We start from the raw sequence: 115,343 nt of genomic DNA, 5'->3' as shown, positions 1-115,343 counted from the left end.
TAACCGCACCAAAAAAACGAATTTCTTTTCGTTGTCTATTTACGTGGTATGTTCCGTTCAATGGACCAAAAGTAAAAAGTTTAAAAGAACTTCCGGATGTACGATAGCCTTGTTCATGTAAAAATTGACTGTAGTTTTTATTGCTGGAAATAACAGAATAAATAAAGCCTTGTAATATGTGGTGGTGTGCCAAAGGTAAAGTAAGGACACCTTCAGGTTCAAAAGTGAGGTAAAAACGCATAACAATCCTCCAGATTTATTATATAAATTTATCAAACTATACTATATTATAAATAAAAAGTTTGGATTTGCCAAGAAAATGAGATAAAATAAAATTATAAATAAGAGGGAGGGAAAGAGAATGAGCAATTCAAAATACGCACTGGCAATGTATGATGTCAGAGGAAAACAAGAATACATATTCAAGACAAATAAGTTAAAAGAAATTGTCGGAGGATCCTGTATTATCAGAGATTGTTTTAAAGAATACTTATTCCCGTCAGCAGAAGAATATATGAGACGTAAGGCGAAGAAGGAGGGAATACCATTATCTGATGATGCAGTCTGTGGGATTTATAACTATAATGATCCAAAAAAGGAACCAGAATATATTAGTGAAATAAATAAAGGGAAAGAGTTTTCACAGAAGGCATTTGAGCGTATGATGCAGGATGAAAAGTGTGCTGCAAGATATGCAGGTGAAGTTGTGTATGAAGGGGGAGGTAATTTCTTTGTATTATATAAAGACAAGGAAACCTGTATAGAGATTAATAAGATTTTTACAAGAAAGTTATTAAAAGAATTGTATACGTTAAAGGTGCTGTGTACTTATATTGAATTGGAAAATGGTTTAGTAAATTTTATAGAAGATCGGAAGAAATTATATGAAAAGCATCGAATCAGTGAAGCGGAAGAGAGCGTGATTTGTCCGGTAAACACACTGCCGTTTGTTCAGGTGGACGAGGTAACTTCGCTTCCATTAACAAAATATAATGAAAATACGAGGAAAAAAGTAAGTACAGAAGCAGAAGCTAAGCTGGCCAAACATTTAGATGTTTATAATGAGAAGTATGGAGAGAAAGATTTAGATAAACTGGTAACCAGAAAAGGTGAGGAAAGTCTTCTTGCAGTGGTTTATATTGATGGAAATAATATGGGAGCGAAAGTGCAGAATGTTTTAGGAACAGAAACATCCTATGATCAATGCGTAAAAAAACTACGTGAAACATCTGAATTTATTCAGAAAAATTATGTAGAGGACCGAATAAAAGATATAGACCAGATGTTGGAAGAAAAAGCAAAGAAAGGGAAGAAAAAAGCAGGAAAGCGATTAGTGGTATTTGCAGGAGATGAAATTAATTTAATCTGTAATGCAAGAGATGCTTATGATATAGCAAAAACATATTTAAAAGGGCTTCATCAAGTAAGCTGGAAAGATAGTACCGAGCCATGCAGCGCCTGTGCAGGAATTGCTATTTTTCACAGCCATGCACCATATGCTCAAGCTTATAAAATAGCAGAAGAATGTTGTGAATCTGGAAAAACACGAATGAAAAAGCTTGAAAAAGCTCGTGAAAAGGAAGGAAAAAGTAAAGAAGTCTGCTATATTGATGTTCATTATTGTCAAAAAGGAATCGGAATGAGCTTAGAGGATATTCGTGAAAAAGAAGTAGGTGGGTTAATAAGTAAACCATGGCTTTTAGATATGGCAGATGAGAAAAATACAACAAGTAAAATGCCAGAAGATATTACGATAATGGAAATAGAAAAAGTTGTAGAAGCACTTCAGATGATAGAAAGTCGTACAAATGTAAAAGATTTGGCGGTAGCTGCAAAATTGTCTGAGGGCGCATTTAATCTTGAAATGCGAAGAATTTATGCACATCAGTCTGATGAAGATATCAAACGTAGAATGAAAGAAATATTTGTACAGGAAGACAGAGAAGAATTTGGACAAAAATATAAGAAATACCGGAAAATGATTTATGATATTGTGATAGTTTATGATTTGTGGTTTCGCAAAGAAGAGGGGGAAGAAAAATATGGTAACAATTCAAAATAGTTTGAAGATTACGTTAAAGTCTGATCTATGTGCAGGTTCCGGTTTTTCTTACGCAGGACTTATTGATAGTGATATTTCGTACGATAAATATGGAGTTCCATTTATTTCAGGAAGGCGTTTAAAAGGATGCATGAAAGAATCTGCCTACATGATTAAAACAGATCAAGCACAGATAAAAAGAATTTTTGGTGTATCAGGAGATAATGGCAGCTATGGTGTGATAATAGGGAACGCATTTCCGATCGGATGGAAGAAAAAAGAAAAAGCAATAGAGACTTTAAAAGAAAAGACATTTGGTGCAGCGGAATATTTAGGTGCGCAGGAGTTGCTAGATCAGTTTACGATGGTGCAGGCGCAGACACAAATAGGAGAATCAGGCGTAGCGCAGGATGGATCTTTACGATTTACAAGAGTTGTAAGACAAAATAATTTTGCACAAAAAGAAAAGGCACTCGTATTTGAAGCACCGATTAGCTATACTTGTAGAAAAGAAGAAAGAGAAGTATTAGAAAATGTACTTTTACGCATTATGAAAGCTACAAGACATATTGGAATGAAGAGAAATCGAGGACTTGGAAACATACAAATAGAGATGGGAGAAGGCCGGGAACTTTATTCTAAGACAGAAATAAAGGGATTGGATACTGTTGCGGGAGAAGAAGGAAAAGTAAAGATTCAGTATGTGATTCAAAATCATGAACCGTTAAAAATGAGTGCAAATGATATTCGGGGGTCTGTAACTTATATCAGTGGTGCGAGTGTACTTGGCGCAATCGCTGCACAGTATTTGAAAACAGGAACAGCAGAGGATGAGGCATTTCAGGCTCTGTTTTTAGATGGGCAGGTTTGTTATTCTGATTTGATGCCGGTCTCTAAAAAGGGAGAAGAGTATCTTATTTGTTATCCTGCGCCACAGTATATCAATCGTCTAAAGAAAACAAAAAAACTGGTGAACATTATTTGCAATGATGAAAAAGAACAGGAAAAAAGATATAAAGAAGATATTTCTTATTGCTCAGACAATGGAAATCAGCCCAAAAAACTAAAAGGAAAATATGTAGCATGTAAGAATGGGAAATATGCCGTACATGAAGTAGAGATGGAGATGGTCTATCATCATAATACAACAGAAAAAAGTAAAGATAGACCTAATGGTTTACTGTATTCAGAGGAAGTCATTGAGGCAGGACAATTATTTGGTGGAACAATTCTGACAGAAAAGAAATGGCTTAATGTAGTGCTTGAGTTACTGTCTCAAACCGACCTGCGTTTTGGAAAGTCGAAAAGTGTACAGTATGGTCACTGTTATATTGTAGGGGATGTGGAAGTAACAGCAGCAAAATCAAAAACTAAGCAGGAGATATTTCCTAAAGGAGATTCAATTATGGTGACACTTCGGAGTGATGCTGTATTTATGGACGAGGAAGGAAATTATACAGTATATCATGAAAAAGTGCGACAGGAGATTGCAAAATATCTTGGAATTACCAACACAAGGCTAAAGACGAGTGTAGGTTATACAGGGGATTATATCCAGACAAAAGTATTAAATGGATATCATGCGAAATGGAATTTGAAAAAACAATCTGTTCCGGCAATTGCAGCAGGAAGTGCTTTTAGTTTTGTATTGGAAACGGATTTAAAGGAATATCCAGAATATATAGGTGAACGAAATATAGAAGGTCTTGGAAGAATCTCCATAACAAATATAAAAGATTGCTGTTATTGTATTGATGAATTAGACCCTCAGGAGATGACAAACAAAATACTACATTTGGATAAAAAAGAACAAATACAGCAGGTAAGAGCTGAGCTTGATGAGTTAGAGCCACAACTTAAAGTAATTCTTCAGGAAAAATTATATAAAAGAATGCAGAAAAACTGGTACGAAAACATACAGCAAGATAAAAAAGAGAAACGTCTCAAAATTTCTGCGGCTACATTAGGGCGCGTGAAATTAATGCTTATGGAAGCGGTAAATGAATGTAGAGGAGAAGTTAATGAGGCAGAAAGAATATATTTCAATCTGAAAGAAAGGATTCAGTCTGTTAAAAGAGAAGAAGTGCGTGATGAATTGACAGACTTTTTGTCAAAATTATTTGGGAAAAAGGTATTTAGAGAGTTAGAAAAAGAAGAGGAAAAATCAGACTTGAAGATAAGTATAGTAAAAAGCCTGATACAAGACAACAAAGGAAATGTGTATAAAGAATATACAGATTTATGTGATTGGTATGGAGAAGAAGCAGCTCGGAATCTGGCATATGAACTCTGGCACTATTGTTTACAGGAGCAGCTTGTTTTACAGAAGTATTTAATGAAAGAGAAGGAAATGACGGAGGTTTAATAATGGGGGAGATAAAGAAAAAGGTATATTATCGTTACAAATTTAAAATTACCTCTGCAATGAATATTGGGAATGGACAAAATGAAGTAACGGATAATGATTTGATAAAAGACGGAAGTGGAACACCATATATTCCGGGAAGTACAATAACAGGAATTTTTCGAAGTGTATTACCGAAAGAATATCAGTCTTTATTTGGAACAGTAAAGAATCTGGAAACCGATACAGATAAGAACGGACAACCAGAAATAGAAGCCAGTCAGGTTATTTTATATGATGCAAAAATCAAGAAAAAAGATTATAAAATATCAGTAAGAGATAGTGTTGCTTTGGATGAGTATAAAACAGCGCTGGCAGGTGCGAAATTTGATTTTGAAGTGTTGGAACCGGGTATTGAGTTAGAAACCTGGTTAGAGCAGGATATCAAGGATGAAGCTGGAGATATACCGCAAGAAAGAGAAGTTGGGTATCTAATCGCACAGCAGTGGAAAAGGGGACACATTCACTTTGGTTCTAAAGCTTCACGTGGACTGGGACAGACAAAGCTTTGTAAAGTACAAAGAGCAGAGTTTATATGGGACGAAGCCGGAATAGACCAGTGGCTGGATTTTGATATGTATAGTGAGAACGGATGGGTGGAGCAAAGTATAGAGCAATTTGCTGCATCTGAGGAACAAGACAAAGGTCTTCTTGAAATCATTCTTTCCCTGAAACAAGAAAGTGGAATCTCTATTCGACGTTATACAACAACAGTACAAAGAGAAGGTGAAAATAGAGAACCAGACTATAAACAGATGTCTTATATACGTGGTAAAAACAACGAAGAGATTCCGGTTATTCCGGGAACTTCCTGGGCAGGAGCATTTCGCCATCACATCAATCGAATCACAGAAAATAAATTCGAACAATACTTTGGTTCAACTAGTCATAAATCGCAAATTTATTTTAGTGAAAGTGAGATTAAAGACGCAGTAGAAAAAGTATTAACGCATAATGCTATTGATCGTTTTACAGGAGGAATCATTGATAGAGCATTATATACAGAGAAAACCTGGTTTAATGGAAAAACAAAATTAAAAATTCAACTGGATGCAAGAAAGAAGGCTTTTAACAGGGAAAATAATGAAAAGACGATAGAGAAAGAATTTTATGCAGCTTTATCGGCAGCTATATTGGATTTACACTTAGGAATACTTTCTGTTGGTGGGTTAACATCCATTGGAAGAGGACTATTTTCTATTGAAAAAATACAGATCAATGGAGAAGAAATTCCGGTTGCACAGGAAGCAGAGGAAATACCACATATGTACCAGCAATTGATACAGAAGATGATGGAAGGAGGACATGCATAATGAACTTAGATGAAATAAAAATCAAAAGGGAAGTTCGGAAAATAAATAAGGGGTATTTATATGCCGCCTTCACAGATAAGATATGCATTTTAAAATGGCCGTTATCCATTCAAGAAGAAGAAATGCTGGAACAATCTTTTCAAAAAATGCTGGAATGCCGTATATTTAACGAACAGATGGAATACCGCATAATTCGTTCAACAATCAAGAGAGAATGGAAAAGCCGTTTTATTGAAGATCAGACAGCAGAAGAAGATACGGAACAATACTATACAGAAAGACAATATTTAGATATTGATTCTACCAGAACAAAGGCAACAGAAGAGGGTTTACAATTCACAACAACGGGAGGAGGAAGATTTATTCTGCCAATAACGTATAGTAAGAAGCCTTCGGATATCAAAATTAAAATAAGGAATTATATTGGCTATTATGAAGAAACAGGTCAGGCATATGTAAGAGACTGGCGGATATGCGGATTTGAAACGGTAGGAGAAGTTTAAGGGGGAAGGAAAATGACCAAAAAAAATATGTATAAAAAGTCAGATAGAACTTTTGTAAATCCTTATAATTTTGTGTCGATTGATCGAAAAAAAATAAAACAAGAAAATATAGAAGAAACATACAAAGATAAAGAAGAACTTCATACAGGATATTTAGATTGTGTATTGGTTGCAAAAACGCCTCTGGCGATACCAGATTTACCAGAAGGGGAAGAGTCTGGCGGAGAAAGTAAGCATGATTTTTTTTCAATAAACGAGAATAATCAAAAAAATCCTATGATACCGGGGAGCAGTCTTCGAGGGATGATTCGTTCAGTATACGAAACAATAACAGAGTCCTGTTTATCGACGATGAAACCAAATACGCATTTGTTTTCAAGAGCAGGTGCAGAAAAAAAAGAAATCTATAAACCAGGGATTTTGAAAGAAAAAGATGGTGAGTGGAAATTATATACAGTAGAAAAAATTTATAAGATTCCAGATAAAAACGCTTATAAAAAAGGAAAAAAAATCAAAGTAAAAATAAAACAATCATATAGAACAGAAATAGAAAATGAAGTTAGATGCCTTGTCGCGGATGACAATACAAAGTTTCGTATGGGGGATTCGGTAAAAATTGAAATAGAGTCTGGAATGTATGTATCCAAATTATCACTTGTTAATGAATCAGATCAATATGTATATGTAGGGGAAGCTTTTTCAAATAAAAAATTTGAAAGGGTATTTGAAATAGGTAAAGAAATCAGTGATTTAAGAGAAAATGCTGTAAAAACTGCAATGCAGCTTTTGGAGGAAACTTTAAAAGTTTATAGGAATACGGCAATTAATAAAATGTATCCTGATGAGCATACAGGATACGCTGATTATGAATATGCCAAAAAGGAAAAGAAAGTAATTCCTATATGGTATCAAAAAGATCAGAAGACAAAGAAAGTAAAGTTATCTATGGCATGCATAGGGCGGATTGGATATTATACAACGCTTGATGATTTAGCAAAGAAAAAAGTTCCTTGTCAAAATAGAAAAAAGTTATGCAGTGCCTGCAATTTATTTGGTATGGCCAGAGAAGAGGCAGTAGGAGGAAGAGTAAGGATTACAGATGCCAGAGCAAAAGGGGAAGTTAAATGGCAAAAAAATGTTAAGTTAAAAACATTAGCTACGCCAAGATATTCATATTGGCCTTTTTATGCAAAAACGAATTCTTTTAAATATCCTACAGACTATGAAAGTCCAGAAGTCGAAATAAGAGGAAGAAAATATTACTGGCATATTCCGGAAGCCGCACACAATAAAGATATTTATAGAGATTTAAGGAAAGAAGAGAATATAAATCAAAATATGCAAAGTGGATATTTTAATTTGGCAGACACTGGAAGTGAATTTGAATTTAGAATTTATTATAATGAAATAACAACAGTACAGTTAGATGAATTAAAATGGACATTATGTTTGGGGGAAAATCAATTAAATGGAAATTTGTGTCATAAATTAGGAAGAGGGAAACCGTTAGGATTAGGAAGTGTGAAAGTCTGTATTATTAATCAGACAGAAAGAAGATTGTCTCCGGAATATCATTTAGAGATAGAAAATAATTTAGAAAAATTAGGGGGAATGTTACATAAACAATATAAATCGGTAACAGAAATACAACGCATTTCTGATTTCAATATTATGGAAAATAGAAAAGTCGAATATCCAATGATTTTATGTCCTGAAAGTATACAGGAAAGCGATAGAGCTAAAAAGAATGACTTAGCATCACATAATTGGTTTTCGGAAAACAAATCTCCAAAAAATAAAAAAGAAAATAAGGTTCAATGTCTTCCTGAAATTTTGTCGGAAGATCCGATTTTATATCATTATGAATATATGGATACGTCTAAATTAAATTCAAACAGGAGCAATACAACACAAAAGGAAAAAAACAGAAGATGATAAGAAGGGCATCGGGAACTGTGTCGATGCCCTTTTTTGGAGCGTGCCCATAGGTAGTGTTAGTACTTCTCACACTATATAAAACATGAGAAAAAATAATAATATTGATAAATGTAAAAAAAAGTCCGTCGACCTCTAATTCTGCATGAACAGTGCGTTTTGGACAGATTATTTAAACAGTATTTCATCAAAAAAGCATAAAAAATTATGAAAAATGACTTAAAAAGTCTGTCGACCTATTTACATAATTAACCAAAGGTAAAAAACGTAGAAAATAAGCAGAGTTTAAGAAGAATAAGCATTGGAGGTCGACAGACTTTTTTGCAAAAAATGGGTTGAAAATGGAAGAAAAAAGAGATATTATAATAACAAGAGCTGATAAAAACAGTTGGATTACATTACCTATGAGGGATTGAGACACAACAACATTGTTTTTATCTTTAACATTTGATACGGGGATTACATTACCTATGAGGGATTGAGACTATCGATGCTAAATAATTTCTTCATATAGATACCTCCGGATTACATTACCTATGAGGGATTGAGACGATTTCTTAAAAGCAATTACGCCAACCGTACCAGGATTACATTACCTATGAGGGATTGAGACATGTTAAAAGACTTAAATGTATACTTTTTATTTATTTTTCGGATTACATTACCTATGAGGGATTGAGACGATTTATTCGGAATAGTGTTTATATCTTCATTTTTATGGATTACATTACCTATGAGGGATTGAGACATAGGAAACGGAGTATCTACATAAACAGTTCCATATGGAAGGATTACATTACCTATGAGGGATTGAGACTCTCGAATTTCTTCTAGTCCTGATATTTTACTTGTTAGAGGGGATTACATTACCTATGAGGGATTGAGACTTTTTTAAGGTCTTATATTGATTATTATTGTATTACGGATTACATTACCTATGAGGGATTGAGACTTTTTTGAAAATGTAATTTTAGTTTTAATCATAGGATTACATTACCTATGAGGGATTGAGACGTAATAAACTACTCCATCGTAACCATATTCAAGTTTACCGGATTACATTACCTATGAGGGATTGAGACGCTGAAACATTTAGACGAATATCTTTCCCGTCTTCGGATTACATTACCTATGAGGGATTGAGACGGTGCGATAATTTCATCATAACCAATTTTATCATTAAGGATTACATTACCTATGAGGGATTGAGACCTTTATATTGCATATGTTTTTTAAGTTAAAAATGAGGATTACATTACCTATGAGGGATTGAGACGTTAATTCTTCACAATACTCAGCACTGATTTTCTCTCCATAGGGATTACATTACCTATGAGGGATTGAGACATTATCCTCCGCATTTTTAAAAATAAGATTTCTATTATCTTTAGGGATTACATTACCTATGAGGGATTGAGACCTTGTAAAAGGGTTATAATTACACATATTTTTTCATTGGATTACATTACCTATGAGGGATTGAGACTTAATGCAACTTGAAAATTTTCTTCTACTCTTCGTCTTCGGATTACATTACCTATGAGGGATTGAGACATAAGACTTTTTAAAAGAAATGATTCCAACAGTTCCGGATTACATTACCTATGAGGGATTGAGACCTCATTTTACCATATACCGGTTTTAAAACATCTTTTAACAGGATTACATTACCTATGAGGGATTGAGACATTGTAAATCCATTGATGATTTTCACATCTTTTTTTGGATTACATTACCTATGAGGGATTGAGACTTTAATCTTTAAATCATCAAAATATGTCATGGTATGGATTACATTACCTATGAGGGATTGAGACGGCACAACGCGATTATTAAATTTGATCAATATGCGTAATATTGGATTACATTACCTATGAGGGATTGAGACTGTGAATTTGATTCTTTCCGGAAATACCTGCTTAACGGATTACATTACCTATGAGGGATTGAGACGATTTATTTTACCAATGAATTCATCATTGTTATGGTTGATAACACGGATTACATTACCTATGAGGGATTGAGACCCATACTGTATGTCTGTTAAAACACCATCTGATGGATGGATTACATTACCTATGAGGGATTGAGACTATCTTTTTCATTATTGAAATCATAATTAATAATATGGATTACATTACCTATGAGGGATTGAGACGATTTCGCATTCCCATAATAACAAATTCCATCTGATCTGGATTACATTACCTATGAGGGATTGAGACCCTTCATCCAACCCTTAATTCTTCCTTCTTTTTTCTCGGATTACATTACCTATGAGGGATTGAGACAAAAGAGAAAAAGTTGATAGCTTCATCATAATTAAGAAGGATTACATTACCTATGAGGGATTGAGACAGTTAAATAAATTTTTTTTGTACATAATGTACCTTCATCGCGGATTACATTACCTATGAGGGATTGAGACATACATCGAAACAATTTCTATTATCTTCACGGAACATACTTGGATTACATTACCTATGAGGGATTGAGACGATTGCTGCGATTACCATATTATTATTGTTTTCATTTGTACTGGATTACATTACCTATGAGGGATTGAGACAGATATAACCTCTCATACAAACCGTCTGTTGACGAAACGGATTACATTACCTATGAGGGATTGAGACTTTCTCAAAGCAAAACCGTAATCGAAAGAAATATTTTTATCGGTTTCTTTTGTATTGCATTACCTATGAGGGATTGAGACTTCTAACATCGAGATGATGTAGTATTTTCCAGTTAAAGGATTACATTACCTATGAGGGATTGTATAATGGTCTCATAAATTAAGACACTTTTTCGGACAGTTTTTAATGAATCTGATATACTTAAACCAGTATGAAAGAAAGGATCCATTATCATGTCCAGACAAAGAAGAAATTTTAATGCCAAATTCAAATCAGACCTTGTAATTGAGCTGCTTAAGGGTGAGAAAGATCTCAATACCCTTGCAACTGAAAATAACATCCAACCAAATCTGCTCCGCAACTGGAAAAAAGAGTTCTTGAACAATGCTTCGGTTGTGTTCGACGACAAGCGTGAGGAAAACCTCAAAGAAAAGCTTGCCGAAGAGCGTAAGGAGAAAGCGGAGTATGCCAAAAAGGTTGGTCAGTTAACCATGCAGGTTGACTGGCTCAAAAAAAAATCTGAAGAAATTTGTGGACCTGACTACGAGAGTAAGTTTAGTCCAAAACCTTTTGACGACTAAGGAAATTCCGGCTTCTGTTGGCGCCAGGTTGCTTGACATCAACCGTACAAGCATTTATTACAAGGGTGCCCCTATTTCAGATGAGGAACTGGCCTGCAAAGAGATCATTGATCATCTCCATACAGATAATCCCACTTGGGGCGCAAGACAAATGTCTGCACAGTTAAAAACCCGTGGTTACCAGGTTGGACGCCGCAAGGCAAGACGCTACATGAATGAGATGGATATTTACCCGATTTATCCAAAGATGAATCTTTCCAAGCGAATGCAGCAGGCGAAAGTATGTCCATATCTTCTTCGTAATGCGGTCATAGACAAACCAAATCAGGCATGGTCTATTGACATTACATATATTCCGATCAAGCGCGGATTTCTGTATCTGACAGCCGTGATCGACTGGTATAGCCGTTGTATTGTCGGCTGGGAAGTGGATGACACACTTGATACCAGAATGGTTATCAGTGCCCTGAAAAAAGCTTTCAAAGTGGCAAAACCTCAGATCTTGAATTCAGATCAGGGTTGTCAGTTTACAAGTCAGCAATACATTGACTTTGTAAAGGAAAACGGTATCCGCCAGAGTATGGATGGAAAAAGCCGCTGGGCAGACAACATCATGATTGAGCGCTGGTTCCGCAGCTTCAAGTATGAGGAAGCCTATCTGACACAGTACAACAACATCAGGGAAGCAAGGGCTGCTATCAGACAGTATATCCACACCTACAACTTTGAGCGACGCCATTCTGCACTTGATTACCAAACACCGGCTGAATGCTACTATCCGGCAATGTTGATGCCATATGTAGCTTAGCATATATTGGATCTGGGGAGTGCTCCACTGTTCTCTCCATGTTCCTTGTAACTTGTCCACCATATCAGTTCATTATAAAAATCTTAGATTTTTGTCTTGACAACTGAGCCACTATATTGAGACCATATTCAGCCAACATTTCATCTTCGACCACCTTATAAGGATTACATTACCTATGAGGGATTGAAACTTCTTCAATTTCTTTTTTTAAGAACTACAATTAAATATAGACATAAGATATGAAAGATGGTGGGATTGTGACAGAAATTAGTCTGGAGGCTATTTTTGATGCAGAAAATTTGCAGAGAGCTTTTGAATCTTTTGAAGGAAAAAGAGATAGCTGTGGAGCAGATGGTGTCATGGTATCAGATTTGCCGGAATACTGGAATGCAAACCAGGTGGTGATTAAGGATACGATTTACAGTGGGAATTACAGTCCGGGGATTGTAAAACAACGAGAAATTGTTTCTAAGATTGGAAAACATAGAATCATTTCTCAGATAAATACGATAGACAGATTTCTATTGAGAGCAGTGGCGCAAGTTATATCAGGAAGGCTGGATTCAGAGTTTTCAGAATATTCTTATGCATATCGAGAGAATAAAGGAACACTTGCGGCAGCAGAGCATGCGGCTTTTTGTATGCAGGAAGGGAAAAGGTGGAGTGCAGAATTGGATATTCAACATTTTTTTGACTGCATTCCCCATGATCGGCTGATAAAGAAGCTTAGAAGATATGTGAAAGATGAGAAAGTAATGAATCTGATTCTTTCTTTTTTACATTGTACGATTGAGGATGATTATCGCATTTCACAAAAAACATTAGGAATAGTGCAGGGGTCCCCGTTAAGTCCGGTACTTAGTAACTTATATTTGAATGATTTAGACCAGTACATGGAGAACAAAGGATATTCTTTTTGCAGATTTGGGGATAACATTAATACATATACCACTTCTTATGAAGAAGCCTGGCAGCAATTACAGGAAGTAAAAAATTATTTAGAGGAGAAGGAAGAACTTCTTATTAATGAAGGAAGAACTGGGGTTTTTAAGGGGATTAATCGAAGGCTTCTTGGGTTTGTATTTGAAGAAAAAAGTGGAAAAGTAGTTGTAAAGCGGGCAAAGAATGCAGAAAAAACGGTATTTCGGGGGTGGTATACTACAGGAATACAGAAAATTGATAGAAATTATCATTTGATAAATGATGGGATTCTGACAAGACAGGATTATAATATATTATTTGAGAATAAAGAAAGGAAGAAGTACATTCCAGTAGAGACAATGGATTCGCTGTATATATATTCCAATACGATATTTACCAGTGAATTTTTTTCTTTTGCGAATAAAAAAGGAGTTAACATTGCATTTTTTGATAAATTTGGAGAAAAAATCGGGAGTTTTGTTCCGCAAAATTGCAGAAAAAATATGAAAACACAAATAAAACAAATGCAAATTTATCAAGATACAAAGGAGAGGCTTGCAATTGCAAGAAAGCTCGAAATTGCCAGTATTGCAAATCTGCGAGCGAATCTTCGCTATTATGGAAGAAGAAAAGAATCACAAATTCTTACACAGGCAGTAGAACAGATGTCTGATTATGTGAAGAAACTAAATGAGGCGCAGGATGTAAATGGATTAATGTTAATTGAAGCACAGGCAAGACAGAAATATTATCAGTGTTTTAATGAAATTTTAGATAGCCAGGAATTTGTTTTTACGAAAAGAACCAGACGTCCGCCAAAGGATTCATTAAATTCAATGATAAGTTTCGGAAATACGATGCTTTATCAAAGGATTGCGAATGAAATTAATCGGACTTCTCTGGATATTCGAATTGGATTTGTTCATGCGGCAGGATTTCGCCCAGAAAGCTTGAATTTGGATATTGCAGATTTATTTAAACCAATTCTTGTGGATCGCACGATATTTACGCTTATAAATCGAAAAATGATTCACGCGGTTGATTTTGTTGAAGTAGAACAGGAAGGAATCTTTATTTCAGGAGAAGGGAAAACACTTTTTATTCGAGAATTTGAAAGGAAACTTTATCAGACGATTCTGGTTGAAGGACAACAGAAAACCTATGATTATATAATAAAAAGAGAAATACAAAAAATAAAAAAATATGTAGAGCAAGGCGAAAAATATGTTCCGTATAAATATATATAGCGATAAAATGATAAACAGGTAGAAAAATGTTTGTAATTCTTGTATACGATATTAATATAAAACGTAATAAAAAAGTGTTAAAAATATGTAGACGATATCTGAATCATGTGCAAAAGTCTGTTTTTGAGGGAGTTATAACAGAAGCAAAGCTCAATCGTTTAAAAGATGAAATCAAAACGGTCATCTGTAAAGAAGAGGATAGTGTGGCTATTTATGAATTTGAAACATTAAAATATAGTTCTAAAGAAGTGATTGGATTAAATGAATTAGGAGATAATATTCTATGAATTTTATTAATTTATCAAACCATCCCTCTAGTGGCTGGGGAGAAGAACAAAAACAGGCAGCAAAACAATGGGGAACAATTATTGATTATCCTTTTCCTGAAGTAAATGCACAAAGTTCTACTCAGAATATCAAAGAATTAGCAGAGACAATAGTTATAAGTGTTTTAAAAAAGAATCCATCGGCTATTATGTGTCAGGGAGAAATGACACTTACATATCAGCTTGTAAAGCTTTTTAAAGAAAAGGGGCTTACCGTACTTGCAGCGTGTAGTGAGAGAAAGATAAGCGAAACAATATTGCCGGATGGAACGTATCAGAAAAAAGCTGTTTTTCAGTTTGTAAAATTTCGTGAGTATTGATATCAGAGAGGTGAAAAGAATTATGAAAAATGTACTGTTATTGTGTATGAGTGCAATTAAAGAAGAGGGAATAAAGGAAAATCAATACGTATATACGTTGAGTGATGGAAAAAAGCAGGATGAAGTATGGGGCTTTGTAACAAATGAAGCACCGATGCGATATGTAATGAAGATGGTTTTTCCGAATAAATTAGATAGAATTGTTATTATTTGTTCGAACGAAGTATCTAACCGAAAGATTGAGATTAGCAAGTGTAATGAAAGTGGTAAAGAAGTAGGAACTCAAAGAAGGGATAGTTTTCAGGAGAAGATCCAAAAATTATTTTTGGGTAAAAAAGAGTTTAAGCTTTTAGATTATTATAAAAAGCTTGTGGAATTAGAGACAGAGGATTATGATTACGTGCCAGAATATAAAGAAATACCAATCTCGGATAATCCAGAAGATACCGAGGTGGCAGAGGCGGTAATTAATGCAGTAAATAATGTAATGGAATTTCCAGATAAGGATAATGATATTCATTTGTATATTGATTATAATGGCGGTCCGCGTTATGTGGCATTTATGCAGGTTGTTTTGGCTCAGTTTTTAAAGACCCGGAATGTTCAGTTAGAACAGATTATAACAATGAATTTTGGCAATAAACAAAATGGCAAAGTACCGCTTCAGAATTTGTTGTCTATATTTGACAGTACGAATTTAATTGGAAGTATTAATGAATATATTAATTATGGCCGGATTAAAGGTTTAAAAGAGTATTTTAAAAAAGCTCAAAATAAAGAAATAAATAAGTTGTTAGATGTGATGGAAGAATTTTCAAATAATCTGCAACTTTGCCGTACAAGCAGTATTATGGAAAGTGCAGGTGCTTTGTTGGAAGAGTTTGAAACATTTATAAATAAAGCAGAGCTAGAAGAGCAATCTAAAAAAGATAATACATATACACAACTATTCCGTTATGTAATAAGAGATATACAAAAAGAATTTCAGCCATTATTAAATAAGGATATTGCAGAAATTATAGGATGGTGTATAGAAAAACAATATATCCAGCAGGCATTAACATTTTGTTCAGAATGTTTGCCGCAGTATTTATGGGATACAGGACTTTATAAAGCAAAAGATGAAGAGTATAAAGATGTTCTTCAAGTTATAGACGATGTTGATAATAAGACAAATGGAAGAGAAAATCCGAGCAAAGAATTAAAAAAAGCAATAGATGAGAAGAGGAAGTATTTTAGTAAAGAAGAAAAATATGCTTATAAGTGGTTTGTTCAGTATTTACCGTTTTGCTTTCAGGATGATAAATATCTCATAATATTATCGGAAATTAAAGAACTTCCTAACATGCCTGAAAAGTATAAAGCAGATGTTAAAAAAATGTCAGCGCAAATCGAGAAAAAACAATATTTGAAAAGCTGTATGAAAAAAACAGAGAGTGAAAAATATGACAAAGCAAATGAAAATGCTTCAAATAACGCGGCAAAGGTAATGTGGCATTATGAAAATGGAAGGGTACAGAGTAAGGTTACAGAACAAAATAAAGAAGCATTAGAAGAAATAATATATATATATTTCTTCATGAAAGGGCAAAGAAATGCCGCAAATCATGCTGATGGAAAAAAGAATGGTTTTGAATATGCAGATATATGTGAAGTTTTAACATATCTAGTTAAAAAACTTAAAATGCAAAATGAAAAGCGGAAAGGATAATCTGTACTGTGAACGATAAAAAGTTTATTAATCGCTAAAATCGCATCAACACTAAATTGACGGCTTTCCAAGTTGTGATATCTATGTACTATTGTATATTATAAAATAAGGAAAATTTCCAAGAAATTTACAGATAGTAATTGGATTTGTAAAAAGATATAATTAGGAAAAGATTTTTTTGAAAGACATTTCCTGTCCAGCCAGATATATATAATGATGGCAGAGAGGGGAAATGTTTATGATAGAGAAAAAAAGTTGTTGGAAACAATACGGAAAAGCAGGACAGACGTTAGAGATGGATAGATATGATAAGGAAACTCCGGATAGCTATCGCTCAGTTTACAGTGAACTATTTTCAGAATTTGGTGTAGAAGTAACGAGAAAGATACATAGCGAGTATAAAGGACGGCAGGTGTCATTTCCTAAGAAACTATATACAGAACAGTATATTGATTATTATGTAAAGGTGAATAGTGCAAGTAAAAGTGTCTCAGAGATGGCAGTACAACTTGAGTACACAGAGCGTAATATCAGGCAAAGATTACAAAAGAGTCAGAAAGCTTCCATTAATGTAATTAATGTAAATGAAGAAACAGGACAGAAAATAATCATGAAGTATCGTCCAATTTATAATGAACTTTTTATTATGTTTGGGGAAGAAATTACAGGACGAATTTATAATTTGTATAAGGGGCATCAGATTTCATTTCCTAAAAAGCTGTATACGGAAAAGTATAGAGACAGCTTTTTAAGGGAAAATATTGGAAATAAAAAAATATCAGAACTGGCAGCAGAGCTTGGGTATACGGAAAGAAGAATTAACCAGCTTCTGAAGAAATATAAAGAAGAATATATTAAAGACGATCTTTTAGGGAAGTGATAATTTGTGTGCGTAGAACTTCTGGTTCCAGTACGATAGCAGCTCGTCCGTAACTGAAGATCCATGAACGGAACTTATCAATACCATATACATCATCTTCATAGTAAAGGAATCCATCTTTTTCGTAAAGCTGTCCATTAGTACGACAGGAGAGTTCTTTTCTTACTTTGTTGAATACATTAGCAACATTGAAGAAGCGAACTTTAACATGAAATAAGTTTTTAGGGTCTGAGACAGCAGAAAAATTACATCCCCATACGTTAGGAGCAATTTGCATTAAAAAAGAAAGATCAGGGGAATAATCGGATATTCCGTTTGCTGGTTCTAAATGAATGATACGGTCAATACGGTAGGAACGAATATCAGAATTCTTTTTTCCAATGCTTAATACATAGTAAAGATTATCGGTAGAATCATAAGCAATTTTAACAGGAAGAAAGGAAAAATACAAATAGTCTGCCTTTCTTTTCGGTTTAGGTGACAAATATGTAATCTTAATTACCTGCTGGTAGTTAATTGCATCATTTATTTGGTTAAGATGGTTAATAATGTGTGGGTTGTGGTGAAAACGATAACTATCTTTTACACGATATAATTTAGTGATGGAAGGAAAATGAAGGTGAGCCGGTTGTTCCAAATCTTTTTTCAGAAGTTCCAAAGCTTTCTGTTCTTCAAAAGTAACAGGGATTTCATAAGCTGCTATTGTATTCAATACAAGTAGATAATGATCTAATTCGCCGGAAATGAACTGTTCTTCGGTGGGATTATCAATATATTGATCAAAATAAATGTAGGGCAGAGATTCTGTATTTGAATCAATATTCTGATTTTGCCATAGAAATATTAAATAAATATCCTGGCGAACGATTTCTTTTGGTATATTACTAATGCGTGACAGATCATTTATGGAATATCCTATACTGTCTTCGGTAGATTCAATATAGAAGTCAAAATGACTTGAATTAAGATAAGAGTAATAAAAATGGAGCCGATTATATGGATTATAGTAGTTATTCATGTGTACTCCTTTTATAATAATCTAATGTTTTTTTTACGGATTCTTGTAGTTTGTCGTGAAGTTCGGCTGGCTCTAAAACATGAACAGCTTTGCCAAATTGTCGCAGATAATTAGCAAAATCATTAAGACCGCTAATGGAATCCGTATAAATAATTTGCTGATTATCATACTGTTGTGATGCATTTGGACGCTGTTTGCAAAGAGCAGATATCTTGTCTTTTATATTGCCCCAATCGTCAAAAGAGAGTGTTACTTTTACAGGGGAATCTGTCGAAATGCTGAACATAGAGTCAAAAAGATCTTCAAATTCTTTAGAGAGATAATAGTTATTCTTTGTTTGTGTCTTTTCGATATGGCTTATATTTTCAATGGGAATAACGGTATTTTTTTTGAGATTTTGAATATCTTTTCCTACTAAATATAATTTATCCTTTTCTAAAACATGAACAATCAGACCAACAGCAAAAGTTTTTGTATAATGAAGATTTTTTCTTGATGTATATGTGATTTTTAATATGTTTTGTGAAAAGCCGGCTGATTGTAATTGGTTGAAAATATATAAGGTCTGCTCATTTAAAGCATGCGGAAAATACCCGTAACAAATATAGTTGTCTATATGAGAATCAGAGTCTGGTTCATCAAAATAGGCAGCTATTTTTTTGTAAAGAGACTGGTATTGAGGTGCATGAGAAGTTGTGGAAGGCAAAGCAGGAAGTTGGTAGTAGTATAGTGGCTCAGTTGTCAAGACAAAAATCTAAGATTTTTATAATGAACTGATATGGTGGACAAGTTACAAGGAACATGGAGAGAACAGTGGAGCACTCCCCAGATCCAATATATGCTAAGCTACATATGGCATCAACATTGCCGGATAGTAGCATTCAGCCGGTGTTTGGTAATCAAGTGCAGAATGGCGTCGCTCAAAGTTGTAGGTGTGGATATACTGTCTGATAGCAGCCCTTGCTTCCCTGATGTTGTTGTACTGTGTCAGATAGGCTTCCTCATACTTGAAGCTGCGGAACCAGCGCTCAATCATGATGTTGTCTGCCCAGCGGCTTTTTCCATCCATACTCTGGCGGATACCGTTTTCCTTTACAAAGTCAATGTATTGCTGACTTGTAAACTGACAACCCTGATCTGAATTCAAGATCTGAGGTTTTGCCACTTTGAAAGCTTTTTTCAGGGCACTGATAACCATTCTGGTATCAAGTGTGTCATCCACTTCCCAGCCGACAATACAACGGCTATACCAGTCGATCACGGCTGTCAGATACAGAAATCCGCGCTTGATCGGAATATATGTAATGTCAATAGACCATGCCTGATTTGGTTTGTCTATGACCGCATTACGAAGAAGATATGGACATACTTTCGCCTGCTGCATTCGCTTGGAAAGATTCATCTTTGGATAAATCGGGTAAATATCCATCTCATTCATGTAGCGTCTTGCCTTGCGGCGTCCAACCTGGTAACCACGGGTTTTTAACTGTGCAGACATTTGTCTTGCGCCCCAAGTGGGATTATCTGTATGGAGATGATCAATGATCTCTTTGCAGGCCAGTTCCTCATCTGAAATAGGGGCACCCTTGTAATAAATGCTTGTACGGTTGATGTCAAGCAACCTGGCGCCAACAGAAGCCGGAATTTCCTTAGTCGTCAAAAGGTTTTGGACTAAACTTACTCTCGTAGTCAGGTCCACAAATTTCTTCAGATTTTTTTTTGAGCCAGTCAACCTGCATGGTTAACTGACCAACCTTTTTGGCATACTCCGCTTTCTCCTTACGCTCTTCGGCAAGCTTTTCTTTGAGGTTTTCCTCACGCTTGTCGTCGAACACAACCGAAGCATTGTTCAAGAACTCTTTTTTCCAGTTGCGGAGCAGATTTGGTTGGATGTTATTTTCAGTTGCAAGGGTATTGAGATCTTTCTCACCCTTAAGCAGCTCAATTACAAGGTCTGATTTGAATTTGGCATTAAAATTTCTTCTTTGTCTGGACATGATAATGGATCCTTTCTTTCATACTGGTTTAAGTATATCAGATTCATTAAAAACTGTCCGAAAAAGTGTCTTAATTTATGAGACCATTATATAGAGAGATTCGAGCTGGTCGAAGCTAACCTGTATCGTAGGCATAAACGTTTTGCCAGTCAAATAAAAAAGATTGTCTTCTTCGGATTTGTAAATTTCTTTTTCTGCTAATAATTCATTAAAAAGTTCATAAAATTGACTTTTTTTTATATCGGGAATGGTTGTCTGCAAGGAGTTTTTCTCTGAAACAGGTTTGTTTTGCAGCTTCTTTAAAATAGAATATTTTCGCAGCGTCTTTAAAGTCAGAGGCTCATATAAGAGAAGCTGTACTTCTTTTGAATCTTTATGTTCTAGAGAATAGTAAGTGTGACGGTTATGAATATTTTTAGAAAATACACATCCCACGTGCTGGAGGGAATTTATATAAGAATAAATTGTTTGGCGTGTTTTAAACCCAAGCTCTTTTTCAATATCAGAAATGGAAAGGGAATCTTTTTCTATAAATAGTTTTAAAAGACGGATTATATTTTGTGCAGCGAGATTATTTTTTGAGCGGATATTTTTATCAGACATATGCTAAAACTCCTTTCTAAGTATAAGAAAACTATATCATATGGATAACTGACTTGTCAAAAATAAGCGGAATGATCTGTGCTAAAATGATTTCAGCAGTAAAGAGATGGCAACAGCAGTTCAACGTAAATGATTAAAACAAGAAATGATATCAGATTATAACTGATATGCGAGGAGGGATAATATGGGATTATTAAGAACGGTAGCGGGTATCGTAATTATTATTGTCAAAAAATGATTTTAGAAAGTTTATGTGAGGTTTGATATGGAAGTGAACGGAAAAAAACGTATTCTTAAAATTTTTGCAAGACTTCAAAACGGGGAAGGAATTAATAAAGAAGAAATGGCACAGGAATATAAAGTATCAACAAGAAGTATTCAGCGTGATCTTTCGGAAATAGATGGAGTTGTATCAGACCCTTATTTTGCAGGAAGTGGAAAAACATCTGTAAAATATGATCGGAATAGTAGAAAATATTATATGTTACAAGAAAATGGTGAATTGTTGCTGCCAGAGGAAGCGTTGGCAGTATGTAAAATTCTTTTGGGAAGTAAAGTCCTTTCTAAAAAACAAATAAAAAATATTGTAGATAAATTAATGAAAAAAGATAGTGGAAGAGCGCAGGTTGTTGGTGCAGGAGAAATAAGAAATGAATTGGAGTATTATAGGGAAAATTCCGAGAAAGTAGAACTGTCTAAAATATGGGAATTAGAACGGTCTATAGAAGGTCAGAAATATATTGATATTGTTCTGCAAACAGATAACAACGAGTATCAAAAAGTGAAGATAGCGCCAAAAGGGATTGTGTTTTTAGAACAGGAATTTTATCTGGCAGCATCAAAAGGAGAGGACGATAAGTACTTAGAAATATATAGGATTTGTGACATTAAAGAAGTTATAAACTTAGAAGAAAAATTTTCAGTAGTTTATGCGAAACGTTTTCAAGTGGGAAAGTTTCGTGAAGAATGGGAGAAGAAAATGAAAGGCTCATTAGAAGGTAGTAGTTTATTAGTGGAATGTGCATAGGTGCTTTGTGAAATAAAATAAGGAAAATTTCCAGGAAATTTGCAGATAGTAATTGCTTTTTATGGAGTCTATAATTATAAGCAAAAATAAATATAAAAGGAACACAGGAGGAAAAGGTTATGGGAGAAATAATCAGTGCAATTTTCGGGATTTCATATTTTGTGCTTGGCTATTGGTCAGTGGGTGAGACCATTTACGCGAACAAAGTAATTATTGGGAGAATCGGAGATATGTGGATTCAGCGTTTTTTAATCGGAGCAATGTTTGGCTGGATTTTAATTCCGGTAGCTTTGATTAAGCGTTGGCTTTTCAGGTAATTATTTTAAATAATGGGAGGAATCATCAATGGCAAAGAAAGAGAAAGGATTCATGGAATCTGTTCATGACGGCTACATAAGAGGAAGTATGGGCGGAGAAGAGGATACTTCGCAGGCAAGAACAGTCACCTCGCCGGAACCATTACCGGATGAAATCAAGAAATTCCGCAAATTATATATACTGGTTCCAATCAGTTTGATAATTGGAATTCTGAAAGGGGATTTCACAGGATGGCTGGCAATTGCTGCATTTATCTTGCTGTGTCTTGTATGCCTGATCGATACATATGCAGACCATAAAGTGAGGCGGCTTCGCAGAATGAAGTTCAAACTTCCGGCAGGGGTCACATCTGATGAATTCTTTAAAAAAATGCAGCCAGTTTTTATTTCAAAGTATGGCTGGGATGTCGAACGGGGAGATCATGGGGAACTAACTGTACTTGATAAAAAATACAAATATGATGTTAATCTTGAAGAAGACGGAACGTTTGTCATTTGGTGGAGAATGTCGGTAGCAAAGGCATTTTTGTCTACAAGGCATTATCCTATTTACAAAAATGCAATCGCAGCAATGGGAATTATCGCTTATGAAGTACAGCAGGTTTTTCCGGTTGTAGAAGAGGCATAGACACTGTAGCACATATCTTATGGAAAGGATATTAAGTCATTCTTATTGTGAGATGCGTATCATTTCACACCTGGTATAAAATCGTATACCGGCAGCTGTAGATCAGAGGCTGGTATACGATTTTTTTTTATGTTTTCTTGTAAAATACAAGGTCTTCGTATAAAATAGAGTATACGGTCCGAGGTGAAATTGGTGATTTTGATCGGATTAGGAAGTCTATAGCAGTGAAACGGATACGAGGGGGTGTGTGCGTGATTTCAGATGAGATGGCTTACAGAGAGTACTTAGAGGGAAGGGAAGAAAGTGCGGACATACTGGTTGACCGATATGGAGATGCACTTACTTATTATATAAATGGTTATATTCATGATATCCATGAGTCGGAGGATTTGATGATCGAGGCGTTTGCGAGAGTTTTTGCGAAGGAGCGTCCGATTGATGGAAAGGGGAGTTTTCGAGCTTATCTTTATAAAACAGCGAGAAATCTGACGATTCGTCACACACAAAAACATAAGTTGTGGTTTTTGCATTTGGATGAGGTGGATTTTGAATTGCCGAGTGAAGAACTGGTGGAGACAAGGCTTTTGCAAAATGAGAGGGAAAAGTGTCTTTATGAGGCGATGGCGAAGTTGAAGACGGAGTACAGAGAGGCGTTATATCTTGTGAGTATAGAGGAGATGAGTTATAGTGAGGCTGGAAAGATTCTTGGAAAGAGTGAACAGCAGATGACGAATCTGGTACATAGAGGAAAGAAGAGTTTGCGGAAGATTTTAGAGCAGGGAGGGTTTTCGTATGCGGACGAATAAAGAGCGTCAGCAATTGATTTATAGAAGAACACGGGAGCTTCGTAGTAAGGAAAGACGTAAGAAACAGTGTATGTTCAGTGTGTGTGGTGTAGCGTTATGTCTGATGCTTGTTATCGGAATAGGAAGTTTCATGCCGGGGGTAGTGAAGCAGGCTTCTGTAGGTAATATTGATTATACGATGGGAACAGCGAGTATGTTGGGACATTATGAGGCATTGGGATATATTTGCATGGGCGTGTTAGCATTTGCGCTTGGCGTATGTGTGACGGTATTGTTGTATCGTTTGCGAAGGGTTGAGGAACATAAGCGCAGAACGAGGGAATATCAGCATAGAATGGAAACAGGCGGACAGCCTGAGAAGAAAAAACAACAAGAATAACAAGAGGAACAAGAAAAAGAACGAGAAAGAGAACAGAGATGAATTTTGAGATTATTGATAATGTATTTCAGGTAGCGGTATTTTTTGTTGCGGCGCTTGGAGATATGGTATATTGGTTTTATAAGAGAGACCGCTTGTATATTATACTGGCGCTGGTACATAGCTGCTTTATGATGGGAACGCTTTATTTTGTGCTTCATCTTGTGATTCGGGGCGTTGTACCGCAGGTGTTTTATGTGTCGGAAATCTCATGGATTGCCAGTTACTTGTTTATGCATACCTATCAGATCGTGCGGTACAGGATAAAAAAGATGCGGATTGCAAAGATTCCTGTGATATGTGGAGCGGGAGTTCTGATTGCTTCTATGTGGAGCGGAATTTTTGGACCGGTATTTCTTACTACCGGTATTTTTGCGATGGTGGCAGGGGTGATTGTTTTTATCGCTGTATTCCGGATTTTGTATGAGAAGGAGCCGCATGGGGTATGTTACTGTATGATTGTGTGTGTTGTGCTAGAAGTGGCGTTGTATGTGAGTTCGAATTTTATTCATGACTATACAAGGTTTAATTTGTATTTTCTGATTGATTTTGTTTTGACGATTGTCAATATGTTATTATTACCATGCACAGTTTGGGAGGTGTCCCGAGATGATGTATATTGAGAATATTTTTATATGTATTTCGATTCCGCTTTTCCTCTCATTGATTTTTATACGGGGAGATATGCGTAAATATATGCTGTTTATCTGTATCGGGATGGGAATGTGTGTGTTGTCTGCTTATGTCAGCAGTTTTTTTATGGGGTATTATCATACAGATGCGGTTGTGGCAGCGATAGAGATCGTACCGGTTTGTGAAGAGGTGATGAAGCTTCTTCCGCTGTTGTTTTATCTTTTGATTTTTGAACCGGAAAGGAAGGGAATTCCCGGAGCTGCGGTTGCGATTGCGGTAGGTTTTGCTACATTTGAGAATGTATGTTATTTGACGGAAAATGGAGCAGCAGATTTTGATATTTTGCTTGTACGTGGTATTTCAGCAGGGGCATTACATATATTATGTGGCATTTTGCTCGGTTTTGGAATGGCTTATATATTTTGCTGGGGTTTTTTGAAAGTGACAGGAACAATCGGTTTGCTTGGGGCTAGTAGTGCTTTTCATGCTATTTTTAATTTACTTGTTTCGGCAGATGGAATATGGAAATGGATTGGATATCTGTTTCCGTCTGTTATGATCGTGCTGTTGATTCTAGGATGGCATTTGCTGATAAAAATGAATAAGTATTCGATGTAGAATATATAGAACAGGTTAAAAATCTTTTCAGATCTTTTCATTTATTTTTGATTTTTTTCAAAATAGGTGAAAGGATTTTTTTTTATATGTCTTTATATAAATAAGAATTGCAAATATGTATCATTTGCAAAAAAAGAATGAGGAAGGAGGGAGGGAATGAATCAAAGGGAGATCAGACGGTGCAAGATTCACCGGCGGATGAATGTTCTTCGCAATCGATATGACAGAAGGATACTTGGCAGTATGACAGTTCTGATTGCTGGATTAACGGTATGTATGGGAATCCTGCTTCAAATGGCACATGTATCCGGAATTCCTACGGTTAATGACGGGTATGGATCTGTTCTCCTGCGGAATGGAGCAGATGTTTATGTGATTATTGGTATAATAGCTTTTGTGGCAGGAGTTATTTTTACGGTGATTTGTATTCGGTTTCGAGACAGGAAGGCACATAAACAACAGGAATAAAAATGTTGTATGGGAAAATATTGTATAAGAATAAGAGGTGAGAGTATGAAGTACAAAGGAACAAGGCAGTTGTTAACAGGTATTCTTACAGTGATGCTTACGATACCGGTCGTGGTTGGCCTGGCATCTCCAATTAGAACCCAGGCGGCTTCTAAGGTGGGAGTGCAGTACCGGTTTGCAGATGGTGCGGAACATGAAGCAAAGAATCGCGTGGGAATCCGGTCAGTAGTGATTGATGGCAAGACATATTTTGATATTCATGATGGCAGCAAGACGGGGCGCACCGATCCGACCAATCAGCTTGCTTTTTTACAGGCTGTTTTACAGAGTGGGAAGGATATGGCTGATGGAAGCGACAGTGTGCTTGGCCAGTGGGCTTCTCTAGCAGAACAGATTTATGGAACGCATAGCCATTATACAGCAAGAGTGAATGCTGACGGTGGATTTAAGAAGAACTTTACAGGAAGCTCGAACCGGGAGAGAAGTGGATACGCGGATCTGGCATATGCATTAGCGCAGACAACAGAACATACTGTTGGAAGCCGAAAGAATGATTACACAAAATGGAAAGGGCTTTCTTATGCTACGGATTTAAAAAAAGTACGCCAGGAGGCAGCGGATGAGATTGCGGGAGCGATCAATCGAAAAATCAGTGGCAGTGATGTACTGAAAGAAACGGATGGAGATGATACATTAAGCCAGCTTAATGATGAGACACCGCAGGATGTTTTATATACGCTTGTGACGTGCGTAGACAGGGCAGGAAAGACTTATAAGTATAATTACAATTCGTTTGGTATAGCTTTTTATGATTTCCAGTTATCTGTGCTTGCGGGAGAAGGACTGGAATATGTTACAAAGGCGCAGAAGTATGAGTCTTTGCAGCAGGCAGTGGAGAATAATGTTTCCGGTGTCACATATAAAACAAGTGGGAAGAATAATCCGGTACTTAGCTACTATAAGAATGAATCGAAACAGGAAGCAGATGTCGGTATGGAATTTACTCAGTCGAATTCTGTGACAACCTCAAATACTCTTGAAACTGGAAAAAGTTATTCTTATAGCCAGATGATTGGTTCTGAAACAACACTTTCGGGAGGAATTCCTCTTCTTGGTGAAGTAGAACAGACCTTAAAGCTGGAAGTGACGTGTGAACAGGCATTATCTACAGCTTATTCCGAAACAAAGGAATATAGTGAAACATCGGAGAATAAAGTGTCTTCAAGTATGACACTTCCGGCACAGACGGCTGTTGGAATGGAGTCATCTAAGGCAGTAACGAATATAGAGTTAGGATATGACTGTCCGGTTGCGATTACTTATAAAGTGGCGATTTTCTCTTTATCTGGTGTTGTATATGATGACAGTGCAGCGGTACAGTCTTTTAGTACTTCCGGTTATCGTCAGAGTCATTTTAGTACAATATTTGGCTCTTCCTCCGCAAAAGGTGGGATAACGGCAATGGATAATCTGTATAATCGTGCAGTCAGATATACCGCAACGAAAAACTATGAGCAGTCGTATGGACAAACTTATGGATGGACAGAAAAGCGTGATGATGGTTCTTCTGCGGATGAATTAACTGGACTGGAATGGAAAGATATTTTAAGTGGAACGATCAATGAGGAAGATGTTGGCGTGGAGATGGCGAAGGTTAAGATTCATCGAGTCCTGGTTAATGAAGAGGGTAAGATCCAGAATACATTTGAATCGAAAGATTTAGAAGAAGAATATCCTGTAAATTACGAAACATTGGTTACAATGGGATCTGTTTATGAGTTATCAGGGAAAAAGTATAATCTGTATTCGGGACAGGTAAAAGATAGTAATGGTGCTGCTGTAGATAATGAAATGGGATATGATAGTTCATCAGGACGTTACAGTAAAGTGGTTCAGCCGATTGGCGAAGCGGAGAAGAACTCCTTGAAAAAGGAAGGGGTAAGTGACGACGTCATTGCTGCGATGAACAGTGTAACATTTTATTATACGGAAGATACATCAGGAAGTGGGACATCAGGCCAGAATACAAAGAATGGCAAGGCAGTCAGAAGTTCGATCGATCAGTCTGCTAAGGCAATCCAAAGAGCTGTAAGTAATGGAGGGGTTACTTTGAAAGATAAGGTAACCTGGCTGGCAACGAAGTGTCCAATGTCTGTGACAGGTGGAGTACTCAGCTATGATGCAGTGAGTATGAATTCTAATATTAATGCGATCGTACCGTTATATCCGTTAAAGAATATCAAAGTGGTTAACGGTGTGAAGACATTGAATATGATTGGCGGGGATACATTTGATATTAGTACTGTTACTTTAAATGGAACGAATGAAAATGATGTTGATTATTATGGATTTGACCAGGATAAGGGACATTGGATACTTACGGATACCGAAGGACATGAATTGACGGGAAGTAAGAAGGCATCGATTGAAAGAAATACTGCGACAGGTGAAGAGATTCTTACAGCAGGGGAAGAAGAAGGAACGCTGTATCTAAAATATGTGATTGATGAAGATGTCTATACGAGTTTAGAGAAATCTTCTCCATCAATATCAACGAATGAATCTCTTGATTCAACCGCAAGAATTAAAGTGAATGTGACGACGAAGCCATTTGACGGAAGTGTGCAGGCAGAAGGAACGGTAACTACTTATGTGGGAGAAACACCGGTGAATCTGTTTGGCAATGAAGAAATCAAAGGTTATGCATTAGACAGCACAGATAAAAAGATTTCCGGTGCACCGATTGTATGGGAATCAAGACTGGATGAGGAAGATGGAATTAAGCTTGAGAATAATCAGCTTTCCTTTACAAAGAGTGGAACATTCCAGATTCGTGCGACTTATCGTGGAAAACATTCAGGATGGATCAGTGTAAAGGCGCTGCCGAGGAAGGCATTAACAACCCTTACGATTTCTGATGACACGCAGCCGGCTACGTTGGAGAGTTTTATTTATAATGACCAGGGCTCTCCAAAAGAGATTGATTTATCTAAACTGACTGTAAAAGCATTCGATCAGTATGATGGTGAGTGGAAGGATACTTCTGATGTGAAATGGGCAGTAGAGATTGATGGGCAGAGTGCAGCCTTTACAGAACTTTCTCAGAATAAACTTCCGATACGTAAGGCGGGAATATATAAGATTACGGCAGTTTCTCAAAAATATAACGTAATATCTAATGTAGTAGAGCTTAATGTAAAACCAGCAAGAAAGTTAAGTTCGGTTACGATTCAAACAGACCTTGAAAAGAATGGTATAGGCATTGGAAGTGCTTATGAAAGTGATTTGAAAAAGGATGTAACAGTAACAGCGCTTGACCAGTATGGTGAGTCTTATGACTGGACAAAGAAAACATACCGATGGATTACTGGTGGAAAGTATTCTGCGGTAACTGAGGATACACTGCTTGGGCTTGTAAAAGGTTCTGATACATTACAGCTCGCTGTAGGTGAAGGGGAAAACATGGTTGAATCGAACACCATCAACTTTAATGTTATCGCCAAACCATATGTAAAGGAATTATATACCGGAGATTCTGCAGTAGTAAGAGAAGGCGAAGTTTATGATCTTTCCAAGGTGAATTTTACTGCCAAAGACCAGAATGGAGATCCTTACGAACTTTCTGCAAAAGAAGTCGATAGCATTACATGGGAACTGACGGATAAGGGAACGATTAAGAGTGCGCAGGTATCTTTTGATTCGAAAGCAAAGAATCTGTCAGTAACAGAGGGAACTGTAGATTATGGTGAAACTGGAAATGTGATTTTAAAGGGAACATTTACAAATGTAAATGGTGAGAAAGCGCTGGCAGCGCAGTTTACTTTAAATGTGAGACAAAAACCAGTTCTTGATACATTAAAACTAGAACAAAAAGATGCAGATGCTACATTGAAAAATGGAGAGAATGCTTATGTTTCCGAGTATTTTATCGTAAAGGGCCTGGATCAGTACGAAGAAGACTATAATCTAAACGGTGTACCGCTTACATGGAATTCTGATAATGAAAAGGCATTTCGATTTAATAGAAATAATATAATAGCTGCGGTAGAAGCCGGTAAGAAGGCCAATATTACTGTTCGAGCAACGAATCGACTGAATAAAGAAGTCATAAGTAACGCTTTAGAATTGAAAGTACCAAGAGTGCGTTCACTTCAGAAAATCGTATTAGAAGATGTTCCTGAAGCTATTGCATTTAACACTGTGTTAGATGTAACAACATTAAAAGCAATTTGTTATGATGATTTAGAAGAAGCGTACAGTGAAGAAGAATTAAAGGCTTATCCGGCAAAGATTGCATATTCATTGGATGCGAATGGAACAGATTGTAAGTTAGATACAGCAAAGAACATTTTAAAGACCAGTAATAAATATGGATACATTACGATTTCTGCAATGGCAGTAAATAGCAGTACGACAACTACAGTGCAGGATGAGAATGGCCAGGATATTGTTTCCAGTGTAAAAGTCTGGGTAGGACCGAAAGTAAAGTCATTAAATGTAACGGAAAGAATGATTGCTACCGCAGGAAAGAATGAAGTGGCGCTGGAAGGTAAATGTCTTGAAAACGCTATGAAGGTTGGTCTGTTTGATGCATCCGGTAAGCTGATCGATGAAAAAGATACGAAAGGTAATGCCGGCACACAGAAAGCGACCTTGGATGTCCCTTCCAATATCGGTGGAAAAGCAGACGTGACCTATACAGTGAAATATGCAGTTACAGATACGTATATGGATGAACCGGCAGGAAAGATCATAGTAAGTAATAAGATTCCGGCAACTGGAGTAAGACTCAATAAAAACAGTATCGTCCTTTCTCCTAATGCCAGAGAACAGCTTATAGCATATCTGTCACCGGAAAACAGCACAGATTGGTTAAGCTGGAAGAGTTCACAGCCTGCTATGGCAGCAGTTGATCAAAATGGTAATGTAAAGGCAATCGCACCAGGTAAGCTTGCGATCACAGTTACAACAGAAAGTGGTAAGAGCGCGTCTTGTAATCTGCTTGTCGGACTTCGAAAAGGCGATGTGATCACAAATGGTATTTACAGATATAAAGTGACAAATACAATGGTTGACGGAAGCGGAGAAGTGGAAGTGATTGGATTTGTAAAAGGCCGTAGTGCGAAGAAAGTCTCTATTCCAAAGAGTGTGGCATGGAATGGAATTAAGTACAATGTAACTTCCGTTGGAACGAGAGCTTTTATCAAGAATAAGAAGATCAGAAATATTGTGATTCCGGACTCTGTAAGAAAAATCAGACATAAAGCATTCTATGCATGTCCGAATGTGAAGAAGCTTACGATCGGAAAGAATGTTTCCTTTATGGGAGCTCACGCATTCTGTCTGAATAAAAAGCTCGAAAAGATTGTGTTTAGAGGTACAAAGTTAAAACAGTTAAGAAAACCGCATGTGTTTATTGAGGTGAAGCACGCAAAGGTTTATGTACCAAAACGTAAATACAAAGCCTACAAAAAGATGTTATCTGATTATGGACTTGACAGATGTAAGTTTGTAAAGAAGTAATCCGATGATATAAATAAAAGTTTTTATAATTTGCCTTTATGACAAAAAGAGGAGACAGCAATGCTGCTACGAAAGAGCAGACATTGCTGTCTCTCCTTTTTTCTAGTGCGCCCGGCGCTTTTTAAATACGCATGAGCAGGTATTGTGCTGTAAAAAATTTACGAAAATAACATTGCGTTTCTGTGAAGAGTATTATAGAATGTAACTGTTTGAAGCCGTATAGATTTTTTTTAAATCTTGTCAGATCCTATGGGATTTTTGAATGGATTTCAAGACCGGCTTTAGATAGTGAAAATAAAAAGAAATAAAAAGAAAGAGAAAGAAAAAAGAGAAAGATGAAGAATCAGAACAACACAGAACAAAGTGTAGGAAAGCAGAGCTTTCTAAAAAGGAAAAATGTAGAGATTTCTTTTAAGAGATATGCGATTGATGCGATGGGAGCGATGGCTCTTGGATTATTTGCATCTCTCTTGATCGGGACGATCATTAAGACATTAGCAGAGAATGTCGGCACAACAGGTCTGATGGCAGCATTGGCATCAGTGACAGATACGGGAGAGTTAGCGGCAAAGGTCGCAGGACTTAGTACATGGAATCATTTTTGCTGGATTTTATGGCAGATTGGTAATTATGCGACCATGGTAACAGGAGTTGCTATGGCAGCGGCGATCGGCTATGCATTAGATGCACCACCACTAGTGTTGTTTTCTTTATGTGCGGTAGGACAGGCGACAAATACATTAGGCGGTTCCGGTGGACCGTTGGCAGTCTTGTTTGTTGCGATTATTGCCTGCGAAGTTGGTAAGCTTGTTTCTAAAGAGACGAAGATCGATATTCTTGTCACACCGGCAGTAACAATTATTGTCGGTGTAGGATGCGCCATGGTACTTGCACCGATTTTCAAAACAATCTGTGATTCCCTTGGTACATTTATCGGCTGGGCAACGAATTTACAGCCATTCTTCATGGGAATCATTATTTCTGTTGTCGTCGGTGTTGTACTTACTCTTCCAATCAGCTCCGCAGCAATCTGCGCAGCAGTTGGTATCAGTGGCGGTGCCGTTCTTGCAGGCGTTTTAGATGGCAGTATCTCTATGGGCGTATGGAATGGGCTTGCGCTTGCCGGTGGAGCAGCTACCGTAGGATGCTGCTGTAATATGCTTGGATTTGCTGTGATCAGCTATCCCGATAATGGAGTTGGAGGTCTCGTAGCACAGGGGCTTGGGACGTCGATGCTGCAGGTACCGAATCTGATGCGAAAACCGATCTTGTGGATTCCACCGGTACTTACCTCCGCGATTTTAGGTCCGGTTGCCACATGCATTTTCCAGCTTCGCAATAACGGTGCGGCGATTTCTTCCGGCATGGGAACCGCGGGCTTAGTAGGTCCGATCGGGATTATCACAGGCTGGTCGAATATGCCAGAAGGATATGCCGTTGGAGTATTTGACTGGTTAGGAATGATTTTAGTCTGCTTTGTACTTCCTGTTCTTTTAAGCTGGGCAATTGGTAAGTTTATGAGGAAAAAAGGCTGGATTAAAGAAGGAGACTTAAAGGTAGATTTGGGATAATATTAAAAAATCTGTGGATTTAAAATAGACAGAAAAAAGAAATAATGATACATTCCAGATGCGGCTTGGGAGTGTATTTAAGATGCGGACGAGCATCTTAAATACAGCGACTACAGAGCAGATGGAATGTATCATTATTTCTTTTTTCGTCTTCTACACAAATCAAGAGTTAATAAAGTGTTTTTCCAGTCGATTGAGTATTCCATACAGTAATGCGGCAATCAGGCAAAGCAGCACGATAGAGAGCATTACCCAATCCATTTTAAAGACCTGTGAGCCATAGATGATCAGATACCCAAGCCCTTTTCTGGCGGCGAGAAATTCTCCAATAACTACTCCGATCAGGCAAAGTCCGATATCGACTTTCAAAATACTAAGGATTGCAGGAAAGTTGATCGGAAGAATAACTTTGGTAAGACAGTCCAATCGGTTGCCATGCAGGGTATAGATCAGTTTTAATTTATCTGGGTCGGTTGTCTGAAAGCTGGTAAAAAGATTTAAGATGCTTCCAAAGATTGCAACGGATATGGCGGTGATGATAATGGTTTTCATGTTGTTGCCAAGCCATACGATAAAGATCGGAGCCATTGCTGATTTTGGAAGGCTGTTTAAAATCACAAAGTACGGTTCAAAAATCTCACTTAATGTTGTATTCCACCAAAGGAGTATGGCAACAAGAAGACTTATGGAGGCAACGAGAAAAAAACTGCCGAACGTCTCTGCAAGTGTGATGCCAATGTGTTTTAAGAGGTCTCCGGTGAGGAATAGTTCCTGACAGGCAAGAAGCATCCGGGAAGGGCTGCTGAAGATAAAGGCATTGATGATTCCGTTATGGGAAGATATCTCCCATAAAATAATAAAAAATACAAATATAAAAATTTGAAAGAACAGGACAAGGTGTTTATGTTGTCTTGTTTTTTTCATATAGAATTGTTGTTCTTTTGATAGATTGTTTGCTGATTCATTCATCATGTTTCAGCTCCTTCCATATCTGGTTAAAGTAATTTTGAAATTGAGGATGAATGCGGGCTTCTTTGGAAGAAAGCTGGTGTTCTGATCCAAAATCAATTGTTATGATTGATCGTATGTGGCCTGGACGTTTTCCAAGTACAATAATACGGTCGGAGATACTGATTGCTTCGGACAGATCATGTGTGACTAAAAGGGTGGTGACACCGCTTTGGCGAATGATTTTTGCGATGTCATCTGAGACATCAAGCCGAGTTTGGTAATCTAGGGCGCTGAATGGTTCGTCAAGAAGAAGAAAGTCCGGTTTTAAGGCAAGTGTTCGGATAAGGGCAGCGCGCTGGCGCATTCCGCCGGAAAGTTCTCTTGGATAAGAATCTGCAAAATCAGCAATATCATATTGCCGCATTAATTTCTGGACATATTCTAAGTTTTTTTCAGTAAGACGGTGTTGTATTTCGAGACCTAAAATGATATTTTTATATATAGTTCTATATTCTAATAAATGGTCTTTTTGCAGCATGTAGCCGATGGAAGGCGGCTGATTTAAAAAGGGATAACGAAGGCTTCCTTTTTGTAAGGGAATCAGACCGGCAATCAACTCTAAAAGAGTGGATTTTCCACAGCCGGAAGGTCCGATGATCGCTGCAAATTCGCCAGTGAAAAGGTCGAAGTGAATATCTTTTAACGCAGGGGTTTCGCCATTTTTTGTGTGATACGTATGGGAAAGTCCGCGCACAGATAAAAAAGCATTTGGTTGTGGCAACGTAGCTCAGTCCTTTTCTTTGAGGTATAATTTAACATATGCACAGGAGGTATCAAAGTGATATATTTCATAATTGTAACATTGATTATTGCAGGAGATAAGTTTTTAAAGGAATATTTCAGGAGTTCTCTTAGAGGAAAGCATCGAAAAGAACATTTTACCAGGTCTGGGGAGGGAATAAATACGGTAGATGCTATGCAGGATGGATGGAGAAGGAAGTTGTCTCCAAGAATTGAATTCCTAGAGAATAAAGGAGCAGCCAGTGGTATCCTTTCTTCACATCCAAAGATATTAAAAGGGATATCCGGTGTCATGCTTTGCTTTTGTGCGTTCGTATTGGGAAAAGAACGGCAAAAAGGAAGAGTGAGTGTTGCAGGACTTGGTTATGCGTTACTTCTTGGAGGAGGACTTAGTAACTTTATAGACAGAATGAAAAAAGGTTCTGTGACAGATTATATTCGTTTTCCTGAATTTCCAGTGAAGAAAATCAGTAACCTGGTTTTTAATATGAGTGATTTTGCGATTTTTGCAGGAATATTCTGCCTTTTGTTTCGGAAAAAGTAAGGAGGTTCGACTGAAAAGTCTAAAATTCTAGGTGAAATGTCGGATAATAAAGAATACTTTCAGAAAACGGTTAAAAACGGATTTCTCTATGAGAAATGGCTGAAAATTGTGCATAATAGACAATGAAATATACATAAATTTACAAAATGCAAAAAAGAACAAAGTGTCGGTGTATAACTCTTTGCAGTTATCCACGAAGAAAAAAACTGAAAAATGTTGAAAAACAGACTTATCCACTGAGTTATCCACAATATCCACAGTGGAAAAACAAAAGAAAAAAATGGAAAAAACACGTCAATATAAAACATCTGTTTTGTGTGATTTTTTTAAATAATTCATTGCCAGAATGAAGAATTGTTGGTATAATAATTATAATATAAGAAAAAAGGAGTGTGATCGTATGCGTTACATTATTTACGGCAAGAATCTGGAGGTTTCCGAGGGATTAAAGCAGGCTGTACACGATAAGTTCAGCAAGCTGGAGAAGTTTTTCACTCCAGAGACAGAAGTTCAGGTCACATTAAGCGTGCAGAAGGATAATCAGACAGTAGAAGCTACAATTCCTATGAAGGGAACGATCTTAAGAGTAGAACCTACAAGTACAGATATGTATGTTTCTATTGATATGGCAGTAGATTTACTGGAGCGTATGATTCGCAAGTATAAGACGAAGATTTCCAAGTACGGTAAGGGCGAAGTGAAGTTTAATGATGAGTTCATGGAAGAAGATGTGGACAATCATGAAACAGTAACGGTTACAAAGAGTAAGAGATTCGCTATTAAGCCGATGGATGTTGAGGAAGCCTGTGTACAGATGGAGCTGTTAGGGCATAGTTTCTTTGTATTCCGTAATGCAGAGACTTTTGAAGTGAATGTAGTTTATAAGAGAAAAGATAAAACATATGGTTTGATTGAACCAGAATTTTAAACATACATGAATTCATTTAGAAACGAAGGAAGAAGGCAGATGATTATCTGCCTTCCCTTTTTCTGTATATTAAGGGGATTAAAGCTTGAAAAGAGAGCTTATCAATGTTACAATATAATCTGTATGTTTAAAATTAGAAGAAGATTACCAACTCAGGAGGTGTGACCCCATCTTCTGTCAGTGGGGCCATACGTAAGTTTATGACGTGATTTACGATAGAAATAGGAGGTAAAGATGAGTTTTGTTGATAAACTTTTTGGCAATAAAAGTGAGAAAGAAATCAAGAGAATTGAAAAGTATGTAGATGCGATCGAGGCTCTTGATGAGAAGATGCAGGCATTAAGCGATGAAGAACTTCGTGCCAAGACACAGGAATTTAAAGATCGTCTGGCAGCAGGAGAGACTCTTGATGACTTGTTAGTGGAAGCCTTTGCTGTTGTAAGAGAGGCAGCAGACCGTACGATCCATCTGAAGCATTATCGTGTGCAGCTGATGGGTGGTATTATTTTACATCAGGGTCGTATTGCCGAGATGAAGACTGGTGAAGGTAAGACTTTGGTTTCTACTCTTCCAGCATATTTAAATGCGCTTGAGGGCAAGGGTGTTCATATCGTTACTGTTAATGATTATCTGGCTAAGCGTGATGCGAACTGGATGGGTAAGGTTCATCAGTTCTTAGGTTTAAGTGTCGGTGTTATTTTGAACAGTTATGATAATGCAGAACGTCAAGCTGCATATAACTGTGATATTACTTACATTACGAATAATGAATTAGGTTTCGATTACCTTCGTGATAACATGGTTATTTATAAGAAGGATCTTGTACAAAGAGAACTGAATTATGCCATTGTCGATGAGGTCGATTCCGTATTGATCGATGAGGCAAGAACCCCTCTTATCATTTCCGGTCAGAGTGGTAAGTCCACAGATCTTTATAAGGCATGTGATGTCCTTGCAAGACAGATGCAGCGTGGTACTTCGGATGGTGAACTTTCTAAGATTGATGCCATCATGGGTATTGATATCGAAGAAGATGGAGATTTCCTTGTTAACGAGAAGGATAAGCAGGTTATGCTTACAACAGAAGGTGTTAAGAAGGTAGAGCAGTTCTTCCATATCAAGAACCTTGCGGATGCAGAGAACCTTGAGATCCAGCATAATATTATTCTTGCTCTTCGTGCACATAACCTTATGTTCCGAGACAGGGATTACGTAGTAAAAGACAACGAAGTTCTTATCGTTGATGAGTTTACCGGACGTATTATGCCAGGACGTCGCTATTCTGATGGCCTTCATCAGGCAATCGAGGCAAAGGAGCATGTAAAGGTTAACAGAGAGTCTAAGACTCTTGCGACGATTACATTCCAGAACTTCTTTAATAAGTATACAAAGAAAGCCGGTATGACTGGTACTGCTATGACCGAAGATAAAGAGTTTATGGATATTTACGGCATGGACGTAGTAGAGATTCCTACGAATAAGCCAATGATCCGTATCGATCATGAAGATGCTATTTACATGACAAAGAAAGAAAAGTTAAATGCAGTTATCAACGATATCGTAGAGTCTCATAAGAAGGGACAGCCAGTTTTAGTTGGTACGATTAATATCGATACATCAGAAGAAGTCAGCGAATTATTAAGTAAGAGAGGAATTAAGCATAACGTACTGAATGCGAAGTTCCATGAATTAGAGGCAGAGATTATTTCACATGCTGGTGAAAAGGGAGCTGTTACGATCGCAACGAATATGGCTGGTCGTGGTACGGATATCAAGTTAGAAGATGGTGTTGCAGAACTTGGTGGATTAAAGATCATCGGTACAGAAAGACATGAGAGCCGTCGAATCGATAACCAGTTACGTGGTCGTGCCGGTCGTCAGGGTGATCCTGGTGAATCGAAGTTCTACTTATCTCTTGAAGATGACCTGATGCGCCTGTTCGGTTCTGAACGTATGATGAGCGTATATAAGGCGTTAAAGATTCCGGAAGGGGAAGAGATTCAGCATAAGACGATTACAAAGCAGATCGAAAAGGCACAGAAGAAGATTGAGAATAACAACTTCGGTATTCGTCGTAACCTGCTCGATTATGACCAGGTAAATAATGACCAGAGAGAAGTTATCTACGCAGAAAGACGCCGTGTATTAAATGGTGAGAGTATGCGGGATGTTGTTTACAAGATGATCAAGGATGTTGTTGCTGACGATGTAAATATGATCGCAGGAGAACAGCCATTAAAAGAGATGAATCTTGTAGAGCTGAATGAATCTTTAAGAAGAAAGATTCCATTAGAGCCAATCACTCTTACAGACGAAGAAAAAGAGAAGAATGATAAAGAAGCACTCATTTCCCGTCTTCAGGATGAGGCGATGAAGATTTACCATAAGAAAGAGAAAGACTTTAATGAATTTGCCAAGGTGAATGTACCGGAAGAAGGAGTAGAACTTGGTGAAGAAGATGCAGCAATCTTTAATGATGGTATTCGTGAAGTAGAACGTGTTATTCTTCTTAAAGTTATTGACAGTAAGTGGATGAACCATATTGATGATATGGATCAGCTTCGTGAGAGTATCGGACTTCAGTCTTATGCACAGAAGGATCCGGTTGTTCAGTACAAGTTCCTTGGATATGAGATGTTTGAGGAGATGACAAAGAACATTCGTCACGATACGGTTGGTGCTTTAATGCATGTTCAGATTGAGCAGAAAGTTGAAAGAAAGCAGGTTGCAAGAGCAACAGGCACAAACAAGGATGAGCTTGTCGAAAGAGGACCTTACCGCAGAAAAGAAGCAAAGATTGGACGTAATGCTCCTTGTCCTTGCGGAAGCGGAAAGAAATATAAAAACTGCTGTGGCAGATTTGCAAATTAAGGCAGGAAAAGTTTCGCACAGTGAATATTTTGCAGCAGATGTCAGGAAACGCACCTGTGAATGAATAGGCACTGTGCCTTTCTTTATCATATTATCATATATAGAAAGGGTTTTATAATTGGTTGAATTAGAACAATACAAATTTACGGTAAATCAATATAAAGAACCGATGAAGGAACTTGGTCTTTCTTTATCACTTTCCCATAAACATGAACAGATTAAAGAACTGGAAAGCGAGATGCGTGAGGAAGGCTTTTGGAATAATCCGGATAAGGCGCAGGAAGTGACAAAGAAGCTGAAGAACCTTAAAGATACGGTATCAGCATATCATGCATTGGAGATGACACTTGATGATGTCTCTACCATGATCGAGCTTGGGAATGAGGAGAATGATGCCAGTGTGATTCCGGAGATTGAAGAATTACTTGGTGAGTTTGAAATAGAGTTTGATAATCTAAAGATCCAGACATTGTTATCCGGTGAATACGATAAAAATAATGCAATCGTAACGCTTCATGCCGGTGCAGGTGGAACAGAGTCTTGTGATTGGGCGGGTATGCTGTATCGTATGTACAGTAAGTGGGCCGACAGTCATGGATTTAAGACAGAAGTTCTTGATTATCTTGATGGAGATGAAGCAGGAATCAAGTCCATTACTTTTGAAGTAAATGGAGAGAATGCCTATGGCTATCTTAAGTCAGAAAAAGGCGTCCATCGTCTGGTAAGGATTTCTCCATTTAATGCGGCAGGAAAGAGACAGACATCCTTTGCTTCTTGTGATGTTATGCCGGATATTGAGGAAGATTTATCTGTAGAGATTGCGGACGAAGATATTCGTATTGATACGTATCGTTCCAGCGGTGCAGGTGGACAGCATATCAACAAGACAGATTCGGCGATCCGTATCACCCATATTCCTACAGGTGTTGTTGTGCAATGTCAGAATGAACGTTCTCAGCACAAGAATAAAGATAAGGCAATGCAGATGTTAAAGGCAAAGTTATATCTGATTAAAGAGCAGGAAAACAGGGAAAAATTATCAGATATACGTGGCGAAGTATCCGATAACGGCTGGGGAAACCAGATTCGTTCTTATGTTATGCAGCCATATACGATGGTAAAAGATCACAGAACCGGGGAAGAGACCGGAAATGTACAGAGCGTGATGGATGGAAACCTGGATGCATTTATGAATGCATATCTCCGATGGATCACTACACCGCAAAAAGCATAACAGATCGTAAAATAAAAAGTACAGACATAAGGAGCAGACAGATTAATGGATATTATAAAGAAACTGGCGCAGGAGCTTACGATTAAGGAAGAACAGGCAAAAGCAGCGGTACAGCTCATTGATGAGGGAAATACGATTCCTTTTATTGCCAGATATCGTAAAGAGATGACAGGAGCCCTTAATGATGAGACTCTTCGTAATTTACATGAGCGCCTTCTTTATCTTCGTAATTTAGAAGAAAAGAAAGAGCAGGTTATTAACGCGATTACAGAACAGGGCAAGATGACCGATGATTTAAAGAAAAAGATTTTAGCGGCAGAAACTCTTGTAGCAGTAGATGATCTGTATCGTCCATATCGTCCAAAGAAGCAGACGAGAGCGACGAAGGCAAAGGAAAAAGGGTTAGAGCCACTGGCGAACATTCTTCTTTTGCAGGCAACTTCTAAGAGTATGGAAGAAGAAGCACAGAGCTTTGTAGACGAAGCAAAAGGAGTTACTAATGCAAAAGAGGCGCTTGCCGGAGCAAAAGATATTATTGCGGAGATGATCGCAGATAAAGCAGATTACCGCAAGAGTATAAGAAACTGCACGATGAAGCAGGGGCGTCTTGTAGTGAAAGCCAAAGATGAAAAGGCTGAATCTGTTTATGAAATGTATTATGATTTTAGCGAGGAACTGTCTAAGATTACAGGGTATCGTGTGCTGGCGATTAATCGTGGGGAAAAAGAAAAGTTTCTTACGGTTAAGGTAGAGGCTCCTGATGCACAGATTGTCAATGCGTTGAATAAAACAATGATAAAGGACAATCCAAATACAAAGACACTGATGGAAGAAACAGTGCTTGATGCTTATAATCGTCTAATCGCACCGGCAATTGAAAGAGATATCCGCAGTGAGATGACGGAAAAAGCACAGGAAGGTGCAATTACTGTTTTTGGAAAGAACTTAAAACAGCTTCTTATGCAGCCTCCAATGGAAGGAAGAACAGTTCTTGGCTGGGACCCGGCTTTCCGTACAGGCTGTAAGCTTGCTGTTGTAGACCCAACCGGTAAGGTATTAGATACCGTTGTCGTTTACCCAACTGCACCACAGTGTAAAGTAGAACAGGCAAAGAAAACAGTGCATGAGATGATCAAGAAGTATCATGTTTCTGTAATCAGCGTAGGAAATGGTACTGCCTGTCGTGAATCAGAACAGGTAATTACTGAACTGATTAAAGAGATTCCGGAAAAGGTAGCTTATGTTATCGTAAATGAAGCCGGAGCTTCTGTATATTCTGCAAGTAAGCTTGCCACAGAAGAATTTCCGGAATTTGACGTAGGACAAAGAAGTGCCGCATCTATTGCCAGAAGATTACAAGATCCGTTAGCAGAACTAGTAAAGATTGAACCAAAGGCAATCGGTGTTGGCCAGTATCAGCATGATATGAACCAGAAACGTTTAGAAGAAGCGTTAAATGGTGTAGTAGAAGACTGTGTAAACAAAGTAGGTGTTGATCTTAACACAGCTTCTGTTCCATTACTTTCTTATGTTTCAGGAATCAGTAAAGCAGTAGCAAAGAATATCGTAGCTTATCGTGAAGAAAATGGACGATTCCATACAAGAAAGGAACTTTTAAAAGTACCAAAACTTGGACCAAAAGCATTTTTACAGTGTGCAGGATTCTTACGGATTCCGAGAGGAGAGGAACCGCTTGATAATACAAGTGTACATCCAGAATCCTATGAGGCAGCAGCGAAGTTGTTAAAGGATTTAGGTTATACTTCTGAAAGTATCCGTAATGGCGGACTTAGTACTCTTCACTCTCAGATTACAAATGAAAAAGCAACAGCGGAAAGTCTTGGCGTTGGAGAAATGACACTGCATGATATTGTAGAGGAACTGGAGAAGCCGGGAAGAGATCCAAGAAGTGAGATGCCAAAGCCTGTATTAAGGACAGATGTTCTTGAAATGAAAGACTTAAAAGAAGGTATGGTTTTAAAAGGAACGGTACGTAATGTGATCGACTTTGGAGCATTTGTTGATATTGGAGTACATCAGGACGGTCTTGTGCATATTTCCCAGATGACAGAGCGCTACATTAAGCATCCGCTTGAAGTAGTCAGCGTAGGAGATATTGTAGATGTGCAGGTTATGAGTGTGGATTTAAATAAAAAGAGAATCCAGCTTACGATGAAGATTGACCACAGCAAGTAACGCTGTGGCCATTGCAGGAGGAATAACGCGTGAAAAACCTTGAAAAAATAAGTAAGATGAACCTTGCTGATCTTGACAGACCGGAGGGAATTATAGAAGAAGAAAGTATACAGGATGCAGATCTGTGTGTAGAAAAAACAGCTCAAAATCCAGAAGATGGGGAGCGTTCTGAAACAATCGTAACAGAGAATGTACAGGAACAGCCGGAAGAACTTGCGAAAAAAGAAATGATGGAGCCACAGGGCAGACATTTCCGAGTTGATGCCAATGTAACAGAAAAGGAATTGAAGGCATTTCTTTTTGGTCATACGTATCGTCAGCCATTAATGATTATCGTAACGATATTAGCAATCGTATGGCCGCTTGCTGTGTTAATTAAGAAGCAGGGAAGTGTTACGATGCCGTTGATCTGTTCTTTATTTATTCTTATATGGATTCCATTTACAACAAATCTTCGTGCAAAGAATGCGAAAAAGCTGAATCCAATTTATAATGAAGAATTTCACTATATGTTTGATGAGTGGGGACTGCATCTGGAATTAGGAGATGACGCAATTGATGTAGAATGGAAAAAAGTAACGAAATTAATCTTTTACAAGACAGTTGCAGTGATTTATACCGGAAAGAACAATGCATTTTTAATCCCAAGTGCGGCAATGGGAACGCAGCGGGAGGAAATCATGAATTTCATAAAAGAGATGAAAAAGAGGTAAAAAAGAGGTAAAGATGAGAATAGAAAGTAACAGCGCAGAGGATACATTTGCACTGGGAAAACAATGTGGGCAAAAGGCAGCAGCAGGACAAGTCTATTGCCTTTATGGAGATTTAGGAGTAGGAAAGACAGTATTTACACAGGGATTTGCTGCGGGTCTTGGAATAAAAGGTCCGGTCAGCAGTCCGACCTTTACTATTTTGCAGGTATATGATGAGGGAAGACTTCCGTTTTATCATTTTGATGTATACCGGATCAGTGACCCGGAAGAAATGTACGAAATTGGTTTTGAAGAATATATTGAGGGAGAAGGAGTCTGCTTTATCGAGTGGGCGAATCTGATTGAGGAACTGCTCCCGGAACAATATACGGAAATCCATATCGATAAAGATTTGTCGAAAGGATTTGATTATCGTCTGATTACTGTTGAGGAGGTGCAAAGATAGATGAAACTTCTTGCATTAGACAGCTCTGGACTGGTGGCTTCCGTTGCCATTTTAGATGGAGAAACCTTAGTTGCAGAGTATACATTAAATTACAAAAAGACACACTCACAAACACTTTTACCTATGCTTGATGAGATTGTGAAAATGACACAGACAGAACTTTCTGAAGTGGATGCCATTGCTGTTGCAGCAGGTCCGGGTTCTTTCACAGGTCTCCGAATTGGTTCTGCCACTGCAAAAGGATTGGGTCTTGCGCTTAATAAACCAATCATTTCTGTTCCGACATTAGAAGGAATCGCTTGTAATTTTTATGGGACAGATGCGCTGATCTGTCCGATGATGGATGCCAGAAGAAAGCAGGTTTATACAGGAATCTATCATTTTGCAGGAGGGACAGAATTTGAAGAACTTGTAGCTCAGGAGGCAGGTCCGGTAGAAGACATTATTAAAAAGTGTAATGCGTTTGGACAAAAGCTTGGAAAACAGGTTATTTTCCTGGGAGATGGTGTTCCGGTATACAAAGATATTATTGAGGAATTCTGTACAGTAGAACATTCTTATGCACCGGCACATTTAAGTCGTCAGAGAGCAGGAGCGGTTGCCATTCGTGCAGTGAGATTATACGATGAAGGCAAGGCAGAACCAGCGAGTGACCATGCACCAATTTATTTGAGAAAGTCACAGGCAGAGCGCGAACTTGAAGCGAAGGGAAAGAAGTTAGAAGAATGAGAATTTGTCCAATGGCAGAAACAGACTGTGAACAGACAGAGATTCTGATGAAAGAATGTTTTTCGGTACCATGGTCAGTTGATGCATTAAAGGAAATGTTTCATACTAAGGGATATTGTTCTTTTCTTGCAAAAGAAGAGACAGAGGTTATCGGCTATATCGGGATGAAAGTAGTTCTAGATGAAGCAGATATCACCAATGTTGCCGTACTTCCCGCTTACAGGAAGAAAGGAATTGCCAGAAAGCTGCTGCAGCAGTTATTAGACGAGGCGAGACAGCAGGGAATTTATAGTATATATCTTGAAGTGCGGGATTCTAATGCAGCGGCGATTACTTTGTATAAACATGCCGGATTTAAAGAAGTCGGAAAAAGAAAGAATTATTATGAACATCCACAGGAAGATGCCAGGCTTATGTTATGGCAATCTTAAAAATACCAATAGTTACTAACGTTTTTCAGCACATTTTTCTGTATAATTAAGAGGAACTTCCATATGTAAGAGAAACTTTCATATGAAAAATGTTTAAAAAGATGGAGGCTATGGAGAATAGAATGGAGAAAAAAGTGTATGAAGTATACTGTAATTCCTGTGGGAAAAAGATAGAAACAACAGACAGTACCAAAAGAGAAGATTATATTTCCATTAAAAAAGAATGGGGATATTTTTCAAATAAAGATGGACAAATACATATATTTCATATATGTGAGTCCTGTTATGATACATGGACAGGGCAGTTTCGGATTCCGGTAAAGGTGGAGGAACAGACGGAACTGCTATAGAAAAGTGAGGGAGATTATGCTGGAATTGTGTTTGCTCGGTTGTGGCGGAATGATGCCGCTGCCATATCGCAAACTGACATCATTGATGGCGAGATACAATGGAAACAGTATTTTAATAGATTGTGGTGAAGGAACACAGGTGGGAATCAAGGAAAAAGGCTGGAGTTTTAAGCCGATTGAGGTCATCTGTTTTACGCATTATCATGCAGATCATATCAGTGGACTGCCGGGGCTTCTTTTAACGCTTGGAAATGCACAGAGAACAGAGCCGCTATTAATGGTAGGACCAAGAGGATTAGAGCGTGTAGTGAATTCACTGAGGGTAATTGCACCGGATTTACCATTTCCGATTGTTTTTCGTGAGCTAAAAGAAAAAGAAGAAGTTATTGAAGTAGCTGGATGCCGGATTACGGCATTTCGTGTGAATCACAATGTAACCTGTTATGGATATACGATAGAGATTGACAGAGCAGGTAAGTTTGATATCAATAAAGCAAAAGAGAACAATGTAGAAATGCAATACTGGAACCGCCTGCAAAAGGGGGAAACCATTGAATTGCCAGACAGAATACTGACAAGTGATCTGGTTCTTGGACCGGCACGAAAAGGAATTAAATGTACGTATACTACAGATACAAGACCAACAGCGTCTATTGTAGACCATGCAAAAGGTGCGGATTTGTTTATCTGTGAAGGAATGTATGGTGAGCCGGAGAAGAAAGCAAAAGCAATAGAATATAAACATATGACATTTTATGAAGCGGCAGAAATGGCAAAGAAAGCTGACGTGAAGAAGATGTGGCTTACGCACTACAGTCCTTCCCTGGTAAGACCGGAAGTATATCTTGAAGAAGTGCGGAAGATATTTGCCCGTACCAGTGCGGGAAAGGACGGAAAAAGTACGACTCTGTTATTTGAGGAGGAATAAGAAACATGGAAGAAAATAAAAAGGATGTGCTGATTCTGGCAATCGAGACTTCCTGTGACGAGACAGCGGCGGCTGTTGTAAAGAACGGGAGAGAAGTTTTATCAAATACCATTTATACGCAGATCAAACTGCATACATTATTTGGCGGCGTAGTACCGGAAATTGCATCCAGAAAACATATAGAGAAGATTAATATTGTAATTGAAACAGCATTAAAAGAAGCAGGTGTTTCTTTAGAGGATATTGATGCCATCGCTGTTACTTACGGACCGGGACTTGTCGGTGCACTTCTTGTCGGGGTTGCCGAAGCAAAAGCAATTGCGTATGCGACGAAGAAACCATTAGTTGGAGTGCATCATATCGAAGGCCATATCAGCGCCAACTATATTGAACATAAAGAGTTAGAGCCACCGTTTTTATGTATGGTAGCTTCCGGCGGACATTCGCACCTGGTTCTCGTAAAGGATTACGGAGAGTATGAGATTATTGGAAGAACGAGAGACGATGCGGCCGGAGAAGCATTTGATAAAGTAGCAAGAGCAATTGGACTCGGCTATCCAGGCGGACCGAAGATTGATAAGCTTGCAAAAGAAGGCGATAAAAAGGCAATCGCATTTCCAAGAGCTAAAATAACAGATGCACCGGATGATTTCAGCTTCAGTGGTTTAAAATCAGCAGTACTGAATTATTTAAACCAGTGCCAGATGAAAGGGGAGGAAGTGAATCGTGCCGATGTGGCAGCTTCTTTCCAGCAGTCGGTAACAGATGTGCTTACAGAACATACAGTGGGAGCGGCAAAGCGCCTTGGAATTAAAAAAGTTGCAATCGCAGGAGGGGTAGCGTCAAATTCTTCTCTTCGTGCGCAGATGGAAGAAGCCTGCCGCAAAAACGGATTAGAATTTTACCATCCGTCACCAATCTTTTGTACAGATAATGCGGCGATGATCGGTGTTGCAGGATATTATGAATATAAGAAAGGTATCCGGGATGGCTGGGATTTAAATGCAAAGCCAAACTTAAAGATTGGAGAACGTTAGGAATCTGTACCAGGAATCTTTTTATATAACCAAGTGCAAAAAGATTCCAGGAGTATAAAGGAATGTACTCTCGGAGTTTTTCTCACAAAATTAAGCACAAAAAGATTCCGAAAGTACATAGGAGAGTACAGGAGGGGAGTACATGAAAGATAAAGTGACAGCAGTTGTCTTAGCAGCGGGAAAAGGAAGCCGTATGCATTCTGATATACAAAAGCAGTATATGACTCTTTTAGAACGACCGGTTATTACCTATGCGTTAGAAGCTTTTGAAGACAGTTCTGTTGACGAAGTTATTCTTGTGGTCGCTCCAGGTGAGGTAGAATACGCACAGAAGAATATTTTAGATAAATATTCATATAAAAAAGTAAAGAAGATTGTTACTGGAGGAGCAGAACGGTATCATTCGGTATATGAAGCATTGTGTGTTATCCCAGAAGAGAATTATGTTCTGATCCATGATGGAGCCAGGGCATTTATTACACCGGAATTAATAGAATTTTGCATTGAGCAGGTAAAAAAAGACAAGTCCTGTGTTATGGGAATGCCGGTAAAAGATACGATCAAGATCGTAGATGATAATTGCTATGCAGTTTCTACGCCACCAAGAAGCAGTATGTGGCAGATTCAGACCCCACAGTGTTTTATTACAAAAGAAATAAAAGAAGCCTACCGGAAAATGATGGAGGCCAAAGATGATTCTGTAACGGATGATGGCATGGTGATGGAAACATATGGCATTCGTGGCGTCCGCATGATAAAAGGAAGTTATGAAAATATAAAGATTACTACACCGGAAGATATGCTGCTTGGTGAGGCAATCTTAAAAGGCAGAAGGCAGAGTCAGTAACTACGGGAGATAGAAAGAGATAGAGAAATGAAGAAAGAAAATACAAGAAACCAGGAAGAACTGGTATTAGAGGATGCTCTGACACAAATTATTTTCAATGAAAAAGAAGAGCAGGATATGGTTGAAGATGACAATGCGGAAGAAATTGATGACGAGGACTATGAAGTAGAAGAAGATGACGATGATGAGGATGACGATTCCAAAAAGAAGATGGATTCCTGTTGTGTCTGTCATCGTACAGAATCGCAGGGAGCAAAGCTTATTCATATGCCAACAGGCTTAAGCATTTGTTCTGACTGTATGCAGAAGTCCTTTGATTCTTTTAATTCTGGCTTTGGAGGAGGGAATGGTATTCAGTTCCTTGACCTTTCCAATATGGATTTTAACAACTTAAAGGATATGAATCTTGGGGAGTTATTATCAGGAAACCTTTCCAATCAGAAACCAAAAACAAAGAAAGCAAAAAAGAAAAAGAAGAAAAATAAAAAAGAAGAACCAAAGCTTACATTAAAGAATATTCCTGCTCCGCATCAGATCAAAGCGCAGCTTGACGAGTATGTGATTGGACAGGACTATGCAAAAAAAGTCATGTCTGTGGCAGTATATAACCATTATAAACGTGTAATTACAAATACTATGGATGAAATCGAGATTGATAAGTCCAATATGCTGATGATCGGACCAACTGGTTCCGGTAAAACGCATCTGGTAAAAACACTGGCGAGGCTGTTAAATGTACCTCTGGCAATCTGTGATGCCACTTCTCTTACTGAAGCAGGTTATATCGGAGACGATGTGGAGAGTGTACTCTCAAAGCTGCTTGCGAATGCGGATAATGATGTAGAAAGAGCAGAAACAGGTATTATTTTCATTGATGAGATTGATAAGATCGCAAAGAAAAAGAATACGACAAGCCGCGATGTAAGTGGAGAATCTGTACAGCAGGGTCTGTTAAAGCTTTTAGAAGGTAGTGAGGTAGAAGTACCAGTAGGAGCAAGTTCTAAAAATGCAATGGTTCCAACGGCGGTTATGAATACAAGAAATATTCTTTTTATCTGTGGAGGTGCCTTCCCGGGATTAGAAGATATTATCAAAGAAAGAATGACGCAGCATTCTTCTATTGGATTCCATGCGGAATTAAAAGATAAATATGATCACGAAAAGAATCTTTTACAGAATGTAACAGTAGAAGATATCAGAAAGTTTGGAATGATTCCGGAATTTATTGGAAGATTGCCAATCATTTTCACATTAAACGCCTTGACAAAGGAAATGCTGGTTGATATTCTTAAAGAACCTAAGAATGCAATATTAAAACAGTATCAGAAACTTCTGGCATTAGATGAAGTTGATTTACAGTTTGAAGATGGTGCACTTACTGCAATTGCAGAAAAGGCATTAGAAAAAGATACCGGTGCCAGAGCACTTCGTGCAATCATAGAGAAGTTTATGCTGGATATTATGTATGAGATTCCAAAGGATGACAATATTGGTCGTGTAACCATTACGGAAGATTATATTCGTAATAACGGGGCGCCGCTTATTGAGATGCGTCCATATCTTCAGCTTGAACAAAAGAAGAAAGAGCTTGCTTCCATGGAGAGGGAACAGAAAGATAGAACTAAAGATAAAAACGAAGATGAAACAAAAAGATAGAACTAAAGATAAAAACGAAGATGAAACAGAAAGATAATGATACTGATTTACATGAGTAACATAGGTAAGGCATAAAGCAGCAGTTTGGAGAAATATAGAAATATGGATCATTCCATAAGGGGGAGGAATTATGGAGAAGTTGAATCTGAAGTTTTTACAAAGCCTGGCAACACAGTATCCAAGTGTCGCAAAAGCATGTACAGAGATTATTAATCTGCAGGCGATTCTGAATCTGCCAAAAGAGACAGAGCATTTTGTTTCTGATGTACATGGTGAGTATGAGCAGTTTTTACATATATTAAAGACAGGCTCAGGAGCGATTCGTAATAAGATAGAAGATGTTTTTGGTAATACATTATGTGCCAGGGATAAGAAGAGTCTGGCGGCTTTGATTTATTATCCAGAACAGAAAGTGGAGCGGATGCGTTTAGAGATGTCAGAAGAAGACTTTCAGGACTGGTATAAGGTATCATTACACCGTTTGATTGCTGTATGTAAGGAAAGTTCTGCCAAGTATACAAGATCGAAGCTTAGAAAGAGTCTCCCACCAGATTTTTCCTATATTCTTGAAGAACTTTTAAGTGAGAATAATCGTGTTGTAGAAAAGGAAGAATATTATAATGAGATTTTTGATACGATCATCCGTTTGAATCGTGCCAAGGAATTTATCGTTGCAATCGCAGGGGTAATTCAGAAGTTAGTTGTCACAAGACTGCATGTGATCGGTGATATTTTTGACAGAGGACCAGGACCGCATATTATTATGGATCATCTGATGCAGCATAGTAATGTGGATTTCCAGTGGGGGAATCATGATGTTGTATGGATGGGAGCCGCTTCCGGAAATAAAGCCTGCATTGCCAATGTCATTCGTCTTTCGGCAAGATATAATAACCTCAATGTCTTAGAAGATGGATACGGAATCAATCTTGTTCCTCTTGCAAGTTTTGCAATAGAAACTTATGCGAATGATCCTTGCCAGTGTTTTCGTGTGCATGCGCAGGAAGATTCTAATCTGCAGGAAGTATCTCTTAATATGAAGATGCATAAAGCGATTGCGATTATCCAGTTTAAGTTAGAAGGACAGCTTATTAAAAGAAGACCGGAGTTTAATATGGACAGAAGACTTCTTCTTGATAAGATTGATTATGAAGAAGGAACGATCAAAATTGATGGAAAGAAGTATGAACTTCTTGATAAGTCCTTCCCGACGGTAGATCCGAACAATCCGTATGAGCTTTCCGAAGCGGAAGAATCCCTGATGAACCGCCTTTGCATGAATTTCCTGAACTGTGAGAAATTACAGGAGCATATTCGTTTCTTGTTTAATAAGGGAGGTCTGTATCTTTGCTATAACTCTAATCTGCTTTATCATGGATGTGTACCCCTTGATGAGAACGGTAAGTTTCGTAAAGTAAAGATCGGTAATAAACAGTATTCTGGAAAAGAACTTTATGATGTGCTTGAATACTATGCAAGAAAAGGGTATTACGAGCAGGATAATAAAGATGAACATGAATATGGTAAGGATATTATGTGGTATATCTGGTCTAATGAGAATTCTCCGGTATATGGTAAGGAAAAAATGGCAACATTTGAACGCTATTTTATCGCAGATAAAGAAGTACAGATTGAAAGAAAAGACCATTATTATCGACTGATCGAGAAGGAAGAGGTAGTGAACAATATCCTCAAAGAGTTTAATGTGGACGTAGAAAAAGGACACATTATCAATGGTCATATGCCTGTTCATGTAAAAGAAGGAGAATCCCCGGTTAAGTGTAATGGAAAGGTCATGATTATCGATGGAGGCTTTTCAAAGGCATATCGTGGAACAACCGGTATTGCAGGCTATACATTAATCTATAATTCCAGAGGCCTTCGTCTGGTTTCTCATGAGACATTCACTTCAACAGAAGATGTGATCGAAAAAGAAATCGATGTACATTCTGATACGGTTATTCGTGAGATTTCCGCACAAAGAGAGAAGGTAGGAGATACCGAAACCGGCCGCCAGTTAAAAGAGCAGATCAGCGATCTTGAAAAACTTCTTCACGCATACCGTACCGGCCAGATTCTTGAAAAAGAGTAGAGAAATTGCTTTAAATCGAAAAGAAAGAAGTGAAAGGTATATTTCTTTTCATAGGTTACATATATTTAGTAAAACATTATAGATGCCTTTTTAAAAGATGTATTATTAGAATTTTTTAGGAAGCGGAGGTTTTACTATGAATATGGACAGGAAGTATAAAGAAGCAGAGAATAGAACAAGTGAATATTTAGAATTAAAATACGGGACAGATGTGCAGTCTGGTCTTAGTCTTGCAGAAGTAAGGCGCAGGCGGCATATCTGTGGTACGTATAATATTGCAAAAGAGAAAAAACGGATTTGGCTTATTTATTTAAAAAAAGAATGCCAGAATCCGTTTTTCTTTTTCTTTCTTTATCTGTGTGGGATAAGCCGGATATTCTATTTTCCAAAGAAAATACAACTTTTGTTATTCTTTACTTTATTTTTTCTCATTATTATAAATATAAGGACAGCATTCCAGAGTAGAAAAATATTTTTTAAACAGAAGGAAGCGAAAGCAAAGAAAGTAATTGTACTCAGAGAGGGTGTTTTTCAGAGAATACCATGGAAGTATGTACTAAGAGGGGATATTGTCCGATTAAAAAAGGGAGAACAGATAAGCAGCTCGGTGATTAGTTTAACGAAACCATATAAGGAATATCAATCAGGACAGGTTTTTACGGAAAATACAGGAAGAGCAATCGTGATACATACCATGGACAGTTCACAAGAAGATTCGCAATGGGATTCGAACTTAAGGGACTTACGATTAGGAGAACTACAAGAAGAGTTACAAGAAGATGTACAAATTGAACATTCCCAATTAGAAGCTTGCGGAGTAGAAAATACTACCTTACAGGAAAAATTTTCATCCACATTGAAAAAAGTAGAAGAACAGATTTTAGACAGCTTGTGCATATTTATGTGTTTGTCAGTTGTAATATCGCTGTATATACATCAGGAAGGGAATATGCGGCGGATTCTGGAAGTGGGAAGTCTCTTTATTGCAGTATTCATGATCGGAAAAGTGATAGCACGAGAAGTTTTTCGCAGATATGCAAAGCGTCTTGAGAAAATTAATAACACTTAAGTATTATTGAATTTTATCCTGCGTTTATGCTAATATAATTAACGTATGCAGTGATGCGGAACTTGTCAGATATCCGTATCAACGTAGTTTATTTATTGATATAGCCTCTGGCGGATTGCTTTAGATGCGCAGAAGAAGATAGGATGTGTTGCATGATGTGCATCTTGCAGCAGGAATGTCGAGGTATTTTTGAATTTAGGAAAGGAAAAGCTATTTGAGCAAAGACTTTAATAGCAGGATAGAATGATGGAACTGTTAAAAACAGGAGCGTATCTTGTAAACGGAACAGAGATTATAGAAGATACTCCGGAGGCAGCAGCGCAGCTTCAGGCAGTAATTGGTCCAAATGTACCTTCTAAAGAAGAGGCAGCAAAAGGAACGATTGCATATGGTATTTTAGAAGCACATAATACTTCCGATAATATGGATAAGTTAAAGATTCGTTTTGATAAGCTGACTTCTCATGATATTACTTATGTAGGAATTATCCAGACAGCTCGTGCTTCAGGTTTAGAGAAGTTTCCGATGCCATATGTTCTTACAAACTGTCATAATAGTTTATGTGCAGTAGGTGGAACAATCAATGAAGATGATCATATGTTTGGACTTACCTGTGCGAAAAAGTATGGTGGAATTTATGTACCTCCTCATCAGGCAGTTATCCATCAGTTTGCAAGAGAGATGCTTGCCTGTGGCGGAGCGATGATTCTTGGATCGGATTCTCATACACGTTACGGAGCCCTTGGAACAATGGCGATGGGTGAAGGTGGACCTGAACTTGTAAAGCAGCTTTTAAATCAGACATATGATATCAATATGCCAGGCGTTATCGGAATCTATATGACAGGAGAGCCAATAAAGGGTGTCGGACCACAGGATGTGGCGCTTGCTATTATTGGAGCTGTATTCCAGAACGGTTATGTAAATAATAAAGTCATGGAATTTGTTGGTCCTGGTGTGGAGAAGTTAAGTGCGGATTTCCGTATCGGAGTTGACGTAATGACAACAGAGACAACCTGTCTTTCTTCTATTTGGAAAACAGATGATGTGATTAAAGATTTTTATGATATTCATGGCAGAGCTGGTGATTATAAAGAACTCAATCCTGCACCAGTTGCTTACTATGACGGAATGGTTAAGATTGATTTAAGTAAGATTCGTCCAATGATCGCAATGCCGTTCCACCCAAGTAACACATATACAATCGAAGACATGAATAGAAATCTTATGGATGTTCTTCATGATTGCGAGCAAAAGGCACTTGTAAGTTTAGATGGGCAGGTAGATTTTAAACTTACAGATAAAGTACATAACGGAAAGCTTTACGTAGAACAGGGAATCATCGCAGGCTGCGCAGGTGGTGGATTTGAAAACTTATGTGCAGCAGCAGATATCATCAAAGGGAAATCCATTGGAGCTGATGAATTTACTTTAAGCGTTTATCCGGCAAGTACCCCTATTTATATGGAACTGGTAAAGAATGGCGCAGCAGCAACACTTATGGAAAGTGGTGCAATCGTAAAGACTGCTTTCTGTGGTCCATGTTTTGGTGCAGGAGATACTCCTTCAAACAACAGTTTAAGTATTCGTCATTCTACAAGAAACTTCCCGAACAGAGAAGGTTCTAAGTTACAGAATGGACAGATTGCTTCTGTAGCTTTAATGGATGCCCGTTCGATTGCAGCAACAGCAGCAAATAAGGGATATCTTACACCTGCAACAGATCTTGATGTAGAATATAGCGGAAGAAAGTATCACTTTGACAGCAGTATTTATGCAAATCGTGTCTTTGACAGTAAAGGGGTTGCAGATCCTTCTGTAGAGATTAAGTTTGGACCAAATATTAAAGACTGGCCAAAGATGAGCGCCCTTCCGGAGAATATGATACTTAAAGTTGTTTCAGAGATTCATGATCCGGTAACAACAACAGATGAATTGATTCCTTCTGGAGAAACGTCTTCTTACCGTTCTAATCCACTTGGACTTGCAGAATTTACTCTTTCAAGAAAAGATCCTGCGTATGTAGGACGTGCAAAAGAAGTAAGAGCAGCGCAGGAAGCAGTAGAAGCAGATAAGAATCCTGCAGAGGCACTGACAGAATTAGCACCGGTTATCGATGCGATCCATACAAAGTATGCAGAGATTACTAATGAAAATATCGGAATCGGAAGTACAATCTTTGCGGTAAAACCAGGAGATGGTTCTGCCAGAGAACAGGCGGCATCCTGCCAGAAAGTATTAGGAGGATGGGCTAACATTGCAAACGAATATGCAACAAAGCGTTATCGTTCCAATCTTATCAACTGGGGTATGCTTCCATTCCTCATTGAAAAAGGTGACTTACCATTTATGAATGGAGATTACATTTTCCTTCCAGATGTAAGAAAAGCAGTAGAGGCAAAAGCATCTGAATTTGAAGCGTATGTTGTAAAAGATGGAAGTCTTGTTCCATTTGTATTGAAAATGGGAGAATTAACAGACGACGAGAGAGAAATCATTCTCAAAGGCTGCCTGATCAACTATAACAGACAGTAAGCATTGTTTTGCGCCCGGTTCACCAGACAGAATTGTATACATAGACATACTATTGACAAAAGGAAAGTATTTGGTATATCATAAAAAAGATTATTAACTTTTGAATGTAAATTTTCTAAAAGTTATAACCAAAGACAATTAATAATAATGAAAATGAATGAGAAAAGAAGGAGTGAAGTAAGAATGAAGGTTTCGGGAAATGACCTGTTTGTAACCGCAATGAAAAAAGAAGGCGTGGATACGATTTTCGCATATCCAGGTGGCATGGTCGTCAATCTTCTAGACGCACTCCATGATTGTCATGGTATTGATCTTGTATTGCCAAGACATGAGCAGGGTCTGATTCATGCAGCAGATGGTTATGCCAGAGCGACCGGCAAGGTTGGTGTATGTCTGGTAACCAGTGGTCCGGGTGCAACGAATCTGGTAACTGGAATTGCTACAGCCAATTATGATAGTATTCCATTAGTATGTTTTACAGGACAGGTTCCAGAACATTTAATAGGTAATGATGCATTTCAGGAAGTTGATATTATTGGTGTGACAAGAAATATCGCGAAGTTTGTTATTATGGTTCGTGACAGAGAGATGCTGGCACAGCGCATTAAAGAAGCTTTTTACATTGCAAGATCTGGAAAGCCAGGACCGGTTCTCGTAGACCTGCCAACAGACGTTATGGCAGAACTTGGGTCGACCTCTTATCCGACCGAAGTGAATATCCGCGGATATAAGCCGAATAAAGGGGTACATGTAGGACAGCTTAAAAAGGCAATAACGCTGTTAGAAGAGGCGAAAAAGCCAATGTTTTTAATTGGTGGAGGTGTGAATCTTGCACATGCACAGCGGGAGATGACAAAGCTTGCGGAAAAGATAGATGCACCGGTAATTACAACGGTCATGGGAAGAGGTGCGATATCTACAGAACATCCATTGTATATCGGTAATATCGGAATGCATGGCTCTTATGCGGCGAATAAGACAGCAGATGAGTGTGATCTGATGTTCTCGATCGGATGTCGTTTTAATGATCGAGTAACAGGTGAGATTAAGAAGTTTGCACCGAATGCGAAGATTGTACATATTGATATTGAATCAGCAGCAATTTCAAGAAATGTAACCGTAGATATTCCTATTGTTGCTGATGCGAAGGCAGCTATTTTAAAGATATTAGAACATACAGAGCCTATGGAGCATAAAGAGTGGCTTGATGAGATACAGGGCTGGGATAAAGAATATCCACTTCAGATGGAAGTGAAAGATGGAGTGAATCCACAGCGCATTATTGAGACATTGAATGAAGTATATGCAGATAGAGATACGGTATTTACCAGTGACGTAGGACAGCATCAGATGTGGGCATCTCAGTATCTGAAGTTAGATGCTACACATAGGCTGGTACAAAGCGGAGGACTCGGCACGATGGGATTTGGTCTTCCTTCCGCCGTAGGTGCACAGATCGGATGTCCTGAAAAGTCAATCGTATCAATCAGCGGAGACGGCGGATTCCAGATGAATATGCAGGAGCTTGCAACAGCAGTATGTCAGGAACTTCCGTTAGTTAATATAGTATTTAATAATAATCGACTTGGAATGGTTCGTCAGATGCAGGAATTGTTCTTTAAAAAGCGTTATACGATCACCTGTCTGCGTTATCATAAGTCATGTAAGGGTAAGTGTGGTACACCAGGCTGGGTATGCCCGGAATATGTTCCTGATTTTGTGAAGATGGCAGAGGCTTACGGTACAAAAGGATATTTTGTCACAGAGGATGAGCAGTTAAGAGATACGATTCTTGAAGCGAGAGATTATGCGGAAAAGAATAAGAAGCCGGTTATTGTAGAATGTATGGTAGCTCCGGATGAATTGGTTATGCCGATGATCAAAGGTGGAGCAAGTTTTGAAGACATTATGTTATAGGAGGATACAGAGATGAGAGAGATAAATACAGAAAAGAAAAAAAGATGGGTATCTCTGTATGTGGAGAATAGAATTGGTGTTTTGGCACGTATCTCAGGAATGATGTCAGGAAAGTCCTATAACATTTCCAGTATTACTGTAGGCGTTACAGAAGACCCTACTGTATCAAGAATGACAATCGGTCTGTCTTCGGATGATGCAACTTTTGAACAGATTAAGAAGCAGTTAAACCGTTGTGTAGAAGTAATTAAGTTAAATGATATTACTGATGCACCGACTCATATGAAGGAGATTCTTTTTGTAAAGATACATGAATGTTCTGAATTTGAAAAAGGTGAGATTTTCCGTATATCACAGGTATTTGGAGCAAAAGCAATTGATTATGGCATTAATAGTGTATTACTTGAGAGTGTCAATACAGAAGGAAGAAATAATGACCTTATCGCACTTTTAACAAGGAAGTTTGACCATGTGGAAGTAGTTCGTGGAGGTATCGTAGCTATTGAATCAATCAGTATGATCGATCGATAAAAGCATAGCATTGCAGATATAGTAATAATGGAGCAGGTAAAAATGCAGTTTGACATTTTACCTGCTCCTTTTTTATCCCTGCAATACTGTGTTTTTTTATCTCTCATCTATCCCCTCCCTCATCTCTGAACAAGTTAAAATAAAACATTAAAGTAAAATATTGACATAAAATAAAAAGGATGATAAAATAAAATGGAAAAAAATTCCTAGATAAGAAAGGGGGATAGATGATATAAAGATATTTTCATAGATAGGAATATATGATTTTCAGGAGGTTAGAACGTGCGAAGAGTGTTAAAGCAGATACTCTTATTTATACTGGTGACAGCTATTTTATTTACGAATATACAGATCAGTCAGGCTGCCGGTACAGGTACAGTAAGAGTTAACGATTTCTACCAGATGAAAAGCCAGGAAGAAAGTACGATAATAAAGGAAGAGAAGAGTCAGGAAGAAAGAGATCAGGAAAAAGATTCATCGGACTATAAGGATAAAGAAGATAAGAAAGAAGATAAAAAAGAAGAGAAAGATAAGGAGGATGTTATAAATAATACCGTAAGAATACAGGAAGAAAAGAATGAGGTGATACCAGAAGAACAGGAGATGACAGAGAAGAAAGCAGAAAGCCAGACAGAGAAGGAAGAAGATATTGAAGATATTTCAATAAAAGATGCGAAGGAACCCGAACAAGTACAGGAAGCGACAGAAAGTCAGCAATCGAAGGAGGAAGAAGAGAGGGAGCAATTAGAAAGAGTAAGTGGATATACGCTTAGAACTGTGCGCCCAGATACGAATCATTCGGTGACTATGCCGGATATTACAAGTCATTATTTTCTGTTACAAAAAAACAGTAAGAAGGTAAATGCAGCTTCTGGAGGTAATCTTGCAGTAGTTGCGGATGCTAATGTTGCTTCTAAATATATTTATGAAAGTTATTCTAATGGGAAGCAATACAATTTTACCCCTCGTTTTACAAGTAAAACTACGGTTACTGTAGGTGGAGGCAATGGTGGGGGAGTTTCTTTTGCAACGGTAAAGAAAGGACCTGAGAAGCAATTTGGTGATGTATATGATGCGGTAAAAGATGGGCGTATTGTGTCTAAAGTATTTAATCTTGATAAATGCAGTGAGAATCCATATGCGATCTATACTAATGTAGGAACCTGGTATGATTATGGTTCTAAGAGAACGTATGCCATAGATATGAAGATGACCGTTACAGGATATAAATTTCCAGGAGCAGCTGTCAGAAAGCAGTTGGCGAATAAAGATTTAAAAGCACCTTATATAGGATTTGGAAAGTCTAAAATCGGAATCACAGTTATGGGAACGGATTATCTACAGACTCGTCTGGAATTCTATTATAGTGGAACAACAACAGCAGTAGCCGGCATAAAGGGCATGATTCAGTTTTGTGATATTGATGCACAGCAGGGGGTAGACTTTGGGAATGGTTTTGAAAAGATAGTCATGTTTAATACATCACAATCAAAACTACAATATAATAAAAATGGTTTGATTGCAGGCTCTAAGGGATATGTATCTTCCCGAATAAGTACAGATTTAAATAGTAATAATGAACATACAACAGCAATGGGAATTTTTTCAGGCAGTAGTGTGAACTGTCGCTGGACAGTAGCAAAATGTGATCAGAAAGATACTGGTGGTGATGCAGCCTATGGTGTAAAAGGAGGATATGGAATTCCGGCAGAAAGTACACTCGAAAACTCTAATTCATACTATTGGTCTAACAGTACAGGCTTTTTAGGAGTCAGAGCGGATGTTGGAATTGCTCCATTACCAGAGGAAGTAATTAAGTCTGTTTATGTGGGAAATGTGAATGGTCAGAATTCAGAGAAAGGAAGCAGGTTTGCAGGTCTGTCTGAGAGAAATCAGGTGTTTACCTATGTACTTTCCGCCGTTGCACCAACACCTTCTAATGTGAAGAATGCACAGTATACGATGTTCCAGATTGAAGACAGAGTGGATGCACTTCTAAATGTAAAATCGGTGAAAGTCTATGCAGATGAGGCAGTAAGTAATAATTTCCAGACAATGGGAATTAATTATAGTGATATGACTTCATATTTTCATATTATAAAGAGAGAGGAGGCAGATCACAGCACAACGGTTCAGGTAAAAGCAGTAGATGAAAGGCTTGGAAAGGCAGCTTTTTATGGGAGAACTTATTATATACATATAGAAGTGGAAGTAAAGTCAGACAAAGAGCTTCATGCGATTCATCGTTCAATCGCAGAGTGGTATCAGGAGAATGAGACACTTAAGCAAAAGGTACCAGAGGCAGGAAGCTGCAAAGGTAGTGTTGCAGTAAGTAATAACGGTACTTTATATGTTAAAAATGATAAAGGGAGTGCTGTAGAGAGAAAATCTAATGATGTAGCTTCTAAAATTGCAATGAAGCTACGTGTTAAAAAACTAGATGAGGAGTCAGGTAAACCAGTAAAAGGCGTTGTATTTGGATTATTTGGAGGTTCAGATAAGAATTCTGCCAAGGAACCGTTGTATACAGCAACAACGGATGATAACGGTGTTGCATTGTTTACATCCATGCCATCCTACACTTTTTACAAAGAACCGTTTGGTAATGGACCATACTATATAAAAGAGATTTCTATTCCAGAAAAATATAAAAATATCTGGAATCCTTCAGTGAATACGAACTGGTCTTATGAGATAAATACATTAAAAACAGAGGAGCTATTTGATAATACAGCAAGCATTACAGAGAATAAACAGTTAATCAATAAGAATTATGAGGCAGGAAAAAATATTGTAAAGGTTTATAAAAAAAGTACGGATACCGGAGCATATTTATCCGGAGCAGAATTTGTATTATCCCAGTGGTCAGCTGCAACAGGTACCTATCGTGAATTATTTGTACTAACAGAAGGGAAAGATGAAGAAGGACATCCGGTTTATCAGAATAAAGAGACATTTAAAAATACGCTGGATAATCTGGGAAAATATAAGATTACAGAAAAGAAAGCGCCAAAAGGATGTATCTTAACAGGACAGGAGTGGACTTTTGAACTGTCTGAGAACAGTAAAGAAGATGGAAGTAATATTATTTTTGAAAATACGGTTACGGGAAAGAGACAGACGGGAGCTTTGATTTATCGTAATCCATTACAGAAAGCAAAGCTAACAATTACGAAAAAAGATGACGAGAATCAGAGCGTAGAAGGTGCTGCATTTACAGTAAAAGCAGCAGAAGATATTTATGCCCCTTGGGATTTACAGGAGGATAAAAAACCGTTGAAAGAGGCGGAACCACTTATTTCTAAAGGCAGTGTTGCAGACAGAATTGTTACAGGAAAAGACGGAAAGGGAACAAGCACTGAAGGAAGTGAGCTGTACATTGGAAAGTATGTCGTAGAAGAAACAACAGGAGCCTTAGATCATATTAAGGGAGATGGCATTTATGAAGTAGAACTTACTTATGGAATTGAGCAGAATAATCCATTTGTAATCTATATGCTTGATGCATCGAATGTTTTGATGCGCCCTGCTTTTTCCATTGCAAAGATTGCAGATAAGACAACGAATGAAGAAGGAAAAACAGTGTTGTTTGATGAGAAGACTGGCCGTTATATAGAGAAAAAACAGGCAGGAATATATAAAGCAGGGGAAATGGTAGATTACACTATCCGAGTAACGAATACAGGAAATGTTCCTCTTTATCAGATTCGGCTTACAGATGATATGGATAGAAAAGGAGAATTTTCAGAACAGACACTTTCTAAATATGCCGATATGGAAACAGCAGCATTTGTTGTACCGAATTCAGGAATTTTGAAAACAAGAGAAGGGGATAAAGTAGCAGCATATTTATCCTTAGAGTCCGATCTGGTGCTAGTACTGCAGCATTTAAATGTGAATGACAGTGTGGACATTCATGTAAAGGTCCGATTAAAGGAAGATGCAAAAGATGCATGGAAACTTCGTAATGATGTGTATGCAGAAGCAAAGTATGCAGATAATGGAACAGAAGAAAAAGGAGATATTCATTTAAGAGATGTTTCAACAGATAAGCTGGTAGACGGAGAAGGGAATAGCCTTGTCACAGATTGGGATTTTATCAATGTTCCAGGAAGTCCGGGAGAAGATGTCATAAAGACAGCAGATAAAACGACAGGAATCACAATTGAAAATGGAGAAATTACATCAGGAATAAAGGTACCAGGAATTTATGGTGCAAGGGACAAAGTCAGATTTTCTATTATAGTAAAAAACAATGGAGAAGCGGCATTAAAGAATATTACGGTGAAAGATGCTATGAGTGATGAATTAAAAGCAATCGTAAATTTAGAAAGTGCAAAATTTATTTTTGATGAAACGCAGACAACAGAGGAAGGCTTGTATATTCTTACTACAGCTCATAAGAAGAAAATCACAGCTAAGGTAGTAGATAAAAATACGCTCCTTTTATGCAGTACAGGAGAAGATGGAGATGGAACAGACCGACTGTGGGCAGATGATTATATTGTCTTATATTATGAAGCTGATTTGCTGCCGGGCATAGCCAACATTTATAATGTTTCTAATAAAGTATGTATTAATGGATGGTATTTTGATGGAAACAAAGATGTGGAAGTACCAGAAAAAGAAGATGAAGATAAAATAGAGATACCGGGTGTACCGGAAGGAAGAGCGGCTAAACTTGCTGACAGAACAAAAGGAGCAGTATTAGAAGCAGGAAGATATAATGCAGAAGCAAAAATTTCAGGAGTATATGAAAACGGAACGACTGTTACCTATAAGATTACAGTAACAAATAATGGAACATCTAATTTGTATGATTTGTATTTGCAGGATACACTTAGCGAGGAGCTGGAAAAAGCCTTAGAAAAAGAAAGCGTATCTTTTGAAGAAAGTATATATACATCACAGAATGGAAGAAAAGTTCGAACTAGTCTAGAAGAACCACAAAGATTATGGATGGATTTCCTGGCAGCAGGAGATGCCGTTGATGTATTCTTAAAAGGAAAAGTCCGTCTAGATGTTGGGAATCTATTTGAACTGAAAAATATAGTAGAACTTACAGCTCGTTATAAAAAGGGCAACGAAGAAGCATACAAAGAGTACGAAGAAAAGATGGAAAAAGAGAAAAGAAGATGGAAATTACAGTATGATGCGAACAATGGTTCCGGCGAAATAGAAACTGACAGTGAAACTCCATGCAGGGAAGGAAACAAGATCACTGTAAATGGCAATGCCTTTTTATATGAAGGACATTATTTTACAGAATGGAATACCAATCCGGATGGAAGCGGAGAAAGATGGAATCCAGATACAGTATATAATATGCCGGGAAATGATGTAAAGTTGTACGCACAGTGGAAGAAAAATCCGGATGAAAAAGAAGAGGAAGCAAGTCAAGATTATAATAATCAGAGAAAATATCCAGTTTATAATCTGATTTATCATTCAAATAATAAAAAAGAACAGATAGAAGCGGATGAAGAGAATTCTAGACTGGCAGGTACTTTATTAACGGTAAATGAAAATCGTTTTTCTTATCCAGGTTTTACTTTCAAAGGATGGAATACCAGAAAAGACGGAAAAGGAAAACAATATACTCCGGAAGAGGTAGTGGCAATGCCAGCAAGAAACCTGAATCTGTATGCACAGTGGGAGAAACGACCGGTATATCATTTACAGTATGATGCCAATAATGGAAGTGGAAAGAGAAGAACAGATGCAGAAACTCCATGTGAAGCAGGAAACAAAGTCCAAATTGATGGAAATGCCTATCGCTACGAAGCCGGCAGGGATTGTTACATGTTTACTCAATGGAACACAAGACCGGATGGAAAAGGGGATGCTTATAAACCAGGAGAAGAAAAAGAAATCAATACAGACATAATTTTATATGCACAGTGGGAAAAACTTCAGGATAATGCAGAAGACATTGAAAAGTATCATGTTTTTTATCGCGCAAATAATAATACAACAGCATTTTCTGTAGATCCACAAACTCCGAAAGAGGCAGGAAACAGCATTTTATTGCAGAATAACAGATTTTTCTATGCAGATTATCTTTTCGCTGGATGGAATACAAAAGCAGATGGAAGTGGAAAGCAATATAATTCCGGAGATACCTTCGTTATCCCATCAAAGAATATTTATTTATATGCACAGTGGAAAAAGATTGAGCAGAAGAAGCTCATCTATTCTTCTAATACGAAAGAAGAAGAAAAATACACAGATGCAGAATGTTTTTCTGATGATGGTGAAGATGAAGAAAAAGAAGTGCTAATAGACGGAAATTCATTCCACAATAATGGAAAGAAGTTTGTAGGATGGAATACAAAGACAGATGGAAGCGGAAAGCGTTATGCACCATCTGAAAAGTTTACTTTAAAAGAAAACACTGTATTATATGCACAGTGGTCAAAAGATGTAAAACAATATAAATTAGTGTACCACTCAAATTATCCATCAAAAGCAGAAGAAACGAAAGAAGAACAAAAAGAAATCGATTCAGAAACACCAGCATATGCAGGAACAAAAATAAAAATAAATAAAAATTATTTTTCATGCGGCGGATACAAATTCACAGGCTGGAGTACGAAAAAGACCGGAGAAGCAGAATATCTGCCAACACAGTGGTATGTAATGCCGGAAAAAGATGTAGATTTATATGCATGCTGGAGCAAGGCGGATGAACATAAAAAAGAAGATACGAATAATCCGGAGGATAAGGAAGAGGATAAAAAAGAAGATAAAGAAGAAGATAAAAACGAAGAAGATAAGAATGACAATAATAAAGGCGATGAAAAGAAAGACGAAGCGGAGGAAGATACAAAGAAAGATCCGATGGCAGAAGAAGCCAGGAAAGCAATTGAGAAAGCCTATGAAGAGATTCAAAAGCTGGCAATAGAGGAGTTAAAAGAAGAAAGTAAAAAGTATACAGAAATTCCAGTTACGGAATTAATGAAAGATGAAGATACTATCAATATTCCAGGTACTCCGGTTGCTAAAGTTTCTAAGCTTGCAGATAAAACACAAGGAGTCACTTTAGTAAAAGGGCGTTACGAAGGCATAAAAAAAGAAGGCATTTATGAATACGGAGATGTGATAGATTATACAGTAAATATAAGTAATGAAGGAACAGCGGACCTGTATGATTTGGTAGTAGAAGATTTCATGGATAAATCATTACAGGAAATTATAAAACCAGGTACTGTTACAATTGTTTCAGGCCAGATTACAACAAAGCAGGGAAATACAGTTTGTGTAGAACGGATGCCAGAAAAAGAAGATGAAGAAGGAAAATACATAGTACATTTAGATAAATTAAAAGCAGCAGACAGTGTAGTACTACACATGAAAGCAGAGGTACAGACAGGTGTACAGGCAGGCACACATTTGAATAATGCTATCCATATCACAGCACAATATGAAACAGTGAATGACAATGGAAAGAGAGAAAAAATCTATATAATCGAAACTCCGGAAATGACAGATAACGATACCGTAGGAATAGGAGTGCCAGACATTGTTGTTGCGAAAAAATCAGATAAAACAAAGAATATTGTTTTAGAGAATGGAAGGTATACAGGAAAAAGAAAATATGGAACATATAAAGCCGGAGAAGAAATTAAGTTTACAATTACTGTATCGAATAGTGGAACAGCAAGTGCAAGAAATATAACAATAAAAGAAGAACCGTCAAAAGAGTTGAAAAAATATGTACAAATGAAAGGGTTTGCTCATAAAGCAGGAAGCAGTATACGAAGTAAGAAGAGCAATACGGTTAAAGTAAAAGAAATAAAAAACAAAAAAGTCTTTTTAGATAAAATAGAAGCGGGGGATTCTGTGGAATTAATTTACACAGCAAAGGTAAAGAAAGATATTCCATCAATAAAATTTTTGAAAAATGAAGTTTCTTTAGAAGGAAAGAACAAGGACGGAAGTGATATTCCGATTACACCAAAAATGAACGATTATGATAAAGTCAATTTAAAAGAAAATAACAAACCTATGAAAAAAAATAAAGATCAGGGAACACCAGGAGCGAAAACAGGAGATAACAATACGATTGCGGTGTATCTTTTAGTAGGTTTACTTTCACTCTCCATGATTTTTATTATCCTATATTTCCAAAAAAGAAAAAAGGATAATATTTAAAAAGAAAGTCTCGCTGATAAATGTATTTGAAATAAGACTGCCTTAACCCACTGGATTTAGAAGAGGGTAGTTCGCAGAATTTGTTCTCGTAAAAACTTGACATGTCTCGTTAATTTTGATATTATAATCGTTGTGAAAACGAGGCGTGGCTCAGTTTGGTAGAGCGCTGCGTTCGGGACGCAGAGGCCGTGGGTTCGAGTCCCGTCGCCTCGATTCTGTATTAGAAGCATCGAAAATTCGCTTAAACAGTGGGTTTTCGGTGCTTTTCTTTTTTACAAGGATATACTTTAGAAATTTTCTTGGAAAAATAATTATATTGATCTTCAAATAATAAAATAATTTATTATAATATTATTACATACTATAATTTGTGTAAAACAAGAAATGTATTAAAAAGTATTACAATGAAATATCTTCCGGCGGAGCAGAGACAGAAAAGTTTTTCTATCGCTTGGATATAAAAAGATGGACTGAGATTAAAAAATACGGTAAAATCAGTATTGGAAATGATGTCCTGAAATTAGAATTTAGAGGATAGATTATGGAAATTAGAAAGTATAGAGAAAAAGATATTCCTGCAATGATCTCCATTTGGAATAAGGTCGTAGAAGATGGCGAGGCTTTTCCACAAGAAGATTTTTTGAACGATACAACAGGTGCAGACTTTTTTGCGGCACAAACATATTGCGGCGTTGCAGACAACAATGGAAAAATTGTGGGGCTTTATATTCTGCATCCAAACAATATTGGCCGCTGTGGGCATATTGCAAATGCGAGTTATGCTGTTGATACCGATTACCGCGGCGAGCATATTGGTGAAAAATTAGTAGCTGATTGTCTTGTACAGGCAAAACAGTATGGCTTTGGAATTTTGCAGTTTAATGCTGTGGTGGAAAACAATATTCATGCCCGCCATTTGTATGAACGACTGGGTTTTGTACAGATTGGAATTGTACCGAAAGGTTTCCGTATGAAGGATGGAACATATCAAAACATCTGTTTATATTATTATGAACTGTAAAACAGACTGAGAACTTCTCGTTTGTTGGTCTGTTAAAATACAGAAAACAACATAGAAAATTCTTTTAGATAGAGATGTAGCATCCCCTTCTGGTATATGTTTGACTAATAAATTTGATAGTTCATTTTAGAGAGTACATTATGAATAAAAAGGAGAAGAACAAAATGATCAATACTTATGATAGCTATGTAAAAGAGTCTGGGGCGATAACAATTGAACAAATGAGAAAGATGCACGAAAATATGATGCTGGAAATCGGAGAAGATGAAGATGCATTGGAATTGTATGATGATTTGTGTAATGCTATTTTTCCCTATGCGGATCTTCGTGCAAAGTGGCATACATTCTCAATAGAAGAGAAAATGGATAAAGATTCTTTCAGGACAGCCTGTCATGATAACGTTATTCTTCATTTTAACATGATTGCAAGATATTTAAAGATGCAGGGAAAAGAAGTACAGTGGAGAGAGCAATTAGGAGACGAGAAAGCAGATAAGGCTGTTCGAAAAGGTATCGGAGACTTTGGCTGCTATATTATTTTTGTTAATAGTATTTGTGCAAGATAAGCTGGTATAACTGTTACATTGAAATAAAAAAATAAAAAATAAAAAGACCTCTGCATGCCCGGTCATTTAAATGACAGGAAACATGCAGAGGTCTTTTATAGTAATTAACCTGCTAATCTACGGGAAACTACTTTAAAATATGGAGACTCATAATTATAGTCTTTGTTATTCACTCTGAGCCAGCCAGTCTTTTTTCCATATTGAAACTGAAGATACATAGTGTTTTTGGACAGAGTAAGCTTTTTCAAAGTTACCTGTTTTCCTTTAGGAACAGTGAAAGCAAGTTTACTTCCGTTATAAAAACGTAACTTTTTCGCTGTTACAAAAATATTTTTCCGGAATAATTTACTATAAGAATCATTGTGGTAGTTACCAATAATACTTTTCACAGTAGAAGTGGTAGTACTTGTTAAAACAAGCTTATTATTACGAAATTTGTAATTCATTTTCCAGTTAAGCCATCCTGTTTCAGCAGGCTGGTCACCATGACGAAGAGTCAGTAAATTCTTTTTAGCAGAAACAATTTCGCAGGCTGTATAATCTAACTTGCTTACAGAATAGAGCTTTTTAGATTTGTTATTATATTTATAAATCTGATTAAATACAATATAGTCATTATCTCCGATACCCATTAGCTGAAGAAGTTCATTTTTATTTGACATTTTAGCATATCGGGCAGTAAAGGAATGAATATTGTCATTCGTACAGTTTTTAGTAAAAGCAACTTTATTATTTACTTTAACTTTCAATTTTTTTATGAAGCAATCCTTATCCATACTGGTTGTGATAAGAATTTTATCTGCTTTTCCATCTCCGGTGATATCAGCAGATAATATTTTCTTTACAGGAATATTCTTCACAGAGGCAGCATTCAGTGTCATAGAAAAAGGCAGACACATCATAAATGCAAGCGCAAATGGGAAAGTAACTTTAAATAATTTAAAAATAGCATTTTTCATAGCAATCCCTCCTTGGAAAATATTATATAAGAATACTATAGCATATTTGCAGGTAAAAGTTCCTTAATTTTCAGATGAATTTAATTCTCATGTTACGCGGATTCCAAAGTCAAACACCTTATCGTGCAAGCACGAACGAAGTTTTGATATTTTGACCCTAATATCATATAAAAAAATCATAAAAAATGATAGTAGCCGACAGTCACATTTTTATACCAATAAAAAGAAAGTGAAAAAGAAAATAAAAAAGAACAATCTACAGATGCACAAAGTATTTTTCTTAAAATAACAGAAATTATTTTAAGGCTACTGTATACAGTACATCTGTCAGATCGTTCTTTTTGTATATCAGATGTGAGAGGATTCCCACATCTGCAATCCTGCCGGAGGCATTCTTGAATTTTTGTTTAGGTTAGAATTAAATGTTTAATAAATCACTGTAGGATTTTAATGCGCCATCTGTATCATGAGCAAGAACACGTTTTGCGAGAATCTTACCAAGCTGTACACCTTCCTGGTCAAAGCTGTTAACATTCCATAAGAATCCCTGGAACATAATCTTGTTTTCGAAATGAGCTAATAATGCACCGAGTGATTCTGGTGTTAACTGCTCACCAATAATAATGCTGGATGGGCGTCCACCTTCAAAGTTTTTGTTAAGGTTTTCATCTTTTTTACCACAGGCGAAAGCAACGATCTGTGCAGCTACATTCGCACATAACTTCTGCTGGCTTGTGCTGTCTTCAATTACTACATCCATACCAATCTGGCTGTTTTTAAAACCAACAAACTGTAAAGGTACGATATCAGTTCCCTGATGTAATAACTGATAGAAAGAATGCTGTCCGTTTGTTCCTGGCTCACCAAAGATAGTAGGACCTGTCACATAATTTACAGGTTCACCAAAACGATTCACAGACTTACCATTGGATTCCATATCACACTGCTGTAAATGTGCAGGGAAGCGGCTTAATGCCTGAGAATATGGTAAAACAGCAGTAGAAGGGTATTCCTGAACATTACGTTCATAAACACCAATTAAAGCATCTAACATATCTGGGTTTTCTAAAATGTTTTTATTAGCAGCAAGTTTATCTTCTTCAGCTGCACCATTTAAAATTCTTGCGAAGATTTCAGGACCAAATGCAAGGGAAAGAACAACTCCACCAACTGCAGAAGAAGAGGAGTAACGTCCACCGATAAAGTCATCCATGAAGAATGCTTCTAAGTAATCATCGCTCTTTGCTAAAGGAGATGTCTCACTTGTTACAGCAAGCATATGATTTGCAGGATTTAATCCAGCCTTTGTTAAAGCATCTTTTACGAAAGCTTCATTTGTCAATGTTTCCAAAGTTGTTCCGGATTTAGATACAACGATGAAAAGAGCGTGAGCTAAATCTGTAGATTTTAAAACTGCAGCAGCATCATCAGGATCTACGTTGCTGATAAACTTCGCTTCCATCTTAGCAACACCGTTCTCTTTAGCCCAGTTCTCTAATGCGATATATAAAGCACGAGGACCTAAGTCACTTCCACCGATACCAATCTGAACAACAGTTGTGAACTTCTCACCAGCAGCGTTAGTAATTTCACCGGCATGTACTTTATTAGCAAAATCTGCGGCTTTCTGTTGCTGGGAAACATAGAAATCACGTTTGTTTACACCGTCAACAACAACATCTTTACCTAACTGTCTACGTGCTAAATGATGAAGAACAAGACGTTTTTCACCGGTATTGATCACAGCACCGTTATATAATTCTTCAAATTTATCAGCGAGCTGTGATTCTTCTGCTAATTCTGCCAGCGCAGCCAAAACAGTGTCATCTACCTGCTTTGCAGCATAGTTAAAGCTAAGTCCCTCTGCCATAGGTGCGGAATATTTTGCTACACGTGTAGCACCATTCTCTCCGCTCATAGCTTCTTTAATGTCTACGTGGTTTTTCAGTCCGGCAAGTTTCTTATAAGATGCCAGAGTGTCAAGATTGTTCCAAGTTGCCATAAATAAATCCTCCTTAGTTAATGTGGTTATACATTAAGCTTAAATAAAATTAAGAATGCAAAATATAATAATGCATTCAAAATTTCTTAACATAATTATACTAAAAAAAATTTCCAATTGCAATGGATTATTTACTATTTAATTCATTAGAGAAAACAATCGAAAAAAGAAATACCACCATATCCCATCTGCTCTGTAGTCGCTGTGCCTAAGATGCTCATCCGCATCTTAAACACGCTCCGAAGCCGCATCTGGGATACGGTAGTATTTCTTTTTTCTGTGTGTTGGCTCCAGAAGGAATGAATGCAATAGTCTTTGGGAGGAATAAGGGGGAGAGGTCAGAAGACTACTGCTTACTCGGAAGATGTATCATCCAGAAGATTAGGTACTCTTTTTAACGAACAGTAAAAATAAAGGGGGTTGTCATTTTACAAAAAAGTACAGAAATCGCCTTTATATTTATCGTACATTCTAATTCAAGAACGCCGAGGCATTCTTGCCGCGAGATGTGCGTTATATATAACGTATAGCATACGTTTTGAGAAAAAATGATATATTGCGACAATATAATGATAAAATTATTATGTACAGTGATAGGTTTCGGTATCATCTTATCATCAGTGAAACTTGAAAGAAGGTTCAGCATAGTGGAAATAGCATCAGAATAAGCCACGACCTTCTGTCCCCTTCCCCATCTCTTTCCCAAAGACTATTGCATTCATTCCTTCTGGAGCCAAAACACAGAAAATAAAAAGAATAGACCATAACAAATGTAATGTGAGAACAAGTAAAAATGCCGAACAGGCATTTTCTACGCAGTGATATCTTTACATTTGTTATGGTCTATTCTTTTTATTTTCGTCTGTTTTCTCTCAATGAATTAAATAGTTATTTGCAAAATATCCATTTTGTGTTATCAGAATATTCTTCCTTATATTTATACCCAAGTTCATCGAATTGTTTCATTTCCTCTGGATTTTCAATCTGATGCTCTGCCATATAACGAACAAGGGAACCTCTTGCCATCTTTGCATAAGTTCCTTTTTCTTTTATTTTCCCATCAATTATTTCTCCGAATACACAGGTTATGACCTGTACATTTTTTGGAATATATTTCAAAACACTTTTACTGTACTCTTTTGAGGCAAGGTTAATGAGACAATCACAGTCTTTTAATATATAGTCTGCTAATTTTTGTCCCCAAAAGTCGTATAAATTATTTATTTTTTCATTATGAAAACGTGCCTGCATTTCTAGTCGATACGGAATCACCCCGTCAAACGGACATAGTACCCCGTAAAAGCCGGATAAAATCCTCAAATGCTTTTCTAACCATATAAAAGCCTGTTCTTCAAACACTGCTGGTGCCATGTATTTATATTGAATTCCCTCATAAGAAAGAATCGCCGGACTTAGATTTTGCTTTAAGTTTCCTGTTCGAAGCTGTTGCTCATTTTCCTGTACAAGCTTGTCACTGCATTTCCATAGATTTTTTAATTCCTCCAAAGACATATTTTTCATATAAGAAAAAAGAATTTGAGCCTCATTTATAAAAAATGGTATATTTTTATAGGATAAAATGTCATTTCTTACATTCATTTTTTTTGCCGGGGAAATAATTATTTTCAACATGGGTAGTTTCCTCATACTTTCTGATCATTTATCTAAAAGAACTATACTATATATTTGTTAAAATTACTATGGATTCATTTAGAATAATACACGACCTTTTGTAAACTATGAATACAATCCTTCAGGAGCAAACAAACAGAAAATAAAAAGAATAGACCATAGGAAAAGAAATGCGAGAGCAGATAAATGTAATCTTCTGACAGAGATATCTTTCGAGCAAGCAGTAGTCTTCTGATTTCTCCCCCCTCCTTCTCCCTCCAAAAACTATTGAATTCATTCCTTCTGGAGCAAACAAACAGAAAATAAAAAGAATAGACTATAGGAAATGTAATGTGAGAGCAAGTAAAAATGCCGACTAGGTATTTTCTACGCAGCGATATCTTTACATTTCCTATAGTCTATTCTTTTTATTTTCGTCTGTTCCCTCTCAATGAATTAAATAGCAAGAAAATAGTGGGAGAATAAAGCAGCTAAGACGGCTCCGACAAATGGAGCGATACCAGGCACGAGCAGACCGTACTGCCAGTCATTGTCCGCTTTATTTTTAATAGGAAGTAACTGGAATGCAAGACGAGGACCTAAGTCTCTTGCCTGATTCATAGCAAATCCAGTCGTTCCGCCAAGTCCCATACCAACGGCCCAGACGATAAGTCCAACGCCGATAGGAAGCTGTTTTTCGTAATTTGTTGCAACAGCCAGGATTGCAGTCAGAAAAACAGCAGTTGCGATTGTCTCGACCAGGAAGTTGCGTGGAAGATTTCTACAGTTTGGATTTGTAGAAAAAATGTTTCGAATGGCAATCGGGTCTATTTTTCCTTCACTTGCTTTAAAATGGTCAGCATACATAACATAAACAACGAGTGCGCCAAATAAAGCACCGAGGAACTCAGCAATACAATAAGGAATAAAGCTGCTCCAGGGAATCATGCCAAGAATTGCCTGACATAATGCCATGGCAGGGTTAATGCAGACACCACCAAAGATAAACAGAGTAACAGAAATACCAAAAGCCCAGGTGGTGATGGCAAAAATGTGTCCGCTTCCATGGTATTTTGTTTTGGTAAGGACTTCATCACAGTGTACGCCGACACCGAATAAAATCATAAGGGCTGTTCCTAAAAATTCAGCCATAAGTGAGTGTAACATAACGATTTTTTCCTTTCTTCTCTTTCTTTTTATAAAATTATTTATAGCATTTTAATAAAAAAGTCTGAAATAATCTATTTTGATAATGATAGTCGCTAGGGATTCTGATATTAAAATTTAGATATTAACAACAACGCCTAAACCATCAGGAATAACAGCAACTTTTGCATCATTTCCTTTGATTTTAAATGCCATAGCAAGAGCTTCATCTACATTAGAAGCAAGTTCCATATGCATATCTTTTACCAGTTTTGGGTCAACAAGATCAGATACCATAATAACTTTATGGTGTGCCAGAATACGGGCAAAAATCTGTGAAGTCCACTGGTCTGGTACGGTTTCCAGACGAGGAGTATGGATTGCTTTTTGCTCAAATTCTTCTGGATCTTTTACATCAGCAATGTTATGGTAGAAACCAACTCCGCCATGACCATCGCGGCATCCGGCAATCATAATAATGATTCCATCATCAGGAAGAGTAGCTTCTGCAGCAGTCATACCTTTGATAGCCTGGTAAATATTCTGGTCAAGAGGATAACCGCCGTTAGTGGAAATAGCGATATCACAATTTACTTTGTTTACGCTTGCAAGAGAACGAACAAAATCACAGCCTTTTTCATGAGCAGTTTCCATATCTCCGGCAAAAGAACCAATAATCTCGTGATTTCCATTTAATACAACATTAACGATAAAAGCAAGATTGGCTGTTCTTGCAGCATAAACCATATCTTCGTGAATTAAATTATGACAGAGATTACCCGGGCGGGATTTTTTGTCATTAATAAATTCTCCGCTGTGATTAGCCATAATTGTTTTATAGGAAGCAATACCTGGTAAAACAGACTTTCTTCCACCAGAAAAACCTGCAAAAAAGTGAGCTTCGATAAAACCTTCAGAAATTAACAGGTCAGCTTCTGCTGCAATCTTATTAATGATGCAGTCGCCGCCACTTGGCAGAACACCAATCTTTTTCATAGAAGCATCATCCGTAGAAATGTGCATAACAATTTCTTCATTAGCAACGATTTCTTCACCGTATTTATCAACTAATTCCTCATGGGTACTAGGACGATGGAAACCAGTTGCAACAAGAATACGGATTCGTGCATCAGGGGATACAGAACGGATTCTTCTTAAAAGAATCGGAGTAATAATTTTTGATGGAACAGGACGTGTATGATCAGAACTGATAATGACAATATCCTTTTTTCCTTTTGCCAGTTCCTCCAATGATTTCGAACCGATTGGGTTGTCTAAAGACTGTTCTACCAGTTCTTCCTCAGAAAGTTCGGTGGTGTACTCAGACTGTTTTCCTTCCAAAACACCTGCAAGATTTTTTTCAGGCAGGCTGATTTTCATTTCTCCTTTATCGTAAGGCACATTCATTTCAAACATTTTAAAATCCTCCTTAAAAACTTAGATATGTGCGAGTACATTTTCTTAACAGGAAGTTATTTTATGCAAAATAAATGTCTCTGCAAACCACATTTCGTGTTAATAAAATGTGATAACAAAGAATATTATCAAATGTTACCAACATCTGTTAAAAATATGATATACTTTTGTAAGAAGAAAGGATGAAAAAAATGGAACATGAATATTTGCTAGAGTTTTTAGAGAAAAAAGACATTCCGATAGTACATAAGGCGCGCCATGCATATCTTACTTATTATGGTTTTGAGCAGCAAAGTACTTATGTATTAAAAGAAGGTGTAGTGAAAACAAGTATTATCCTAAGAGATGGAAGAGAGTTTAACATTTCCTACTTAAAGGCTCCTAATATCATTTCATTATTAAAAGACGAAGTAAGCCAGTATACTTCTGCACCATTTAATGTACGAGTAGAAAGTGAATCAGCTGTATTTTACAAAATTCCTCGTGTAACTTTCTGGGAATACGTTAATAAAGATAAAAAACTTCAAGATTATATTAATGCCTACTACAGAGAAGAACTTTCACAAGCAATTTATCGCCAGCAGCTTATGACAATGAATGGAAAAACAGGAGCAGTATGTGCGTTCCTGTACTTGCAGATTGAATCATTTGGAAAGAAAATGAAAGAGGGAATTCTTATTGATTTTCAGATTACCAACGATGATATTGCAGGATTTTGTGGAATATCTACACGAAATAGTGTCAACCGTATTTTGCGTGGATTAAGAGAGAATGGAGTCATCTCAGTAGAAAATCAGAAAATACTCATAAAAGACAAAGAATACCTTGAACAATATATGCAAGGATAATGTAGATTTGGTATAGACGAAAAAAGAAAACATGCCATATCCCATCTGCTCTGTAGTTGCTGTGTTTAAAATGCTCGTCCGCATCTTAAACGCGCTCCGAAGCCGCATCTGGGATATGGCATGTTTCCTTTTTTCTGACTATCTAAATCCAAAGTTGGTGAGAATGGGAATTCTCCAGAAGGATATGATTTTCTAAGTTTGATTTTATTGTGCTGCACGAAACTCTTTGTTTTTGAGGCAAAATTCCGCAGTGCAAAGTCACACAATGCAATACTTATAAAACTTCTATTTTTGTTAGAATTTCCTTATAATTCGGCAGGAAATTCTATTATAGCGAGTGCCTAACCTAATCCTACAAAATCAGTTAACTATGGATTTAGATTAGACAGAAAAAAGAAAAAACAATATATCCCAGATGCGCCTTCGGAGCGTATTTAAGATGCGGATAAGCATTTTAAATACAGCGACTACAGAGCAGATGGGATATATTGTTTTTTCTTTTTTCGTCTGTATTAAATCTAGAAATCAGACTTATTTAGCTGTGGCAGTCTCTTTATGTGCTGCTTTCATTTTATCATACTGAGCGAAGAGTCCTGCCAGTAATGTACCGGAAATGGAATGCCATACACAGGAAACAGCGCAGATAATTGCGGATTCTGGTGTAGAAGCAAACTGTGCAGTTGTTGTTGCAAGGTTTGTTGCAAGACCGGCATTCTGCATACCAACTTCGATAGAGATTGTTCTTTTCTTTGCAGTATTCATTCCAGTAAGGCGACCGGCACAATATCCGAAGAAATATCCGAGACCGTTGTGAAGAAGAACTGCAACGAAGATTACGACTCCAGACTGGAAGAATTTTGAACCCTGGGAAGAGATAACTCCGCCAACAACGCAGGCAAGACCAAGAACAGCAATGCCTGGCATAACTTTTTGTACTTCTTTAAATGTTTTATTTTTACCTAATGCATAATTTAATACAAAACCAATTGCTACAGGTACGATAACGGTTTCAATGATAGAAATAAACATTGGAAGTCCATGAATCGTAATTTTTGCCCCACTTGCAAGAAGTGAAACCATGAGTGGTGTCATAACTGGGGAGAGAATAGTAGATACTGTCGTCATTCCAACAGAAAAAGCAACATCTCCGCCACAAAGATAAGACATGATATTGGAAGATACTCCACCAGGACAACAGCCTACAAGAATCAGTCCAAGTGCGATTCCAGCAGGAAGGTGTAGTAATTTTGTAATAAAAAATGCTAAAAACGGCATAATTAAATATTGCGCAATGGCTCCGATACAGATGTCAAATGGTCTTTGTGCCAGAATCTTAAAATCATCAGTTGTAAGAGTAAGTCCCATACTAAACATGATAACACCAATGATAATAGACTGACTTGTAAATTTATTAGCTACCGGGTCAGTGAATAATTGGAAATTAACCCAGCCCATCAATGATGGAAGGAAAAATGTGATTACTGCGATGGCGATTACAACGATAGATGTGTAATCTGATAAAAATTTGCTGAATTTTTGTAATTGTTTCATACTTATGTTACCTCCTGATGTGCCTCACCGCTTTTGATATTATTCGTTGTATTACCAAGAAAACAAAAAATCCCTTCTCAGAAAAAACTGAAAAGGGACGAAAAAAATCCGCGTTACCACCCAAATTCTGTAATAAAATTACAGCTCTTAACGTACTATCATACGCTTTCCTTTTAACGGAGGATTCCGGCGAGACTTACTGATTAAAAATTTAAGTAATGTTCAGTCCGCATCTTAGAGAGGATATCTGTCATTGAAAGTGTACCTGCTCACACCAAACGCAGGCTCTCTGAAACGCCTTATTCAAAAACAGCATTGTTCTCTTCAACGAATTTCGGTGAAGTTTATGTATTTGATGAACCTCATTATAGTCCGATTTTTTGAAATGTCAAGAGAAAAATTGTCTTAAATTTAATACAGAAGCATATTTTGAGGTAAAACTAATTTTGAAGGATACAGTGGTGCACCTTGTCATAATAGCTTATAAAGCGTATAATAAATAAAAAAATATGCAGTTTTTAATGAGGTGCTTTGCAAAAAAAGGAGAGATACTATTATGTTTAACATTTTTAATTCGGAGAGTCTTTGGGTTGGAACAGACATGGAGATGTTTAATAAAATACGTACAAGATTAGAACAAGAAGGAATTCCCTATAAATATAAAACAAAAAACCATTTATCACAGACGATGTTTCCGGCAGAAGGAACATTAAGAAGTCGAATGGGAAGCTTGGGAAATGATGTGAATCAAATGATAGAATATGAGATCTTGGTACATAAAAAAGATTATGAAAAAGCAAAAAAATACTAATTTATAGATTGCGTATAGACGAAAAAAGAAATAATACCATATCCCATCTGCTCTGTAGTCGCTGTGTTTAAAATGCTTATCTGCATCTTAAACATGCTCCGAAGCCGCATCTGGAATATGGTATTATTTCTTTTTTCTGTTCTTTGGCTCCAGATGAGGAATCTTTTCTTATGGTGAAATACTTCTTTAATTAAAAATCATAATCTTCCGAAGAATCCCCTTCTCTTTCCAATATAAATCATTAATTTGTTATTTGTTATTAAACTGTCAGCCGCTAAAATAAAATTTCCTGCTGAATTGTAAGAAAACTATGGTAAAGAACAAAGAATTGTTATAAGTATTGTATTTTGTGACTTTGCGCTGTGGAATTTTGACTTTGAAAACTTCGGACTCATTTTTCCGAAGTTTTCGTTTTTTGAGGCAAAATGAAACGTTTAGCGCAACGGAACAAAATCAAACTTATAACAATTCTTTATTTTTTAGAAGACTTCTTACAATTCAGCTCAATATCTTCTATTAAAGCGGTGTCTGTGTCCTCAGCAAATTAGTATTTAATCCCCCCATCTTCATCAACTGTGGATTTGGAATAGTCAGAAAAAAGAAATACTGCCCTATCCCAGATGCGGCTTTGGAGCGTGTTTAAGATGCGAGCGAGCATTTTAAACACAGCGACTACAGAGCAGATGGGATAGGGCAGTATTTCTTTTTTCGTCTATACGAAATCTACAAAGCTGGCCCACAGGTATCTCGTATAGTGAGTCTGCATGGAAGGGTCATTCTTACAGGCATATTGTAAGCTAATTTGGTATTGCTTTCTGCGAGAAGCTGGATATAGTGGGCAGCAAATTGCCCCATAAAATCCGCAGGAGCATAGATCGTCGTCAATGGTGGGTTGGAGAACTTTGCTACATTAATATCGTCAAATCCTATGACGGAGATATCTTCTGGAATACGATATCCTTTTTGATAAAGTGCACGCATTGCGCCAATGGCAATGGGATCGCTGGCAGCAAAGACAGCGCTGGGAAGAGTTCCTGCATCAATAAGCTCCATCATCATCTGGTATCCTGCATCAGCAGAAAATTCAGTTTCTTTTAAGTAAGGTTCATAAGTAATATGATGTTCTTTGCAATAGCGGATAAAAGTATCTTTTCTTTGCTCAAAATAGACGGTATCATCGTTTAAATATTCTTTTCCGCCAAGATAAGCGATGGAAGTATGTCCAAGATCGGAAAGATAATCAAGGGCATCAATAACGGCCTGCTCAAAATCGAGAGATATCGTATTACAATTGATTTTTGAGGTCTGCATATCTACAAAAATAACGTTTGGAGTGATAGATTCAAAAAGTTGAATCTGTTCAGCATTAAACTTACCGATACAGATAAGTCCCTGAACATCGTGGAGAGTATTGATATAATCGGGATCACTTTGAAAAGCACGTCGAATTTCGAGATTCTCTGTCATACAGTATCGTTCAATGCCACTTCGTATTGCCTGATAATAAGGATCTTCTAGTTCTTGAAATAAAGTAACCCATTGGAAGATGCCGATTACTGTTTTTGAAGAAGGTGCAGTCTTTTTTTTATAATTTAATTCCTGGGCGATTTCTAGTACGCGTTCTCTTGTCTTGGTAGTGACACTCAAGGTTTCATCCTGATTCAGAATACGAGATACGGTAGCAGAAGATACGCCGGCTTTTTTTGCAATATCTTTCAGTGTTGCCATAAGAATAGCACTCCTTTTCGTGTGTTTATTATATTAAGTATTAAAGTAAATGCAAATAAAACGATTGTGATTTTGAAACAAATATACCAGGTTATATTGATCAGAATCATGCGAAGTCTTAGGTGCATTCGATTTGATTTTTATGAGTAGTTACAGTATATCAAATTTTATGGAACAGGTGAAGAAAAAATTACTAAAAATATAGTAAAATATTTAGTAAAGATTTCTCTTGATAAATTTACTAAAATACTTTACTATATAAATAACACGAGAATAACGACTGGAAAGAACAGACGGACATGTGTGTATTGCAAGGTATAGTGAGTATAGTAACCGTAGGAATCAGGAATGAAGAAGGGTCGGATTTTAAGAAAAGGAGTTTAAGGTAATTATGAAAACAACAGAATTAAAAGCAGGGTTTCAGAGCGGAAAATATGCAGAATTATTGAAAGATATTTATATTGATGAAAGTGTCTTAGAATATCAGAAAGGACGCTATGTTAAGGCAATTGAAAGTTTTGAAGAACTGTTTGGAGTAAAAGACGTAGAAATCTACAGTGCACCGGGAAGAAGTGAGATCGGAGGAAATCATACAGATCACCAGTGTGGAAGAGTTCTCGCTGCATCTATTAATTTAGATGCGATCGCAATTGTAGCAAAAAAAGAAAGTGGTATTGTTTTAAAATCAGAAGGATATCCAATGATCAATGTTTCTTTAGCAGATCTTCTCCCAACAAAAGAAGAAGAAGGAACATCCGCTGGTCTGATTCGTGGTGTTGCTGCAAGATTAAAAGAAGAAGGATATGAAATTGGTGGATTTGAAGCATATGTGACAAGTGATGTTTTAAATGGAGCAGGAATGTCTTCCTCTGCCGCATTTGAGGTGCTGATAGGTAATATTTTATCCGGCCTTTATAATGAGGGAAACATTTCTCCAGTATTAATCGCTCAGGCAGGACAGTATGCGGAAAATGTTTTCTTTGGTAAACCATGTGGTTTGATGGATCAGATGGCATCTTCCGTTGGAAATCTTATTTTTATTGATTTTGCTGATGTGAAGAATCCTGTAATTAAAAAGGTAAATGTAAATTTTGAAGATTTTAATCATAGTTTATGTATTGTTGATACAAAAGGATCTCATGCAGATTTAACAGATGAGTATGCAGCAATCCCGGAAGAGATGAAAAGAGTAGCAGCATATTTTGGAAAAGAAATATTAAAACAGGTTGATAAGAATGAATTCTATACTAATATTCCTGAAATAAGAAAGGTTGCAGGAGATAGAGCCGTACTTCGTGCAATGCACTGGTTTGAGGAAACAGATCGTGTTATTGACCAGGTAAATGCATTAGAAGAAGAGAATTTTGAGGAATTCAAGAAGTTAATTAAATCTTCCGGAGATTCTTCATTTAAATATCTTCAGAATGTATATTCTGTGAAAAATCTTTCCAGACAGGAGATGGCTGTTGGATTAGCATTAAGTGATGTAATCTTAAAAGGAAAGGGAGTAAGTCGTGTTCATGGTGGAGGATTTGCCGGAACGATCCAGGCATTTGTTCCAAATGATATTGTTGATATTTATAAGAAAAATATGGAAGATATTTTTGGTGAGGATGCCTGCCATGTATTAAAAATCAGAAAATACGGTGGAATGAAAGTTTTATAGAATTTTCCAGGAGGAATGAAAAGTGGGATTAACAAAGAATATTAAAAAGCTTGTTGCCTATGGTATTGGTGCAAGATTAATTCAGCCGGAAGACGAGATCTTTATGATAAATCAGTATCTGGATTTATTTGGTTTAGATGAATATGATGATCCGGATATTGATGGTGAGAAGATTGTTCTTGTGAATATTTTAAATGCCCTGACAGATGAGGCATTTGAAAAAGGTATCATTCAAAGTGATGATATCGTAACAAGAGATTTATTCGATACAAAGCTGATGGGAATTATGACACCGCGGCCAAGTGCTGTACAGAAGACATTTAATACTTATTATGAAAAAGGTCCGAAGTATGCTACAGATTATTTTTATGAACTCAGTGAAAACAGCAACTATATAAGAAAAGACCGTATTCAGAAAGACAAAAAGTGGACGGTGGATAGTCCGTATGGTGTTATTGATATTACGATTAATCTTTCAAAACCGGAAAAAGATCCTAAGGCGATTGCAGCAGCAAAGAACGCAAAACAGAGTGCGTATCCAAAGTGCCAGCTTTGCATAGAGAATGAAGGATATGCAGGAAGGATGAATCACCCGGCAAGACAGAATCACCGTATTATTCCAATTACTATTCATGGAAGCAGATGGGGATTCCAGTATTCTCCGTATGTATACTATAATGAGCACTGTATCGTTTTAAATGGTGAGCATACGCCAATGCAAATAAATAGAGATACATTTGCTAAGTTATTTGATTTTATTCGTCAGTTTCCGCATTATTTTGTAGGTTCTAATGCAGATCTGCCAATCGTTGGAGGATCTATCCTTACCCACGATCATTTCCAGGGAGGACATTATACTTTTGCGATGGAACGTGCAGAAATGGAGCAGGAATTTACAATTCCAGGATATGAAGATGTAACAGCAGGTATCGTACACTGGCCATTATCTGTAATACGAATTCGACACAAAGATTCGGGACGTCTTATTGAACTTGCAGATCATATTCTTAAGAAATGGCGTAATTACAGCGATCCGGAAGCATTTATCTTTGAACAGACCAATGGAGAGCCACATAATACGATTACGCCGATCGCAAGAAGAAGAGGAGAAGAATACGAGCTTGATCTCACATTAAGAAATAATATCACAACAGAAGAAAGACCACTTGGTGTATATCACCCAAGAGCAGAATATCATCATATTAAGAAAGAAAATATTGGTCTTATTGAGGTTATGGGGTTGGCTGTCCTTCCATCACGTCTTAAAAAAGAAATGGAAAGTCTGGCAGAATGTCTTGTGAACAAAAAAGATATTGCTTCTGTAGAAGAATTGAAGAAACATGCAGCTTGGGTGGAAGGATTCCTACCAAAGTATACGGAAATCACACAAGAGAATGTATGGAATATTCTTGAAAAAGAAGTTGGAGAAGTTTTCGTAAAAGTATTAGAAGACGCAGGTGTATATAAATGTACTGAAGAAGGAAGAAAAGCATTTATGCGTTTTGTGAATACACTCTAATCTTGATGTAGTCTTGATTTATCTCAGTCGAGAAGACTCCCACCTCTTTCAGGTGGTGAGTGACTGCTCGACTTGAATGAAAAAAGAAAAGAACGAGAAATAAAAAATATACTATAGTATCTGTGACAGTAGTTTCAGAATGGAGAATGTTTCATAGCATTTTTCATTGGAATGGAACTCGCAGCTGCTATAGTATATTTTTTTATATAATCCTGAACAGCTTTAAAAAGCAGGAAAGGATTCCAAAAGACGCTGCATTGTGGTATAAAGAAGTTATAAAAATAAATGAAGTTATAAAAATAAATGGGGAGTGTTTGAATATCCATGATGACAGAAGAGTATAAAGAGGAATATAAAAAAGCAAGAAAAGCAGCAATGAAACAGTATCGTACCTGTGCATCAAAAGGCTGGTCTTTATATCCACCGGTGTTAGATGAAGTATCTGCGTATGTAAAAACAGCAGGTGAGGAAGTACTTGGAGAAATGGAAATACCCCTTTCGCTTGTGACCGGAACGAGAACTGTCGGCAGGCAGAATGCATTCAGTAAAGGTTTTCTTCCGATTCTTCCGGAGAGCAGTGAATTTGCAAGAAAGTGGATTACACTGTATGAGGCGCAGATGGAAGAAGGGATTCGTGACCCGATTTTAGTTTATGAATTCATGCATCAGTTTTATGTGCAGGAAGGAAATAAAAGAGTTAGTGTTATGAAGTACCTTGATGCCTCGCGTATTATGGCAAAAGTCATTCGTGTCATACCAGAAAAAACAGATGACCCGTCTGTAAAGCTTTATTATGAATTTATGGAATTTTATCGTAGTACAAAAATATATGATATTGACTGTAAACAGCCGGGAAATTATGCAAAACTACTGGAACTTATGGGAAAAGAACGGAACGAAGCCTGCAGTGATGAGGAACGGAAGAAGTTAGGAAGCCTTTTTTATCATTTTTCTTCCATATATCATGCGAATGCAGCTGCAAGAAATGAAGGAGAGGTATTGTCAGCAGGAGATGCCTTTTTGATTTATCTGGGTATTTTTTCTTATGAAGAAGCAGTCAGTAAGCCAGCTTCAAAGCTTCGAGAAGAAATTCTTAAAATGTGGAAGGAGTTTGTTTCAGTAAAAGAGGCAGCGCCGGTAAAGCGATTATTAGAGCCAGAAGATAAGAAGCCGGCATTTTGGAATAAGCTGTTAAACTCCACACAGAAACTATCCATCGCCTTTGTTTATGATAAGAAGCCAGATACATCAAGCTGGTTATATGCACATGAACTTGGCAGGCTGCATCTTGAAGAAGTCTTTCCAGAAAAAGTAGAAACAAGATCTTATATCGGAGATGTGGAACGGGCGGTGTCCGATGGAAATCAGGTTATATTCACGACAACGCCGCTCTTAATGCCAGACAGTTTAAAAGCAGCCTTAAAATATCCAGAAGTACAGATTTTTAACTGTTCGCTAAATTATGCTTGGAAATCGATACCCACTTATTATGCGAGAATGTATGAGGTAAAGTTCTTAACCGGACTGATTGCCGGTTCGATGGCAAAAGGAGAAAATATCGGTTACGAGGCAGACTACCCGATTTATGGAAGTATCGCCAATATCAATGCGTTTGCCATCGGCGTTGCGATGGTTAATCCAAACATTAAGATTTATCTGAACTGGACTTCAGGAAAAGAGGATAAAACAACAGCATATACAGAGCAGCTTGCAGTTGTTTCCGCAAAAGATATGATTTCTGCTGACGGATACAATCGGCGTTTTGGTCTTTATTCTAATAAGAACGGTGAGATTTTAAATATAGCAACTAGTGTTCTTGATTGGGGTATTTTCTACGAGAAAATCATACAACAGATGCTAGACGGTACATGGAAGAGGGTATCAGATAAAGAGACCGTTTCAAGGAATTACTGGTGGGGGCTTTCTGCTGGAGTGGAAAGTCTCATTTGTTCCTCGCAGATGCCTTATGGAACAAAGCGCCTTGTAAATACTTTTCAGAATCTTATCATAGAAGGAAGTTTTCATCCGTTTGAGGGCGTATTCTATGATAAAAATGGCAAAGAATACGGCAAAAAGGACACAATATTAAGTAATGAAGAAATTATCACAATGGATTGGCTGTTCTCCAATATTGTAGGAGAGATTCCTGAAAAGTATGAATTAAAAGAACAGGCAAAACCAATCGTAGAGCTTCAGGGAGTGAAGGGAGAAAAAGAATGAATATCCTTGTAATTGCAGACGAAGAAACGCCATCTTTATGGGACTATTTTCGCCCGGAAAAATTGAAGGATGTTGATTTGATTTTATCCTGTGGAGACTTAAATCCGAAATATCTTTCGTTTCTGGCAACCTTTTGTAAAGGGCCAGTACTTTATGTACATGGCAATCATGATGACCGGTACGAGAAAACCCCGCCCGAGGGGTGCATCTGCATAGAAGATAAAATCTATGAATATAAAGGTATCCGAATTATGGGACTTGGTGGTTCTTATCGTTACAGCCCGGGAATCAACCAATACACAGAAAGAAAGATGCGAAATCGTATTTTTAAAATGTGGTTTTCACTTTGGCGAAAGAAAGGATTCGACATTCTACTTACCCATGCAGCAGCTTATGGCGTAGATGATGCCAATGACTGGGCACATATGGGATTTGAATGTTTTGTGAAATTGTTAGACATATACCATCCGAAGTATTATATACATGGACATATTCATTTAAATTATGGTGGGGGACATACCCGCAGACAGCAATATGGCGAGACAGAAATTATTAACGGATATCAGTTCCATAAATTTGAATATGAAACAGGAAAAGAAATAAAGATGCTTTAGATGCCTCTCTGCTCAATTACACAGGGGCATTCTTGAAGTTAAAAGACAGGATCACTGCGCATCCTCGCGGAGCGTTTATCTCAGTCGGAGATTAGACTCGCACTGAGACAAATTTGCTGTCACTCACCACCGGAAAGAGGTGGGAGTCTTCTCGACTGAGATAAAATTCTCTTGCAAATAGAAGAAAAATAGAGTATCTTGAGAGAGATTGACAATTAGAAGACAGGTGACAAAGCTTTTCTCATAAAAATAAGTACAGAAGAGCTTTGGAAGTACAATAATACTGTCAGGAGGTATATCGTTATGTTAAATAATTTTTCTGTGTCTGAACGAAAGGTGGCGATTATTGGAGCAGGATTTGTAGGAGCATCGATTGCATATGCACTTACAATACGCAAGCTTGCAAGGGAAATCGTTTTAATTGATATTCACGAGGAAAAAACAATTGGGGAAGCCTTAGATATTCAGCATGGTATTCCGGATATGGGAATCTCTTCAGTAAGGGCAGGAACTTATGCCGACTGTAAAGATTGTGATCTGATTATCATTACTGCTGGAAGAAATCGAAAGCGTGGAGAGAGCCGCCTTGATTTGATTGCAGGAAATTCGGCTATTTTAAAAGATGTTGTAGGTCAGATGAAGCCTTATTATACAAAAGGTGTGATCATGATTGTAAGTAACCCGGTAGATGTGCTCGTATATCAGTGTACAAAGTGGATGGGACTTCCGAATGGAATGGTATTTGGAACAGGATGCATATTGGATTCTTCTCGTTTTACACGCTTGATTGCTGATTATACGCATTTAAATACCGAGGTCGTAAAAGCGACAATCGTAGGAGAACATGGAGATGCACAGATTCCGATTTGGAGTCGTGCTTCGATTGCGGGAGTACCATTACAGGAATATTGCGAGAATGTAGGTCTTAAGTGGGGTGAAGAGATTCGAAAAGAAATAAGTGATAAAGTAAGAGAGATGGGTGCAACGATCATAAAAGGAAAGGGAAGAACACATTATGGGATTGCAACCTGTGTCTGTTATCTGGCTGAAGCCGTTTTGAATCAGCGGCTTACGATCGCGCCGGTGTCTACAATGTTTCAGGGTGAATATGGTATAGAAGATGTCTGTCTTAGTGTCCCTTCAATTATTGGCGTAAATGGTGTGGAAAAACGTCTGGAAGAAAGATGGGCCGAGGAAGAATTTCAGGCATTCCGTCAGGCAGCGGATAAGATGAAGAAAGTTTTGAAAACACTGTAATATTAGTTTCAGAATTACGGGAGCAGCGTTAGCTAGGTAGTAATTTGTGACATCATATGATAATATCATAATATGATTATAAGATAGGAGGAACAAATGAGAGTATCGAGTGATTTCAGAGAGCTGGCAAGAAGAGCCCTTTCGGGTAAATGGGGTTCGGCAGTACTTACGACCTTAGTAGCATCTATATTAGGTGCAGATATTGCAATGGCTGGCGGTCCAAGTGTATCAAGAGTTACAAACTATGTAAGTAACACAATGGGGAATGGAGGTAGTGATCATTCATATAGCACACAGTTATCTTCCCTTTCGGTAACTACACTGACATATATTTTTGGTGCTGTTATGGCCATTACAGGTTTAATAATTATGATAGGATTAGTGCAGTATGTCATAGGAAGTTTTGTTTCGCTTGGATTAATTCAGTATAATCTGGATTTGATTGATGGCAGAGATGCAGAGCTTAGTCAGATCTTTTCAAAGGCTTCCATGTTTGGAAAAGCATTCTGGCTTAGACTTCGAATGAGTATTTTCACATTTTTATGGGGCTTGCTGTTTATTATTCCGGGAATTATCAAAGCTTACTCTTATAGTATGTCAGGATTTATCTTGACAGAGAATCCGGAAATGACTGCAGAAGAAGCCATGGAAGTTTCTATGAAGATGATGAAAGGAAATAAATGGCGTTTGTTCTGTTTGGAGTTTAGCTTTATTGGATGGAATATTCTTGGAGTTTTAAGCCTGGGAATTGGAATGTTATGGGTAACACCATATCAGAATGCAGCAGTTACAGCATTCTACGATGAAATATCAAGAGAACCATTAAATTAAATATTGGCGTGTAGATTTTGCATAGACGAAAAAAGAAATAATACCATATCCCATCTGCTCTGTAGTCGCTGTGTTTAAAATGCTTATTCGCATCTTAAACACGCTCCGAAGCCGCATCTGGGATATGGTATTATTTCTTTTTTCTGATTATCGTAAATCTATAGTTGGTGAGCATGGGAATTGCCCAGAAGTCTATGGTTTTCATTAGAATGAACATCTCCAGAAAGGGATACTTTCTTACTCGATTGTATAAAAATTATATTTATCTATTCTTACCTTATGGAGAATTTTTCTCTGAGTAACTCTCATAATCTTCTGGCGAATCCCCTTCTCTTTCCAACAGAAATCACTAATTTGTTATCAAAAACAGTCAGCCGCTGAAATAAATTTTTATGCTGAATTGTAAGAAAACTACGATAAAGAACAAAGAATGGTTATAATTGCATTTTGTGACTTTGCGCTGTGGAAATTTGACTCTGAAAACTTCGGCCCCGTTTTTCCGAAGTTTTCGTTTTTTGGGGCAAAATGAAGCGTTTAGCGCAACGGAACAAAATGCAATTATAACCATTCTTTGTTCTTTAGAAGACTTGGTACAATTCAGCTCAATATCTTCTGCTAAAGCGGCGTCTGCATCCACAGCAAATTAGTATTTAATCCCCATTCTCATCAATTGTGGATTTAGATTAGACAGAAAAAAGAAAAAATACCATATCCCAGATGCGCCTTGGGAGCGTGTTTAAGATGCAAATGAGCATCTTAAATACAGCGACTACAGAGCAGATGGGATATGGTATTTTTTCTTTTTTCGTCTACATTAAATCTACAAGTCAGTATTACATTGTTTGTAAACGTTCTAAGATAAGCTTCTCAATATATTTTGGGGGCTTTTTTTCTTCTTCTTCCCACGCAAGCCATGTTTTTAATGGAAAACCAAGAAGTTTGGCAACTTCTTCCGGGGAGCGATTGGTTTTTATTCTAGCTTCTTTGATTGTCATAAAAATATGTTTCTCCTATAAAAAATGGTATTTAAAAATACTATACGTGGGTGTTGTTGATTTGTCAAATGAAAAGCGTATTCGATCATATTTAGTTTGATGAAAATATTGATAGATGCGTTCGGAGAAAAGGAAAAAACGGATTACTAAAAAATAAAATTATTGGTTAAAGATTACAAAAAAAGAAAATCTTATAGAATAACAGATTTTTATGAATTAGTACAGACAATTAATTGTTGAATTATAAAATAAAAAAACGAACTTATCATACTATTATAAAAAATAAAATATAAAAATTACTCGCTACTTACAAATAATTACATTCCAAAATTTTCTTGTTCTGGTATAATGATGACATAAAACACAGAGCCACATAAGGATTCTGAAAGAAAGGAAATATAACTATGAGAATAATCATGAAAAGCGAGAGGCAAGTTGAAGGAGGTTTTAAGAAGTATTTGTTAAAATATGAGCTTATAGCGAATGGGTTTCTGAAAGATGAGGGAGAGGGAACATATTATGGAGTGACAGTAGAACAGTTTGTCTGGTCGGAAGAAAAGAGAGTATGGGAGAGATACGATTCGGCAGAAGTAACAGGATTTTCAGAATCTTTAAAGGAATCCATGTTGTTTTTTGAAAAGATTGTTAAGGGGGATGTTATGCCGGTATGTCTGGATAATATTGTCGATGATTGGAAATCTGCCTTTTGTCTTGATAACAAAGAATCTGCATAGTGCTTGTGTGTGATTTTTATAATAAATACAACCGTATAGAAGAAAAAGTACCAATGGAAGATTCTTCTATGATATAATCAAGTATAGTATAGCTTATATTATAGATTATATTTATAGAAGAGGAGGTGTCTTATGATCAAACATAAGGCGGTTTACCGCGGTGGAAGCGGAGAGATTATAGAGAAAAAGTCAAGATTTATTGCGAATGTTAAGAGCGTAGAGACTGTGGAGGAGGCACAGGCTTATATAGAGGAGATGAGAAAGAAGTACTGGGATGCCAGACATAATTGTTCTGCATTTTCAGTGGGAACAGAGCGTGTGATAACGAGATGCAGTGATGACGGAGAACCAGGTGGAACGGCAGGAAAGCCGATTCTTGAGGTGATATCCGGCAGTGGAATACATAATATTGTTGTTGTTGTAACAAGATATTTTGGTGGAACTTTGCTGGGAACAGGGGGGCTTGTAAGAGCATATACCGATGCGACAAGAGCAGGGATAGAGAATTCAGACATCGTAGAGAAGATTCCAGGAAGAAGAGTAGATCTTGCTATGGAGTATACAGACCTTGGGAAGCTTCAATATTTGCTGGCGCAAAATGAAGTGCTTACGGAGTATACAGAGTATACAGACAAGGTTATTATTCATGCTCTTTTTTCAGAAGAGGATAAAGAAAGATTAAAGAAAAAGATAACGGAAGCAACTAGTGGTCGTGTGACAGTGAGGGAAGGGGATGAAGTCTATTTTGGTACGGTTGGGGGAGAAGTAATTATATTTTAATTGCAGCCTGACTTGTAATCTGAATATAGAAAACCGGAAGATATGGTATGTATCTTCCGGTTCTTCAAAATATTCAAGAATTATGCTTTTCCGTTTCTCTTAGCACGATAACGTGCAGTAGGATCAAGAATCTTCTTTCTGATACGAATATTCTTAGGTGTGATCTCAAGTAATTCGTCTGTATCAATAAAATCTAAAGCCTGCTCTAAGCTTAAAATTCTAGGAGGGCTTAATTTTAATGCATCATCAGAACCTGAAGCACGAGTATTCGTAAGTTTCTTTGTTTTACAAACGTTCACTTCGATATCGTCTGTTTTTCCATTCTGACCGATAACCATGCCGGAATATACTTTTTCACCGGCACCTACAAATAATGTACCACGTTCTTGTGCACTGAAAAGACCATAAGTAACGGTTTCACCAGATTCATAAGCAATTAAGGAGCCTTGTTTTCTATACTGGATATCTCCTTTATATGGACCGTATCCTTCAAATAAAGTATTGATGATACCGGTTCCTTTCGTGTCAGTCATAAAGTCACCGCGGTATCCAATCAAGCCTCTGGCAGGAATGGAGAACTCCAGACGAGTTGAACCGCTTCCGGACATGGACATATTACGAAGTTCACCTTTACGTTGGCTTAACTTTTCGATAACTACACCGGAAAATTCTTCTGGAACATCGATAACAGCAGTTTCCATAGGTTCTAATTTTTTACCGTTTTCATCAGTATGATAAAGAACTTCTGCTTTACTTACTGCAAACTCATAACCTTCACGACGCATGTTCTCAATAAGAACAGAAAGGTGAAGCTCACCACGACCAGATACTTTGAAAGAATCTGTGTTGTCCATTTCTTCTACACGAAGGCTGACATCTGTATTCAGTTCGCGTAACAGTCTATCACGAATATGACGGGAAGTTACAAATTTACCTTCCTGTCCTGCAAGAGGACTGTCATTAACAAGGAATTGCATAGCAATCGTAGGTTCAGAGATTTTCTGGAATGGTATTGCTTCCGGATGGTCTGGAGAACATATGGTATCACCGATATGGATGTCTGCAATACCAGAGATAGCAACGATGGAACCGACCGTAGCATCATTTACTTCTACTTTATTAAGACCATCGAATTCATATAATTTGCTGATTTTTACCTTTTTATTTACGGATGGATCATGGTGGTTCACAAGAAGTGCATCCTGATTTACGCGGATAGAACCATTCTCAACTTTACCAATACCAATTCGTCCAACATATTCATTATAGTCGATTGTGCTGATAAGAATCTGTGTATCTGCATCAGGGTCACCTGTAGGTGCAGGAATGTGCTTGATGATAGTTTCGAATAATGGTTTCATATCTGTACCATTTTCACTTAATTCAAGCATCGCAATACCAGATTTTGCAGAAGCATAAACAAAAGGACTGTCTAACTGCTCATCATCGGCGTCTAGTTCTAAAAGAAGTTCTAGTACTTCATCCATGACATCTTCCGGACGCGCCTCCGGACGGTCAATCTTATTAATACACACGATAAATGGAAGATTTAATTCAAGAGCCTTTTTTGTTACAAACTTAGTCTGTGGCATAGGACCTTCGAATGCATCTACAACAAGAATTACACCATCAACCATTTTCAGTACACGTTCTACTTCTCCGCCGAAGTCAGCGTGTCCGGGAGTATCAATGATATTGATTTTTACTCCTTCATAGTGAATGGCTGTATTTTTAGATAAAATAGTGATTCCACGTTCTTTTTCAATATCGTTAGAATCCATAACACGTTCGCCAACTTCCTGATTGGCACGAAAAGTACCACTTTGTTTTAATAGTTCATCGACGAGAGTGGTTTTTCCATGGTCAACGTGGGCGATAATAGCCACGTTACGGACATCTTCTCTTGAGATTTTCATAAATTGCCTTCTTTCTAAAAGTGTAAAGTATAAATTGCTCATCACTTGAGGAATGAACCAATTTATAACCGTATTTTAACGTTCAAACTAAGTTATTCTAGCACAAACAGAGTAAAGACACAATAAAAAATACGAAATAAATAGGAAAATAAACTAGAAAGAATAATTTTACTATATAACTATATCAATCTATTGCAGAAAGATTTGTGGTTATATAAAGTAGAGAAAAAGACTCCGAAAAATTTATCTTGAGAGTATTTTGAGGACGTATAGGACATCATGCATAGGATATCATATAGAAAGAAAAAGGAATATTTTTATAATTTTTGTATATATATAAACTAAACAACATATACAGAATCTGCGCTACATACAGGGAGGAGTAAACATGACAGAAAAAATTTTAAAAAATAACCAGGCAGTTGTTGCCGGAGAAATTATCTCTGATTTTGAATTCAGCCATGAAGTTTTTGGTGAGGGATTCTATTTTGTTAAGTTGAGAGTAAACAGACTAAGTCATTCAAGTGATACGATTCCATTATTGGTATCAGAAAGATTAATTGATGTGACACATTCTCATATAGGGCAGTATTTGGAGGCACATGGACAGTTCCGTTCGTATAATAAACATGAAAATAATAAAAACCATCTTGTTTTATCTTTATTTGTAAGAGAACTTGAATTTATAGACAGTATGGAAAATCGAAAGCCTAATATGATTTTCCTTGATGGGTATATCTGTAAAGAGCCGGTGTATAGAACAACACCTCTTGGCAGAGAAATTGCTGATGTATTATTAGCGGTAAACAGAGCTTATGGTAAGTCAGATTATATACCATGTATATGCTGGGGAAGGAATGCAAGGTATGCCGGTAATCTTTCTGTAGGAAGCAGGATTCAGTTGTGGGGTCGTATTCAGAGCAGGGAGTATCAAAAGAGAGTTGGAGAAAATAACGTAGTCAGTAGAGTGGCTTATGAAATCTCTGTAAATAAGATGGAATATATAGATGATGGAATAAACCTTGAAAGGAAGGTTGCAGATTCGGGAAATATAGGTTAAATTATAAGGGACTGTTCAATTTGAGCGGTCCTTTGATTTATCATATAATAATATAAAAAATAAGTAAGAATAAAAGACAGAAAGGAAAACAAAAATGAAGATAACACCAGTAAAAGGTACGAATGATTATTTGCCAGCACAGGCAGAATTGAGAAATTATTTACAAAAGAAGATTTGTGAAACATACGAACAGGCCGGATTCCAGAGAATTGCTACTCCAATTATTGAGGATATCGAGAATCTTGATAAGAGTGAGGGAGGAGATAACCTGAATTTAATTTTCAAAATAATGAAGAGAGGAGAAAAGTTAAAGAAGGCAATCGCAAGTCAGAATCCAGACAATATTGCGGATATGGGACTTCGTTATGACCTTACATTACCTCTGAGCCGTTATTATGCTAATAATCGTGCATCATTGCCACATCCATTTAAAGTAATTCAGATGGACCGGGTGTATCGTGCAGAGCGTCCACAGAAAGGACGTTTAAGAGAATTTATTCAGTGTGATATTGATATCCTTGGTTCTGATTCTGCTACATGCGAGATTGAATTAATTCATACAACAGCAAAAGCGCTTCTTAATATTGGCATTAATAATTTTAAAGTAAAGATCAATGACAGAAGAATTTTAAGAGAAATTCTTTTATCTGTAGGTTTTGAGGAAGAACAGTTAGACAGTGTCTGCATTTCTTTTGATAAATTAAATAAAATCAAGGCAGAAGGTGTTGAAGCGGAATTAATTGAAAAAGGTTTTGACAAAGATGTTATTGCAGAATTTATGAAACTCCTTGCTAATGCGCCATTTACACTTGATTATGTAAAAGAAATCTGCAAAGATAATGAATATGTAGCTTCTTTAGCACATATTATCGATACGTCTAATGCTCTTGCAGATGGAAAATATACAGCAGAGTATGATATGACATTAGTTAGAGGACAGGGATATTATACAGGAACAGTATTTGAAGTAGAATCTTTAGATTTTAACAGCTCTATTGCCGGTGGTGGAAGATATGATAATCTGATCGGAAAGTTCTTAAAAGAACAGATTCCGGCAGTTGGATTTTCTATTGGTTTCGAAAGAATTTATAGTATCCTGATGGAAAAAGAAGCATACAAAACAGAAAAACAGAAAAAAGTTGTCTTGATTTATGAAGAAGATCAGATCGCTGATGCTATTCGTTATGCAGAAGATCTCCGTAAAACTTATAAAACTGCTTTATATATTAAACCAAAGAAACTTGGTAAGTTCCTTAATAAATTAGAAGAACAGGGATTTGATGGTTTCCAGGTATTTGGAAGAGATGAAGAAGTAAGAATGTTTGGAGAATAGTAGATTTTTGTAATGATTTATGGTATGATGTTGCAAACATCAATAAATATAATCAGGATGAAAGGTCAGAAAATGGACGGAAGTATACAGGTTTATTATGGCAATGGAAGAGGAAAAACTACAGCAGCTTTAGGGCTTGGCATTCGTGCGGCCGGTGTAGGGAAGCAAGTTATTATGGTGCAGTTTCTCAAGAAAAAACATTCCGATACGCTGGATTTCTTAAAAAAGTTAGAGCCAGAATTGCAGATTTTTCGCTTTGAAAAGGCGGCATGCGGGTATTCTGATTTGAGCCCGAAGGAAAAGCAGGAGCAGATGCTCAACATTAAGAATGCTCTTGGATATAGCAGAAAGGTTCTTGATACAGGACAGTGTGATCTGCTGATTCTTGATGAGATTTTTGGATTAGTTGATTATAATATCATTACCATCGAAGAATTGATGGATTTGATTGCAGTTAAAAAAGATTCCATGGATCTGATACTTACGGGAAGAAATCTCCCTGAAGAAGTAAGGGAGATTGCAGACTGTGTCTATTCAATCCAAAGAGAAAAGGAAAAAACCCCAGAGATATTAGCACAGGGGATTTCCTGATGTATTCTTAGATTTAGATAAAGAAAGGAAGGATAAGGATGGCTGTTTTTACAGGAGCAGGTGTTGCGATTGCAACTCCATTTGATGAAAATTACAATATTGATTATGAAAGTTTTGGAAAGTTTATAGATTTTCAGGTAGAGAATAAGACCGATGCGATTATCGTATGCGGAACTTCAGGAGAGGCATCTACTTTAAGTCATGAGGAACATATTGCAGCGATTCGCTACTGCGTAAATCGTGTAAACAAGAGAATCCCTGTCATTGCAGGAACAGGTTCTAATTGTACAGATACGGCTTCCTACCTTACAAAGCAGGCACAGAATGCAGGAGCAGATGCAGCTCTTGTAGTAACACCTTATTATAATAAGGCAACCCAGAATGGTCTGATCGCTCATTATACAGATATTGCAAAACATACAGATTTGCCAATTATTCTTTATAATGTACCAAGCAGAACTGGCTGTAAGTTAGAGTCTTCTACAATCGCAAAGCTGGTAAAAGATGTAGATAATATTGTTGGCGTAAAGGAAGCAACAGGAGATATCGCTATGGCTGCACAGATTATGTATGATACGCAGGGTGATATTGATATGTATTCCGGTAATGATGATATGATTGTTCCGATGCTTTCTATCGGTGGAAAGGGTGTTATCTCTGTTCTTTCTAACGTAGCACCGGAAGATACACATAACATCTGTGCAGAATATTTTGCAGGTAACGTAGAAAAGAGTCGTGAATTACAGATTAAATATCTTGAACTGATTCATTCCCTCTTCTGTGAAGTGAATCCAATCCCTGTAAAGAAAGCCTTAGAATTAATGGGATTCTATGGCGGTAACGTGAGACTTCCTCTGACACAGTTAGAGCCTGCTCACACAGAACGTCTGAAAAAGGCTATGATCGAGACTGGAATTTTAAAATAAGGACATATTCGGAGGAATGAACATAAGATGGTTAAAGTAATGATGTACGGATGTAATGGCTATATGGGTCATGTCATCTGTAATTTAATAAAAGATATGGAAAATGTCACTGTGGCAGCGGGAATTGACCCATGTCCAGGTGACCAGAAGGATTTTCCTGTATTTGCATCCTTAGATGCGTGTGATGTAGATGTAGATGTTATCATTGATTTCTCTGCAGCAGTAGCAGTAGATGGTGTACTTGATTACGCAGCAGCAAAGAAGATTCCTTTAGTAGAATGTACAACAGGTCTCTCAGAAGAACAGCTCGCACATCTTGAAGAGGCCAGCAAGCAGACAGCGGTTCTTCGTTCTGCCAATATGTCACTTGGTGTAAACACATTGTTAGAGATGGTAAAGACTGCAACAAAGATTCTTGGAGAAGCAGGCTTTGATATTGATATCGTAGAGAAACATCATCGAAGAAAGTTAGATGCACCTTCAGGAACAGCATTAGCTTTTGCTGATTCTATCAATGAAGCAGCGGATGGCAAGTATAATTATGTATTTGACAGAAGTGATAGAAGAATGCCACGTCCAGCAGATGAGATTGGAATTTCTGCAGTTCGTGGAGGAACCATCGTAGGTGAACATGAGATTATCTTTGCAGGAACGGATGAAGTAATTGAATTTAAACATACCGCATATTCTAGAGCTGTATTTGGAAAAGGAGCGGTGGAAGCAGCAGTATATCTGGCAGATAAACCAGCAGGTTTATATGACATGCAAGATGTGATTGCAGCTAAATAATCCTGATTTGTAGATTTAATGTAGACGAAAAAAGAAAAAATACCATATCCCAGCTGCTCTGTAGTCGCTGTGTTTAAGATGCTCACCCGCATCTTAAACACGCTCCCAAGCCGCATCTGGGATATGGTATTTTTTCTTTTTTCTGACTACTATAAATCCACAGTTGATGAGAAAGGGGATTTTCCAGAAGGTTATGGATTCTCAGGAAATTAAAGCCTAAAGGATTGACGCATTTCTTCTGGAGTTTTCCATTTGAATGAAAAGCCTAATCCCTCAACTATGCTGGGGAGAATAGAGTAAGTGGAAACGTGGAGTATGCGATATAATATTTATTCCGAAGTATAGAAAAAAGGTACTGTATGGAAAATTGAGTAATGATGTAAGGGAAATATTATCTACGCTATGCAAATAAAAATTCTCTTTTCTTTAGAAACCTTAATGTGATTCAGCAACATAGAACAATTTAAATGTCAGTCTTTTAGAAATTAATTTCCCGGAAAGTCATATCCTTCTGGTACATTCCACGTTGCTCAACTGTAGATTTAGAATAGTCAGAAAAAAGAAAAAAAATATATCCCAGATGTGGCTTGGGAGCGTATTTAAGATGCGGACAGGCATATTAAATACAGCGACTACAGAGCAGATGGGATATATTATTTTTTTCTTTTTTCGTCTACATTAAATCTACAAATCAGGATTTTTTTGTGAAGTGAGCGGACTTTTTTGTTGTGCTATTGACAGAAATGAAAGTATATAATATACTCTAACGCAAAAGTTTTGATTTCAAAAAAAAGATAAATAATTACGTTTGAAATCAAAATACAACTGGTAAGCGAAACAATATGGTGTAGAAAAGAACTGTAAGTGAGAACTCGCATGCAAATAGGAGGGTTAGGGTTATGTCAAAAAAGGTAAGTGTAAAGAAGTTTAGAAAAGTCCTTGTTGCGAATCGTGGGGAGATTGCGATTCGTATTTTCAGAGCGTTAAGTGAGCTTGGGATTACAACGGTTAGTATTTATTCGAAAGAAGACCGTTATGCAATGTTTCGTTCTAAGGCGGATGAGTCCTATCCGTTAAATCCTCAGAAGGGGCCGATTGATGCATATCTTGATATTGATACGATTATTAAGATCGCACTTTCTACAGGAGTAGATGCGATTCATCCGGGATATGGCTTTCTTTCAGAAAATCCGGACTTTGCAGATGCATGTGAGAGAAATGGAATCGTATTTATTGGACCGGGCAGCAATATTATGAATGCGATGGGAGATAAGATTTCTTCTAAAAAGATTGCTATTGAAGCGAATGTTCCAATTATTCCCGGTGTGGATTATGCAATTAAGGAAGTAGATGAAGCGAAAAAAATTGCAGCGCAGGTTGGTTATCCAGTTATGCTTAAAGCGAGCAATGGCGGTGGCGGACGCGGTATGCGAATTGTAAATCAGGAAGAGGATTTAGAGAAAGAATTTAACGAAGCGAAGAATGAATCGAAGAAGGCTTTCGGTGACGATATGATCTTCATTGAAAAGTATTTAAGAGGCCCAAAGCATATCGAGGTGCAGATTATCGGAGACAATTATGGGAATGTAGTACATCTTTATGACAGAGATTGTTCTGTTCAGAGAAGACATCAAAAGGTAGTAGAGTATGCACCGGCATTTTCCATACCAGAAACAGTACGTCAGGAAATCTTTGATGCATCTATACGATTGGCGAAAACAGTAGGCTATCGTAATGCCGGTACGTTGGAATTTTTAGTAGATGCAGATAATCATCCATATTTTATTGAGATGAATCCTCGAATTCAGGTAGAGCATACAGTAAGTGAGATGGTTACGGATATCGATATCGTACAGACACAGATTCTTATTGCGGAAGGTTATCCTTTAGATTCAGAAGAGATTGCGATTCCGTCTCAGGAAAACGTAGTATGTACAGGATATTCTATACAGACTCGTGTGACGACAGAAGATCCAGCCAATAATTTCCTTCCGGATACAGGAGAAATTACAGTATATCGTTCGGGTTCTGGTAATGGCATCCGTCTTGATGGAGGCAATGCATATACAGGAGCAGTGATTTCTCCATATTATGACAGCCTTCTTGTAAAAGCAATCTCTCATGACAGAACTTTTCTTGGAGCGGTAAGAAAGTCTATCAGAGCGTTACAGGAAATGCGTATTCGTGGAGTAAAAACGAATATTCCATTTCTTGTGAATGTGTTAAATCATCCAACATTTCAAAGTGGACAGTGTTATACAACGTTTATTGAGGAAACACCGGAACTTTTTGAACTTACTAAGAGTCAGAATCGTGCGAATAAGATTATTGAATTTATTGGGGATCGCATCGTAAATTCAAATAATGGAGAAAAAACATTTTATGAGAACAGAGTTCTTCCGAAGCTTGACAAAAGCAAACCAGTTTATGGAGCGAGGGATGAATTTTTAAAATTGGGTGCACAGGGATTTATGCAGAAGATTTTAAAAGAAGATAAGCTTTATGTGACAGATACTACAATGCGAGATGCGCAGCAGTCACTGATGGCAACTCGTATGAGAAGTAAGGATCTGTGTGGTGCGGCTTATGCGACAAACGCGTTTATGAAGAATGCATTTTCTGTGGAAGCATGGGGTGGTGCTACCTATGATATAGTGGCTCAGTTGTCAAGACAAAAATCTAAGATTTTTATAATGAACTGATATGGTGGACAAGTTACAAGGAACATGGAGAGAACAGTGGAGCACTCCCCAGATCCAATATATGCTAAGCTACATATGGCATCAACATTGCCGGATAGTAGCATTCAGCCGGTGTTTGGTAATCAAGTGCAGAATGGCGTCGCTCAAAGTTGTAGGTGTGGATATACTGTCTGATAGCAGCCCTTGCTTCCCTGATGTTGTTGTACTGTGTCAGATAGGCTTCCTCATACTTGAAGCTGCGGAACCAGCGCTCAATCATGATGTTGTCTGCCCAGCGGCTTTTTCCATCCATACTCTGGCGGATACCGTTTTCCTTTACAAAGTCAATGTATTGCTGACTTGTAAACTGACAACCCTGATCTGAATTCAAGATCTGAGGTTTTGCCACTTTGAAAGCTTTTTTCAGGGCACTGATAACCATTCTGGTATCAAGTGTGTCATCCACTTCCCAGCCGACAATACAACGGCTATACCAGTCGATCACGGCTGTCAGATACAGAAATCCGCGCTTGATCGGAATATATGTAATGTCAATAGACCATGCCTGATTTGGTTTGTCTATGACCGCATTACGAAGAAGATATGGACATACTTTCGCCTGCTGCATTCGCTTGGAAAGATTCATCTTTGGATAAATCGGGTAAATATCCATCTCATTCATGTAGCGTCTTGCCTTGCGGCGTCCAACCTGGTAACCACGGGTTTTTAACTGTGCAGACATTTGTCTTGCGCCCCAAGTGGGATTATCTGTATGGAGATGATCAATGATCTCTTTGCAGGCCAGTTCCTCATCTGAAATAGGGGCACCCTTGTAATGAATGCTTGTACGGTTGATGTCAAGCAACCTGGCGCCAACAGAAGCCGGAATTTCCTTAGTCGTCAAAAGGTTTTGGACTAAACTTACTCTCGTAGTCAGGTCCACAAATTTCTTCAGATTTTTTTTTGAGCCAGTCAACCTGCATGGTTAACTGACCAACCTTTTTGGCATACTCCGCTTTCTCCTTACGCTCTTCGGCAAGCTTTTCTTTGAGGTTTTCCTCACGCTTGTCGTCGAACACAACCGAAGCATTGTTCAAGAACTCTTTTTTCCAGTTGCGGAGCAGATTTGGTTGGATGTTATTTTCAGTTGCAAGGGTATTGAGATCTTTCTCACCCTTAAGCAGCTCAATTACAAGGTCTGATTTGAATTTGGCATTAAAATTTCTTCTTTGTCTGGACATGATAATGGATCCTTTCTTTCATACTGGTTTAAGTATATCAGATTCATTAAAAACTGTCCGAAAAAGTGTCTTAATTTATGAGACCATTATAGTATTGATGTTTTCCGTATTTTTGACAGTTTAAACTGGGTAGAAAATATGAAGATGCCAATAGAAGAAGCGCTGAAAACAGGTAAAATTGTTGAGGGAACTATTTGTTATACAGGAGATGTCAGCAATCCAAATGAGACAAAATATACACTTGATTATTATGTAAAAATGGCTCTTGAATTAGAAAAACTCGGATGTCATTCCATTGCTATTAAAGATATGGCGGCACTTTTAAAACCTAGAGCGGCTAAAGAACTTGTAGGCACATTGAAAAAAGAACTTCATGTACCATTACATTTACATACACATGATTCTACAGGTAACGGTGTGAGTACAGTGCTCATGGCAGCGGAGGCAGGAGTGGACATCGTTGACTTAGCGATTGAATCTATGTCATCGATGACAAGTCAGCCATCCATGAATGCGGTTGTAGAAGCGCTTCGTGGAACAAAGAGAGATACAGGGCTTGATTTTGAAGAGTTGTCAGAACTGAGCAGATATTATAATCGAATTAGAAGTGTGTATGCACCATTTGAAAGTGATATGAAGTCTCCGAATACGGAGATTTATAAATATGAGATCCCAGGTGGACAATATTCTAATCTTCTTGCGCAGGTTACCGAAATGGGATCTCCGGAAGAATTTGAGGCGATCAAAGGGCTTTATAAAGAAGCGAATGATTTACTTGGTAATATTGTAAAAGTAACTCCTACTTCAAAGGCGGTAGGTGATCTTGCAATTTTCATGTATAAAAATAATCTGAATAAGGATAATATTTTAACTGCCGGAGCTAGTTTGTCTTATCCGGATTCCGTTGTTTCTTATTTTCAGGGAATGATGGGACAGCCTTATGGTGGATTTCCGAAAGAATTACAGAAAATTGTGTTAAAAGATATTGAATCGCTTACAGAACGTCCAGGTAAATTGTTACCGCCAGAAGATTTGGAAGGTATCAAAAAGCACCTCATTGAAAAATACCATTATGAGGATAAATCAGAAGAAGTTATGGCGCAAAAAGCAATCAGTTATGCATTATATCCAAAAGTGTATGAAGACTACTGCGAACATTTTGAAATGTATAATGATGTGACAAGATTAGAAAGTCATGTGTATTTCTATGGCTTGAGAAAAGGAGAAGAAACATACTTAAAGATTGGTGAAGGAAAAGAGCTTCTGATCAAATATCTTGAACAGAGCGACCCGGACGAAAATGGAATCCGAACATTAAGTTTTCAGGTAAATGGTTCTATTCGTACTGTGAAGATTCAGGATCATAATCTTGAAATTAAGACAGACCGCCGCTTGAAAGCAGATAAAAATAATCCACAGCATCTTGGTTCCTCTATTCCAGGAACCGTTGATAAGGTTCTTGTTAAAGAAGGCGATGTAGTAACAAAGAATATGCCGCTTATGACAATTGAGGCGATGAAGATGGAAACAACGGTAGTATCTACGGTAAACGGAACAGTAGACAAGATTTATGTTGAGTCAGGGGACAGTGTACATCAGGATGATTTACTTGTATCATTTCATATTAAAGAATGATTTTACGATTGATGAAAAGCAACAATCAATAATAATACAAAAATAATACAAAATATCCTTCTTAAAGTTTTCGATGTGCAAAAATAACCTCAGCCGCAATCGTTGAAATTAGCGGTTGGGGTTATTTTTTACTATAATTATTATAATTTTATAATTGTAAAAAATATAAAAAATGACATTAAGGTTAAAAAGTATTTTTTACACATAAAGCTCCCCAGCCGATTTTTTCATTAGGATATTCAGAAAAGGCGGGTAAAGCTCTTGCGCTTTTCCAAAGGTATGCCTTTAGTTTTTCACCATAAAGAAAAGGGTCATTGCCTTGTACAATGCCATATTGCATTAAAAGTGCAGCGGCTCCGGCAACAAAAGGCGATGCCATAGATGTTCCGGTTTGTATAGTATATCCCCCTCCGGGAGCGGTGCTTAATATATTTACTGCAGGGGCACAAAGATCAGGTTTTGTATACATAGTATTAGAAAAACCCTGGCCAGAAAAGGAGGCAAATATATCAAGGCTGCTGTCGTAGCCGCTGACACTGATTACGGAAGATGCCGTAGAAGGAATCGTGAAAGTCATGTCAGAAGAAGGTGTTGTAAAGCCTGTAGCGGAATTCGTAGCATCTTTTGAGGGCAACCAGAATTGCAGCCGCCCATCAACAATTTTTCCTGTTGGAATGGATGTGATCCGTAATGTCCAAGTACCAGAAGGAATAAAGGAAGTATTTGGACTAAAAGAAAGAAAATATTGTCGAAATGGCTGATAGGGTGTGGGGTTGTTAATAGTAAGATAAATGGTTGTATCCGCAATCATATAAGTGTAGATACCGGGCGTAGCAGGAAAGGTAAAACTTTGTGAGCCAGAAGGAGCGAGAAGTTCATAAGAAAAATCATCTGCAAAGACCTGCCATATTTCCAGATAAAGACTGCGCTCACCGGGAGCTATAGTAAAAGAGAGGGATTTCTTATAGGAGCTTTTGGTTAAAGAAGACCCAATATTTAAAGAAGCGTGTCTTCTTGTGCGCCCTTCGTTTCCTGTAGCAACAGAAATGATGTTTTTGCCATAAAAAGAAACCTGTTCCATAAAAAGTTCTAAAAGACTGTTCCCGGTATGAGAACCATCATTTGAACCATAACTGATATTGATACTTAACGGCAGAAAAAGGGAATTCGTAAAGCGAACAGCAAAATCAACAGCCATCATAAGATTAGCGTAGTCGCTATAAACAGAAGAAGCATCGTTTTTTAATTTTACAACAATCAGAGAACTTTCAGGAGCAACTCCCTGATTCTTTCCATTACTGACTCTGCCATTTCCGGCACAGATACCAGCAATGTGAGTACCATGACCGGAACTATCTTCTGAAGGAGAAAGTGACTCAGAAGCAGACCCAAGTGCAGTCGGGGTGGAAGAATCAAAAAATGAAAAATTATTTGCGCCTGTAAGCAGTTGATTTAAATCTTCTTCTGAAAAAATAATTCCTAGATTATAAGGATTATTTATAGAAAAATGATTGTGAATAAAAGGCAGACTTTGATCCCAGTAAGCCAAAATACGTGTGCTTCCGTCAGTATTTCTAAAATCAGGGTGTGTATAATCCACCCCAGAATCAAGAATAGCAATAACAGTCCCTTTGCCGGTAAGAGTCGTTTCATTAACATTTCTTCCGGTAATAATATTGTAATCAGGTAAACAAGAAGAAGCGATACCGGTAAGAGCATTTTCATAAATCGGACGGGAAAGTTCAACATAAAGAACCTGAGGATAAGCTAAAAAAGCAGGAAGATACTTCTCTTGAATAAAAAGAATGGCAAAATTACCGAGTAAAGGAATAAAAGAAAAAGGAATTTCTTTCTGTATTTCTTCAAGAGAACCATTATAAAAAAGAATCAGCTTCCATGTATTTATATCGGGGGAAAAACCAGACCGAAGCCAGGGACTTTCCATTCGTTTGGTATCATCTAAAGAAAGCGAGAGCGCAAGCGCAGGATTTAATTTCTGGTTTATAGGTTCTATTTCAGTAATAGAAAGCATAATGAACTCACTTTAAATCTTTACCAAAATATATTCATTAAGTAACTATTTAATTCATTTAGAAGAAACAGACGAAAATAAAAAGAATAGACCATAACAAATGTAAAGATATCACTGCGTAGAAAATGCCTGTTCGGCATTTTTACTTGTTCTCACATTACATTTGTTATGGTCTATTCTTTTTATTTTCTGTGTTTTGGCTCCAGAAGGAATGAATGCAATAGTCTTTTTGGGGAAAAGAAGGGGGAGAAGTCGGAAGATTGTGGCTTATTCTGATACTGTCTCCGCTATGCTGTCATGATGATAAGATGATATCGCCAGCTACCATTGTATACGATAAATATAAAGGCGATTTCTTTAATATTCATATCAGATGGGGATTGACTCCTCTACTGATATAGCCTCCGGCAGGGCGCACATCTTCCGAGTAAGCAGGAACCTTTCTGACCTCTTCCCCTTATCCCTCCCAAAGACTATTGCACTCATTCCTTCTGGAGCCAAAACACAGAAAAAAGAAATAATACCCGTATCCCAGATGCGGCTTCGGAGCGTGTTTAAGATGCGGATAAGCATCTTAAACACAGCGACTACAGAGCAGATGGGATATAGTATTATTTCTTTTTTCGTTTGTTTTCTCTAATGAATTAAATAGTAAAATGTGTTATAGTTGGAGTGAATTTGATAAAGGATGGATGAAAGTTATGAAAGCAGTATTACAGGTAGTTTCTCATGCGACAGTTCGTGTGGAAGGAGAAGTTGCAGGACAGATTGATAAGGGATTATTGGTTTTTCTTGGTGTGGCTGAGGAAGATGAGCAGACCGATCTTGATAAGATTGTAAAGAAGGTAACAGAGCTACGTATTTTTAAGGATGATGCAGGAAAGACAAACCTTTCCCTTCAGGATGTGGGAGGGGGACTTTTAGTAGTTTCTCAGTTTACCTTGCTTGCAGATTGTAAAAAGGGAAGACGACCAAGCTTTGTAAAGGCGGGAAATCCGCAGAAAGCGGAAGAGATGTATGAAGAGTTTATACGGGTATGCAAGGAAAAGGTTTCGAAAGTGGAGCATGGTGTTTTTGGAGCAAATATGAAAGTGGAACTTTTGAATGATGGTCCGTTTACGATAGTTTTAGACAGTAAAGAGTTATAAATATGAATTATTGTCGGAAAAAACTTGCATTTTATATGCGCTTTACTATATAATAACGGATAGCAGGTTTTGAAGAATAATTTCCTATTTTTAAATAAGCAGAATAGGAATACGTTAAGTGAAATAGAAGGGAGACATACGATGGATAAGATTAAGATGACTACTCCATTAGTTGAGATGGATGGAGACGAGATGACCCGAATTTTATGGAAGATGATTAAAGATGAACTTCTTCTTCCTTTTATTGATTTAAAGACAGAATATTATGATCTTGGTCTTGAGTACAGAGATGAGACAGGAGATCAGGTTACTGTAGATTCCGCATTAGCAGCAAAGAAGTACGGTGTAGCAGTTAAGTGTGCTACGATTACTCCGAATGCAGCCCGCGTAAAAGAGTATGATTTAAAAGAGATGTATAAGAGTCCGAATGGAACGATTCGTGCAATTTTAGATGGTACAGTATTTCGTGCACCGATTGTTGTAAAAGGAATTGAGCCAACGGTGAAGACATGGAAGAAGCCAATCACAATTGCAAGACATGCTTATGGAGATGTATATAAAGCTTCTGAAATGAAGATTCCTGGAAAGGGAAAGGCAGAAATTGTTTATACGGCAGAGGATGGAACAGAGACAAGAGAATTGATCCATGAGTTTGATGGTCCGGGCATTGTGCAGGGAATGCACAATCTGAATGGTTCAATTGATAGTTTTGCAAGATCTTGTTTTAATTATGCATTAGAGACACATCAGGATTTATGGTTTGCGACAAAGGATACGATTTCTAAAAAGTATGATCATACATTTAAAGATATTTTCCAGGATATTTATGATGCAGATTATAAAGAGAAGTTTGAGGAAGCCGGTATTGAGTATTTCTATACTTTAATTGATGATGCGGTTGCCAGAGTTATTCGTTCCGAAGGTGGATATATCTGGGCATGTAAAAACTATGACGGAGACGTTATGAGTGATATGGTTGCAACTGCATTTGGTTCTCTTGCTATGATGACTTCTGTACTTGTTGCACCGGATGGAACAACAGAGTACGAAGCAGCACATGGTACAGTACAGAGACATTATTATAAACATTTAAAGGGTGAAGAAACTTCTACAAACTCTGTAGCAACTATTTTTGCATGGTCAGGAGCTATTAGAAAGCGTGGTAAGTTAGACGGAATTGATGAGTTAGTATCATTTGCAGATAAGCTTGAAAAAGCAACGATCGATACGATTGAAGGTGGTACAATGACAAAAGACCTTGCGCTGATCACAACTTTAGATAATGTTACGACTGTAAATAGCGAAGACTTTATCAAGGCAATTCGTGCGACGTTAGAAAAAATGTTGTAATTTACAGAAAAATGCGTTATATATAATAAGATGCAAATATAAAACCATGGAATCCTTAGCATATGGTATACAAAAAAACATGAACAAAATAAGCAATGTGCTGTTTTTTGTAAATTAGTTTTAGAGTGTTACAATGAACATTACGAAAGGATACCATGGTTTTGTGCTGTGAATAAATAATAGAGATAATTTTTTGGAAAAGAGGTAGATTATGGAGTTTCAGCCTGTAAAGGCGAGCGATAAAGCAGTTATCGATCGATATATGAAGAAGGCAAATTCACGTAGCTGTGATATGTCTTTTGCAGCCGTATATCTTTGGAAAGACTTTTATTTACTGGAATATACAGTGTGTGAAGATATGTTGATTTTTCGAACAACTGAAGAAGGAAGCAGTTATAGTTTTCCGATAGGGGATGCAGATCCTGGAAAGGCACTGCTTGCATTGGAGGAACACTGCAAAGCAAATGAAGAAGTTTTGAAACTGCACTGTGTATATAGAGAAAATGAAGCGTGGCTTGAAGAACATATGCCCGGAAAGTTTGAGATAGAATTTGACAGGGACAGTGCAGATTATATTTATGAATGTGAAAAATTAATTGGCTTAAAGGGAAAGAAGTTCCATGGCAAAAAGAATCATGTGAATAAATTTACCAAGACGTATGACTGGGTTTATGAAAAAATAACAGAAGAGAATATAGATGATTGCCTTGCCATGTTATATAAGTGGAAAGAAAAAAACTGTGAGCCGGGTAATATAGAAAAACATGCGGAAGCCTGCGTGTCAGAAAATGCATTACGAAAAAGGGAATTTCTTGGCTTGAAGGGTGGTCTGCTTCGTGCAAATGGTGAAGTTGTAGCATTTGCGTTAGGAGAACAGATTAATGAGGATACATTAGTTGTCCATATTGAAAAAGCATTTTCAGAAGTGCCAGGAGCCTATGCGGTGATTAACCAGCAGTTTTTGATTCATGAATCTGGTGGATTAAAGTATGTAAACAGGGAAGATGATGTAGGAGAGCCGGGACTTAGAAAGGCAAAGTTGTCTTATCATCCGGAGTTTCTTGTAGAAAAAGGTTTTGCAAAACGAATTTAAAAGTATGGGAGTAATAGCCGAAAGCGAAGTGTAATTCCGTTGTGAATGGGACGGAAAAGAAAAATGCAAAAGAGTTCCCTTGACAGGAAGAGAATTAAAGGATATAGTTAAAAAAATTAACTGGCAAGGGAGCTGGTCATAACGAAGGAGGTCATTATGAGACATTTAATAGATCCGATGGATTTATCTGTAAAAGAGATTGAACATTTATTAGATTTAGCTGATGATATTATTCTTCATAAGGAGAAGTATCAGGAAGTTTGTAAGCATAAGAAGTTAGCGACTTTATTTTTTGAACCAAGTACAAGAACTCGACTTAGTTTTGAAGCTGCCATGATGGAGCTTGGCGGTAATGTACTTGGTTTTTCTTCTGCCAATTCTTCTTCTGCAACAAAAGGAGAGAGTGTTTCTGATACAGTAAGAGTTGTATCCGGTTATGCAGATATTATTGCGATGCGTCATCCAAAAGAAGGTGCGCCATATGCAGCAACAAGAAAGGTTACAGTGCCAATCATTAATGCTGGTGATGGAGGGCATAACCATCCAACACAGACATTAACAGATCTTATGACTATAAGAAGAGAAAAAGGACGGCTTAATAATCTGACGATTGGAATGTGTGGAGACTTAAAGTTCGGTCGTACGGTACATTCATTAATTAAAGCGATGTCTCGCTATGAGAATATCAATTTTATTATGATTTCACCGGAAGAATTATGTCTGCCGGATTATATTATCAAAGATGTTTTTGAAAAGAAAAACATCAAATATAAAAACGTAAGAACAATGGAAGAGGTTATGCCGGAATTAGATATTCTTTATATGACCAGAGTGCAAAAGGAAAGATTCTTTAACGAGGCAGATTACATTCGTTTGAAAGACAGCTTTATTTTAGATGAGCGTAAGTTAGTAGATGCGAAGAAAGATCTTTGTATCATGCATCCGCTGCCACGTGTGAATGAAATCTCTACGAAAGTAGATGATGACCCACGTGCATGTTATTTTAAACAGGCATTGTACGGAAAGTATGTTAGAATGGCATTGATTATGACGTTATTGGGGGTAAGCGCAGATGAAGATAGATAGTATTCAGAGTGGAATTGTTCTTGATCATATTAAAGCAGGAAAGAGTATGCAGATTTACAAATATCTTGGGTTAGATGATTTAGACTGCAGTGTAGCGATTATTAAGAATGCTTCTAGCAGCAAGATGGGAAAGAAAGATATTATTAAGATTGCAGATAATATGGATTTGAATTTGGATGTTTTAGGGTATATTGATCCAGATATTACGGTATGTTATATCAGAGATGGAAAGATCGTAGAAAAGAAGCATCTTGAATTGCCAGAAAGAATTGTGAATATTGTTCGTTGTAAAAATCCAAGATGTATCACATCGGTAGAGCAGGATTTAGAGCAGGTGTTTAAGTTGACAGACAGAGAGAACAGAATATATCGCTGTGCTTACTGTGAATCTAAAAAAAGTGAATATTAATTTAGAAGAATCTAAAGGAGAGGTCGCGCAAGAATGTGCGGCCTCTATTGCATCTTGTGACGATTTGGTGTACAATTATTCTACTTTTATTTTATTATATCTTATGAGAAGTGTGGTGAGAAAGCAATGGAGGCCCAGAAACAAAAGTTAAAAAGAACACAAAAAGAGATTAGTAAGCCAGAAGATTTCACCGATCCGGAAGTCTTATACAATAAGTTGATAACCACGATTCGGGAGTATCATCCGTCAACAGATCTTTCTATGGTGGAGAAGGCATATAAGTTAGCCAGGGATGCCCATAAGGATCAGAAAAGAAAGTCGGGGGAGCCGTATATCATCCATCCGCTCTGTGTAGCGATCATTCTTGCAGAGCTAGAGCTTGATAAGGAGACAATCGTTGCAGGACTCTTACATGATGTAGTGGAAGATACAACGGCAACGTTGGAAGATTTGTCCAGAGAATTTAATGATGAGGTTGCATTGTTGGTAGATGGTGTAACAAAGTTAGGACAGTTATCTTATTCTCACGATAAGATGGATCTACAGGCGGAGAATTTACGAAAGATGTTTCTTGCGATGGCAAAAGATATCCGCGTTATTCTTATTAAGCTGGCAGACCGTCTTCATAATATGCGTACACTACAGTATATGAAACCGGAAAAACAGAAGGAAAAGGCTAGAGAGACGATGGATATTTATGCACCGATTGCTCACAGGCTTGGTATTTCCAAGATAAAGACAGAATTAGATGATTTGTCTTTAAAATATCTGCAGCCGGAAGTTTATAAAGATCTTGAGGAAAAGTTACAGACGAACAAGGAAGGCAGAGAGAATTTTATTCAGTCGATCATTGATGATGTCAGCAAGCATATTAAAGATGCGGGAATTCGTGCAGAGATAGACGGAAGAGTTAAGCATCTTTTCAGTATTTATAAGAAGATGCGTAATCAGAATAAGACGCTTGATCAGATTTATGATATTTTTGCAGTAAGAATTAAAGTAGATACAGTAAAAGACTGCTATGCAGCTTTGGGGGTTATTCATGAGATGTATAAGCCGATTCCGGGTCGGTTTAAAGATTACATTGCGATGCCAAAGCAAAATATGTATCAGTCTTTGCATACAACATTAATTGGGTCATCAGGAACACCGTTTGAAATCCAGATTCGTACTTTTGAGATGCACCGTACTGCCGAATATGGTATTGCCGCACATTGGAAGTATAAAGAAGGTGGCGGCAACATTAATAAAGAAGAGGAAAAGCTGAGCTGGCTTCGTCAGATTCTTGAATGGCAGCAGGATATGTCAGATAACAAAGAATTTTTAACAATGTTAAAGACAGATCTTGATTTGTTTACAGAGCAGGTATATTGTTTTACTCCGCAAGGAGATGTTAAAACTTTACCGGCAGGCTCTACACCGATTGATTTTGCTTATATGATTCATACAGCGGTCGGCAATAAGATGGTAGGAGCAAGGGTTAACGGCCGTCAGGTTCCTATTGATTATAAACTGCAGAATGGTGACAGAGTCACGATCGTTACTTCGCAGAATTCGAATGGGCCAAGCAGGGACTGGCTTTCTATTGTAAAGAGTTCACAGGCAAAGACAAAGATTAATCAGTGGTTTAAAACGCAGTTCAAAGAAGAGAATATCTCAAAAGGAAAGGAACTGCTTGACCGGTATTGCAAAGCAAAAGGACTTGTGATATCCCAATACATGAAGCCGGAGTATCAGAAGAAATGTATGCATAAATATGGCCTTAAGAACTGGGATTCTATTCTTGCAGCAATCGGGCATGGTGGATTAAAGGAAGGTCAGGTTATTAACAAGCTGGTAGAAGAATATGAAAAGGAAAACCAGAAGAAGCTGACAGATCAGGATGCCCTGAACGAAATAGAAGAGAAGAATAAGACAAAGGCTGTTGAGAAGGCCAGAAGCAAGTCAGGAATTACGGTAAGAGGAATTCATGATGTTTCAGTACGCTTTTCTAAATGCTGCAGTCCGGTACCAGGAGATGAAATTATTGGTTTTGTCACAAGAGGAAGAGGAATTTCCATTCATAGAACAGACTGTGTTAATGTGCTGGGTATGCCAGAAAGCGACAGAGCAAGATTAATTGATGCAGAGTGGGAAGAAGAAGCGGTAGAAAAAGGCGGAGAGCTTTATATGACAGAAATCTGTCTGTATGCTCACAATCGTACAGGAATTCTGCTTGATATTTCTAAAGTTTTTATGGAACTTAAGGTGGACATTAAATCTGTGTCAACGAGAACAAGTAAACAGGGGTTAGCAACTATCGTTCTTTCTTTTGAAATAGGAGGAATCGATGAGTTGAATCATATTATTAAAAAGCTTCGAAACATTGAAAGTGTTATCGATATAGAAAGAAGTGCTGGTTGATCAGCGGAGGTATTTTTTTATGGGACAGTTAAAAATCGTTTGTGCACAGTTAGGACCAATTGATACAAACACATATATTTTAATGGATGATGAAATCAAAGAAGCGATTGTCATTGATCCGGCAGGAAGCCCGGAAGAGATAATTAAGTTTTTGGAGAATGAAGGATATTCTTTAGACGGCGTTCTTCTCACACATGGACATCATGACCATATTGGAGGATTAGAAGGTTTAAGAGAACATTATGATCCTTGGAAACTGCGTGTGTATGCTGCAAAACCGGAGCAGGAAGTTCTTATGGTTAAAGATTATAACCTAAGTCCGATGTTTGGAGAGGGATATACGACACATGCCAACATGATGATCAATGATAAACAGATTTTTGAAGTGACATCCAAACATAAATGTCAGTGTTTATATACACCGGGACATACAGTTGGAAGCTGCTGTTATTATTTTGCAGAGGAAGGATGGCTTTTCTCAGGAGATACACTTTTTGCAGGAAGTGTCGGAAGAAGTGATTTCCCTACCGGAGATGCACAGACCCTTCTTAAATCTCTGAATCATGTAGTGATGAATCTTCCGGATGAGGTTATTGTATATCCGGGACATGGTCCATCTACTACGATTGGTGAGGAAAGAGAAACAAATCCATTTGTAGAAAGATAATATAGAAAAGATAGAGAAGTATAGAAAAAGTATAGAAAAGATAGAATAGAAATGATTTATTTAATACAAAATGATCAGGAATATGATTATGACGTGCGGGCTACGGCACTGGCCTTTTTTGAACGGACCAAAATAGTAGAAGTGACAAAAGAAGAGTTTGAAAAGCAAGGATGGGAGAAGGATGACCTTCTCCTCACGCTTGTCTATACGAAAAACTGTATTCGGGGAACACTGGAGAACAAAGAGGGTAAGATAATTTCTGAAGAAATAATCTGTGACTATAGTGATCATAAAAACAGTCGTAATGCCGTATGTCGCTTTTTGTATCGTTTGTTTGAAAAGTTTACCGGAAGAAGTCTTCCCTGGGGGATGCTTACCGGAATTCGTCCAACGAAAATTATTATGAAGTGGATGGAAGAAGAGAAAGATGCGAAGAAGCTGGAACAGCGTTTTAGAGAAACGTATCTTGCTGATGCACAAAAGGCGAATCTTTGCCGCAGAGTGGCGCAGAAAGAAAAGGTATTATTGGAATCAAGACCATTTGAAAAAGAGTATAGTCTTTACATTGGAATTCCATTTTGCCCGACAACATGCCTTTACTGTTCTTTTACCTCATTTCCGGTGGCTCGTTTTGGCGACAGGATGGATGCATATTTAGATGCATTATATAAGGAACTTGCTTTTGTGGCTGAACACCACAGGGATAAAAAACTTACGACGATTTATATTGGCGGAGGAACACCTACAGCGCTAAATGAAAAGGCATTATCAAGGCTGATGTATATGATTCATGAGCTTTTTCCAGTGGAAGAAACAGAAGAATTTACGGTAGAATCTGGGAGACCCGACAGTATTACAAGAGAAAAGTTCTGCATTTTAAAAGAAGCAGGAGTAACAAGAATTTCTATCAATCCACAGACAATGCATCAGGAAACACTTGATCTGATTGGTAGAGCACATACGGTTGTGCAGACAAAGGAAGCGTTTTTATTAGCAAGAGAGTGTGGATTTGATAATATTAATATGGATATGATCACAGGACTTCCGGGAGAGGATATTTCCCATGTTCGTGCAACCTTAGATGAAATATTTGCGCTCCGACCGGAAAGTCTTACGGTACATTCCTTGGCTATAAAGAGGGCGGCACATCTTAATATGGAGATGGAAAAGTATCAGAATATGGTTAAGGGCAGTACGAACGAGATGCTTCGACTAGTAGATGAATATGCCAGCAACATGGGGATGAAAGCGTATTATATGTACCGGCAGAAAAACATACCAGGTAATCTTGAAAATATTGGGTATTGTGTTTCAGGAAAAGAATGTTTATATAATATCTTGATTATGGAAGAAAAACAGGATATTATTTCTTGTGGAGCAGGAGCCAGCAGCAAATATGTATTTGCAGATAACAGAATAGAAAGAACAGAGAATGTTAAAAACCTGGATCATTATATTAACCGAATTGATGAGATGATTGATCGAAAGAGGAAATATCTCTAAAATAAAAGAGGAGATACTATGGCATTTGATTATGATGGGACGCATGATCTGGAGACATCATTGCAGGATTCCTTTGGAGAAGCAATTGTTCATGGGATGGTTGTCAGTAATCTGGCATCGTTTGTGGCAAAGGAAATGGCGCTTTCAGAAGAACAGTGCCATAACTTTGCAGTGGCAGGAATGCTGCATGACATAGGAAAATTGCGTCTTCGTTCTTATGTATATGAAGAAAAAGAAGCAAAACTAAATATAGATGAACTAAGGTATGTAAGGCTGCATCCTTCTTTAGGATATGCTATATTAAAAGAACATGGATATTCGGAAGAAGTTTTGTCAGCAGTGTTATATCATCATGAGAATGCAGATGGAAGCGGTTATCCGAATAACCTAAAAGGGGAAGAGATACCGTTAGGGGCTCGTATACTTCGAGTATGTGATGCATTTGGAGCCTTGATAGCGAATCGCCCATATAGGAGCGCATTCGATATCGAAACGGCAATATCTATTATGATTGAAGAAGTGAAAAACTTTGATATGAGAGTTTTTTTAACTTTTCAAAAAGTAACCCAGTCTGAAAATATGAAAAATATGTTGACGGATCTGGGAATATATTAATATATTATTTTACTGTTTTAGGAGGAAAATAAAATGGCTGAATCCATGAAAGGATTGAAAAGATCCCATAGATGTACAGAAGTATCCAGTGAAAATATTGGAGAAACTGTTACCCTGATGGGATGGGTACAGAAAAGAAGAAATCTGGGGAGTCTGATTTTTGTTGATTTACGTGACAGAAGTGGATTGATCCAGTTGTATTTTGAAGAAGAAACAATTGGTGAAGAAGGTTTTAAAAAAGCAGGTTCTTTAAGAGCAGAATTTGTAATTGCTGTAACCGGAACGGTGGAGAAAAGAAGCGGAGCGGTAAATGAAAATCTCGCGACAGGAGATATTGAGGTAAAGGTAGAAAGTATTCGTATTTTATCTGAATCAGAA

Annotated in this window: 89 protein-coding genes, 1 tRNA gene, 3 pseudogenes, 1 CRISPR repeat array and 1 other annotated feature (2 of these 95 only partly in view); of the genes and pseudogenes, 73 read left to right on the top strand and 20 right to left on the bottom strand. The window is 37.4% G+C overall.

Annotation, left to right across the window (positions count from 1 at the left end):
• A protein-coding gene (cas6, locus tag EHLA_RS11290) for a CRISPR-associated endoribonuclease Cas6 (protein WP_096240901.1) crosses the window boundary here: on the bottom strand, positions 1–241 show its 5' end (the start). 500 nt of this gene lie to the left of the window's left edge; the window shows 241 of its 741 coding nt (coding positions 1–241); its start codon is at positions 239–241; its stop codon lies off the left edge, out of view.
• A 120-nt stretch (positions 242–361) separates the two neighbouring features.
• On the opposite strand from cas6, the gene EHLA_RS11285 reads away from it, so the two are divergent.
• From EHLA_RS11285 to EHLA_RS11235, 12 genes are all read left to right on the top strand, one after another.
• Positions 362–2,062 (top strand): Cas10/Cmr2 second palm domain-containing protein, encoded by a 1,701-nt coding sequence (locus EHLA_RS11285; RefSeq protein ID WP_096240900.1) that lies wholly within the window; start codon positions 362–364, stop codon positions 2,060–2,062.
• On the top strand, positions 2,043–4,406 hold the full coding sequence (locus tag EHLA_RS11280) for an RAMP superfamily CRISPR-associated protein (RefSeq protein WP_096240899.1): 2,364 nt from the start codon (positions 2,043–2,045) through the stop codon (positions 4,404–4,406). Before EHLA_RS11285 ends, EHLA_RS11280 begins: the two co-directional genes overlap by 20 nt.
• A gap of 2 nt (positions 4,407–4,408) precedes the next feature.
• A complete protein-coding gene (locus EHLA_RS11275; RefSeq protein WP_096240898.1) occupies positions 4,409–5,758 on the top strand; it encodes an RAMP superfamily CRISPR-associated protein in 1,350 nt (449 codons plus the stop codon).
• A complete protein-coding gene (csx19, locus tag EHLA_RS11270) occupies positions 5,758–6,261 on the top strand; it encodes a CRISPR-associated protein Csx19 (RefSeq protein WP_096240897.1) in 504 nt (167 codons plus the stop codon). The genes EHLA_RS11275 and csx19 overlap by 1 nt, the downstream gene beginning before the upstream one ends.
• A 12-nt stretch (positions 6,262–6,273) precedes the next feature.
• A complete protein-coding gene (locus EHLA_RS11265; RefSeq protein WP_096240896.1) occupies positions 6,274–8,196 on the top strand; it encodes a TIGR03986 family CRISPR-associated RAMP protein in 1,923 nt (640 codons plus the stop codon).
• A gap of 390 nt (positions 8,197–8,586) precedes the next feature.
• Positions 8,587–10,978: a CRISPR direct-repeat array (repeat unit 29 nt; unit sequence GGATTACATTACCTATGAGGGATTGAGAC).
• Positions 10,979–11,065: 87 nt separating this feature from the next.
• Positions 11,066–11,413, top strand: coding sequence for a transposase (locus EHLA_RS16670; RefSeq protein WP_229097941.1), 348 nt, complete (start codon positions 11,066–11,068; stop codon positions 11,411–11,413).
• Positions 11,403–12,221 (top strand): IS3 family transposase, encoded by an 819-nt coding sequence (locus tag EHLA_RS11260; protein ID WP_242970654.1) that lies wholly within the window; start codon positions 11,403–11,405, stop codon positions 12,219–12,221. Before EHLA_RS16670 ends, EHLA_RS11260 begins: the two co-directional genes overlap by 11 nt.
• Positions 12,222–12,478: 257 nt before the next feature.
• Positions 12,479–14,389: a CRISPR-associated endonuclease Cas1 gene (gene cas1 / locus EHLA_RS11255; RefSeq protein ID WP_123864856.1), complete on the top strand. Its 1,911-nt coding sequence runs from the start codon at positions 12,479–12,481 to the stop codon at positions 14,387–14,389.
• A 26-nt stretch (positions 14,390–14,415) separates the two neighbouring features.
• Entirely contained in the window at positions 14,416–14,676 is a 261-nt protein-coding gene (cas2, locus tag EHLA_RS11250; protein ID WP_096240894.1) for a CRISPR-associated endonuclease Cas2, read from the top strand.
• Complete coding sequence (locus EHLA_RS11245) at positions 14,673–15,035, top strand: CRISPR-associated protein (protein WP_096240893.1); 363 nt, start codon at positions 14,673–14,675, stop codon at positions 15,033–15,035. The genes cas2 and EHLA_RS11245 overlap by 4 nt, the downstream gene beginning before the upstream one ends.
• 166 nt (positions 15,036–15,201) lie before the next feature.
• Positions 15,202–16,746: a TM1812 family CRISPR-associated protein gene (locus EHLA_RS11240; RefSeq protein WP_157908592.1), complete on the top strand. Its 1,545-nt coding sequence runs from the start codon at positions 15,202–15,204 to the stop codon at positions 16,744–16,746.
• A 238-nt stretch (positions 16,747–16,984) separates the two neighbouring features.
• Positions 16,985–17,626, top strand: a complete 642-nt coding sequence (locus tag EHLA_RS11235; protein ID WP_096240891.1) for a hypothetical protein — start codon at positions 16,985–16,987, stop codon at positions 17,624–17,626.
• Here EHLA_RS11235 and EHLA_RS11230 read toward each other — a convergent pair.
• From EHLA_RS11230 to EHLA_RS11215, 5 genes are all read right to left on the bottom strand, one after another.
• Positions 17,601–18,644, bottom strand: a complete 1,044-nt coding sequence (locus EHLA_RS11230) for a WYL domain-containing protein (RefSeq protein WP_096240890.1) — start codon at positions 18,642–18,644, stop codon at positions 17,601–17,603. The two genes, EHLA_RS11235 and EHLA_RS11230, sit on opposite strands and share 26 nt — an antisense overlap.
• Positions 18,637–19,389 carry a WYL domain-containing protein gene (locus EHLA_RS11225; protein WP_157908591.1) on the bottom strand — a complete coding sequence of 251 codons (753 nt, stop codon included), beginning with the start codon at positions 19,387–19,389 and terminating at the stop codon, positions 18,637–18,639. Before EHLA_RS11225 ends, EHLA_RS11230 begins: the two co-directional genes overlap by 8 nt.
• A 96-nt stretch (positions 19,390–19,485) precedes the next feature.
• Complete coding sequence (locus EHLA_RS11220; RefSeq protein WP_242970654.1) at positions 19,486–20,304, bottom strand: IS3 family transposase; 819 nt, start codon at positions 20,302–20,304, stop codon at positions 19,486–19,488.
• On the bottom strand, positions 20,294–20,641 hold the full coding sequence (locus tag EHLA_RS16665; RefSeq protein ID WP_229097941.1) for a transposase: 348 nt from the start codon (positions 20,639–20,641) through the stop codon (positions 20,294–20,296). Before EHLA_RS16665 ends, EHLA_RS11220 begins: the two co-directional genes overlap by 11 nt.
• A 75-nt stretch (positions 20,642–20,716) precedes the next feature.
• A complete protein-coding gene (locus tag EHLA_RS11215) occupies positions 20,717–21,244 on the bottom strand; it encodes a hypothetical protein (RefSeq protein WP_096240888.1) in 528 nt (175 codons plus the stop codon).
• 265 nt (positions 21,245–21,509) lie between these two features.
• On the opposite strand from EHLA_RS11215, the gene EHLA_RS11210 reads away from it, so the two are divergent.
• The 10 genes from EHLA_RS11210 to EHLA_RS11165 all read left to right on the top strand — a co-directional run bounded on the left by EHLA_RS11210 (position 21,510) and on the right by EHLA_RS11165 (position 33,253).
• The gene (locus EHLA_RS11210) at positions 21,510–22,271 is read left to right on the top strand and encodes a helix-turn-helix transcriptional regulator (RefSeq protein ID WP_096240887.1); all 762 of its coding nucleotides are present in this window, start codon (positions 21,510–21,512) and stop codon (positions 22,269–22,271) included.
• 119 nt (positions 22,272–22,390) lie between these two features.
• Positions 22,391–22,588, top strand: a complete 198-nt coding sequence (locus EHLA_RS11205; RefSeq protein WP_096240886.1) for a hypothetical protein — start codon at positions 22,391–22,393, stop codon at positions 22,586–22,588.
• A gap of 28 nt (positions 22,589–22,616) precedes the next feature.
• Positions 22,617–23,216 (top strand): hypothetical protein, encoded by a 600-nt coding sequence (locus tag EHLA_RS11200; RefSeq protein ID WP_096240885.1) that lies wholly within the window; start codon positions 22,617–22,619, stop codon positions 23,214–23,216.
• A 224-nt stretch (positions 23,217–23,440) separates the two neighbouring features.
• The gene (locus EHLA_RS11195) at positions 23,441–24,022 is read left to right on the top strand and encodes an RNA polymerase sigma factor (RefSeq protein WP_242970723.1); all 582 of its coding nucleotides are present in this window, start codon (positions 23,441–23,443) and stop codon (positions 24,020–24,022) included.
• Entirely contained in the window at positions 24,009–24,401 is a 393-nt protein-coding gene (locus tag EHLA_RS11190) for an ABC transporter (protein WP_096240883.1), read from the top strand. Before EHLA_RS11195 ends, EHLA_RS11190 begins: the two co-directional genes overlap by 14 nt.
• 38 nt (positions 24,402–24,439) lie before the next feature.
• Positions 24,440–25,063, top strand: a complete 624-nt coding sequence (locus EHLA_RS11185; RefSeq protein WP_096240882.1) for a hypothetical protein — start codon at positions 24,440–24,442, stop codon at positions 25,061–25,063.
• Positions 25,050–25,691, top strand: coding sequence for a PrsW family glutamic-type intramembrane protease (locus EHLA_RS11180; RefSeq protein WP_096240881.1), 642 nt, complete (start codon positions 25,050–25,052; stop codon positions 25,689–25,691). Before EHLA_RS11185 ends, EHLA_RS11180 begins: the two co-directional genes overlap by 14 nt.
• Before the next feature lie 156 nt (positions 25,692–25,847).
• Positions 25,848–26,159, top strand: a complete 312-nt coding sequence (locus EHLA_RS11175; protein WP_096240880.1) for a hypothetical protein — start codon at positions 25,848–25,850, stop codon at positions 26,157–26,159.
• Between the two features lie 45 nt (positions 26,160–26,204).
• Complete coding sequence (locus EHLA_RS11170) at positions 26,205–31,682, top strand: leucine-rich repeat protein (protein WP_162290862.1); 5,478 nt, start codon at positions 26,205–26,207, stop codon at positions 31,680–31,682.
• Between the two features lie 335 nt (positions 31,683–32,017).
• Positions 32,018–33,253, top strand: a complete 1,236-nt coding sequence (locus tag EHLA_RS11165; RefSeq protein ID WP_096240878.1) for a PTS transporter subunit IIC — start codon at positions 32,018–32,020, stop codon at positions 33,251–33,253.
• Between the two features lie 162 nt (positions 33,254–33,415).
• Here the strand turns inward: EHLA_RS11165 and EHLA_RS11160 are convergent, their stop codons facing one another.
• Both EHLA_RS11160 and EHLA_RS11155 read right to left on the bottom strand, forming a co-directional pair.
• On the bottom strand, positions 33,416–34,222 hold the full coding sequence (locus EHLA_RS11160) for an ABC transporter permease (protein WP_096241659.1): 807 nt from the start codon (positions 34,220–34,222) through the stop codon (positions 33,416–33,418).
• Positions 34,215–34,985, bottom strand: coding sequence for an ABC transporter ATP-binding protein (locus EHLA_RS11155; protein ID WP_096240877.1), 771 nt, complete (start codon positions 34,983–34,985; stop codon positions 34,215–34,217). The genes EHLA_RS11160 and EHLA_RS11155 overlap by 8 nt, the downstream gene beginning before the upstream one ends.
• Positions 34,986–35,042: 57 nt before the next feature.
• On the opposite strand from EHLA_RS11155, the gene EHLA_RS11150 reads away from it, so the two are divergent.
• The 23 genes from EHLA_RS11150 to EHLA_RS11040 all read left to right on the top strand — a co-directional run bounded on the left by EHLA_RS11150 (position 35,043) and on the right by EHLA_RS11040 (position 67,799).
• Positions 35,043–35,549: a signal peptidase II gene (locus EHLA_RS11150; protein WP_154580473.1), complete on the top strand. Its 507-nt coding sequence runs from the start codon at positions 35,043–35,045 to the stop codon at positions 35,547–35,549.
• 400 nt (positions 35,550–35,949) lie between these two features.
• Entirely contained in the window at positions 35,950–36,477 is a 528-nt protein-coding gene (gene hpf / locus EHLA_RS11145; protein WP_021908115.1) for a ribosome hibernation-promoting factor, HPF/YfiA family, read from the top strand.
• A 234-nt stretch (positions 36,478–36,711) separates the two neighbouring features.
• Positions 36,712–39,348, top strand: a complete 2,637-nt coding sequence (secA, locus tag EHLA_RS11140; protein ID WP_096240875.1) for a preprotein translocase subunit SecA — start codon at positions 36,712–36,714, stop codon at positions 39,346–39,348.
• Between the two features lie 118 nt (positions 39,349–39,466).
• Positions 39,467–40,582, top strand: coding sequence for a peptide chain release factor 2 (prfB, locus tag EHLA_RS11135; protein ID WP_021908113.1), 1,116 nt, complete (start codon positions 39,467–39,469; stop codon positions 40,580–40,582).
• Positions 40,583–40,627: 45 nt separating this feature from the next.
• Positions 40,628–42,778, top strand: a complete 2,151-nt coding sequence (locus tag EHLA_RS11130; protein WP_096240874.1) for a Tex family protein — start codon at positions 40,628–40,630, stop codon at positions 42,776–42,778.
• 29 nt (positions 42,779–42,807) lie between these two features.
• Positions 42,808–43,491, top strand: coding sequence for a YcxB family protein (locus EHLA_RS11125; protein WP_096240873.1), 684 nt, complete (start codon positions 42,808–42,810; stop codon positions 43,489–43,491).
• Between the two features lie 13 nt (positions 43,492–43,504).
• Positions 43,505–43,936 (top strand): tRNA (adenosine(37)-N6)-threonylcarbamoyltransferase complex ATPase subunit type 1 TsaE, encoded by a 432-nt coding sequence (gene tsaE, locus EHLA_RS11120; protein WP_021908110.1) that lies wholly within the window; start codon positions 43,505–43,507, stop codon positions 43,934–43,936.
• Positions 43,937–44,665, top strand: coding sequence for a tRNA (adenosine(37)-N6)-threonylcarbamoyltransferase complex dimerization subunit type 1 TsaB (tsaB, locus tag EHLA_RS11115; protein ID WP_096240872.1), 729 nt, complete (start codon positions 43,937–43,939; stop codon positions 44,663–44,665).
• Complete coding sequence (gene rimI / locus EHLA_RS11110; RefSeq protein ID WP_096240871.1) at positions 44,662–45,096, top strand: ribosomal protein S18-alanine N-acetyltransferase; 435 nt, start codon at positions 44,662–44,664, stop codon at positions 45,094–45,096. The genes tsaB and rimI overlap by 4 nt, the downstream gene beginning before the upstream one ends.
• Before the next feature lie 122 nt (positions 45,097–45,218).
• Positions 45,219–45,446: a hypothetical protein gene (locus EHLA_RS11105; RefSeq protein ID WP_021908107.1), complete on the top strand. Its 228-nt coding sequence runs from the start codon at positions 45,219–45,221 to the stop codon at positions 45,444–45,446.
• A 16-nt stretch (positions 45,447–45,462) separates the two neighbouring features.
• Entirely contained in the window at positions 45,463–46,374 is a 912-nt protein-coding gene (locus EHLA_RS11100; RefSeq protein ID WP_096240870.1) for a ribonuclease Z, read from the top strand.
• 5 nt (positions 46,375–46,379) lie between these two features.
• Complete coding sequence (gene tsaD / locus EHLA_RS11095) at positions 46,380–47,411, top strand: tRNA (adenosine(37)-N6)-threonylcarbamoyltransferase complex transferase subunit TsaD (protein ID WP_096240869.1); 1,032 nt, start codon at positions 46,380–46,382, stop codon at positions 47,409–47,411.
• Between the two features lie 142 nt (positions 47,412–47,553).
• Positions 47,554–48,258, top strand: a complete 705-nt coding sequence (gene ispD, locus EHLA_RS11090; protein WP_096240868.1) for a 2-C-methyl-D-erythritol 4-phosphate cytidylyltransferase — start codon at positions 47,554–47,556, stop codon at positions 48,256–48,258.
• A gap of 117 nt (positions 48,259–48,375) precedes the next feature.
• Positions 48,376–49,914, top strand: a complete 1,539-nt coding sequence (gene clpX / locus EHLA_RS11085) for an ATP-dependent Clp protease ATP-binding subunit ClpX (protein ID WP_242970773.1) — start codon at positions 48,376–48,378, stop codon at positions 49,912–49,914.
• 130 nt (positions 49,915–50,044) lie between these two features.
• Positions 50,045–52,006, top strand: a complete 1,962-nt coding sequence (locus EHLA_RS11080; protein WP_096240866.1) for a fructose-1,6-bisphosphatase — start codon at positions 50,045–50,047, stop codon at positions 52,004–52,006.
• 136 nt (positions 52,007–52,142) lie between these two features.
• Positions 52,143–53,075, top strand: coding sequence for a cation-transporting P-type ATPase (locus EHLA_RS11075; RefSeq protein WP_096240865.1), 933 nt, complete (start codon positions 52,143–52,145; stop codon positions 53,073–53,075).
• Positions 53,076–53,318: 243 nt separating this feature from the next.
• Entirely contained in the window at positions 53,319–55,610 is a 2,292-nt protein-coding gene (locus EHLA_RS11070; protein WP_096240864.1) for a hydratase, read from the top strand.
• A gap of 183 nt (positions 55,611–55,793) precedes the next feature.
• Positions 55,794–57,527, top strand: coding sequence for a biosynthetic-type acetolactate synthase large subunit (gene ilvB, locus EHLA_RS11065; RefSeq protein ID WP_096240863.1), 1,734 nt, complete (start codon positions 55,794–55,796; stop codon positions 57,525–57,527).
• A 12-nt stretch (positions 57,528–57,539) separates the two neighbouring features.
• Positions 57,540–58,058 (top strand): acetolactate synthase small subunit, encoded by a 519-nt coding sequence (gene ilvN / locus EHLA_RS11060; RefSeq protein ID WP_005347646.1) that lies wholly within the window; start codon positions 57,540–57,542, stop codon positions 58,056–58,058.
• Between the two features lie 282 nt (positions 58,059–58,340).
• A complete protein-coding gene (locus tag EHLA_RS11055) occupies positions 58,341–66,212 on the top strand; it encodes an InlB B-repeat-containing protein (RefSeq protein ID WP_096240862.1) in 7,872 nt (2,623 codons plus the stop codon).
• Between the two features lie 139 nt (positions 66,213–66,351).
• A tRNA-Pro gene (locus tag EHLA_RS11050) sits at positions 66,352–66,425 on the top strand.
• A gap of 328 nt (positions 66,426–66,753) precedes the next feature.
• Complete coding sequence (locus tag EHLA_RS11045) at positions 66,754–67,233, top strand: GNAT family N-acetyltransferase (protein ID WP_096240861.1); 480 nt, start codon at positions 66,754–66,756, stop codon at positions 67,231–67,233.
• A 140-nt stretch (positions 67,234–67,373) separates the two neighbouring features.
• Positions 67,374–67,799, top strand: a complete 426-nt coding sequence (locus EHLA_RS11040; protein ID WP_197702352.1) for a hypothetical protein — start codon at positions 67,374–67,376, stop codon at positions 67,797–67,799.
• Positions 67,800–67,903: 104 nt separating this feature from the next.
• Here EHLA_RS11040 and EHLA_RS11035 read toward each other — a convergent pair whose 3' ends face one another.
• The 5 genes from EHLA_RS11035 to larA form a co-directional block, all read right to left on the bottom strand.
• The gene (locus EHLA_RS11035; RefSeq protein ID WP_096240860.1) at positions 67,904–68,758 is read right to left on the bottom strand and encodes a hypothetical protein; all 855 of its coding nucleotides are present in this window, start codon (positions 68,756–68,758) and stop codon (positions 67,904–67,906) included.
• A 418-nt stretch (positions 68,759–69,176) separates the two neighbouring features.
• Positions 69,177–70,760 carry a glucose-6-phosphate isomerase gene (locus tag EHLA_RS11030; RefSeq protein WP_021907780.1) on the bottom strand — a complete coding sequence of 528 codons (1,584 nt, stop codon included), beginning with the start codon at positions 70,758–70,760 and terminating at the stop codon, positions 69,177–69,179.
• Positions 70,761–71,648: 888 nt separating this feature from the next.
• Positions 71,649–72,392, bottom strand: a complete 744-nt coding sequence (gene yaaA / locus EHLA_RS11025) for a peroxide stress protein YaaA (RefSeq protein WP_096240859.1) — start codon at positions 72,390–72,392, stop codon at positions 71,649–71,651.
• A 435-nt stretch (positions 72,393–72,827) separates the two neighbouring features.
• Positions 72,828–73,538: a D/L-lactic acid transporter LarD gene (gene larD, locus EHLA_RS11020; RefSeq protein WP_096240858.1), complete on the bottom strand. Its 711-nt coding sequence runs from the start codon at positions 73,536–73,538 to the stop codon at positions 72,828–72,830.
• A 117-nt stretch (positions 73,539–73,655) separates the two neighbouring features.
• Positions 73,656–74,933 carry a nickel-dependent lactate racemase gene (larA, locus tag EHLA_RS11015; RefSeq protein WP_096240857.1) on the bottom strand — a complete coding sequence of 426 codons (1,278 nt, stop codon included), beginning with the start codon at positions 74,931–74,933 and terminating at the stop codon, positions 73,656–73,658.
• Positions 74,934–75,115: 182 nt separating this feature from the next.
• Here larA and EHLA_RS11010 point away from each other — a divergent pair, with 182 nt between their 5' ends.
• Positions 75,116–75,781: a Crp/Fnr family transcriptional regulator gene (locus EHLA_RS11010; protein WP_242970722.1), complete on the top strand. Its 666-nt coding sequence runs from the start codon at positions 75,116–75,118 to the stop codon at positions 75,779–75,781.
• Positions 75,782–76,312: 531 nt separating this feature from the next.
• On the opposite strand, the gene EHLA_RS11005 is transcribed toward EHLA_RS11010, so the two are convergent.
• Positions 76,313–77,332, bottom strand: a complete 1,020-nt coding sequence (locus EHLA_RS11005) for a bile acid:sodium symporter family protein (protein ID WP_096240856.1) — start codon at positions 77,330–77,332, stop codon at positions 76,313–76,315.
• Between the two features lie 90 nt (positions 77,333–77,422).
• Positions 77,423–77,669: a binding site (T-box leader), on the bottom strand.
• A gap of 219 nt (positions 77,670–77,888) precedes the next feature.
• On the opposite strand from EHLA_RS11005, the gene EHLA_RS11000 reads away from it, so the two are divergent.
• Positions 77,889–78,143 (top strand): hypothetical protein, encoded by a 255-nt coding sequence (locus EHLA_RS11000; RefSeq protein WP_021907786.1) that lies wholly within the window; start codon positions 77,889–77,891, stop codon positions 78,141–78,143.
• A gap of 723 nt (positions 78,144–78,866) precedes the next feature.
• On the opposite strand, the gene EHLA_RS10995 is transcribed toward EHLA_RS11000, so the two are convergent.
• Positions 78,867–79,871, bottom strand: coding sequence for a LacI family DNA-binding transcriptional regulator (locus EHLA_RS10995; RefSeq protein WP_096240855.1), 1,005 nt, complete (start codon positions 79,869–79,871; stop codon positions 78,867–78,869).
• A gap of 391 nt (positions 79,872–80,262) precedes the next feature.
• Between EHLA_RS10995 and EHLA_RS10990 the strand changes: the two genes are divergently transcribed.
• The 6 genes from EHLA_RS10990 to EHLA_RS10960 all read left to right on the top strand — a co-directional run bounded on the left by EHLA_RS10990 (position 80,263) and on the right by EHLA_RS10960 (position 87,978).
• On the top strand, positions 80,263–81,537 hold the full coding sequence (locus tag EHLA_RS10990) for a galactokinase (protein WP_096240854.1): 1,275 nt from the start codon (positions 80,263–80,265) through the stop codon (positions 81,535–81,537).
• A gap of 22 nt (positions 81,538–81,559) precedes the next feature.
• Positions 81,560–83,056: a UDP-glucose--hexose-1-phosphate uridylyltransferase gene (gene galT, locus EHLA_RS10985; RefSeq protein ID WP_096240853.1), complete on the top strand. Its 1,497-nt coding sequence runs from the start codon at positions 81,560–81,562 to the stop codon at positions 83,054–83,056.
• A gap of 324 nt (positions 83,057–83,380) precedes the next feature.
• Positions 83,381–85,276, top strand: a complete 1,896-nt coding sequence (locus tag EHLA_RS10975; protein WP_096240851.1) for a BMP family ABC transporter substrate-binding protein — start codon at positions 83,381–83,383, stop codon at positions 85,274–85,276.
• Positions 85,273–85,890 (top strand): metallophosphoesterase family protein, encoded by a 618-nt coding sequence (locus EHLA_RS10970; RefSeq protein ID WP_096240850.1) that lies wholly within the window; start codon positions 85,273–85,275, stop codon positions 85,888–85,890. Before EHLA_RS10975 ends, EHLA_RS10970 begins: the two co-directional genes overlap by 4 nt.
• Positions 85,891–86,193: 303 nt before the next feature.
• Positions 86,194–87,147 (top strand): L-lactate dehydrogenase, encoded by a 954-nt coding sequence (locus EHLA_RS10965; protein ID WP_096240849.1) that lies wholly within the window; start codon positions 86,194–86,196, stop codon positions 87,145–87,147.
• A 96-nt stretch (positions 87,148–87,243) separates the two neighbouring features.
• Positions 87,244–87,978, top strand: coding sequence for a DUF975 family protein (locus EHLA_RS10960; RefSeq protein WP_096240848.1), 735 nt, complete (start codon positions 87,244–87,246; stop codon positions 87,976–87,978).
• A gap of 833 nt (positions 87,979–88,811) precedes the next feature.
• Here EHLA_RS10960 and EHLA_RS16285 read toward each other — a convergent pair.
• Positions 88,812–88,973, bottom strand: coding sequence for a hypothetical protein (locus EHLA_RS16285; protein ID WP_157908590.1), 162 nt, complete (start codon positions 88,971–88,973; stop codon positions 88,812–88,814).
• A 404-nt stretch (positions 88,974–89,377) separates the two neighbouring features.
• Here EHLA_RS16285 and EHLA_RS10955 point away from each other — a divergent pair, with 404 nt between their 5' ends.
• Together EHLA_RS10955 and EHLA_RS10950 are read left to right on the top strand one after the other, a co-directional pair.
• Positions 89,378–89,707 (top strand): DUF6514 family protein, encoded by a 330-nt coding sequence (locus EHLA_RS10955; RefSeq protein WP_096240847.1) that lies wholly within the window; start codon positions 89,378–89,380, stop codon positions 89,705–89,707.
• Positions 89,708–89,839: 132 nt separating this feature from the next.
• Positions 89,840–90,487, top strand: a complete 648-nt coding sequence (locus EHLA_RS10950) for a YigZ family protein (RefSeq protein WP_173854293.1) — start codon at positions 89,840–89,842, stop codon at positions 90,485–90,487.
• A gap of 80 nt (positions 90,488–90,567) precedes the next feature.
• Here the strand turns inward: EHLA_RS10950 and typA are convergent, their stop codons facing one another.
• The gene (gene typA, locus EHLA_RS10945; protein WP_021907797.1) at positions 90,568–92,403 is read right to left on the bottom strand and encodes a translational GTPase TypA; all 1,836 of its coding nucleotides are present in this window, start codon (positions 92,401–92,403) and stop codon (positions 90,568–90,570) included.
• 388 nt (positions 92,404–92,791) lie between these two features.
• On the opposite strand from typA, the gene EHLA_RS10940 reads away from it, so the two are divergent.
• The 7 genes and pseudogenes from EHLA_RS10940 to EHLA_RS10910 all read left to right on the top strand — a co-directional run.
• Positions 92,792–93,463, top strand: coding sequence for a single-stranded DNA-binding protein (locus EHLA_RS10940; protein WP_021907798.1), 672 nt, complete (start codon positions 92,792–92,794; stop codon positions 93,461–93,463).
• A gap of 94 nt (positions 93,464–93,557) precedes the next feature.
• Positions 93,558–94,796, top strand: coding sequence for a histidine--tRNA ligase (gene hisS / locus EHLA_RS10935; protein WP_096240846.1), 1,239 nt, complete (start codon positions 93,558–93,560; stop codon positions 94,794–94,796).
• Positions 94,797–94,868: 72 nt separating this feature from the next.
• Positions 94,869–95,387: a cob(I)yrinic acid a,c-diamide adenosyltransferase gene (locus tag EHLA_RS10930; protein ID WP_242970721.1), complete on the top strand. Its 519-nt coding sequence runs from the start codon at positions 94,869–94,871 to the stop codon at positions 95,385–95,387.
• Positions 95,388–95,425: 38 nt separating this feature from the next.
• Positions 95,426–96,313, top strand: a complete 888-nt coding sequence (gene dapA / locus EHLA_RS10925) for a 4-hydroxy-tetrahydrodipicolinate synthase (protein WP_096240845.1) — start codon at positions 95,426–95,428, stop codon at positions 96,311–96,313.
• A gap of 27 nt (positions 96,314–96,340) precedes the next feature.
• Entirely contained in the window at positions 96,341–97,102 is a 762-nt protein-coding gene (gene dapB, locus EHLA_RS10920) for a 4-hydroxy-tetrahydrodipicolinate reductase (RefSeq protein ID WP_096240844.1), read from the top strand.
• Positions 97,103–97,424: 322 nt separating this feature from the next.
• Positions 97,425–97,511: pseudogene (locus tag EHLA_RS16660) on the top strand (IS200/IS605 family transposase); the annotation flags it as partial.
• Between the two features lie 490 nt (positions 97,512–98,001).
• Positions 98,002–99,753, top strand: a pseudogene (locus tag EHLA_RS10910) (biotin carboxylase N-terminal domain-containing protein); the annotation flags it as partial.
• A 115-nt stretch (positions 99,754–99,868) separates the two neighbouring features.
• On the opposite strand, the gene EHLA_RS10905 reads toward EHLA_RS10910, so the two are convergent.
• Together EHLA_RS10905 and EHLA_RS16655 are read right to left on the bottom strand one after the other, a co-directional pair.
• Positions 99,869–100,687, bottom strand: a complete 819-nt coding sequence (locus tag EHLA_RS10905; RefSeq protein WP_242970720.1) for an IS3 family transposase — start codon at positions 100,685–100,687, stop codon at positions 99,869–99,871.
• Positions 100,677–101,024, bottom strand: coding sequence for a transposase (locus EHLA_RS16655; protein WP_229097941.1), 348 nt, complete (start codon positions 101,022–101,024; stop codon positions 100,677–100,679). Before EHLA_RS16655 ends, EHLA_RS10905 begins: the two co-directional genes overlap by 11 nt.
• A 93-nt stretch (positions 101,025–101,117) precedes the next feature.
• On the opposite strand from EHLA_RS16655, the pseudogene EHLA_RS10900 reads away from it, so the two are divergent.
• Positions 101,118–102,659: pseudogene (locus EHLA_RS10900) on the top strand (biotin/lipoyl-containing protein); the annotation flags it as partial.
• A 184-nt stretch (positions 102,660–102,843) separates the two neighbouring features.
• Here the strand turns inward: EHLA_RS10900 and EHLA_RS10895 are convergent.
• Positions 102,844–104,691: a S8 family peptidase gene (locus EHLA_RS10895; protein WP_096240843.1), complete on the bottom strand. Its 1,848-nt coding sequence runs from the start codon at positions 104,689–104,691 to the stop codon at positions 102,844–102,846.
• A gap of 701 nt (positions 104,692–105,392) precedes the next feature.
• Here EHLA_RS10895 and dtd point away from each other — a divergent pair.
• The 10 genes from dtd to aspS form a co-directional block, all read left to right on the top strand.
• On the top strand, positions 105,393–105,839 hold the full coding sequence (gene dtd / locus EHLA_RS10890; protein WP_096240842.1) for a D-aminoacyl-tRNA deacylase: 447 nt from the start codon (positions 105,393–105,395) through the stop codon (positions 105,837–105,839).
• A 141-nt stretch (positions 105,840–105,980) separates the two neighbouring features.
• The gene (locus tag EHLA_RS10885; RefSeq protein WP_096240841.1) at positions 105,981–107,189 is read left to right on the top strand and encodes an NADP-dependent isocitrate dehydrogenase; all 1,209 of its coding nucleotides are present in this window, start codon (positions 105,981–105,983) and stop codon (positions 107,187–107,189) included.
• Between the two features lie 211 nt (positions 107,190–107,400).
• Positions 107,401–108,282 carry a DUF2156 domain-containing protein gene (locus tag EHLA_RS10880; protein ID WP_021906799.1) on the top strand — a complete coding sequence of 294 codons (882 nt, stop codon included), beginning with the start codon at positions 107,401–107,403 and terminating at the stop codon, positions 108,280–108,282.
• Between the two features lie 156 nt (positions 108,283–108,438).
• The gene (gene pyrB / locus EHLA_RS10875; protein WP_021906798.1) at positions 108,439–109,368 is read left to right on the top strand and encodes an aspartate carbamoyltransferase; all 930 of its coding nucleotides are present in this window, start codon (positions 108,439–108,441) and stop codon (positions 109,366–109,368) included.
• Positions 109,355–109,777 (top strand): aspartate carbamoyltransferase regulatory subunit, encoded by a 423-nt coding sequence (locus EHLA_RS10870; RefSeq protein WP_021906797.1) that lies wholly within the window; start codon positions 109,355–109,357, stop codon positions 109,775–109,777. The genes pyrB and EHLA_RS10870 overlap by 14 nt, the downstream gene beginning before the upstream one ends.
• A gap of 126 nt (positions 109,778–109,903) precedes the next feature.
• Positions 109,904–112,180, top strand: a complete 2,277-nt coding sequence (locus EHLA_RS10865; RefSeq protein ID WP_021906796.1) for a RelA/SpoT family protein — start codon at positions 109,904–109,906, stop codon at positions 112,178–112,180.
• 19 nt (positions 112,181–112,199) lie between these two features.
• Positions 112,200–112,847 (top strand): MBL fold metallo-hydrolase, encoded by a 648-nt coding sequence (locus tag EHLA_RS10860; RefSeq protein WP_096240840.1) that lies wholly within the window; start codon positions 112,200–112,202, stop codon positions 112,845–112,847.
• Positions 112,848–112,898: 51 nt separating this feature from the next.
• Positions 112,899–114,350: a coproporphyrinogen dehydrogenase HemZ gene (gene hemZ, locus EHLA_RS10855; RefSeq protein WP_096240839.1), complete on the top strand. Its 1,452-nt coding sequence runs from the start codon at positions 112,899–112,901 to the stop codon at positions 114,348–114,350.
• An 18-nt stretch (positions 114,351–114,368) separates the two neighbouring features.
• Entirely contained in the window at positions 114,369–114,965 is a 597-nt protein-coding gene (locus tag EHLA_RS10850; protein ID WP_096240838.1) for an HD-GYP domain-containing protein, read from the top strand.
• A gap of 33 nt (positions 114,966–114,998) precedes the next feature.
• Positions 114,999–115,343, top strand: the start of a protein-coding gene (gene aspS / locus EHLA_RS10845) for an aspartate--tRNA ligase (protein ID WP_096240837.1). Its footprint extends 1,449 nt past the window's final position; the window shows 345 of its 1,794 coding nt (coding positions 1–345); the start codon lies at positions 114,999–115,001; its stop codon lies off the right edge, out of view.

Source organism: Anaerobutyricum hallii (assembly GCF_900209925.1).
In the GTDB taxonomy this organism is placed as follows: domain Bacteria; phylum Bacillota; class Clostridia; order Lachnospirales; family Lachnospiraceae; genus Anaerobutyricum; species Anaerobutyricum soehngenii.
Note: the sequence above shows the minus strand (reverse complement) of the source record. Positions and strands in the feature narration are given on the sequence as shown.

Coding starts and splice junctions, on each gene's coding strand:
- EHLA_RS11285 (WP_096240900.1), top strand. CDS start 362: ATGAGCAATTCAAAATACGCACTGGCAATGTATGATGTCAGAGGAAAA.
- EHLA_RS11280 (WP_096240899.1), top strand. CDS start 2,043: ATGGTAACAATTCAAAATAGTTTGAAGATTACGTTAAAGTCTGATCTA.
- EHLA_RS11275 (WP_096240898.1), top strand. CDS start 4,409: ATGGGGGAGATAAAGAAAAAGGTATATTATCGTTACAAATTTAAAATT.
- csx19 (WP_096240897.1), top strand. CDS start 5,758: ATGAACTTAGATGAAATAAAAATCAAAAGGGAAGTTCGGAAAATAAAT.
- EHLA_RS11265 (WP_096240896.1), top strand. CDS start 6,274: ATGACCAAAAAAAATATGTATAAAAAGTCAGATAGAACTTTTGTAAAT.
- EHLA_RS16670 (WP_229097941.1), top strand. CDS start 11,066: ATGTCCAGACAAAGAAGAAATTTTAATGCCAAATTCAAATCAGACCTT.
- cas2 (WP_096240894.1), top strand. CDS start 14,416: ATGTTTGTAATTCTTGTATACGATATTAATATAAAACGTAATAAAAAA.
- EHLA_RS11245 (WP_096240893.1), top strand. CDS start 14,673: ATGAATTTTATTAATTTATCAAACCATCCCTCTAGTGGCTGGGGAGAA.
- EHLA_RS11240 (WP_157908592.1), top strand. CDS start 15,202: ATGAAGATGGTTTTTCCGAATAAATTAGATAGAATTGTTATTATTTGT.
- EHLA_RS11235 (WP_096240891.1), top strand. CDS start 16,985: ATGATAGAGAAAAAAAGTTGTTGGAAACAATACGGAAAAGCAGGACAG.
- EHLA_RS11230 (WP_096240890.1), bottom strand. CDS start 18,644: ATGAATAACTACTATAATCCATATAATCGGCTCCATTTTTATTACTCT.
- EHLA_RS16665 (WP_229097941.1), bottom strand. CDS start 20,641: ATGTCCAGACAAAGAAGAAATTTTAATGCCAAATTCAAATCAGACCTT.
- EHLA_RS11215 (WP_096240888.1), bottom strand. CDS start 21,244: ATGTCTGATAAAAATATCCGCTCAAAAAATAATCTCGCTGCACAAAAT.
- EHLA_RS11210 (WP_096240887.1), top strand. CDS start 21,510: ATGGAAGTGAACGGAAAAAAACGTATTCTTAAAATTTTTGCAAGACTT.
- EHLA_RS11205 (WP_096240886.1), top strand. CDS start 22,391: ATGGGAGAAATAATCAGTGCAATTTTCGGGATTTCATATTTTGTGCTT.
- EHLA_RS11200 (WP_096240885.1), top strand. CDS start 22,617: ATGGCAAAGAAAGAGAAAGGATTCATGGAATCTGTTCATGACGGCTAC.
- EHLA_RS11190 (WP_096240883.1), top strand. CDS start 24,009: ATGCGGACGAATAAAGAGCGTCAGCAATTGATTTATAGAAGAACACGG.
- EHLA_RS11185 (WP_096240882.1), top strand. CDS start 24,440: ATGAATTTTGAGATTATTGATAATGTATTTCAGGTAGCGGTATTTTTT.
- EHLA_RS11180 (WP_096240881.1), top strand. CDS start 25,050: ATGATGTATATTGAGAATATTTTTATATGTATTTCGATTCCGCTTTTC.
- EHLA_RS11175 (WP_096240880.1), top strand. CDS start 25,848: ATGAATCAAAGGGAGATCAGACGGTGCAAGATTCACCGGCGGATGAAT.
- EHLA_RS11170 (WP_162290862.1), top strand. CDS start 26,205: ATGAAGTACAAAGGAACAAGGCAGTTGTTAACAGGTATTCTTACAGTG.
- EHLA_RS11165 (WP_096240878.1), top strand. CDS start 32,018: ATGAAGAATCAGAACAACACAGAACAAAGTGTAGGAAAGCAGAGCTTT.
- EHLA_RS11160 (WP_096241659.1), bottom strand. CDS start 34,222: ATGAATGAATCAGCAAACAATCTATCAAAAGAACAACAATTCTATATG.
- hpf (WP_021908115.1), top strand. CDS start 35,950: ATGCGTTACATTATTTACGGCAAGAATCTGGAGGTTTCCGAGGGATTA.
- secA (WP_096240875.1), top strand. CDS start 36,712: ATGAGTTTTGTTGATAAACTTTTTGGCAATAAAAGTGAGAAAGAAATC.
- EHLA_RS11130 (WP_096240874.1), top strand. CDS start 40,628: ATGGATATTATAAAGAAACTGGCGCAGGAGCTTACGATTAAGGAAGAA.
- tsaE (WP_021908110.1), top strand. CDS start 43,505: ATGAGAATAGAAAGTAACAGCGCAGAGGATACATTTGCACTGGGAAAA.
- tsaB (WP_096240872.1), top strand. CDS start 43,937: ATGAAACTTCTTGCATTAGACAGCTCTGGACTGGTGGCTTCCGTTGCC.
- rimI (WP_096240871.1), top strand. CDS start 44,662: ATGAGAATTTGTCCAATGGCAGAAACAGACTGTGAACAGACAGAGATT.
- EHLA_RS11105 (WP_021908107.1), top strand. CDS start 45,219: ATGGAGAAAAAAGTGTATGAAGTATACTGTAATTCCTGTGGGAAAAAG.
- EHLA_RS11100 (WP_096240870.1), top strand. CDS start 45,463: ATGCTGGAATTGTGTTTGCTCGGTTGTGGCGGAATGATGCCGCTGCCA.
- tsaD (WP_096240869.1), top strand. CDS start 46,380: ATGGAAGAAAATAAAAAGGATGTGCTGATTCTGGCAATCGAGACTTCC.
- ispD (WP_096240868.1), top strand. CDS start 47,554: ATGAAAGATAAAGTGACAGCAGTTGTCTTAGCAGCGGGAAAAGGAAGC.
- clpX (WP_242970773.1), top strand. CDS start 48,376: ATGGTTGAAGATGACAATGCGGAAGAAATTGATGACGAGGACTATGAA.
- EHLA_RS11080 (WP_096240866.1), top strand. CDS start 50,045: ATGGAGAAGTTGAATCTGAAGTTTTTACAAAGCCTGGCAACACAGTAT.
- EHLA_RS11075 (WP_096240865.1), top strand. CDS start 52,143: ATGAATATGGACAGGAAGTATAAAGAAGCAGAGAATAGAACAAGTGAA.
- EHLA_RS11070 (WP_096240864.1), top strand. CDS start 53,319: ATGATGGAACTGTTAAAAACAGGAGCGTATCTTGTAAACGGAACAGAG.
- ilvB (WP_096240863.1), top strand. CDS start 55,794: ATGAAGGTTTCGGGAAATGACCTGTTTGTAACCGCAATGAAAAAAGAA.
- ilvN (WP_005347646.1), top strand. CDS start 57,540: ATGAGAGAGATAAATACAGAAAAGAAAAAAAGATGGGTATCTCTGTAT.
- EHLA_RS11045 (WP_096240861.1), top strand. CDS start 66,754: ATGGAAATTAGAAAGTATAGAGAAAAAGATATTCCTGCAATGATCTCC.
- EHLA_RS11040 (WP_197702352.1), top strand. CDS start 67,374: ATGAATAAAAAGGAGAAGAACAAAATGATCAATACTTATGATAGCTAT.
- EHLA_RS11035 (WP_096240860.1), bottom strand. CDS start 68,758: ATGAAAAATGCTATTTTTAAATTATTTAAAGTTACTTTCCCATTTGCG.
- EHLA_RS11030 (WP_021907780.1), bottom strand. CDS start 70,760: ATGGCAACTTGGAACAATCTTGACACTCTGGCATCTTATAAGAAACTT.
- yaaA (WP_096240859.1), bottom strand. CDS start 72,392: ATGTTGAAAATAATTATTTCCCCGGCAAAAAAAATGAATGTAAGAAAT.
- larD (WP_096240858.1), bottom strand. CDS start 73,538: ATGTTACACTCACTTATGGCTGAATTTTTAGGAACAGCCCTTATGATT.
- larA (WP_096240857.1), bottom strand. CDS start 74,933: ATGTTTGAAATGAATGTGCCTTACGATAAAGGAGAAATGAAAATCAGC.
- EHLA_RS11010 (WP_242970722.1), top strand. CDS start 75,116: ATGAAAAAAATGGAACATGAATATTTGCTAGAGTTTTTAGAGAAAAAA.
- EHLA_RS11005 (WP_096240856.1), bottom strand. CDS start 77,332: ATGAAACAATTACAAAAATTCAGCAAATTTTTATCAGATTACACATCT.
- EHLA_RS11000 (WP_021907786.1), top strand. CDS start 77,889: ATGTTTAACATTTTTAATTCGGAGAGTCTTTGGGTTGGAACAGACATG.
- EHLA_RS10995 (WP_096240855.1), bottom strand. CDS start 79,871: ATGGCAACACTGAAAGATATTGCAAAAAAAGCCGGCGTATCTTCTGCT.
- EHLA_RS10990 (WP_096240854.1), top strand. CDS start 80,263: ATGAAAACAACAGAATTAAAAGCAGGGTTTCAGAGCGGAAAATATGCA.
- EHLA_RS10975 (WP_096240851.1), top strand. CDS start 83,381: ATGATGACAGAAGAGTATAAAGAGGAATATAAAAAAGCAAGAAAAGCA.
- EHLA_RS10970 (WP_096240850.1), top strand. CDS start 85,273: ATGAATATCCTTGTAATTGCAGACGAAGAAACGCCATCTTTATGGGAC.
- EHLA_RS10965 (WP_096240849.1), top strand. CDS start 86,194: ATGTTAAATAATTTTTCTGTGTCTGAACGAAAGGTGGCGATTATTGGA.
- EHLA_RS10960 (WP_096240848.1), top strand. CDS start 87,244: ATGAGAGTATCGAGTGATTTCAGAGAGCTGGCAAGAAGAGCCCTTTCG.
- EHLA_RS16285 (WP_157908590.1), bottom strand. CDS start 88,973: ATGACAATCAAAGAAGCTAGAATAAAAACCAATCGCTCCCCGGAAGAA.
- EHLA_RS10955 (WP_096240847.1), top strand. CDS start 89,378: ATGAGAATAATCATGAAAAGCGAGAGGCAAGTTGAAGGAGGTTTTAAG.
- EHLA_RS10950 (WP_173854293.1), top strand. CDS start 89,840: ATGATCAAACATAAGGCGGTTTACCGCGGTGGAAGCGGAGAGATTATA.
- typA (WP_021907797.1), bottom strand. CDS start 92,403: ATGAAAATCTCAAGAGAAGATGTCCGTAACGTGGCTATTATCGCCCAC.
- EHLA_RS10940 (WP_021907798.1), top strand. CDS start 92,792: ATGACAGAAAAAATTTTAAAAAATAACCAGGCAGTTGTTGCCGGAGAA.
- hisS (WP_096240846.1), top strand. CDS start 93,558: ATGAAGATAACACCAGTAAAAGGTACGAATGATTATTTGCCAGCACAG.
- EHLA_RS10930 (WP_242970721.1), top strand. CDS start 94,869: ATGGACGGAAGTATACAGGTTTATTATGGCAATGGAAGAGGAAAAACT.
- dapA (WP_096240845.1), top strand. CDS start 95,426: ATGGCTGTTTTTACAGGAGCAGGTGTTGCGATTGCAACTCCATTTGAT.
- dapB (WP_096240844.1), top strand. CDS start 96,341: ATGGTTAAAGTAATGATGTACGGATGTAATGGCTATATGGGTCATGTC.
- EHLA_RS16655 (WP_229097941.1), bottom strand. CDS start 101,024: ATGTCCAGACAAAGAAGAAATTTTAATGCCAAATTCAAATCAGACCTT.
- EHLA_RS10895 (WP_096240843.1), bottom strand. CDS start 104,691: ATGCTTTCTATTACTGAAATAGAACCTATAAACCAGAAATTAAATCCT.
- dtd (WP_096240842.1), top strand. CDS start 105,393: ATGAAAGCAGTATTACAGGTAGTTTCTCATGCGACAGTTCGTGTGGAA.
- EHLA_RS10885 (WP_096240841.1), top strand. CDS start 105,981: ATGGATAAGATTAAGATGACTACTCCATTAGTTGAGATGGATGGAGAC.
- EHLA_RS10880 (WP_021906799.1), top strand. CDS start 107,401: ATGGAGTTTCAGCCTGTAAAGGCGAGCGATAAAGCAGTTATCGATCGA.
- pyrB (WP_021906798.1), top strand. CDS start 108,439: ATGAGACATTTAATAGATCCGATGGATTTATCTGTAAAAGAGATTGAA.
- EHLA_RS10870 (WP_021906797.1), top strand. CDS start 109,355: ATGAAGATAGATAGTATTCAGAGTGGAATTGTTCTTGATCATATTAAA.
- EHLA_RS10865 (WP_021906796.1), top strand. CDS start 109,904: ATGGAGGCCCAGAAACAAAAGTTAAAAAGAACACAAAAAGAGATTAGT.
- EHLA_RS10860 (WP_096240840.1), top strand. CDS start 112,200: ATGGGACAGTTAAAAATCGTTTGTGCACAGTTAGGACCAATTGATACA.
- hemZ (WP_096240839.1), top strand. CDS start 112,899: ATGATTTATTTAATACAAAATGATCAGGAATATGATTATGACGTGCGG.
- EHLA_RS10850 (WP_096240838.1), top strand. CDS start 114,369: ATGGCATTTGATTATGATGGGACGCATGATCTGGAGACATCATTGCAG.